This is a genomic window from Chryseobacterium tongliaonense, assembly GCF_041224435.1.
In the GTDB taxonomy this organism is placed as follows: domain Bacteria; phylum Bacteroidota; class Bacteroidia; order Flavobacteriales; family Weeksellaceae; genus Chryseobacterium; species Chryseobacterium tongliaoense.
In genome coordinates, this window is record NZ_JBGFFD010000001.1 from 773,958 (window position 1) to 889,300 (window position 115,343).

The 115,343-nt window shown below is 36.2% G+C and carries 101 protein-coding genes and 1 riboswitch (2 of these 102 cut by a window edge); of the genes, 58 read left to right on the forward strand and 43 right to left on the reverse strand.

Annotated elements, in window-relative coordinates; all coding sequences use genetic code 11:
- The 3 genes from recJ to AB8P06_RS03685 all read right to left on the reverse strand — a co-directional run.
- Positions 1–1,588: the 5' portion of a single-stranded-DNA-specific exonuclease RecJ gene (recJ, locus tag AB8P06_RS03675; RefSeq protein WP_369837998.1), read on the reverse strand. 125 nt of this gene lie to the left of the window's left edge; 1,588 of the gene's 1,713 nt are visible here — the first part of the coding sequence; the start codon lies at positions 1,586–1,588; the stop codon falls past the left edge of the window.
- A gap of 244 nt (positions 1,589–1,832) precedes the next feature.
- On the reverse strand, positions 1,833–2,639 hold the full coding sequence (locus tag AB8P06_RS03680) for a GLPGLI family protein (protein WP_369838001.1): 807 nt from the start codon (positions 2,637–2,639) through the stop codon (positions 1,833–1,835).
- 67 nt (positions 2,640–2,706) lie between these two features.
- The gene (locus AB8P06_RS03685; RefSeq protein ID WP_369838004.1) at positions 2,707–2,886 is read right to left on the reverse strand and encodes a bacteriocin-like protein; all 180 of its coding nucleotides are present in this window, start codon (positions 2,884–2,886) and stop codon (positions 2,707–2,709) included.
- Between the two features lie 261 nt (positions 2,887–3,147).
- Between AB8P06_RS03685 and AB8P06_RS03690 the strand changes: the two genes are divergently transcribed.
- Both AB8P06_RS03690 and AB8P06_RS03695 read left to right on the forward strand, forming a co-directional pair.
- Positions 3,148–3,960: a M48 family metallopeptidase gene (locus AB8P06_RS03690; protein WP_369838007.1), complete on the forward strand. Its 813-nt coding sequence runs from the start codon at positions 3,148–3,150 to the stop codon at positions 3,958–3,960.
- A 289-nt stretch (positions 3,961–4,249) separates the two neighbouring features.
- Positions 4,250–5,044 carry a T9SS type A sorting domain-containing protein gene (locus AB8P06_RS03695; protein ID WP_369838009.1) on the forward strand — a complete coding sequence of 265 codons (795 nt, stop codon included), beginning with the start codon at positions 4,250–4,252 and terminating at the stop codon, positions 5,042–5,044.
- A 69-nt stretch (positions 5,045–5,113) separates the two neighbouring features.
- On the opposite strand, the gene AB8P06_RS03700 is transcribed toward AB8P06_RS03695, so the two are convergent.
- Positions 5,114–6,736 (reverse strand): ABC-F family ATP-binding cassette domain-containing protein, encoded by a 1,623-nt coding sequence (locus AB8P06_RS03700; protein ID WP_369838011.1) that lies wholly within the window; start codon positions 6,734–6,736, stop codon positions 5,114–5,116.
- Positions 6,737–6,856: 120 nt separating this feature from the next.
- Between AB8P06_RS03700 and smpB the strand changes: the two genes are divergently transcribed.
- The 5 genes from smpB to AB8P06_RS03725 all read left to right on the forward strand — a co-directional run bounded on the left by smpB (position 6,857) and on the right by AB8P06_RS03725 (position 11,573).
- The gene (gene smpB, locus AB8P06_RS03705; protein WP_369838013.1) at positions 6,857–7,315 is read left to right on the forward strand and encodes an SsrA-binding protein SmpB; all 459 of its coding nucleotides are present in this window, start codon (positions 6,857–6,859) and stop codon (positions 7,313–7,315) included.
- A 77-nt stretch (positions 7,316–7,392) separates the two neighbouring features.
- The gene (locus tag AB8P06_RS03710) at positions 7,393–8,883 is read left to right on the forward strand and encodes an OmpA family protein (protein WP_369838015.1); all 1,491 of its coding nucleotides are present in this window, start codon (positions 7,393–7,395) and stop codon (positions 8,881–8,883) included.
- Between the two features lie 93 nt (positions 8,884–8,976).
- A complete protein-coding gene (locus AB8P06_RS03715) occupies positions 8,977–9,717 on the forward strand; it encodes a YebC/PmpR family DNA-binding transcriptional regulator (RefSeq protein WP_369838018.1) in 741 nt (246 codons plus the stop codon).
- A 60-nt stretch (positions 9,718–9,777) separates the two neighbouring features.
- The gene (locus AB8P06_RS03720; protein ID WP_369838021.1) at positions 9,778–10,605 is read left to right on the forward strand and encodes a UDP-2,3-diacylglucosamine diphosphatase; all 828 of its coding nucleotides are present in this window, start codon (positions 9,778–9,780) and stop codon (positions 10,603–10,605) included.
- Entirely contained in the window at positions 10,602–11,573 is a 972-nt protein-coding gene (locus AB8P06_RS03725; protein WP_369838023.1) for a glycosyltransferase family protein, read from the forward strand. The genes AB8P06_RS03720 and AB8P06_RS03725 overlap by 4 nt, the downstream gene beginning before the upstream one ends.
- Here AB8P06_RS03725 and AB8P06_RS03730 read toward each other — a convergent pair.
- Positions 11,562–11,852: a GNAT family N-acetyltransferase gene (locus AB8P06_RS03730; RefSeq protein WP_369838026.1), complete on the reverse strand. Its 291-nt coding sequence runs from the start codon at positions 11,850–11,852 to the stop codon at positions 11,562–11,564. The two genes, AB8P06_RS03725 and AB8P06_RS03730, sit on opposite strands and share 12 nt — an antisense overlap.
- Before the next feature lie 290 nt (positions 11,853–12,142).
- Complete coding sequence (locus tag AB8P06_RS03735) at positions 12,143–12,892, reverse strand: RDD family protein (protein ID WP_369838029.1); 750 nt, start codon at positions 12,890–12,892, stop codon at positions 12,143–12,145.
- Between the two features lie 27 nt (positions 12,893–12,919).
- Between AB8P06_RS03735 and AB8P06_RS03740 the strand changes: the two genes are divergently transcribed.
- The 8 genes from AB8P06_RS03740 to AB8P06_RS03775 all read left to right on the forward strand — a co-directional run bounded on the left by AB8P06_RS03740 (position 12,920) and on the right by AB8P06_RS03775 (position 20,275).
- Positions 12,920–13,903, forward strand: a complete 984-nt coding sequence (locus AB8P06_RS03740) for a stage II sporulation protein M (protein ID WP_369838032.1) — start codon at positions 12,920–12,922, stop codon at positions 13,901–13,903.
- Positions 13,887–14,849 (forward strand): DUF4013 domain-containing protein, encoded by a 963-nt coding sequence (locus AB8P06_RS03745; protein WP_369838035.1) that lies wholly within the window; start codon positions 13,887–13,889, stop codon positions 14,847–14,849. The genes AB8P06_RS03740 and AB8P06_RS03745 overlap by 17 nt, the downstream gene beginning before the upstream one ends.
- Positions 14,842–15,639 carry a DUF4129 domain-containing protein gene (locus AB8P06_RS03750; protein WP_369838038.1) on the forward strand — a complete coding sequence of 266 codons (798 nt, stop codon included), beginning with the start codon at positions 14,842–14,844 and terminating at the stop codon, positions 15,637–15,639. Before AB8P06_RS03745 ends, AB8P06_RS03750 begins: the two co-directional genes overlap by 8 nt.
- Positions 15,640–15,653: 14 nt before the next feature.
- A complete protein-coding gene (locus tag AB8P06_RS03755; RefSeq protein ID WP_369838041.1) occupies positions 15,654–16,811 on the forward strand; it encodes a DUF4350 family protein in 1,158 nt (385 codons plus the stop codon).
- Positions 16,812–16,961: 150 nt separating this feature from the next.
- On the forward strand, positions 16,962–17,987 hold the full coding sequence (locus tag AB8P06_RS03760) for an AAA family ATPase (RefSeq protein WP_369838043.1): 1,026 nt from the start codon (positions 16,962–16,964) through the stop codon (positions 17,985–17,987).
- Positions 17,988–18,030: 43 nt separating this feature from the next.
- Entirely contained in the window at positions 18,031–18,381 is a 351-nt protein-coding gene (locus AB8P06_RS03765; protein WP_369838046.1) for a four helix bundle protein, read from the forward strand.
- A gap of 53 nt (positions 18,382–18,434) precedes the next feature.
- Complete coding sequence (locus AB8P06_RS03770) at positions 18,435–19,757, forward strand: DUF58 domain-containing protein (RefSeq protein ID WP_369838048.1); 1,323 nt, start codon at positions 18,435–18,437, stop codon at positions 19,755–19,757.
- Between the two features lie 98 nt (positions 19,758–19,855).
- Positions 19,856–20,275 carry an OsmC family protein gene (locus AB8P06_RS03775; RefSeq protein ID WP_369838050.1) on the forward strand — a complete coding sequence of 140 codons (420 nt, stop codon included), beginning with the start codon at positions 19,856–19,858 and terminating at the stop codon, positions 20,273–20,275.
- A 305-nt stretch (positions 20,276–20,580) separates the two neighbouring features.
- Here AB8P06_RS03775 and AB8P06_RS03780 read toward each other — a convergent pair whose 3' ends face one another.
- A complete protein-coding gene (locus AB8P06_RS03780; RefSeq protein ID WP_369838053.1) occupies positions 20,581–22,257 on the reverse strand; it encodes a T9SS type A sorting domain-containing protein in 1,677 nt (558 codons plus the stop codon).
- A gap of 198 nt (positions 22,258–22,455) precedes the next feature.
- The gene (locus AB8P06_RS03785) at positions 22,456–25,071 is read right to left on the reverse strand and encodes an MGH1-like glycoside hydrolase domain-containing protein (protein ID WP_369838056.1); all 2,616 of its coding nucleotides are present in this window, start codon (positions 25,069–25,071) and stop codon (positions 22,456–22,458) included.
- Between the two features lie 187 nt (positions 25,072–25,258).
- A riboswitch (SAM riboswitch) is annotated at positions 25,259–25,370 on the forward strand.
- A gap of 63 nt (positions 25,371–25,433) precedes the next feature.
- Here AB8P06_RS03785 and AB8P06_RS03790 point away from each other — a divergent pair.
- The 7 genes from AB8P06_RS03790 to metF all read left to right on the forward strand — a co-directional run bounded on the left by AB8P06_RS03790 (position 25,434) and on the right by metF (position 35,237).
- Positions 25,434–26,381 (forward strand): alpha/beta fold hydrolase, encoded by a 948-nt coding sequence (locus tag AB8P06_RS03790; protein WP_369838059.1) that lies wholly within the window; start codon positions 25,434–25,436, stop codon positions 26,379–26,381.
- Positions 26,382–26,384: 3 nt separating this feature from the next.
- A complete protein-coding gene (locus AB8P06_RS03795) occupies positions 26,385–27,923 on the forward strand; it encodes an ACT domain-containing protein (protein WP_369838062.1) in 1,539 nt (512 codons plus the stop codon).
- Between the two features lie 126 nt (positions 27,924–28,049).
- The gene (locus AB8P06_RS03800; protein ID WP_369838064.1) at positions 28,050–29,210 is read left to right on the forward strand and encodes an O-succinylhomoserine sulfhydrylase; all 1,161 of its coding nucleotides are present in this window, start codon (positions 28,050–28,052) and stop codon (positions 29,208–29,210) included.
- 112 nt (positions 29,211–29,322) lie between these two features.
- The gene (locus tag AB8P06_RS03805) at positions 29,323–30,351 is read left to right on the forward strand and encodes a homocysteine S-methyltransferase family protein (RefSeq protein ID WP_369838067.1); all 1,029 of its coding nucleotides are present in this window, start codon (positions 29,323–29,325) and stop codon (positions 30,349–30,351) included.
- Between the two features lie 83 nt (positions 30,352–30,434).
- Positions 30,435–31,526, forward strand: coding sequence for a fatty acid desaturase family protein (locus AB8P06_RS03810; RefSeq protein WP_369838069.1), 1,092 nt, complete (start codon positions 30,435–30,437; stop codon positions 31,524–31,526).
- A gap of 5 nt (positions 31,527–31,531) precedes the next feature.
- Entirely contained in the window at positions 31,532–34,192 is a 2,661-nt protein-coding gene (gene metH / locus AB8P06_RS03815; protein WP_369838072.1) for a methionine synthase, read from the forward strand.
- 85 nt (positions 34,193–34,277) lie between these two features.
- Positions 34,278–35,237 carry a methylenetetrahydrofolate reductase [NAD(P)H] gene (gene metF, locus AB8P06_RS03820; protein ID WP_369838074.1) on the forward strand — a complete coding sequence of 320 codons (960 nt, stop codon included), beginning with the start codon at positions 34,278–34,280 and terminating at the stop codon, positions 35,235–35,237.
- Between the two features lie 60 nt (positions 35,238–35,297).
- Here metF and AB8P06_RS03825 read toward each other — a convergent pair whose 3' ends face one another.
- A complete protein-coding gene (locus AB8P06_RS03825) occupies positions 35,298–36,449 on the reverse strand; it encodes a hypothetical protein (RefSeq protein WP_369838077.1) in 1,152 nt (383 codons plus the stop codon).
- Positions 36,450–36,553: 104 nt separating this feature from the next.
- Here AB8P06_RS03825 and folE point away from each other — a divergent pair, with 104 nt between their 5' ends.
- From folE to AB8P06_RS03865, 8 genes are all read left to right on the forward strand, one after another.
- Complete coding sequence (gene folE / locus AB8P06_RS03830; RefSeq protein WP_369838080.1) at positions 36,554–37,219, forward strand: GTP cyclohydrolase I FolE; 666 nt, start codon at positions 36,554–36,556, stop codon at positions 37,217–37,219.
- 12 nt (positions 37,220–37,231) lie between these two features.
- Entirely contained in the window at positions 37,232–37,663 is a 432-nt protein-coding gene (locus AB8P06_RS03835; RefSeq protein ID WP_369838083.1) for a DinB family protein, read from the forward strand.
- Between the two features lie 122 nt (positions 37,664–37,785).
- Positions 37,786–39,252 carry a cysteine--tRNA ligase gene (gene cysS, locus AB8P06_RS03840; protein ID WP_369838086.1) on the forward strand — a complete coding sequence of 489 codons (1,467 nt, stop codon included), beginning with the start codon at positions 37,786–37,788 and terminating at the stop codon, positions 39,250–39,252.
- Between the two features lie 512 nt (positions 39,253–39,764).
- Positions 39,765–40,931 carry a T9SS type A sorting domain-containing protein gene (locus AB8P06_RS03845; RefSeq protein ID WP_369838089.1) on the forward strand — a complete coding sequence of 389 codons (1,167 nt, stop codon included), beginning with the start codon at positions 39,765–39,767 and terminating at the stop codon, positions 40,929–40,931.
- A gap of 124 nt (positions 40,932–41,055) precedes the next feature.
- Complete coding sequence (locus AB8P06_RS03850; protein WP_369838092.1) at positions 41,056–43,707, forward strand: 4-alpha-glucanotransferase; 2,652 nt, start codon at positions 41,056–41,058, stop codon at positions 43,705–43,707.
- 140 nt (positions 43,708–43,847) lie between these two features.
- Entirely contained in the window at positions 43,848–44,798 is a 951-nt protein-coding gene (locus tag AB8P06_RS03855; RefSeq protein ID WP_369838095.1) for a hypothetical protein, read from the forward strand.
- A 170-nt stretch (positions 44,799–44,968) separates the two neighbouring features.
- Positions 44,969–45,415, forward strand: coding sequence for a DUF4890 domain-containing protein (locus tag AB8P06_RS03860; protein WP_369838098.1), 447 nt, complete (start codon positions 44,969–44,971; stop codon positions 45,413–45,415).
- Between the two features lie 126 nt (positions 45,416–45,541).
- Positions 45,542–46,051 (forward strand): ferritin, encoded by a 510-nt coding sequence (locus AB8P06_RS03865; protein WP_369838101.1) that lies wholly within the window; start codon positions 45,542–45,544, stop codon positions 46,049–46,051.
- Between the two features lie 79 nt (positions 46,052–46,130).
- On the opposite strand, the gene AB8P06_RS03870 is transcribed toward AB8P06_RS03865, so the two are convergent.
- The 12 genes from AB8P06_RS03870 to AB8P06_RS03925 form a co-directional block, all read right to left on the reverse strand.
- Positions 46,131–46,649 (reverse strand): hypothetical protein, encoded by a 519-nt coding sequence (locus tag AB8P06_RS03870; RefSeq protein WP_369838104.1) that lies wholly within the window; start codon positions 46,647–46,649, stop codon positions 46,131–46,133.
- A gap of 130 nt (positions 46,650–46,779) precedes the next feature.
- A complete protein-coding gene (locus AB8P06_RS03875; RefSeq protein ID WP_369838107.1) occupies positions 46,780–47,253 on the reverse strand; it encodes a hypothetical protein in 474 nt (157 codons plus the stop codon).
- Entirely contained in the window at positions 47,243–47,869 is a 627-nt protein-coding gene (locus AB8P06_RS03880) for a hypothetical protein (protein ID WP_369838110.1), read from the reverse strand. Before AB8P06_RS03880 ends, AB8P06_RS03875 begins: the two co-directional genes overlap by 11 nt.
- Before the next feature lie 10 nt (positions 47,870–47,879).
- Complete coding sequence (locus AB8P06_RS03885) at positions 47,880–52,160, reverse strand: DUF4280 domain-containing protein (protein ID WP_369838112.1); 4,281 nt, start codon at positions 52,158–52,160, stop codon at positions 47,880–47,882.
- Positions 52,161–52,164: 4 nt separating this feature from the next.
- Positions 52,165–52,968 carry a hypothetical protein gene (locus tag AB8P06_RS03890; protein WP_369838114.1) on the reverse strand — a complete coding sequence of 268 codons (804 nt, stop codon included), beginning with the start codon at positions 52,966–52,968 and terminating at the stop codon, positions 52,165–52,167.
- A gap of 55 nt (positions 52,969–53,023) precedes the next feature.
- Positions 53,024–53,542, reverse strand: a complete 519-nt coding sequence (locus AB8P06_RS03895; RefSeq protein WP_369838116.1) for a hypothetical protein — start codon at positions 53,540–53,542, stop codon at positions 53,024–53,026.
- Complete coding sequence (locus tag AB8P06_RS03900) at positions 53,520–54,827, reverse strand: hypothetical protein (RefSeq protein WP_369838117.1); 1,308 nt, start codon at positions 54,825–54,827, stop codon at positions 53,520–53,522. Before AB8P06_RS03900 ends, AB8P06_RS03895 begins: the two co-directional genes overlap by 23 nt.
- 20 nt (positions 54,828–54,847) lie before the next feature.
- Positions 54,848–55,294, reverse strand: a complete 447-nt coding sequence (locus tag AB8P06_RS03905; protein ID WP_369838120.1) for a hypothetical protein — start codon at positions 55,292–55,294, stop codon at positions 54,848–54,850.
- A 7-nt stretch (positions 55,295–55,301) separates the two neighbouring features.
- Positions 55,302–56,231 (reverse strand): DUF3289 family protein, encoded by a 930-nt coding sequence (locus AB8P06_RS03910; protein ID WP_369838123.1) that lies wholly within the window; start codon positions 56,229–56,231, stop codon positions 55,302–55,304.
- Between the two features lie 10 nt (positions 56,232–56,241).
- Positions 56,242–58,167, reverse strand: coding sequence for a type VI secretion system Vgr family protein (locus AB8P06_RS03915; protein ID WP_369838126.1), 1,926 nt, complete (start codon positions 58,165–58,167; stop codon positions 56,242–56,244).
- 263 nt (positions 58,168–58,430) lie between these two features.
- Complete coding sequence (tssD, locus tag AB8P06_RS03920; RefSeq protein WP_369838129.1) at positions 58,431–58,850, reverse strand: type VI secretion system tube protein TssD; 420 nt, start codon at positions 58,848–58,850, stop codon at positions 58,431–58,433.
- A gap of 219 nt (positions 58,851–59,069) precedes the next feature.
- Positions 59,070–62,210 carry a UvrD-helicase domain-containing protein gene (locus AB8P06_RS03925; protein WP_369838132.1) on the reverse strand — a complete coding sequence of 1,047 codons (3,141 nt, stop codon included), beginning with the start codon at positions 62,208–62,210 and terminating at the stop codon, positions 59,070–59,072.
- Positions 62,211–62,392: 182 nt separating this feature from the next.
- Here AB8P06_RS03925 and AB8P06_RS03930 point away from each other — a divergent pair, with 182 nt between their 5' ends.
- The 4 genes from AB8P06_RS03930 to AB8P06_RS03945 all read left to right on the forward strand — a co-directional run bounded on the left by AB8P06_RS03930 (position 62,393) and on the right by AB8P06_RS03945 (position 65,566).
- Entirely contained in the window at positions 62,393–63,139 is a 747-nt protein-coding gene (locus AB8P06_RS03930) for a hypothetical protein (protein ID WP_369838135.1), read from the forward strand.
- A 6-nt stretch (positions 63,140–63,145) separates the two neighbouring features.
- Complete coding sequence (locus AB8P06_RS03935) at positions 63,146–63,952, forward strand: hypothetical protein (protein ID WP_369838137.1); 807 nt, start codon at positions 63,146–63,148, stop codon at positions 63,950–63,952.
- 2 nt (positions 63,953–63,954) lie between these two features.
- Positions 63,955–64,731, forward strand: coding sequence for a carboxypeptidase-like regulatory domain-containing protein (locus AB8P06_RS03940; protein WP_369838140.1), 777 nt, complete (start codon positions 63,955–63,957; stop codon positions 64,729–64,731).
- 100 nt (positions 64,732–64,831) lie between these two features.
- On the forward strand, positions 64,832–65,566 hold the full coding sequence (locus AB8P06_RS03945) for an SIMPL domain-containing protein (RefSeq protein WP_369838142.1): 735 nt from the start codon (positions 64,832–64,834) through the stop codon (positions 65,564–65,566).
- 317 nt (positions 65,567–65,883) lie between these two features.
- On the opposite strand, the gene AB8P06_RS03950 is transcribed toward AB8P06_RS03945, so the two are convergent.
- The 5 genes from AB8P06_RS03950 to AB8P06_RS03970 are packed head-to-tail and all read right to left on the reverse strand — an operon-like array spanning position 65,884 to position 70,806.
- Positions 65,884–66,396 carry a GNAT family N-acetyltransferase gene (locus tag AB8P06_RS03950; RefSeq protein ID WP_369838145.1) on the reverse strand — a complete coding sequence of 171 codons (513 nt, stop codon included), beginning with the start codon at positions 66,394–66,396 and terminating at the stop codon, positions 65,884–65,886.
- Position 66,397: 1 nt separating this feature from the next.
- Positions 66,398–66,619: a PspC family transcriptional regulator gene (locus tag AB8P06_RS03955; protein ID WP_034712816.1), complete on the reverse strand. Its 222-nt coding sequence runs from the start codon at positions 66,617–66,619 to the stop codon at positions 66,398–66,400.
- Positions 66,612–67,883 carry a DUF2851 family protein gene (locus AB8P06_RS03960; RefSeq protein WP_369838149.1) on the reverse strand — a complete coding sequence of 424 codons (1,272 nt, stop codon included), beginning with the start codon at positions 67,881–67,883 and terminating at the stop codon, positions 66,612–66,614. Before AB8P06_RS03960 ends, AB8P06_RS03955 begins: the two co-directional genes overlap by 8 nt.
- Positions 67,884–67,910: 27 nt before the next feature.
- Positions 67,911–69,059: an N-acetyl-alpha-D-glucosaminyl L-malate synthase BshA gene (gene bshA, locus AB8P06_RS03965; RefSeq protein WP_369838151.1), complete on the reverse strand. Its 1,149-nt coding sequence runs from the start codon at positions 69,057–69,059 to the stop codon at positions 67,911–67,913.
- Between the two features lie 4 nt (positions 69,060–69,063).
- Positions 69,064–70,806 carry a glycoside hydrolase family 3 protein gene (locus tag AB8P06_RS03970; protein WP_369838154.1) on the reverse strand — a complete coding sequence of 581 codons (1,743 nt, stop codon included), beginning with the start codon at positions 70,804–70,806 and terminating at the stop codon, positions 69,064–69,066.
- 116 nt (positions 70,807–70,922) lie between these two features.
- On the opposite strand from AB8P06_RS03970, the gene AB8P06_RS03975 reads away from it, so the two are divergent.
- Entirely contained in the window at positions 70,923–71,438 is a 516-nt protein-coding gene (locus AB8P06_RS03975) for a hypothetical protein (RefSeq protein WP_369838157.1), read from the forward strand.
- A 77-nt stretch (positions 71,439–71,515) separates the two neighbouring features.
- On the opposite strand, the gene ribA is transcribed toward AB8P06_RS03975, so the two are convergent.
- The 8 genes from ribA to AB8P06_RS04015 form a co-directional block, all read right to left on the reverse strand.
- Positions 71,516–72,112, reverse strand: coding sequence for a GTP cyclohydrolase II (gene ribA / locus AB8P06_RS03980; RefSeq protein WP_369838160.1), 597 nt, complete (start codon positions 72,110–72,112; stop codon positions 71,516–71,518).
- 24 nt (positions 72,113–72,136) lie between these two features.
- The gene (locus AB8P06_RS03985; protein ID WP_369838163.1) at positions 72,137–72,595 is read right to left on the reverse strand and encodes a hypothetical protein; all 459 of its coding nucleotides are present in this window, start codon (positions 72,593–72,595) and stop codon (positions 72,137–72,139) included.
- Complete coding sequence (locus AB8P06_RS03990) at positions 72,592–73,206, reverse strand: DUF4254 domain-containing protein (protein ID WP_369838166.1); 615 nt, start codon at positions 73,204–73,206, stop codon at positions 72,592–72,594. The genes AB8P06_RS03985 and AB8P06_RS03990 overlap by 4 nt, the downstream gene beginning before the upstream one ends.
- 18 nt (positions 73,207–73,224) lie before the next feature.
- On the reverse strand, positions 73,225–73,431 hold the full coding sequence (locus AB8P06_RS03995; RefSeq protein ID WP_007846988.1) for a twin-arginine translocase TatA/TatE family subunit: 207 nt from the start codon (positions 73,429–73,431) through the stop codon (positions 73,225–73,227).
- 30 nt (positions 73,432–73,461) lie between these two features.
- Positions 73,462–75,018, reverse strand: a complete 1,557-nt coding sequence (locus tag AB8P06_RS04000; RefSeq protein ID WP_369838169.1) for a peptidoglycan DD-metalloendopeptidase family protein — start codon at positions 75,016–75,018, stop codon at positions 73,462–73,464.
- Positions 75,015–75,863, reverse strand: coding sequence for a lipoprotein insertase outer membrane protein LolB1 (gene lolB1, locus AB8P06_RS04005; protein WP_369838172.1), 849 nt, complete (start codon positions 75,861–75,863; stop codon positions 75,015–75,017). Before lolB1 ends, AB8P06_RS04000 begins: the two co-directional genes overlap by 4 nt.
- Before the next feature lie 109 nt (positions 75,864–75,972).
- Positions 75,973–76,989 carry a sugar phosphate nucleotidyltransferase gene (locus AB8P06_RS04010; RefSeq protein WP_369838174.1) on the reverse strand — a complete coding sequence of 339 codons (1,017 nt, stop codon included), beginning with the start codon at positions 76,987–76,989 and terminating at the stop codon, positions 75,973–75,975.
- Between the two features lie 155 nt (positions 76,990–77,144).
- Complete coding sequence (locus AB8P06_RS04015) at positions 77,145–78,566, reverse strand: oligosaccharide flippase family protein (RefSeq protein ID WP_369838177.1); 1,422 nt, start codon at positions 78,564–78,566, stop codon at positions 77,145–77,147.
- A gap of 196 nt (positions 78,567–78,762) precedes the next feature.
- Between AB8P06_RS04015 and AB8P06_RS04020 the strand changes: the two genes are divergently transcribed.
- Positions 78,763–80,100, forward strand: coding sequence for a dihydroorotase (locus tag AB8P06_RS04020; protein ID WP_369838180.1), 1,338 nt, complete (start codon positions 78,763–78,765; stop codon positions 80,098–80,100).
- Positions 80,101–80,338: 238 nt separating this feature from the next.
- Here AB8P06_RS04020 and AB8P06_RS04025 read toward each other — a convergent pair whose 3' ends face one another.
- Positions 80,339–82,636, reverse strand: a complete 2,298-nt coding sequence (locus tag AB8P06_RS04025) for a GH92 family glycosyl hydrolase (RefSeq protein WP_369838183.1) — start codon at positions 82,634–82,636, stop codon at positions 80,339–80,341.
- Between the two features lie 126 nt (positions 82,637–82,762).
- Here AB8P06_RS04025 and AB8P06_RS04030 point away from each other — a divergent pair, with 126 nt between their 5' ends.
- From AB8P06_RS04030 to AB8P06_RS04045, 4 genes are all read left to right on the forward strand, one after another.
- A complete protein-coding gene (locus AB8P06_RS04030) occupies positions 82,763–83,644 on the forward strand; it encodes an SDR family oxidoreductase (RefSeq protein WP_369838186.1) in 882 nt (293 codons plus the stop codon).
- Between the two features lie 84 nt (positions 83,645–83,728).
- Complete coding sequence (locus AB8P06_RS04035; protein ID WP_369838189.1) at positions 83,729–85,927, forward strand: M1 family metallopeptidase; 2,199 nt, start codon at positions 83,729–83,731, stop codon at positions 85,925–85,927.
- Positions 85,928–86,096: 169 nt separating this feature from the next.
- Positions 86,097–86,924 carry an endonuclease/exonuclease/phosphatase family protein gene (locus AB8P06_RS04040; RefSeq protein WP_369838192.1) on the forward strand — a complete coding sequence of 276 codons (828 nt, stop codon included), beginning with the start codon at positions 86,097–86,099 and terminating at the stop codon, positions 86,922–86,924.
- Between the two features lie 80 nt (positions 86,925–87,004).
- Complete coding sequence (locus AB8P06_RS04045; protein ID WP_369838195.1) at positions 87,005–88,867, forward strand: M1 family metallopeptidase; 1,863 nt, start codon at positions 87,005–87,007, stop codon at positions 88,865–88,867.
- Between the two features lie 77 nt (positions 88,868–88,944).
- Here the strand turns inward: AB8P06_RS04045 and AB8P06_RS04050 are convergent, their stop codons facing one another.
- The 5 genes from AB8P06_RS04050 to clpB all read right to left on the reverse strand — a co-directional run bounded on the left by AB8P06_RS04050 (position 88,945) and on the right by clpB (position 95,750).
- The gene (locus tag AB8P06_RS04050) at positions 88,945–89,952 is read right to left on the reverse strand and encodes a zinc metalloprotease (protein WP_369838198.1); all 1,008 of its coding nucleotides are present in this window, start codon (positions 89,950–89,952) and stop codon (positions 88,945–88,947) included.
- A gap of 344 nt (positions 89,953–90,296) precedes the next feature.
- Positions 90,297–90,935, reverse strand: a complete 639-nt coding sequence (locus AB8P06_RS04055; protein ID WP_369838201.1) for a response regulator transcription factor — start codon at positions 90,933–90,935, stop codon at positions 90,297–90,299.
- Positions 90,932–91,717 carry a sensor histidine kinase gene (locus tag AB8P06_RS04060; protein WP_369838204.1) on the reverse strand — a complete coding sequence of 262 codons (786 nt, stop codon included), beginning with the start codon at positions 91,715–91,717 and terminating at the stop codon, positions 90,932–90,934. The genes AB8P06_RS04055 and AB8P06_RS04060 overlap by 4 nt, the downstream gene beginning before the upstream one ends.
- Positions 91,718–92,394: 677 nt before the next feature.
- A complete protein-coding gene (locus AB8P06_RS04065; protein ID WP_369838207.1) occupies positions 92,395–92,949 on the reverse strand; it encodes a hypothetical protein in 555 nt (184 codons plus the stop codon).
- A 206-nt stretch (positions 92,950–93,155) separates the two neighbouring features.
- On the reverse strand, positions 93,156–95,750 hold the full coding sequence (gene clpB, locus AB8P06_RS04070; RefSeq protein ID WP_369838210.1) for an ATP-dependent chaperone ClpB: 2,595 nt from the start codon (positions 95,748–95,750) through the stop codon (positions 93,156–93,158).
- A gap of 448 nt (positions 95,751–96,198) precedes the next feature.
- On the opposite strand from clpB, the gene AB8P06_RS04075 reads away from it, so the two are divergent.
- From AB8P06_RS04075 to AB8P06_RS04155, 17 genes are all read left to right on the forward strand, one after another.
- Complete coding sequence (locus AB8P06_RS04075) at positions 96,199–96,777, forward strand: TetR/AcrR family transcriptional regulator (RefSeq protein ID WP_369838213.1); 579 nt, start codon at positions 96,199–96,201, stop codon at positions 96,775–96,777.
- A gap of 186 nt (positions 96,778–96,963) precedes the next feature.
- On the forward strand, positions 96,964–98,283 hold the full coding sequence (locus AB8P06_RS04080) for a phenylacetate--CoA ligase family protein (RefSeq protein WP_369838216.1): 1,320 nt from the start codon (positions 96,964–96,966) through the stop codon (positions 98,281–98,283).
- Positions 98,280–99,365, forward strand: coding sequence for a 2Fe-2S iron-sulfur cluster-binding protein (locus AB8P06_RS04085; protein WP_369838219.1), 1,086 nt, complete (start codon positions 98,280–98,282; stop codon positions 99,363–99,365). Before AB8P06_RS04080 ends, AB8P06_RS04085 begins: the two co-directional genes overlap by 4 nt.
- A gap of 74 nt (positions 99,366–99,439) precedes the next feature.
- Positions 99,440–100,378 (forward strand): 1,2-phenylacetyl-CoA epoxidase subunit PaaA, encoded by a 939-nt coding sequence (gene paaA, locus AB8P06_RS04090; protein WP_369838222.1) that lies wholly within the window; start codon positions 99,440–99,442, stop codon positions 100,376–100,378.
- Between the two features lie 112 nt (positions 100,379–100,490).
- A complete protein-coding gene (paaB, locus tag AB8P06_RS04095; RefSeq protein ID WP_039364405.1) occupies positions 100,491–100,772 on the forward strand; it encodes a 1,2-phenylacetyl-CoA epoxidase subunit PaaB in 282 nt (93 codons plus the stop codon).
- Positions 100,773–100,844: 72 nt separating this feature from the next.
- Positions 100,845–101,594 (forward strand): 1,2-phenylacetyl-CoA epoxidase subunit PaaC, encoded by a 750-nt coding sequence (gene paaC, locus AB8P06_RS04100; protein WP_369838226.1) that lies wholly within the window; start codon positions 100,845–100,847, stop codon positions 101,592–101,594.
- A gap of 84 nt (positions 101,595–101,678) precedes the next feature.
- Positions 101,679–102,143, forward strand: a complete 465-nt coding sequence (paaD, locus tag AB8P06_RS04105; RefSeq protein WP_369838229.1) for a 1,2-phenylacetyl-CoA epoxidase subunit PaaD — start codon at positions 101,679–101,681, stop codon at positions 102,141–102,143.
- Between the two features lie 151 nt (positions 102,144–102,294).
- Positions 102,295–103,095 carry an enoyl-CoA hydratase/isomerase family protein gene (locus AB8P06_RS04110; protein WP_369838232.1) on the forward strand — a complete coding sequence of 267 codons (801 nt, stop codon included), beginning with the start codon at positions 102,295–102,297 and terminating at the stop codon, positions 103,093–103,095.
- An 85-nt stretch (positions 103,096–103,180) separates the two neighbouring features.
- Positions 103,181–104,314 carry a 3-hydroxyacyl-CoA dehydrogenase NAD-binding domain-containing protein gene (locus AB8P06_RS04115; protein WP_369838234.1) on the forward strand — a complete coding sequence of 378 codons (1,134 nt, stop codon included), beginning with the start codon at positions 103,181–103,183 and terminating at the stop codon, positions 104,312–104,314.
- Positions 104,315–104,401: 87 nt separating this feature from the next.
- On the forward strand, positions 104,402–104,815 hold the full coding sequence (locus tag AB8P06_RS04120) for a PaaI family thioesterase (protein ID WP_369838237.1): 414 nt from the start codon (positions 104,402–104,404) through the stop codon (positions 104,813–104,815).
- 84 nt (positions 104,816–104,899) lie between these two features.
- On the forward strand, positions 104,900–106,105 hold the full coding sequence (pcaF, locus tag AB8P06_RS04125) for a 3-oxoadipyl-CoA thiolase (protein ID WP_369838240.1): 1,206 nt from the start codon (positions 104,900–104,902) through the stop codon (positions 106,103–106,105).
- Positions 106,106–106,215: 110 nt separating this feature from the next.
- The gene (locus tag AB8P06_RS04130) at positions 106,216–106,809 is read left to right on the forward strand and encodes an acyltransferase (protein WP_369838243.1); all 594 of its coding nucleotides are present in this window, start codon (positions 106,216–106,218) and stop codon (positions 106,807–106,809) included.
- An 88-nt stretch (positions 106,810–106,897) separates the two neighbouring features.
- Positions 106,898–107,725: an alpha/beta hydrolase gene (locus AB8P06_RS04135; RefSeq protein WP_369838246.1), complete on the forward strand. Its 828-nt coding sequence runs from the start codon at positions 106,898–106,900 to the stop codon at positions 107,723–107,725.
- A 51-nt stretch (positions 107,726–107,776) separates the two neighbouring features.
- A complete protein-coding gene (locus AB8P06_RS04140; protein ID WP_369838249.1) occupies positions 107,777–108,475 on the forward strand; it encodes a DUF6624 domain-containing protein in 699 nt (232 codons plus the stop codon).
- Between the two features lie 81 nt (positions 108,476–108,556).
- Positions 108,557–111,052 (forward strand): phenylacetic acid degradation bifunctional protein PaaZ, encoded by a 2,496-nt coding sequence (gene paaZ, locus AB8P06_RS04145; RefSeq protein WP_369838251.1) that lies wholly within the window; start codon positions 108,557–108,559, stop codon positions 111,050–111,052.
- A gap of 189 nt (positions 111,053–111,241) precedes the next feature.
- Entirely contained in the window at positions 111,242–111,607 is a 366-nt protein-coding gene (locus AB8P06_RS04150) for a hypothetical protein (protein ID WP_369838254.1), read from the forward strand.
- Positions 111,608–111,624: 17 nt separating this feature from the next.
- A complete protein-coding gene (locus tag AB8P06_RS04155) occupies positions 111,625–112,116 on the forward strand; it encodes a hypothetical protein (RefSeq protein WP_369838257.1) in 492 nt (163 codons plus the stop codon).
- Here AB8P06_RS04155 and AB8P06_RS04160 read toward each other — a convergent pair.
- Positions 112,033–112,845, reverse strand: coding sequence for a CPBP family intramembrane glutamic endopeptidase (locus AB8P06_RS04160; RefSeq protein ID WP_369838259.1), 813 nt, complete (start codon positions 112,843–112,845; stop codon positions 112,033–112,035). The genes AB8P06_RS04155 and AB8P06_RS04160 overlap by 84 nt on opposite strands.
- Before the next feature lie 170 nt (positions 112,846–113,015).
- Here AB8P06_RS04160 and AB8P06_RS04165 point away from each other — a divergent pair, with 170 nt between their 5' ends.
- Complete coding sequence (locus AB8P06_RS04165) at positions 113,016–113,714, forward strand: SMUG2 DNA glycosylase family protein (RefSeq protein WP_369838262.1); 699 nt, start codon at positions 113,016–113,018, stop codon at positions 113,712–113,714.
- A 76-nt stretch (positions 113,715–113,790) separates the two neighbouring features.
- On the opposite strand, the gene AB8P06_RS04170 is transcribed toward AB8P06_RS04165, so the two are convergent.
- Together AB8P06_RS04170 and AB8P06_RS04175 are read right to left on the reverse strand one after the other, a co-directional pair.
- Positions 113,791–114,717: a phosphatidylinositol-specific phospholipase C gene (locus AB8P06_RS04170; protein ID WP_369838264.1), complete on the reverse strand. Its 927-nt coding sequence runs from the start codon at positions 114,715–114,717 to the stop codon at positions 113,791–113,793.
- 52 nt (positions 114,718–114,769) lie between these two features.
- Positions 114,770–115,343, reverse strand: partial view of a T9SS type A sorting domain-containing protein gene (locus tag AB8P06_RS04175; protein WP_369838267.1) — the 3' portion only. It continues 248 nt past the right edge of the window; the window shows 574 of its 822 coding nt (coding positions 249–822); its start codon lies beyond the right edge, outside the window; its stop codon occupies positions 114,770–114,772.

A 115,343-nucleotide genomic window follows, 5' to 3' on the forward strand; every position in this document is an offset into this window, starting at 1 on the left:
GCTTAAAGCCGACACATTCAATATTTCTGCCGGTAGATTCCTGCCTGATGTAAAACTTAAGGTGATTGTTATCTTTTCCCATTGTTTTTACATAGCCGGAAAGTCTCTGATTCTTTAAAACCAGAATAGGCTTCATATTGTGAGGCCCGAAAGGAGCCAGTTTTCTGTGGAAATTGATAAATTCTCTGTTGATTTCATCAATCTCTATATCTGAATCTATGGTAACTGAAGGTTCTCTCTGATGCTCTTTAAGTTTCTCTGAAACAACTCTTTCAAATTTTTCTTTAAAAGCTTCAAACTTATCCTTTTCCATGGAAAGTCCTGCAGCAGCATGATGACCTCCGAATTTCAGGAAATATTCCGAGCAGAGATCCAAAGCTTCGTGTACGTCAAAATCAGACACGGATCTTGCTGAAGCTACCATTTCTCCATTGTTCCCGTCAGTAAAGACAAGAGTTGGTTTATAATAGGTTTCAATTAACCTTGAAGCAACAATTCCTATTACCCCTTTATTCCATTCGGGATGGTAAACAATTGTAGTATGCTTGGTTTCCTGTTGAGATTCTATAATTTGATTCAGTGCGGAAAGGGTGGAATTCATATCCAGCTCGCGCCTTTCATCATTGAGATTCATAATATCACTTACGATCTGATGAGCGTGTTTCAGGTTATCGGAAACCATAAGCTCAACAGCCGCTTTTCCCTGCGAAATTCTTCCTGCAGCATTAATTTTCGGAGCAATTTCAAAAACAATATTTGAAATTTCAAAATGAGACAGCTTGTCTTCGGGAATTAATAATCTTAGACCTAAATTACGGGTTTTTCTAAGGGTTTTTAATCCCATTTTTGCCAGAACACGGTTTTCTCCTGTCATTGATACAATATCTGCAGCAATAGAAATCGCAAGAAGATCGGTTAATTCAAATAATTCGGCCTCAGGCAGTTTGTAAATTGTATTTAATCCCTGACAAAGCTTAAAGCCGACTCCACATCCGGAAAGCTCCTTGAAAGGGTATCTGCAGTCATTTCTTTTAGGATCGAGAACAGCGGCAGCGTTCGGAATTTCTTCTCCCGGCAAGTGGTGGTCACAGATGATAAAATCAATGCCCAGGCTTTCTGCGTAGCTGATCATATCGATGGCTTTAATTCCGCAGTCTAATGCAATGATTAATGAAAAGCCATTTTGTTTTGCAAAATCAATTCCCTCCGTTGAAATTCCATAACCTTCGGAATTTCGGTCCGGTATATAATAATCCAGGTATTTTTTCTCAACAATCTTACTGAGGTACAGATACATCAGAGCAACCGCTGTAGTTCCGTCTACATCGTAATCGCCGTAAACTAATATTTTTTCTCCGTTTTCAATAGCAGTGGCAATTCGCTCTACAGCTTTCTGCATATCGGCCATTAAAAACGGATTGTGTATGTCGGTAAGGTTTGGCTTGAAAAACTCCCGGGCCTTTTGATAATTATCAATTCCTCTGAGAACGAGAAGTTTAGATTCAAAAGTTCCAAAACCAAGTGACGAACTCAATCTGTCCACAATTTCCTCATCGGGTTCAGGCTTATAAATCCATTTTTGACTCATTTCACAAAAATAGGGAAAATATATTTTAAAAAGTAATGGTTGAGCATGAATATGAAAATATAATCTGCATATAAAAAATTGAAATTTTTCGAAGTTAGACAGAGATGAATTGTTGTAAATGATAAAAAAATAAAAGGCTTAAAATAAGATTATGAAAAATTAATATTCTTCCATTCAGATAAGTGATTTTAGTTTCAAATAATGTTTTAAAAAAGTGAATAAGTCTTCATCTGTTCAGGTGCTTTTATTTGTAATTAACTTTGTGGTCTAACTCTATCGGGTTATTATTTTTGATCATATTGTCTTGTATTTTTTTAGTCAGCTCTCTCTCATTGACGGGCTTATATCCGCCAATTCCATCGTCAGTTACCACTTTTTTTCCTCCAAGAGCAACCATACTCATTGGAGAATTAAAGTAATCTAGTAACAAATTATTGTATTGCTGCCAGGATATTTCCTTTCCTCCTTCTATTTCAAATAAGTAATTATTTTTGTTTTTTCTTACTTGTGCTAGCTTAAAATCAAAATCAGAAGTTTTATCTTTAATTTCGATGATCAACCCCGGAAGCCCATGAAATAAATATGGACCTTCCGACACAGGAACATCCTTAGTGAACCAAGCCGTCCAATGTCGCCCTCCATACTCAACTTCCGCCTTCTGGCAATTATATTCACCAACTTTTGCCATTTCAGGACTAATTTTCCAATCCAGTTCTTTAAAATCACTTATAAAAAAACGATCCCGACTTAGCGGTGACACATAGACTTTATTTATTTTTGCCTCTTTTATATTTTTTGTTAAATAAAGCTCATATTGTGAGTTGGCATTATAGCCCATCCCGAATTTACCGATTGATAGAAGTGAATCTGATCTCCTTCGCATTTCTGTTCGAAAGACTGACTTTCCATCTACAATGTCCAACATATAATCCTGTGTACGGATTTCTTTATCAAATGGTTTATATGTCAGTTCATACGATAAAGTTAGATTCTGAGAAGATACAGTACCTAATGAAAATAGAAAGGCTATTAAATTATATTTTAACTTCATTGTATGTGGATTGATTAACCTAATTTATAAAAAATCCCCATTTCAAAATGAGGATCTTTTAATTTTTTTAAACACATCTATATGCCCACCACTGGCCATTGGTATCGGAACCAGAATATACTTGACATGTCAAACCATATTTAGCGCAATCTTCACTGCCATGACACATGTCAGGATAATCAGGCACTAATTTTCCACCTTTAACTACTTTTAAGTCTTCTCTTGAGATTTTTTTTAGATTTTTCATAGTACTAAAATTTTTATTTAGGTTGTAAATATAATTTATAAATCAATTTAAAGAGAAATATTATCACTTATTTTATTATGTTAAATGGTGTTATATCAGTTATTTACTGATTTATATATGTAAGGCTGTAATAAAAGTTTATTAAAAAATATGGTTGTCCGTAAGATTATTAATCTTTTTTTTCTAAAAACAATTATATAGCCTACATGAAACAATGTTTATTTAAAAAAATGATATATTCGCAGACCAAAATAAATTAATATGAAAAAAATTACGATCAGTGTGTTTTTAATAGGGACATTATCTTGTACCTATGCACAGAAAATCAGTCTTGGAAAAGCGGTGGATGTAGTATCCAAAGGATCAAAAGCCCTTACTTTTACCAATGCAGACGCGGTAAAACTGTCAAAAGAATCAGTGGATTATATGGATAAAAATAATCCTGTCGCCGGACCGAAAGATCCGTATACGATAAGGTTGAATAAGCTTTTTGGCAAGCATAAATCGCAGGATGGACTTAACCTGAATTACAAAGTATATAAAGTAAAGGACATTAATGCTTTTGCCTGTGCAGACGGAAGTGTACGGGTGTTCTCTTCATTAATGGATATTATGACTGATGATGAATTGTTAGCTGTAATCGGACATGAAATCGGGCACGTGAAAAATGAGGATACTAAAGATGCGATTAAGTCAGCTTATTTAAAAGCAGCAGCTTTGGATGCGGCTTCATCCACTTCTTCTACTGTAGCTACGCTTAACGATAGCCAGGTAGGTAAAATGGCGAATGCATTTTTAGATGCTTCTCACAGTAAAAAACAAGAGTCTGAAGCTGATACGTATTCTTATGATTTCATGAAAGCAAACAAGTACAATGTAGTAGGAGCTTATACAGCATTCAGGAAATTGGCATTGCTTTCTGAGGGAAGTACTCAGTCCGGTTTCCAGAAGATGTTTAATTCTCACCCTGATAGTGAAAAGAGAGCTCAGGCTGTTAAAAAACGAGCTGAGAAAGACGGGTTGTGGAAAGATCCGGGAACGGTTACTATTCCCGCAACGAAGCTTACCAAATAAAAACAATCTCATTTAAATAGAATTCCTCAAAGTTGTCTTTGGGGAATTTTTTTGTTCCTCGATTAATTCCCTTTTATTTGAAAAATTTATAAGAACGAAATTCATTTGAAATCACAGGTTACCATAATTTCTCCTTTGGAATTAATGAAATATTATTATTTTTAAACTATTTATTGATTATTGTATAATTATTTTATTTGCATATTATTGATATTAATTAGTTAATAAATGTTAATATATTGAATTTATCAAAACTAAACGATATATTTGAGTGCTAAATAAAAAAAATATGAAAATTGCACTCTTTTCTCTTTTAATGATGACTTCATCATTATCTGTGTTTAACGCTCAATGCACTGCCGTTAATGTGCCATATGTTGAAAATTTTGATACTACTGCATCAGGTACTATTCCCAGCTGTACTGCGATACAGGCGATAGGTACATCCGGTTCATGGAGTGTTTATAATTCTCCCTTTGGGATTACTGGTCGTAGTTTGTACATGTTTGGTGGTTCTCCAGATGCGGATTCGTGGTTTTATACTCAGGGTATAAATCTGCAGGCTGGCAAAGTGTACAAACTTGCATTTGATCAGTCGGCTCCCTCTCCGCAAGGTTTAGCATTGGTTTATGGTACTTCCCCTATAAATACTTCAATGACCAATGTAATTCAGGATACTACTGTTCCTGCAAGTAGTACTCTTGAGCCGGTATCCTTTACATTTACTCCTTCTGTTACCGGTGTTTTTTATTTGGGGTTTCATTACAAAGGGGGTAATGGTTATCCAGCGTTAATAGTGGATAATATATCGGTAACGCTTCAGTCAACTTTGTCCACATCTGAGGTTACGCATTTGAAAGATGATATAGAGGTATACCCAAACCCTGCAAAGGATTATTTGTTTGTAAAGAATTCCAAAAAAAATACAGTGGCGGAAATTTTAGATATTTCGGGTAAGGTTGTTTTATCTTTAAACGGCATGAAAGAAAAAATAGATGTTTCCCAATTGATAAAAGGTACTTATTTCCTTGTGATCAAAAATGAAGACGGAACTTTATCGAAGACAAAGTTTATTAAAAAATAGAAGTTGGTTGATATTAAAACGGCTGACCATAAGGTCAGCCGTTTTGCTTTTTATTGATGAGATTCTTAATTAAAAATACATTTTTTCTCTTATTTCTTTAATCTTTTTATCAGCAAGATATTCGTCGTAAGTCATTTCTCTGTCGATAATTCCGTTAGGAGTTAGCTCGATGATTCTGTTACAGACTGTTGAAAGCATTTCGTGGTCATGAGAAGCCAGTAAAATGTTTCCTTTGAAGTTTGACAATGAGTTGTTCAAAGTCGTGATACTTTCAAGGTCTAAGTGGTTGGTAGGTTCGTCTAATAAAAGAACATTCGCTTTCTGAAGCATCATTCTGCTGAACATACATCTCATTTTTTCACCTCCTGAAAGTACTTTACAAGATTTTAAAGCTTCATCACCTGAGAAAAGCATTCTTCCCAAAAATCCTCTTACAAATTCTTCGTGACGCTCTTCATCATTTTTAGTGAATTGTCTCAACCAGTCAACCAGGCTTAAATCTTCCTGGAAGAAATTGGTATTATCTAAAGGCATGTGAGATTGGTTGGTAGTAACTCCCCATGCAACTGTTCCTTTATCTGCTTTAGTATTTCCAGCCAGAATCTCGAAAAATTCTGTGATGGCTAAAGAGTTTTTAGACAATACGGCAACCTTATCACCCTTTTTAAGATTAAGATCGATGTTTGAGAATAATAATTCTCCGTCTTTTGTTTTTTCAAGGCCTTTTACATCCAGGATCTGATCTCCCGCTTCTCTTTCCATTTCAAAAATAATCGCCGGATATCTTCTTGAAGAAGGTTTAATATCATCGATATTAAGTTTGTCGATCATTTTCTTTCTTGCTGTTGCCTGTTTAGCTTTTGCAACGTTTGAACTAAATCTTGCGATGAAGTCCTGAAGCTCTTTTTTCTTCTCTTCAGCTTTTTTGTTAGCCTGGGCCCTTTGTCTTGTTGCTAATTGAGAAGCCTGATACCAGAAAGAGTAGTTACCCGTGTAAAGATTAAGTTTGGCATAATCTAAATCTCCGATGTGCGTACAAACCGTATCCAGGAAGTGACGGTCGTGAGAAACTACGATTACGGTGTTTTCATAATCTGCAAGGAAATCTTCTAACCATGAAATAGTATCAATATCAAGGTCATTCGTAGGCTCATCCAGGATCAGTACGTCAGGATTTCCGAAAAGCGCCTGAGCCAAAAGAACCTTTACTTTGTCCTTGTTTTCAAGCTCGCTCATCATCTGATAATGCATATCATCTTTGATGCCAACGTTTGAAAGCATTGTCTGGGCATCAGACTCAGAGTTCCATCCACCCATTTCATCATAAATTACACCCAATTCACCGGCTTTGATACCGTCTTCGTCAGAGAAATCTTCTTTTGCGTATAGCGCATCCATTTCCTCTTTTATCTCAAATAGCTTTTTGTTACCTCTTAAAACAGCTTCAAGAACAGTATATTGATCGTAAGCAAAGTGATCCTGCTCAAGAACTGACATTCTTTTTCCAGGTTCTAAAGATACGTGTCCTGTTGTTGGGTCCTGCTTTCCTGTTAATATTTTAAGGAATGTAGACTTTCCTGCACCATTTGCTCCGATAATCCCGTAGCAGTTTCCTTTGGTAAACATAATATTTACCTCGTCAAAAAGAACTCTTTTCCCGAATTGTAAAGATAAGTTAGATACTGTTAACATATAGTTTTGTAAATTTGGCGCAAAAATACGAAAAGAATTTGGGTATTTTGTAATAATGTAATAGTCAAGTTTTTAAATGTAAGGTATTTTTGTATATTTCATTAATGAAATTCTAGATAAATGAAGATCGAAAAAACAGTTAATATATTAAATAGAAGAGCCCGGTTTGAGTACGAAATCATAGAAGAAACGGAGGCCGGGATGGTTTTGACGGGTACGGAAATAAAATCTTTGCGCTCGTCGAAAGCTTCCATAGCAGAATCCTTCTGTCAGTTTATTGATGGGGAATTATACATCATTAATATGATGATTGATGAGTATAAATTGGGGACTTTTTACAACCATAAAACAAAAAGGGAACGGAAATTGCTCTTGCACAAAAAAGAATTGCAAAAATTCGAGAAGAAATTAAAGGATGTAGGAAATACCATCATACCTTTAAAATTATATATCAATGACAGGGGAAAAGCAAAGGTCTTAATAGCCTTGGCTAGAGGGAAAAAGCTATTTGATAAAAGGGAAGCGATAAAAGATAGAGAAAATAAACGAAACCTGGATAGAATATTAAAGAAAAGTTAAAAATCATTTAAAAAACTTTGTATATAAAGAAAAATTATATTTATTTTGCATTATCAATTATTTAATCATTTAATTCTATGAAAAATCTAAAATTAGGAATTTCAGCATTGGCGCTTACTGTTGCTTCTACTGTGTTCGCTCAGACTACCAACAATCCGTGGTTGATCGGAGTTGGTGCTCATGCGGAAAACCACACAGCGATAAGAAACAATTTCAGTAATACGTTCGCTGCTAAAAATTTAACGAAGACAATGTTCAATATGAACAACTTCTCTATTACACCACCACTTTCTAAACTTACTGTTGCTAGGAACATTGGTAAAGGTTTAGTTATTGACTGGCAGACTTCAGTAGGGAATGTTGAGAATAAGAGATTCAACATGGGTAAAGAATTCATGTTAATGACAGGTCTTGGTTTCCAAGCTAAGGCTGCGGGTCTTTTATGGGACGAAGAGTCTTGGTTTGACCCTTACTTAAGAGTAGGTGCTAACTATTTAAGACATGACTATACATCTCTTACTTTCCCAAGAACTGACGTAAACGGTGAGTGGGTATCTAACGGAGATAATGGTAATGAAAATGGTAAAGCTAACTTCTTTACAGTTTCTACTGGTGCAGGTGCTAACTTCTGGGTAACTAAAAACTTCGGTCTTGGTGTTCAGGGAGATTATGTATCAACTCCAGGTGATAAATCTACAGTTGCTAACTTCTGGCAAGCTTCAGCATCTTTATTATTTAGATTTGGTAACAGAGATAGAGATAAGGATGGTATCTTAGATAAAGACGATCTTTGTCCTGATACACCAGGTTTACCGGAATTCCAAGGATGTCCTGATACTGATGGTGACGGAGTTCCAGATAAAGACGATCAATGTCCAGATGTAGCAGGACCGGTTGAAAACAACGGTTGTCCTTGGCCAGATACAGATGGTGACGGTGTTATCGATAAAGATGATGCTTGTCCTACAGTAGCAGGTCCAGCTGAAAACAACGGTTGTCCTTGGCCAGATACAGACGGTGACGGTATCCTTGATAAAGATGATGCTTGTCCTACAGTTCCTGGATTACCAGAATACAACGGATGTCCTAAGCCTAAAACACAAACTGCTATCGACGTTGAAAACGAATTCAAAAACGTATACTTCGACTTCAACAAAGCTACAATCAAAGCTGAATCTAAGCCAGCATTAGACAGAGCTGCTGACATCATTAAGAAAGATGGAGGTAACTATCTATTAGAAGGTAGAACTGATGCTAAAGGATCTGAAGCTTACAACTTGAAATTATCTAGAGAAAGAGCTGCTTCTGTAGTTGCTGCTTTAGATGCAAGAGGTGTAGATGCTAACGCTCTTAAATCAATCGGTGTTGGTGAATCTAAAGCTACAGTTTCTGAAAAAGCTTCTGATGCTGAAAGACAAGTTGACAGAAAAGTAGTTGTAAAAGCTATCGAAAGTGCTGACGAGTGGAATGCAATCGCTAAAAAAGATTACGCTGATGCTCCAGTGAAGAAAGCAGTAGCTAAGAAAAAAGCTACAGCTAAGAAAAAAGTTGTTAAAAAGAAAAAATAATTAATTTTTCTAAATAATAAATACCTCCAATTTTTTGGAGGTATTTTTTTTTTGTTGACTTTTAAGTAATTTTGTTGAAAATTAAAAAATAAAATGGGAAGAGCATTTGAATATAGAAAAGCTTCTAAAATGGCCCGCTGGGATAAAATGGCCAAAACTTTTTCTAAAATAGGTAAGGATATAGCTTTAGCTGTAAAAGCAGGAGGTTCCGATCCGGAAGCCAATCCGGCTCTGAGAAGATGCATTCAGAATGCAAAAGGAGCAAATATGCCGAAAGACAACGTTGAAAGAGCAATCAAAAAAGCCAGTGGCGCAGATGCTGAGAACTATGAAGAGATCACGTATGAAGGTTACGGACAAGGAGGTGTAGCATTTTTTATTGAATGTACAACCAATAATACAACCAGAACGGTAGCCAATGTAAGAGCGATTTTCAATAAGTTTGACGGAAACCTTGGGAAAAACGGTGAGCTGGCATTTATATTTGACAGAAAAGGAATTTTCAATCTTGATCTTGCACAGATTAAAATGAACTGGGATGATTTTGAAATGGAAATGATTGACGGCGGTGCGGAAGATATTGATAAAGATGAAGAAGAAGTAATGATCACTACAGCTTTTGAAGATTTCGGTTCTTTATCCCATAAATTAGACGAATTGGGAATTGAAGTTAAAAGTGCAGAACTGCAGAGAATTCCTAACAATACCAAAGAAGTGAATGCAGAGCAGTTTAAAGCCAATATGAAAATGCTTGAACGTTTTGAAGATGATGATGATGTACAAAACGTATATCACAACATGGAAATTACCGAAGAGCTGATGGAGTCTCTGTAGAAAAAAATAATATAGCATTCATATATAGTTAACTTTCAATTAGTTTCTTTGCATAAAACTATGAAAAGAAGCGTTGAGTTAGTGGTTATTTCGGATGTGCATTTGGGAACTTATGGATGTAAGGCTAAAGAATTATTAAGATACCTCAATTCAATCCAGCCAAAAACACTGGTTTTGAATGGTGATATTATCGATATCTGGCAATTCAAAAAGTCTTACTTTCCTAAACCCCATCTGAAAGTAATCAAAAAGATTCTTTCATTAGCTACCAAAAACACAGATGTCTATTATATCACGGGCAATCATGACGAAATGTTCCGTAAGTTTACCGACTTCGAACTGGGTAAACTTAAAGTCTGCAACAAAATCTGTTTAGACATCAACCAAAAAAAAACCTGGATCTTTCACGGAGATGTTTTCGATGCATCCGTACAACATTCAAAATGGATCGCCAAATTAGGCGGAAAAGGCTACGATTTACTTATCATAATCAATAATATCGTAAATTGGTTCTTAGAGAAAATGGGTAGAGAAAAATACTCATTTTCAAAAAAGATTAAAAACAATGTAAAAAAAGCGGTAAAGTATATCGGAGACTTTGAACTCACTGCCTCTGAGCTGGCTATTGATAATCATTATGACTATGTTATTTGCGGGCATATCCATCAGCCGCAGATCAGGGAAGTTGTGAATAAAAAAGGCTCCTGCACTTATCTCAATTCCGGAGACTGGATAGAAAACCTGTCTGCTTTGGAATACAACGATAAAGAATGGAAAATTTTTTATTACGATGATCATAAGCATTTGCTTAACGACGATGAAACAGAAGAAATTCAGGATCTCAATACTTCCGAGCTTTTGAAAATAGTAACCAATTTTTCCGAATGAAAATCTTATACGCATTTCAGGGAACCGGAAACGGACACATAGCCAGAGCACAGGAGATTATTCCTCTTCTCAAAAAGCATGTGGAAGTAGATACTTTGATCAGTGGCCATCAATCACAATTAAAGGCCGATTTTGGCATTAATTTTCAACATAAGGGTATTTCCCTGCTTTATAACAAAACAGGAGGTTTATCCTATCTTAAAACATTTACGGAGAATAAATTTATTCATGCGATAAAAACGATCAACGAATTAGAGCTTTCCCAATATGATCTGATCATCAATGATTATGAACCGTTAACGGGCTGGGCAAGCAAGCTGAAAAAGCTTCCGATGATCGAATTAAGTCATCAGGCATCAATGAGCTTTAAGGAAACGCCGAAACCTGAAAAAAAGGATTTCCTGGGAGAGCTGATTCTGAAGTATTATGTTCCTAGCGAAAGAAAAATAGGCTTTCATTTTGAAAATTACCATCCGCAAATTAAAAAACCTGTGATCAGGAGGAAAATAAGAAACCTGAATCCTGACAAAAAAGGATATTATCTTGTTTACCTGCCAAGTTTTTCAGATGAAAATATCATTAAAACCCTGAAGCAGATTCCGGTTCAGTGGAAAGTATTTTCGAAATACAGCAAAATACAGTTTAAAGAAGAAAATGTTGAAGTTTTCCCTATCGATGAAACTCAATATTTAAAATACTTTGAAAGCTGCGACGGGATTTTATGTAATGCCGGTTTCGAAACCCCTGCTGAAGCACTTTTCATGGATAAAAAATTATTTGTGATCCCCATTCATAATCAATATGAGCAGGAATGCAATGCATGTGCCCTGGATAAAATGGGAATTCCTAACTCGAAAGTGTTAAAAACCGAAGAAATTACCGAATGGGTAGCTTCAGACCATCATCTCAGCGTAGATTATCCCGATGATATAGAGGAAATATTACTGAATGAAGTTTTAGTTTTTTAGAAAAACATCATCTACATCACTCATTCTCATCATGACAGATCTTGCATAAGAGCAATGCGGATATACCTTCCAGTTGTTTTCTCTTGCAAACCGGATCGCTTCCTCTACTAAAAATTTTCCCATTCCTCTTCCTTCAAATTCGGGATGAACGAGCACGAACGAAATAATGAATTTATGATCTTCAGGAAAAATAGTGTAAGTAAGCCTTCCTATTTCTTTTATTTCGTTATTTAAAGTAAGAACTCCGCCGTTTCCGGATTTATTGTTTTCAAATTTCATAATTAAACTTTGGATAATAAAGATACAAAAAGTGCACCGACCGCGAAACAGGAGGAAAATTAAATGTGAATTGTGAATCCGCTTTGCTGTCAATTTGTTTCACAGTCAATTGCTGTCGTTCCGTCGAATCAATTGACGATTCACTTGCGCAGCAAACTTGACTATTGACCGTATAAATGTGAATTGTGAATCTGCTTCGCAGTCAATTTGTTTCACAGTCAATTGTTATTGTTCCGTCGAATCAATTGACGATTCACTTGCGGAGCAAAATTGACCATTGACCCTTATAATCAATTATCTTTCCCTGTATAGTAATTATAATCTTTAATGACAATATTGATAAACTGCCTTTCCGTCATTTTTGTAGGATCAATTTCCAGTTTCAGGATGCCTTTTATTTTTTCGGAAAGTTTACTGATAATCTGCCGGTCATCTATTCTCAGAGCTTTTGTATAATTGTCTTTGATGATTCTCATATCATTGTCACTCAATGCAATCACCTGAGGAAATGAAGGGATGTAATCTTCATGAATGTTTTCCAGAATGGTATGAGAAATATTAATGCTGTTTTTCAAAGAAATCACGGCCGTTCCGGAAGCAATATCTCCTAAACGCTGGTTGTTTTTGGAAACAATCATTGAAATTAAACCAACGAGACCTGCAGAAGAGACATCGATAATTCTGAACATCCAGCGAATCAGATAATCACCGAAACTTGCCTGATAACCATCGATTTTTACGACACGGATTTTCATTACTTTTTTCCCGGGTGTTTGCCCTTCCATCAGGCTTTCCAAAACCAACGGATAAATATAGACAGGTAATGTAATGGCAATATAGATTGCCATCTGTGACCACTGATCGAGTCCGTTTAAAATATATCCCAGATCAAAAACATTGAAAAATACGTAAAAAGCAATCATTGCATAAACGACCTTGATCAGCAGATCGATTATAAATGCAAGCATCCTTTCTCCCACACTGGCAATGTTGAAGTTAATATTTACATTTTGTGAAGTATTAATCGCAATTTGAGACATATTTTTTATTATTTTAGCCTTACAATTATGAGAGAGGTTTATTTCATTAAACAAAATAAAGAAAAATGGTTGGGAATTGAACAGGTTATTCAAGGGAAAATTAAAAAAAATCCTGATGACCTGTCTTCGTTGTATATTAATCTGATCAACGACCTTTCTTTTGCTCAGACGTATTATCCTAAAAGCAATACAACTGTTTATCTGAACCATCTTTCTTCACAGATCTTTCAGAAAATTTACAAGACCAAAAGAGTAGAAGAAAACCGTTTTTTGTATTTCTTCAAAACAGAAGTGCCGCTTCTTGTGTATCAGTACAGAAGATATCTGATGTATGCTTTTCTGTTTTTTATATTGTTTACTTCAATAGGAGTGCTTTCTGCCATTTATGATAAAGATTTTACCAACATTATTCTTGGTGAAGACTACGTTAACCAGACCATAGAAAATATTAAAAAGGGAAATGCAGTAGGAGTTTACCAAAGCGGATCTACCTGGGGAAGTACCATCGGGATTATCTTCAATAATATCGGCGTAGGAGCGAAACTTTATATCTATGGAATTTCCGGAGGTGTGGGAACATTGTTTGCCTTGCTTTCAAATAGTGTAATGCTGGGTTCTTTCCAATATTTTTTCTATGATTATGGGGCATTGAAAGAGAGTGCAAGGGGAATCTGGCTTCATGGTGTTTTCGAAATATTTGCGATGGTTGTGGAGGCCATGTGCGGATTGATCTTGGGAGCATCTATTTTATTTCCCAAAACTTTTTCCAGATTCAATTCCTTTAAAAACGGATTTAAAGACTCCTTTAAAATATTTCTGAGTACGGTTCCATTTACAATCTGCGCAGGGATTATAGAAGGCTATATTACGAGACATGCCCTAAAAATGCCTTTGATTTTGAATCTGATCATCATCTTCGGCTCGTTATCTGTTATCGGATTTTATTACTTTATCTATCCGTCAATTGTTAATAAAAAAATAAATACCCATGTCAATGATGCAGTTTTATAAAAAAAGAGATTTTGGTACTTTCATAAGTGACAGCTTTGCATTCTTTAAACTTTATGGTAAGAATTATTTCAAAAATTATATTTTACTGAACGGGTTGCTGCTTATTTTAATGGTTGTTGTTTGTATTTTTGGATACAGAGAGCTGTTTTCGCAGATCTTCGGCTCGAATATTAATGGAAACAGTTATTATTTTCAGCAGTATTTTGAAGATAATATGGGAATGTTGATTGTAGTGGGAATATTGACGTTCCTGCTTTTCGTAATCCTGATCATTATAAATTACCTGTATCCTGTTTTTTATTTGAAAAGACTTGCTGCCGGAGAAACTAAGATCAGAACAGATGATATTCTGAGTGATTTTAAAAATAATGCCGGAAGAATTGTTATTCTGTGCCTTGGAATGATATTTATCGTAAGCCCTTTATCAATCATTATTGTAGGTATTTCTTATGCCTTAATCCTGATTATTATCGGTATATTTTTAATGATACTGGTTTATCCTACACTGTTCAATGTCGTTACTTTTCTGATGTATGACTATTTTAATTCAGACAAAGGATTTTTTGAAAGTTTAAGCTATGCCATAAGATCTCAGTTTTCTTACCCGAACGGAAGAGAAAAATCGCCATACTGGAAATATTGGGGTGCTACGATCATTCTTTTCCTGATCATGTATGTCATCACAACGGTTTTTACCTTTATTCCGATGATATTTTTCTACAGCTCAATTCTTACTTCTACTCCGGACGGAAATTTTGAACAAAATCCGTTTGCAGGTACGGCAGGCATTATATTCTTTGTGGTCTACGGATTTTCCATGCTGATATCGTTTTTCCTTTCCAATATATTATACGTGAATGCAGGTTTAATGTATTACGACGGCAGAACAGACCTACATCAAAAAGTAGAACTTGCAGAAATCGAAACCATCGGCCTTAATGAATAAAATTCTTTTTTTCCTGCTGATATTCTTTTCTCTTGAATATTCGTATGCCCAAAGCGACAGTGTAGCCACTGTTGTGGAAGAGTATGCAGAAGATTCGCTGGATCTTGGACATTACAAGAATATGTACCGGGCAGATTCCATATTGATGAAAAATCCCGTTTCTGAAAATCCGGTTTCCCCGAAAAAGTTCAGGGAAAATTTTCAGTCTAAATACAAAGGAAATGAGTTTGATTACACCACTATTAAACCCAGAGAATCTTTCTGGCAAAAATTTTTAAGAAAACTGGATAAGGTTTTACAGACTATTTTCGGAGAAACGGTTTTTACAAAATCTGCAAATATCACAGGTATTTTGATCCGTCTTTTTGCGATCATTCTCGTAGGTTTTCTGCTGTATTTTATTATCAGATATATATTGGCTAAAAATGGAAGTCTTTTCTTCGGTAAGAAAAATAAAAAAGTAGCAATCCACGAGGAGGAGCTGCATGAAAATATTCATGAAATCAATTTTCCTGAAAGCATTGTTAAATTTGAAAGGTCAGGAGATTACCGGTCGGCAGTCCGGTATCAGTTTTTATTTATCCTTAAAAAGCTGAGTGATAAAAAACTCATCACCTGGAATCCGGAAAAAACAAATAAAGATTATGTGGCGGAATTAAAAGCTCCGCATCTTAAAGACGATTTCTCTGACCTTTCGTACATTTTTGATTATGTATGGTATGGAGAATTCAGTATTGACGAGCAGGATTATCAGAAATTTAAAAATCAGTATCAGGCCTTCAAACCGTAAATAAATTTTTAAGAATGAATAAAACTTTCAAAATATATGCTGCAATTTTCATCATTATCATGGTGATACTGGCATTGCTTGAAGTTAATAAAAAGGAAGTTACAGACTGGCGTAAAAACTTTGATCCCAATGAGAAATCACCTTTCGGATTATTTGTATTCAATGAAGAGGTAAAACACCTTTTTAAAAACGATCTTAAAAAAATAAACCAGACTCCATATGATTTTTATAACCAGAATAAAAAGAGTTTACATAATATTTTAATCGTTGAAAAAGATATAGATACGGAATCATGGAAAAAAATATTAAACGAAGTTTCTAAAGGATCAGATGCCATGCTGATTGTAAGCAGGGTTCCGCAGGAAGTTTCGGATACGATAGGATATTATGATTCACAAGTCTCATTCAGTGAGCAGAGTGTTTTAAAACTGACCGATAAAAAATACCGGAATGATTTTATCAAGTTGGATAAATTTCCGTCAGGAACAGGTTTTACCTACATTAAACCAGGAGTTGAAATTTTGGGTAAAACAGTTGAAAAAGACAGCCCCAATCACGCTGATTTTATTAAAGCAAAATTTGGGAAAGGCAATATTTATGTTCATTGCGAACCGCTTTTCCTTACCAATTATTATCTCTTGCAGCCTGCAAATATAAAATACACACAAGATGTTTTTTCGTATCTTAATGACAGGGAAACGCTTTGGTTTATAGATAACGATGCAAAAGTTTCCCGGTTTTTTATGAGGTTTGTCCTTTCAAAACCTGCATTGAAATATGCATGGTGGGTGATGTTAGGTGGGTTGGTCCTGTTTATTTTCTTTAATGCAAAAAGAAAACAGCGCGTGGTTCCGATTGTTGAGCCGTTAAAAAATACTTCCGTGGATTTTGTGAAAAGCATCGGAAACCTGTATTTGCAGGAAGGTGATTTTCACGATATGATGGCTAAAAAAGCCCAGTATTTTCTGAATAAAGTAAGGATGGATCTTCTCATTGATACCCAGAACCTAGACAGTGAATTTGCTAAAAAACTTCATCTGAAAACCGGAAAAACAATGGAAATAATCAATGAAGGAATTGATCTGATCAAAAAAGCCCAGGACCCTTATGCCAGTGTAATGAAAGAAGACCTGGGAAGAATGAATAAAATATTGGATGAAATATTAAAATAATGAAGCGGAGTCCCGAAGGGACGACTTAACAAAAGAGCGGATGTAAATCCGGTTAAAAAAGAAAAATTACACCAATTAAAAATACATCAATAAATTGTTAGACTGTTATATTTTTAAATTGGTACATTAATAAAACGAATAAATTAATTTATGGAAAACTTTGAAAATTCTGAACAAAAGGATTCAATAAATTTGAATAAAGAACAGGAAGGATTTCAATCGAGAATTGATATGGTTGAACTTCGCGAAAATTTAAATAAAGTAAAATCTGAAATCGCAAAAGTCATTGTCGGTCAGGAAAACATGGTTGAGCATCTTCTTGCTGCCCTTTTGTCAAACGGTCATGTTTTGATAGAAGGGGTTCCGGGAGTCGCAAAAACGATTACGGCAAAATTACTGGCTAAAACCATTGATGTAGGATTCAGCAGAATTCAGTTCACTCCGGATCTGATGCCTTCCGATATTTTAGGAACATCGGTTTTCAGTGTTAAAAACTCTGAATTTGAATTTAAAAAAGGTCCGATTTTCTCCAACTTTATTCTGATTGATGAAATCAACAGGTCGCCGGCAAAAACGCAGGCTGCATTGTTTGAAGTAATGGAGGAAAGACAGATTACAATGGATGGTACGCGTTATACAATGGAAGAACCGTTTTTAGTGGTGGCCACCCAAAACCCGATTGAGCATGAAGGAACCTACAGGCTTCCGGAAGCTCAGCTGGACCGGTTTTTATTCAAAATTAACGTGACATATCCCAATCTTGAACAGGAAATTACGATCATTAAAAATCAGCACGAAAACAGGAGAGAAGATAAAACAGAAGTAGTGAACCGGATCATCAGCGCTCAGCAGTTAAAGAATTATCAGCAATTGGTTAAAGAAGTAATTGTTGAAGCCCAACTCATGGAATATATTGCTAAGATCATTGTAAATACAAGAGAAAATCAGTTTTTATATCTGGGAGCTTCTCCAAGAGCGAGTTTAGCATTACTTACGGCTTCAAAGGCATTTGCGGCACTAAGAGCAAGAGATTTCGTAACCCCGGAAGATATCAAAGAAGCGAGCTATGCCGTATTGAGACACAGAGTCATTGTTTCGCCGGAAAGAGAAATGGAAGGTTTAACTGCTGATGAAATTATCCGCCAGATTTTAGAAGGAATAGAGATTCCGAGGTAATAGATAAAAGGTAACAGGTAGCAGCTAAAGACAAGGTATTACTATGGCAAATTTTAAAGAACTATTGGTTTGGCAGAAGTCTATTGAATTTGTTACCGAAATTTATAGAATTACAGAGACTTTTCCTAAAAACGAAACATACGGATTAATCTCACAAATCAGAAGGGCTTCGGTATCTATTCCGTCTAATATTGCTGAAGGGAATTCAAGAAGAAGTAAACCTGATTATCTTCAGTTTTTAAAGATTTCAAGAGGGAGTTGTGCAGAAGTAGAGACGCAGCTGATCATCTCTAAAAATCTTAACTTTCTAAATGAAAATGATTATATGAAATTAAACGGAAATATTATAGAAATTTTAAAAATGCTGAACGGGTTAATTAATTCCCTGCAATAACTTTATCACTCCCTATAGCCTAAAACCTAAAACCTGCCATCTACCATCTGAAAATGAAAAATCTATACATCAATACCCGTTTTTTCTTTGCACTCATAGGAGTGGGGATACTGTATGTTTTGGCATTTTTCTTTCCGTTCTTTATGATTGTTGCCCATCTTGTATTGCTGTTGTGTTTTCTTGCTGCAATGGTAGAAGGTCTTTTGCTTTTTACACAGAAAGAGGGTGTTTTGGCCCAGAGAATTCTGCCGGAAAAATTATCCAACGGCGATGAAAACCCGGTAAAAGTAGATGTTAAAAATAATTACAGTTTTAAAATCAATACAAAAATCATTGATGAAATTCCGTTTCAGTTTCAGAAGAGGGATTTTCTGATTAAGAAACAGGTTGAACCAGGAAAAAACACCTATTTCCAATATATTCTGGAACCTAAAGAAAGAGGGGAGTATGATTTCGGAAATTTAAATGTTTATGCTTCTTCTCCGCTTGGTTTCATTTCAAAGCGATTCAGGTTTCAGAAAGATGCAATGCTGCCGGCTTACCCGTCTTTTATTCATTTAAGAAAGTATGAGTTAATGGCTCTCCAAAGTGAATTTTTATTGGGCGGAATCAAAAAAGTAAGAAAACTGGGGCATACCATGGAATTTGAGCAGATCAAAGACTATGTTCCCGGAGATGATATCAGAACCATCAACTGGAAAGCTACCTCAAAGACCAATCGTCTGATGGTTAATCAGTTTCAGGATGAAAAATCACAACGTATATTTATGCTGATCGATACCGGAAGAACAATGAAAATGCCTTTTAAAGGATTAAGCCTCCTGGATTATTCTATCAACGCTACCATGGCGTTATCACACATTATATTGAAAAAAGGGGACCGCGCGGGAATGATGACGTTCTCGAAAAAAACTGAAAATAAAATTGCTGTCGAGAATAAATCCGGACAACTGAAAAAAATCTCAGAATCGCTTTACAATGTCAAAACCAATTTCTTTGAAAGTGATTTCAACCGTTTATACCAGGATGTAAAATATTCGATCAATCAAAGGAGTCTCATCTTGCTGTTTACCAATTTTGAAACCTTGGATGGCTTAAACAGACAGCTTAAATACCTGCGTGGAATGGCCAAAAACCATTTAGTAGTAGTTGTCTTTTTCAAAAATGCCGAGCTTCAGACTTTGATTCATAAAAATCCTGAAAATATGCAGGAAATTTATGATGAAATTATTGCAGAAAAATTTGAATTTGAAAAGAAACTAATCATTCAGGAACTTCGTAAATATGGGATTTATACCGTTTATACATTACCCGAGAATTTAAATATCGATGTTATCAATAAATATCTGGAGATAAAAGCGAGGGGAATTTTATAATTTTGCAAGGAAATTAATCAATAATAAACTTCGGCTCCGACGGGCAAAATAAGATAATATTACATTAAGAAGAGCCGGAACGATCTAATCAATTAAAAATGAAAATAACACTTAATAGAATCAACGACGATTTTTTATTTGAATGTACCAATTCTCAGGGTAATTCAATTCTTTTGGATAATACCTCACAACCGGGAGCCAAAGGCGTTTCTCCTATGGAAAGCGTTTTAATGGCCGTAGCAGGATGCAGTGGAATAGACGTGGTTTCCATTTTAAAAAAGCAACGCCAGGAAATTACAGGGTTTAAAGCAGAAGTGGAAGGAGAAAGAATCCCTGTTGAAGATGCAAAACCCTTCAAATCCATTATGGTAAAGTTTCTTCTGGAAGGAAATATTGATCCGAAAAAAGCTCTTAAAGCAGCTCAGCTGTCTTTTGAAAAATACTGTTCTGTTTCCAAAACTTTAGAACCTAATGTTGAAATAGGATATGAAGTTTTTGTCAATGGAGAAAAGATTTAATTTTTTACCCTTTAAAATAAAAAAACCGGATATAATATCCGGTTTTTTGTTTATCAATAATCGTTCGTATACTATTTTACACTTATTTTTTCTTGCCTCTCTGATCGTTTTTTATCGCAAAGAAAATGATGACTTGGATCTATCTAAGATGAGCAAAGTTTTTTAATCTATTAAAATAGATTTCAAAAGAATTCTTCATAGCAGCGTTGCTGCTTTTTCTTTGCTTTTCTTAAATTAAATATAGCAGCAGGATTTTAAGAGCTTTGCGTTAATAAAAAATGATGAGTGTAAAATATATATTTGGATTATTTTTTAATCATTTTTGAACTCTTCACCGAACCGTCTTTCATCGTTAATGTTAAGATATAAATTCCGGATTTGATATCTCCTAAATGCAATGTTGATGAAGGATTATCAATCGTTCTTACCGTAATTCCGGAAAGGTCGGTAACGGAAACACGTTTTATATTGGTAGCATTTTCAATATGCAATGCATCACTGAAAGGATTAGGATAAGCCACTCGTTCTTTCTCTTTAACCACTTCATTGACTCCCAAAGCAACAGGCTCTAAAGTTACCGTAACCTTGAAAGTGTTATTGTCAACTTTATTATAGTCGGCATTACAGTCAGATCCGCCATAGGTTCTCCATGCTCTTAGCTCAAAGTTTACAGTACCGGTAAGATCATTCGCTAACGTTAAATTGGCTCTGTTGTATGAGAATGTTCCGCCTGTTGATCCCGATCCTGAAGTAACGGAAGGTTCTGTAATATTGTTATTCAGACAGACCAGTAAGCTTTTTTGTTCAGCCATCCATCCGTTTCCGGCTGTGGTCATTGTATAGGAAACGTTGGTTGATTTAATTTTATATCCGGCAGGAACATTTACGGTAAGGGTTCCGGGACAGTTTGTGGTTGCCGTTACATCTGGCGTACCACTGTTAAACATGGTATTAATATCTCCCGCAGTATACGTTTCAGAAATCTGGCCTGTAGCAAATTCTTTCATTTTCCAGAAACCTTGTGAGCTGCCACAATTAGATCTTACCCAGAAATAAAAAGTTTGTCCTGTTGCCAAGCCGTTGAGTGCAACTGTTGTAACCCCTGCACCTACAGTTCCTGTCGGAGTTGTAGTCGTCGTAGGCGGAGTGGTGGTAGTGCTGTAATAATAATCATATCCCGATGAAGGAGCCGTTGCCGGAGCCGTCCAGTTAAAAGTTGCTCCGTCCATTGTAGAAGTATAGGTAATATTGGTTGGAGCCGGGCAAGAACTATATACATCTGCAGCAAATGCAAAAATATTTGGAATACCCCCGGTTCCTGTTTTAACTACCGTAACACTTTGTATGTTTTTTGCCTGGTTCGCTGCATCAATTGCTAAGGGGATCTGGTATAATCTTGGGTTAGTTCCATTTCCGGATTCCAGAGCGTCATTGGTGAGATTAATACGACCAATACCCTGAATGGCATAGTTGGAACCACCATACCAGTCGGATATGCTGATCCCTGTAAACGTCTGTGTTGTTGCGTCAGAGAAATTTACCGTAACATCCACAGTACAAGCCCCACTTCCTCCGGTAGCCACCATATAAAGGTTTAAAGCCTGGATAGGAGTAGAGAAAGTAAGTGTTCCCGAATCACCGGTATTTTGTAATCTCAGAGCATTATTTCCACTGTAAGAAGCCAGTTGGTAGCTTAACCCGGAAGTTGATCCTACAGCCGAGTTGATGATACCATTCACCGGTAAACCGTAAGTAAGAGGTGTACTGGATGAAGTAAGCTGGAAATCTCTTGATACAAAAGCATAGTTTACGCCATCTACATCATTGGTTGTAGAACTGGCTGAAGTTCCCACTCCGTTTGCAATAACATCAGCATTAAATCCACTCTGGATTGAAACAGGCTGATATTCCTGAGCGTTAATTTGATTGATGAACATCCCTGAAAATACCAGGCATGCCACAGATAGTAGTTTTTCTTTCATTGGACACTTTTTTAGTTTGTAATGCTAAGATAAATATTATTATAAAAATAATTTACAATAACTGATAAAATGTTATTAAATTTATATTAAAAAGTTGGATTGTGTGGGTTTGTTGAAATCCCGATTTGATCTTGTTGATTATTTCTCAAAATAATAATGACTGTCTGTAATAAAAAAACCTCCCGGAGGAGGCTTGTATTATAATGTCAATCTTGGTTTCATCAGTTTGGCGACAGTGGCTGTCCATCCGGTTTGATGGGAAGCTCCGACTCCGCGGCCATTATCCCCATGGAAATATTCGAAGAATGTAATATAATCTTTAAAATGCTCATCGTGATTAAACTTTATATTTCCGCCGTTAAAAGCTCTCTGCCCGTTCTCATCCTTTAGAAATATAGAACAAAGCCTGCTGCTTATATTCTGGGCAACTTCATCAAGGTTTCTCTTATCTCCGCTTCCTGTCGGCAGCTCCACTTTTAAACTGTTGCCATAGTAAAAATGGAAACGCTGTAAACTTTCCACAATCAGGAAATTGATCGGAAACCAGATCGGGCCTCTCCAGTTACTGTTGCCACCGAACATTCTGCTGTCACTTTCTGCAGGCGTATAATACACCACATTTTCATTACCGTGAACAGAGAATACAAACGGGTTTTCTTCATATACTTTAGACATGGCCCTGATTCCGTAAGAACTTAAAAATTCCTTTTCATCAAGCATTCTCGTTAAAACTTTTGTTAGCCTGTTTTTACGAAGGATACTCATTAAATGTTTTCTTCCGCGACCTTCTTCATCCCAATGAGAAACCAGTTTGGTAAGCTCCGGCTTGTTTTTTAAAACCCACTCCATTCTTATTTTGAAATTAGGCATTTTCTCCAGCAAGCTGTGATCGATAATTTCCACGGCAAACATAGGAATCAGCCCGACGATACTTCTGAGCTTTAACGAAGCACTTTCACCATTTCCTAATTGTAATACATCGTAGAAAAATCCGTCTTCTTCATTCCATAAGCCTTCCTTTCCATCACCCAGATTTTCCATCGCTTCCGCGATATACAGGTAATGCTCAAAAAACTTAATGGCCATATCCTCATATACCTGATAATACTGGGCAAGCTCCATGGCGATACGCATCATATTCAGTGCATACATGGCCATCCAGCTTGTTCCGTCGGCTTGCTCAAGATACTGGCCGTCTTTTAAGATCATATTACGGTCAAAAGCACCGATGTTATCAAGACCTAAGAAACCGCCTCCGAAAATATTTTTACCGTTTTTATCCTTTCTGTTAACCCACCATGTAAAATTGAGCAGCAGTTTTTGAAAAACTTTTTCCAGAAATAATAAATCAGGTTTTCCATTGGTTTTTTCATCAATCTTAAAAACCCGGAAACAGGACCATGCATGTACAGGCGGATTCACATCACTCAGATTCCATTCATAAGCAGGAAGCTGCCCGTTGGGATGCATATACCATTCTTTGGTCAGCAAAAGAAGCTGGTTTTTGGCAAATTCAGCATCAATAATAGCAAAAGGTACACAATGAAAAGCCAGGTCCCAGGTCGCATACCACGGATATTCCCATTTATCGGGCATAGAAATAATATCCTTATTGTGCATGTGATTCCATTCCGTATTTCTTACATAATTGTTGAAATCCCTGGGAGCTTCAAAATTAGGGTCACCTTTCAGCCATTTTCCTACATTGTAATGGTAAAACTGCTTATTCCAGAGCAATCCGGCAAAAGCCTGACGCTGAACATTCTTTTCATCATCACTCGTTACGTCATGTTGTACCTCAATATAAAATTCATTGGCTTCAGCAATCCTTGTATTAAAGATTTCATCAAAATATTGAAAAGGTTCATCCGTTTCATTGGGCGATAATCTGAAGTCAAAAGTTTTGGATTGTCCTGCTTCAATAATTTCATCAATTAAAAAAGAAGCTTTCGTTCCTCTTTTTTCAGGATTAACAGTATTGCTTCCGTAAATGATATAATCGTTGATTCCATCCTTAAAATAAGTATTTCCCGGATATGGAGATCCGTATAATTTTGGAGTATTGGTTTCATTCTCACAAAAAACACTTTCCGTATTGAGATTTCTGGAATAGAATTTTTTAATGGAAATACTGTCATGGTTAATATCAATACAGCCCTCATAAGACGCATTCATCTGGGCTTTGTAAGTATTGTAACCCCATTTCCAGTTATTCCGGAACCAGACTGTAGGTGCCACCACAATCGGGGCATCCTTCTGGCTTCTGTTACAGACTGTTACTCTTACTAAAATATCATTATGATCCGCTTTACAGTATTCAATGAAAATATCAAAATATTCATTGTCGTCAAAAATGCCGGTGTCTATAAGCTCAAATTCCGGTTCTTTCTTGGTACGGTTTCCGTTTTCAATAATAAGATGATCATAAGGAAACTCATTAATCGGATATTTGTACACCATTTTCATATAGCTGTGAGTAGGCGTATTATCAAGGTAATAGAAGATTTCTTTAATGTCTTCTCCGTGATTTCCCTGAGGATTGCTTAGTCCGAAGAAACGCTCCTTTACCATCTTATCTTTCTTGTTCCAGAACGAAAGCGCAAAGCAGAAAAGTTGTTTCACATCCGAAATTCCGGCGATGCCCTCCTCTCCCCACCGGTAGGTATAGCTTTCTGCATTATTGTGATTGGCGAAGTTCCAGGCATTGCCGTTTGGGCTGTAATCTTCACGTACATTTCCCCACTGCCTGTTGCTTACGTAAGGCCCCCAGTTTTTCCAGTTATTATCTTGTAATCTTTGTTTTTCAGCAATCATATTTCACCATTTTTCAGTACGAAGGTAGTTTTTTTGGAAAATAATTCCAATTTTCCGAATCTGAAAAATCCTTAACATAGCCTTCAATGTCTTATGTTTAGAGGAGTTTCGAGAATAAATTAAATTTTTGTAAATAATTAAAAGAAAAAAACTATCTTTGCACCATTCGTTCATTCAAATATTGAAAATGTTATCAAGAAAGGTTGAGGGATTAGACCCTGTGAAACCTTAGCAACCCTTTGTGCAAGCGAAGAAGGTGCTACGTTCTACCAAATAATTTTATTTTGGACAGATAACTTACTGAAGTTCTTTTCAGCCATTTCTCGTGGCATTTTCAATTGTGTTATAAAAATATAATAGAATTGGAAGCAGAACTTAAACATATTAATTTTTCATATCAAACCGGTTCCCGAAAGGAATACAATATCCCGTTGAGCTATCAGCTTTTCGGGAAGGATCTGTTTACAGCCCCAATTATTCTGGTGAATCACGCTTTAACCGGAAACTCAAATGTTTCCGGAGAAAAAGGCTGGTGGAAACAGCTGATTGGAGAAGATCAGGTAATCGATACGAAAAAATATACCGTTTTGTGCTTCAATATTCCCGGAAACGGCTATGATGATTTTTTAATTGATGAATATGAAGATTTCACGCCTTCAGATATTGCCGGTATATTTTTAAAAGGCCTTGAAATTCTTTCTGTAAAAAACCTGTATGCCATTATCGGAGGCTCATTGGGAGGTGGTATCGGCTGGGAAATGCTGGCGAAAAAGCCACACCTTGCTGAAATTTTTATTCCTATTGCCTGCGATTTTAAAACTCACGACTGGCTTCACGCACAATGTCTGGTTCAGAAATTTTTATTGAACGGAAATGATGAGCCCCTGCAGAAAGCCAGAATTCATGCGATGCTGTGTTACAGAACACCTCAGTCTTTAAACGACAGATTTCAAAATAAATACAATCAGGAAAAACAGCAGCTCGAATCAGAAGATTGGCTGATGTATCATGGAAATGCTTTAAACGAAAGGTTTAGTTTAAAATCATATAAGCTCATGAATCATTTACTGATGAATATTAATACCGATGAAAAGAGATTGGAGAAAATAGTTGCACGAATGCACATGATCTCTGTAGATACAGACCTGTTTTTCCCTGCTTCTGAAATCCGAATGTGTTTTGAAAAGCTGAAGCGAAAAAAAGAAGATGTTTTCTATCACGAGATCAAATCAATTCATGGGCATGATGCCTTTCTAATGGAATACAAACAATTAAATAATATCATAAAAAATATAAAAAATATTGTATAGAAGATGAAAAATGTTAACGAGATAAAGTTTTTAAAAAACAGATCAATCATCAAATTTGAAGGAGAAGATTTCTTGGGAGAAATCGGTATTGACGGAAGAATTTTTAAAGCGCTTACTTTGGCGCGAATCAGTGTTGGGGTAATTTCCCAGCAGGCAATTGAAAACGGGATCTCTATTCTGGTTCAGGAAAGCGATTCTGAAAAAGCGGTTAATTGTCTGATTGACGAATTTGAGCCGGAAAGAAGATCAGGGAAAGTTTCCCAGATTTATAGTATTAACAATGTGTCCGTACTGGGGTTTGTGGCGGAAGATTTTAATAAAATTCTTGCAGAGCTGGCGAGAAATAATGTTTTTCCGTTGCTTTTAAATCAGATTGCAAGCGAAAAGCGTGTCAATATTGTTGTAACCTCTTCACAAGATGAGAAAACTAAAAATATCATCGAATCAGAAATATCTAAAAAGCCGAAAACCGTTCATCTGGCAATTATAGGACACGGAAATGTTGGAAAAACGTTAATTGATCAGGTTTTACAATCTTCGGACGAAATTAAAAGACGTAAGAAGATCGATCTTAAAGTAGTGGCAGTTGCCAATTCCAGAAAAATTGCTTTCAATAAAAAAGGATTTGGTGCCCAGTGGAGTGATGAGGTTCAATTAGCAGAAAGTCCATCGAATGTAGAAGAACTGATTAATTTCTCAAAGGAAAACCAACTCGAAAATCTTATTGTAGTAGATAATACGGCAAGCAAGGATTTTGTTAAAAATTATCATGCTCTGGCAGAAAACGGATTCGACCTCGTTTCTTCCAATAAAATTTTCAATACACTCCCGATTGAAGAATACCGTAAACTAAGATATACGTTGAGCAAAAACAACAGAAGATATCTGTATGAAACCAATGTTGGAGCAGGGCTGCCTTTAATTGATACGATAAAATTATTACACCTTTCCGGAGAGAATATTACAAGGATCAAAGGGGTTTTCTCAGGTACATTAAGTTATGTTTTTAATAATTTTTCCTTAAGAAATGATAAGTTTTCAACAATTATCAATGAAGCTTTGGAAAAAGGATACACCGAACCGGATCCGAGAGAAGATTTATCAGGAAATGATGTGGCAAGAAAGCTGTTGATTCTGGCAAGAGAATTAGACCTGATTAATGAATTTGAAGATATTAATATTCAAAATCTGGTTCCTGAAAGTTTGCTTTCAGTTTCTAAGCCGGAATTCCTTTCAAGACTGGATGAATTGAATGACGAATATCAAAAGATCAAAGAAAATCAGAAACCCGGCCATGTCTTAAGGTATGTTGGCGATCTGCATGGAGATTTACAGGAAGAAAAAGGGGAGCTTGATGTAAAACTTATTTCCGTTCCTGCAAGTTCTGCATTAGGACAGTTGAAAGGTTCAGATTCAATTTTTGAAATCTATACGGAAAGTTATGGAGAAAATCCGATTGTCATTATGGGAGCCGGAGCCGGAGCACAGGTCACTGCAAGAGGTGTTTTCGGAGATATTTTAAGAGTAAGCGAAACAAAATAATAAGATCAATGTAACAATATAACAATGTAACAGTTTACCAATGATTCAACTGCTGTCATTCTAAATGGAACGACGTGAAATGAAGAATCTCATTGATACACTGTTACATTGGAAAATTAAAACTATATGGAAAATTTTGAAACCTTTGCAATAAGGACTCAAACTGAAAGGTCACAGTTTGACGAACATTCTACACCATTATACCTTACATCCAGTTTTATTTTTCAGGATGCGGAAGATATGAGAGCCAGCTTTGCTGAAGAAAAACCTAAAAATTTATACAGCAGATTCTCAAATCCCAATGTCACTGAATTCACCGATAAAATTGCAAAAATGGAAGGTGCGGAAGCCGGATATGCTTTTGCAACGGGAATGGCTGCAATTTATTCAACATTTGCAACGCTGCTCAATGCAGGAGATCATATCGTAAGCTGTCAGTCGGTTTTTGGTTCTACCCATACTTTATTTACGAAGTATTTCCCGAAATGGAATATTGAAACCACTTATTTCAAAGCCGAAGACTCAGAAAACGTTGAAAAATATATTCAGCCGAATACAAAGATTTTATATCTGGAAACGCCTACCAACCCGGCCATAGAAATTCTGGATCTTGAGTTTTTCGGACAGATTGCTAAGAAGCACAACCTTATCTTTATAGTAGATAACTGTTTTGCAACCCCTTATCTTCAGCAGCCGATTAAATACGGAGCTGATATTGTGGTACATTCTGCAACAAAATTAATTGACGGACAAGGAAGAGTTTTAGGAGGAGTAGCAGTAGGAAGAGAAGATTTAATAAGAGAAATTTATCTTTTTGCAAGAAATACCGGGCCGGCCATGTCACCATTCAATGCCTGGGTTTTGTCAAAAAGTTTGGAAACACTAGCCATCCGTGTAGAAAAGCATTGTGAAAATGCATTGAAAGTGGCTGAATTCCTGGAAAGCCATCCGAATGTTGAGTTTGTAAAATACCCATTCTTACCATCCCATCCAAGTTATCAGATTGCAAAAAAACAAATGAAACTGGGTGGAAATATAGTTGCCTTTGAAATAAAAGGTGGAATTGAAGGCGGAAGAAAGTTTTTAGATAAAATCAAAATGTGTTCCCTTTCAGCAAATCTTGGCGATACACGAACAATTGTAACCCATCCGGCCTCTACAACCCATTCAAAATTAACAGATGAAGAAAGAAATGAAGTAGGAATTACAGCCGGTCTCGTACGTTGCTCAGTAGGTCTGGAAAATGTGGAAGACGTCATCGCCGATCTGAAGCAAGCACTGGAATAATTATTATTGGTTTGAAATAAATTGGAAAAGTCCTGAAGGAACAATTTAACAAAGGGTAGGATAAAATCCTATACAACGATGAGTTACATCATTGGAAATAAAAAGATAGAAAATGAAAAATAATATACACAACTCTCAACTCTTAGCTCTCAACGCTCAACTGGAGAAGAGGATTCTGGTCCTTGACGGTGCAATGGGAACCATGCTCCAGCGATATAAATTCGAGGAAGAAGATTATCGGGGGGAGCGTTTCAAAGATTGGGAGCATCCGGTAAAAGGAAATAATGATCTGCTTTCGTTGACACAGCCTGCCGCGATTGAAGAGGTTCATAAAAAATACCTGGAAGCAGGCGCTGATATTATTGAAACCAATACATTCTCCGGAACTACCATTGCTATGGCAGATTATCATATGGAGGATCTGGTTTATGAGCTGAACTACGAATCGGCAAAAATTGCAAGGAAAGCCTGTGATGAGTTCACCGCAAAAAATCCTGAGAAACCGAGATTTGTAGCAGGTGCGATCGGGCCTACCAACAGAACCGCAAGTTTAAGTCCGGATGTTAATGATCCCGGTTATCGTGCGATTACTTTTGATGAACTGAGAATTGCTTATAAACAACAATCCGAAGCTTTATTGGATGGTGGTGCTGATATTTTACTGGTCGAAACAATTTTCGATACGTTAAATGCAAAAGCCGCCTTATTTGCTATCGATGAGATTCAGGATGAAAGAGGTATTAAAATTCCGATCATGGTTTCAGGAACGATTACGGATGCTTCGGGAAGAACACTGAGCGGGCAGACTGCAGAAGCGTTTTTAATTTCGGTTTCCCATCTGAATTTATTAAGTGTAGGCTTTAACTGTGCTTTGGGAGCAAATCAGCTCACTCCTTATTTAGAAACACTGGCCCATAATGCTGAGTTTTATGTTTCAGCTTATCCGAATGCGGGATTGCCCAATGCTTTCGGAAAATATGATGAAACCCCTGAATTTATGGCAGAGCAGATTAAAGAGTATGTGGAGAAAGGATTAATCAATATTATCGGCGGATGTTGCGGAACAACTCCCGATCATATCAAAGCTATTGCTGACCTGGTGAAAGAATATTCGCCAAGAAAATTGAAGAGATTTGTCTGATTTGATAGATTTTTTGAATTGAATTTGAGGAAAAAATTAAGTTTTTAATGTTATTTTTAAATAAATCACAAAATTTAAATATAATGGAAAAGCCTAGTTACTCAAAAAATGCTGATAAAACAAAACTGTTTAATGAATTAAGAAAAAAAGTGAACGCCAGAGTGGAAGCTATCCCGGAAAACAGAGATATTTATATTAAGATCAAAGCAGTGATATTGCCTTTGATCTATTTCGTGCTTTATTTTTTAGCGGTTTACAATGCAGAAATCTCATGGGTTTATATTTCCTGTTTCATTTTAATGGGAATTTCACTGGTACTGATCTATTTGAATCTAATCCATGAAGCAGCTCATAATAATATTTATAAAAGTAAAAAGCTGAACGGGTTGATCCTGCACATTTTTGATTTCATTGGTGCCAATTCGTATATCTGGAAAAAAAGACATATTGCAAGCCATCATGCCTACCCGAATGTGGACGGATGGGATACAGACATTGAGCAGAGCGGTTTGCTGTTAATCGTTCCTTGGATCAAAGCAAAAGGAGTACAGAAATACCAACACCTGTTTTTCTTTCTGGTTTATCCTTTATATCTGTTTAATTGGATGTTTATAAGGGATTTCAGAGACTTTTTCGATCATGAAAGAGTGATTTTAAAAACCCAGGGAGCAATTCCGGTGAAAGAAAAAATAAAAATGGTGAGTTATAAACTGTTCTATTTCTTTTACCAGATTGCAGTTCCGGTTCTGTTTTTCAAAGTTTCATTGGGTTTGGCTTTGGGAGCGTGGGCTTTACAGGTAATTGCAGCAAGTATTTTTGCTTTGTTTGTTTTATTGCCTTTGCATCCGCTTCCTGATAATGCTTTTCCGAGACTGGATGAGAAAAACGGACTTCCGTTCAGCTGGCTGCAGCATCAGTTTGAAGTAACCAATGATCTGGCAGAGAACAACTGGTTTGTGAGAAATGTATTAGGGAATTTTAATTTCCATGTGGCACACCATTTATTCCCGAATTACAGCTATATGTATTACAATGAGATCACAGAAGAAATAGAAAGATTTGCAAAAGAACATCACCTGTCTTACAAAAGGTATCCGATTTTTACAGCCTTGGGAAAACATGTGGATTTGCTTAGGCAAAATGCAAACAATGCATATTATATTTTAGAAGAATAAAATTGATGAAGTATTTGAGATTGTCGGGGCTGGAGCCTCTTATTATAACGCCGGAAAGTAATTTCATCAATGTTGGTGAAAGAACTAACGTTGCCGGTTCCAAAAAATTTTTAAGATTAATAAAAGAAGAGAAATTTGCTGAAGCCCTGGATATTGCACGCCATCAGGTTGAAGGTGGAGCGCAGATTCTTGATGTCAACTTTGATGACGGATTAATTGATGGAAAAGCTTCCATGATCAAATTCCTGAACCTTATTGCCTCCGAACCCGATATTTCCAGGATTCCGATCATGATCGATTCCTCAAAATGGGAAATTCTGGAAGCCGGATTACAGGTAGTTCAGGGAAAATCTGTCGTAAATTCTATCAGTTTAAAAGGCGGTGAAGAAGAATTTATAAAACAGGCAAAAGCCATTAAAAGATATGGTGCAGCGGTCATTGTCATGGCATTTGACGAAGCCGGGCAGGCCGATACCTACGAACGAAGAATCGAAATTTCAAAACGTTCTTATGATATACTGGTCAATCAACTGGATTTTCCTGCAGAAGATATCATTTTCGACCTGAATATTTTCCCGGTTGCAACAGGCATGGAAGAGCACAGAAGAAACGCAATAGATTTTATCGAAGCAACAAGATGGGTAAGACAAAATCTTCCCTATGCATCTGTAAGTGGCGGAGTAAGTAATGTTTCATTCTCTTTCCGTGGAAATGATACGGTGAGAGAGGCAATGCACTCGGTTTTCCTTTATCACGCTATCCAGGCCGGAATGAATATGGGAATTGTAAACCCTGCAATGCTGGAAGTTTATGATGAAATTAATAAAGAGCTGTTAGGCCTTGTAGAAGATGTTATCCTTGATCAACACGAAGATGCTACAGAAAGGCTTTTAGATTATTCTGAAAAACATAAATCGGTCAAAAAAGAAAAAGTTGAAGACCTCGAATGGAGAACCCACCCTTTACAGGACAGAATTACCCACGCCCTTGTAAAAGGTATTGACCGCTTTATTGAAGAAGACGTGGAAGAAGCCAGAAAGCAGGCTGAAAAACCGTTACATGTCATTGAAATCAATCTGATGACGGGAATGGGCGTTGTAGGAGATTTATTCGGAAGCGGGAAAATGTTTTTGCCACAGGTAGTGAAATCTGCAAGGGTAATGAAAAAGGCGGTTGCTTATCTGCAACCATTTATTGAAGCTGAAAAAGACGGTTCAAGACCAGCCAATGGGAAAATTCTGATGGCTACGGTAAAAGGAGACGTTCATGATATCGGTAAAAATATTGTAAGTGTAGTTTTAGGTTGTAACAATTATGAAATCGTAGACCTTGGCGTAATGGTTCCTGCAGAAAAAATTATCCAGACTGCTATTGAGGAAAAAGTAGATGTGATTGGTTTAAGCGGGTTGATTACACCGAGTTTAGATGAAATGGTGTATATCGCAGCCGAACTTGAAAGACAGAACCTCGATTTTCCTTTGCTGATCGGTGGTGCTACCACTTCAAAAGCACATACCGCAGTGAAAATCGATTTAAAATATAAAAATGCAGTTGTTCACGTCAATGATGCATCCAGAGCGGTAAATGTGGTAAGCTCCTTACTGGGAGACAGAAATAAAGAATATGTTGACGATCTGAAGGTTGAATACTCGGATTTCCGTGAAAAGTTTCTGAACAGACAGGTTGATAAAGAATATGTTTCTATTGAAGAAGCAAGGAAAAATCATTTTACAATCGACTGGGAAAATGAAGAAATTTTCACACCGAACAATGTAGGAATAAAGATTTTTCAGGATCAGGACTTGAATGAGCTTGTTCCGTTTATCGACTGGTCACCCTTCTTCAGAAGCTGGGATCTGCATGGGAAATATCCTAATATTTTAGAAGATGAGGTCGTAGGAACTCAGTCCAAAGAATTGTTCAAAGATGCACAGGTGATTTTGAAAAAGATTCTTGATGAAAAATTATTAACAGCGAAAGCTATCTTCGGAGTTTTTAAAGCCAATTCAAACGAAACGGATGATATTATCCTTTTTGATGAAAACGGTGAGGAAAAAGCTAAGTTTTTGACCTTAAGACAGCAGGTTCAGAAATCAAAAGGAAAAGAATATCTGGCATTAAGCGATTTTATTGCTCCTCAGGCTTCCGGCAAGACCGACTATGTGGGTGCTTTTTGTGTAACGACAGGTTTCGGGACCGATGAATTATCTGCAGAATATGAAAAAGCAAATGACGACTACAATTCTATCATGGTAAAAGCGCTTGCCGACAGATTTGCGGAAGCCTACGCTGAATTTTTACATAAAAAAGTAAGAACGGAATATTGGGGATATGCCAATCAGGAAGATCTTAGCAATGAAGATTTAATTGCAGAAAAATATAAAGGAATTCGTCCGGCTCCGGGATATCCGGCCTGCCCTGATCATTTGGAAAAGAAAACCATCTGGGATCTTTTAAAGGTAGAAGAGAACATAGGCGTATTCCTGACAGAAAGTTTAGCGATGTATCCTACAGCATCAGTTTCCGGATATTATTTCGGAAGCCCGCACGCCAAATATTTCGGACTTGGAAAAATTACAGAAGACCAGCTTAAGGATTATGCAGACAGAAGAGGTTGCAGCATTCAGGAAGCCAGAAAATGGCTGTCACCCAATTTAGCAGATTAAGAAAAGTGTGTAGTTGATCATTGAGAATTTGTTTACAAGTTAAAACTCCCAACGATCAACTTTTAACATTCAACTAAAATATAAAATGAAGATTACAGAACATATAAAAAATGCAAACGGGAAAACATTATTCTCATTAGAAGTTGTTCCGCCTCAGAAAGGGATCGGTATTGAGGATTTATACACCAATATAGATCCTTTGATGGAATTTAAGCCACCTTTTATAGATGTGACGACTTCCAGAGAAGAATATATCTATCTGGATAAAGGCAATGGTTTGGTGGAAAGACGGATCACAAGAATGCGTCCCGGTACCCTTGGAATATGTGCTGCCATTCAGCATAAATATAACGTAGATACCGTTCCGCATTTGCTTTGTGGCGGGTTTACAAAAGAAGAAACCGAATATCTTCTCGTCGACTGTATGTACCTCGGAATTGATAATGTAATGGCGCTTCGTGGGGATGCCATGAAGGGACATCAGTATTTTGAGCCAACCCAGGGAGGACATGCCAGCGCAATGGACCTGGTACATCAGATCAATGATCTGGGGCGCGGAAAATATCTTCATAATGAAGGGCAGGAATGTGACGAGCTTAATAAATTCTGTATCGGTGTGGCCGGTTATCCTGAAAAACATATTGAAGCCCCATCCATGAATTATGATTTAAAATGGCTGAAACAAAAAGTAGATGCAGGTGCCGATTACATTGTTACCCAAATGTTTTTCGACAATAAAAAATTCATGGAATTTGTTCAGAAAGCCAGGGAAATGGGTATTACCATTCCTATCATTCCGGGAATTAAGCCTATCGCAACAAAAAGGCATCTGAAACTTTTACCACAGGTATTTAAGATCGATCTGCCGGAAGAGCTGATCAATGAGGTGGAAAATGCCAAAAATAATGATGCCGTAAAACAGATCGGCATTGAGTGGGCAATTAATCAATGCAAAGAACTCCTTGATTTCGGAGTTCCGGTTTTACATTTTTATTCGATGGGTAAAAGTGATAACATTAAAAAAGTGGCGGGAGAATTATTTTAAATAAAAAGTAGAGGAGAAATGAAAGGATCCCTGTTAATTTAATTAGCAGGGATTTTTGTTTTATAGAATCGGATGCCTTTCAAACTCTTTGTTCCGGTCAAATAAATATCGGTAAGTAGCTAGCTTTCTCGTAACGGTAGTATCAAGATTTTCTGCAATTTTGATCATTTTCGGATTAAAATCACCGATCCACTGAAGCTCTGTCGTGGTAAAGTCAGTATGCTTTCTGATATGCTGGGTTCCTTCCCAGATCATGTAGCCGTCAATTCCCTTTTTTTGCCATTCAGGGACAACGCCAAACACCAGACCTACCATTTTCTCATTCATCTTGCGCTTTTTATACCAGATATATTTCAGCTTTTCGAGCCACCCGAATTTACCATTGAGATATTTAATCCATTGATTGAGGTCGGGGAGATTCATCCACATGGCAATCGGTTTTTCATTTTCATACACAAACCATGAAATATGCTCATTGATGATCGGCTTCATCATATTAAACATTTTGAGAACTTTGGCTTCATTCATTTCCTTACCTTCCCCATGAGAAAACCATGCTTTATTGTAAACTTCAGTAAAATCCTTTGCAAATTTTTCTAAATGGTCCTTTTTCATTGGTCTTGCCGAAATTGCAGGATTCCTGCTGTGCTTAGCGTGCATTATCGTAAAAACCCTTGAAACCTCTGCAAAAATAGGCCTTGAAAAACACAATTGTTCAAAATAGATTTTAAAGCCGTAGTTTTCAAAAAGCTCTTTATAGTATGGGAAATTATAGTTCATTCCGTACAAAGGCTCTGCAAATCCGTCGATCAGCAATCCCCAGAATTTATCCCTTTCCCCGAAATTGATGGGCCCGTCCATGGCTTCCATCCCTCTTTCCTGAAGCCACTTTTTACAATAATCAAATATGAAATCGGCTGTTTCCTGATCCTCGATACAATCGAAAAAACCGATTCCGCCTGTCGGTTGATTTTGTGTATAAAGATTACTTACAAAAACGGCTGTTTTTCCTACCGTTTCATTATTTTCATTTTTGAATAAAAATCTTGCACATTCTCCGTTTCTGAAGAACTTATTTCTGGAAGGATTAAAAACAGCTTCAATGTCTTTATCCAAAGGCCTGATATAATTTTTGTCATGTTGATAAAGTCTGGCCGGAAATTCTAAAAATTCCTTTTTCTGATTTTCATTTTGTACTTCTTCAACCGTCATTATAATCTTTTTAACCGAATCATATTGAAAGGTAGTATTTTTTTAATTTAAATTGAAATACACGAATAAATATTATCCGTATTTTTGTTGCAAATTAAATAAAAATGGTTGATTTTACAGATAACGACGATGATGTTTTTACAGGAAACGAACACACTCCTATAAGAGAAGATGCTTTTGACAAATCACCACAGGAAAAAATTGAAAAAATCACTGAACTTTTTGGTGAAATTATGGAAACTTTGGGATTAGACATGACTGACGATTCTTTGAAAGACTCTCCAAAACGGGTAGCTAAAATGTATGTGAATGAAATTTTCGGTGGACTTCTTCCTGAAAATAAACCCGGAATTTCCACTTTTTCCAATAAATATAAATACAGACAAATGTTGGTGGAAAAAGATATCACCGTATATTCTTTCTGCGAACATCATTTTTTACCGATTATCGGGAAAGCGCATGTAGCTTATATTTCAAACGGAGAAGTAATCGGTCTTTCAAAGATCAACAGGATTGTAGATTATTATGCAAGAAGGCCCCAGGTTCAGGAAAGACTGACCATGCAGGTGGTAAACGCGCTGAAAGAAGCTCTTGGAACAAAAGATGTAGCATGTATCATCGATGCTAAACATCTTTGCGTAAATTGCAGAGGGATAAAAGATACAGCGAGTTCTACTATTACTGCTGAATTGAGCGGTATTTTCAGAACCAATCCTATTACAAGACAGGAATTCCTGCATTATGTGGGAAGCCATGCCAAATTTGACTAAATTGAAAACAGAATGAATTATCAAATTCTTAAAAATATTGTTGAACAGGAACTTCTGAGGTTTGAAAAAATCTCTGAAGAAGACTGGTCACATAAAATTTCTCCGGAAAAGTGGTCTAAAAAAGAAATTTTAGGCCATCTTTGTGACAGTGCTTTAACCAATGTCAGAAGATTTGTAGTGACTCAGTATAAAGAAAATGAGAATATTGTCTATGATCAGGATTTCTGGGTAAAAGCTCAGAATTATCAGAATATTCCGACTGCGGAAATCATCAGTCTCTGGAAATTTTTGAATTTTCAGATCGTTCATACCGTGGAAAATATTCCGGATGAAATGCTGCAAAGAACCTGTGATACGACTAAAACAGAGCCGCAGAGGTTTACTCTGGAATTTATCATTCAGGATTATGCAGATCATTTACAGTACCACTTAAAAGCAATTTAATAATGATAAAATTTAAAAAAGTTTCAGATAAAATTTTCGTAACAACCATTATTTGTTGTTGCTGAAAATTATTTTGTCTGAATTTTAAATCTTTAAATCATTGAATCTTTTAATTAAAAAAAATGCAATTAAAAATATATAACTCGCTTACGGCGGAAAAAGAAATATTTAAACCCATCTTAGAAGGAAATGTTGGAATGTACGTTTGTGGACCTACCGTTTACAGCAATGTGCATTTGGGCAATGTAAGAACCTTCCTTTCTTTCGATTTTATTTACCGTACCCTGATGCATTTAGGATACAAGGTAAGATATGTAAGAAATATTACAGATGCAGGTCACCTTACAGACGACGGCAATGTAGAGAACGATAGATTTGTAAAGCAAACCCGTCTTGAAAAGCTTGAACCGATGGAAATTGTACAGAAATATACGGTTGATTTCCATAAAGTACTGGATATGTTTAATCTGCTACCTCCGAATATCGAGCCTACCGCAACCGGTCATATTGTGGAGCAGATTGAGCTGACTCAAAAATTAATTGAAAGAGGTTTTGCTTATGAAAGCAATGGTTCCGTATACTTTGATGTCCTTGAATACAATAAAAGAGGCCTGAATTACGGTGAACTTTCAAAACGTAATATCGAAGAGCTCTTTGCCAATACCCGTGATCTTGACGGTCAGGGAGAAAAGAAGAATCCACAGGATTTTGCCCTTTGGAAAAAAGCATCTCCGGCTCACATTATGAGATGGAACTCACCTTGGGGAGAAGGTTTCCCGGGTTGGCATCTTGAATGTACTGCAATGAGTACGAAATATCTGGGTGAAAAATTTGACATCCACGGTGGCGGAATGGACCTGAAATTTCCACACCACGAATGTGAAATTGCCCAGGGAAAAGCTTGCAATGATATGGCTCCGGTGAATTACTGGATGCACGCAAATATGTTGACAATGAATTCTCAACGGATGAGCAAATCAACCGGAAATTATATTTTACCGATGCAGCTGGTTACAGGAGAAAATGATTTCTTTGAAAAACCTTTCCATCCGGCAATTGTACGTTTCTGCTTCCTGCAGGCACATTACAGAAGTGTTCTGGATATTTCCAATGATGCGATGATTGCCAGTGAAAAAGGTTTCATCAGATTGATGGAAGCGGTGAAAGTATTAAACTCAATCACCCCGAACGATGAAAAAGAATCAGGATTTAATCTTGAAGAATGGAAAAATAAAGCTTATGATGCGTTAACGGATGATTTCAATTCTCCGGTTTTGATCGCTCATATATTTGAAGCGGTGAAATTCATTTTTGCTTTAAATGACGGCAAAGAAACCATCTCAACAAAAGATCTTGAAGATTTAAAATCAACTTTAAATGCCTTTATCTTTGATGTGTTGGGGTTACAGGCTATTGAAGAAAACAATAATGAAAAACTGGATCAGACACTGCAGGTTTTAATTGAGCTGAGAAATCAGGCAAGAAAATCCAAGAACTTTGACCTTTCCGATCAGATCAGAGATAAGCTGCTTGCCGAAGGGATTGAGCTAAAAGATGGAAGAGACGGAACAACCTACGTTTTAAATTAAAACTAAAAAATTTAGATAACTATATACTATTTTACACTTATTTTTTCTTGCTTCTTTGATCGTTTTTATCGCAAAGAAAATGATGAATCAGACTTATTAAGATGATCAAAGTTTTTTAATCTATTTAAATAGATTTTTAAAAGAATACTTCATAGCAGCTTTGCTGCTTTTTTTAAAATATAGCAATCGGATTTAAAAAGCTTTGCATTAATTAAAAAATGATGAGTGTAAAATAGTATATACTTGCCAAAATTTATATTCTCCCGCAGGTTTCGCAGACAACGCAGATGTTAAAGTACCATCATCCGTTTGATCTGTAAAACCTGCAGGAGTTTTTTTATACTTTTTTATCATTTACAGATGAAGGATCTTTTATTAAACTTATGTTCTGTAAAGATCAGAAATTAAATTATTGTAAATGTTTTTCAAACAGTAGAGATTTTTTATGATTCAATTTGAAAATTGTGTAACTTAGTAAAGCTAAAATAATTACGATCTAAAATCTACATATTATGAAAAAACATTTATTCCCTTTATTCTTGCTGTTTATAGGAGGTAGTGCTTATGCACAGCAGGATTTTTACGCACTTACCGGAAAAGATACCCAAAGTATTGTTTTTAATGACTTCCGGGCGATTGATGTAGTAAATGGTGCATCCGGCGAGACTATTCTGGCTGCTGATTCTCCGGCGAAAGTATTTTCCCAGTTCAGGAATTCTTCAGTCATTGAAGACAGGAATTCTTACAACAATTCCCAATCAGCAACAATGGCAACATTGGCTTATGATCCATCCAATAATAACCTGGTCTACATGCCGATGTTTTCTTCCAATATTTATGTTTTAAACGCTAAAACCAAAGAAATTACTTTGGTTGAAAATACGGTGGCAAGGGTAACATCTTGTGATATTAATTCTCATATGACGAGAATGGCGACCGGATACGACGGAAATATCTATGCGGTAAACAATGCAGGAACCCAGTTTTTGCAGATCAGTAAAAAGAACAATCAATATCAGGTAAATGATCTTGGAATTATAAAGGATGATGCTTCCAACGGGAAAAACTCTTTCACAACTATAGAAACAGGTTTTGGAGGAGATATGATTGCTGATGCGGATAATAATTTCTACGTTTTTTCAACATCCGGAAATGTATTTAAAGTATTGACAAAAGAATTAAGAGCAAAATTCGTTGGAAAAATTTCAGGTCTTCCTGAAAATTATTCGGTAAACGGAGCAGCTGTAAATTCCAAAGGAAAAGTAGTTATTGCCAGTGCGAAAGGTGCTCCGTTATACGAAACGGATCTTGAAACTTTACAGGCTAAACAGCTGCCGGGAAATCTGAATTTACATATTTATGATCTGGCAAGTAAATATTTTGCTAATGACAAAGCGATTTCTGCAAATCCTCTTGTGAATCTGGATATCTATCCGACTAAAGTTGATGAAGACTTTATCAATGTCAATGTGAACGACAAATCTGTAAAAGGGAATCTTAAACTTTCCGTTTTTGATATTTCCGGTAAAAACGTAATGAAAAAGGATCTTTCTGTAAAAGGGGGTTCTTTACAACAGCAGATATATCTGAAAAATCTGGTAAATGGTGCTTACATCGTAAGTATTACAGATGAATCAGGTAAAATATTATTAAATAAGAAAATTCTTGTAACAAAATAATCCGTTAACTTTGTTGACAATTAAGACCTTTTCGAAAATTTTGAGAAGGTTTTTTTAATGAATATTTGATATTCAATAAGTTTTATTTTTCGAGATTAAAATGTACTTTTATAAAAAAATATAAATGAAGCTATACTTTAATATAGGCTACAGTGCGAAAATTGGAGAATATTTGCAGTTGGTTGTAAATGAAGAGGGAGCTGTAACCAAAAGCCATAAAATGTTTTGCACAGAAAACGGTTTATGGAAATGTGAAGTGGATTATTTTTCAAAATCACTTTCTTATAAATATCAGCTTACAGATGAGAGAGGAAATATTCTCAGAGAAGAATTTGTACTTCATCATCTTAACTTTCCTCATAACTATAAAGAATTTATCATTTATGATGAATGGAATAATAAAAATTTTCCTGAAAACTATCTGAACAATAAAATTCTTTACAATAAGCTAAACCAATTTGTTCCTGAAAAAAATGCGGTTTTAAAAAAGCATAGCCATTTATTCAGAATTGAGGCTCCGGTTTATAATCCTGACTGGAAAATTGTTTTGTTCGGAAGTACGGAGTCTTTAGGAAACTGGAATTATGAAAAAGTGATTCATTTATCCCAAACCGATTTTGGAATCTGGGAAACATCTGTTGAAATTCCTGAGAATGAATTTATCCAGTTTAAATACTGTATTTACGATAAAAAGGAAGAAAGGGTAATTGATGTTGAAACCGGAGAGAACAGGTTTACAGTTCCCAATCTGTCGAAAGATGTTTTACAGATTGTTTCCAATCACTATTTTAAATTCAAATTATATCAGATGTATCACGATGCAGGAGTAGCGGTTCCTGTATTTTCTTTGAGAAGTGAAGACGGCTTTGGAGTAGGTGAATTTTCGGATATGAAAAAGCTTGCCGACTGGACGAATGAAACCGATCTTGGAATTATTCAGATCCTTCCGATTAATGATACGACTGCCAATTATTCCTGGACGGATTCTTATCCTTACGCTGCAGTTTCCGTGTATGCGCTGCATCCGCAATATATCTCCCTGGAAAATCTTGATTTTTCATTGCCGAAGGATTTAGTTGAAGAATATCAGGCTGAAAAGACAGAACTGAATTCCCTGGAGCTGATCGATTATGAAAAAATGATTTCAGGAAAGTGGAAATACCTGAAAGCCGTTTTTAACGCTGATAAAGAAAAAATATATAAAGACAGAAATTTTAAGAAGTTCATCAAAGACAATGAAAGCTGGCTGGTTCCTTATGCTGCTTTTTGCGTGTTGAGGGATAAGTATAAAACCCCAAACTTCAATGAGTGGAAAACGCATAAAAAATACATTGCAGGAAAGATTTCACCATTCTTCTCGCCGAAAAATAAAGATTATGAGACGTCAATGCTTCACGCCTGGGTACAGTTCCAGCTCCATAAGCAGCTAAAGGATGCCATTGATTATACCCACAGTTTGGGAATTTCCGTAAAAGGAGATTTGCCTATCGGGATTTACAGATATTCTGTGGAAGCATGGACTGAGCCTGAATTATTCGGGATGGATTTCCAGGCGGGAGCACCACCGGATCAGTTTACGGAACTGGGCCAGAACTGGGAGTTTCCAACGTACAACTGGGAAGCGATGAAGGCTGATGATTACCGATGGTGGAAAAACAGGTTCAAAGCACTGGAGCAGTATTTTGATGCGATGAGAATAGACCATATTTTAGGCTTCTTCAGAATATGGAGAATGCCAATCTCTGCTACTCAGGGAATCTTAGGCTATTTTTATCCTGCTGTACCTGTAGTGACGGAAGAGTTCAAAGCCTGGAATATTCCGTTTGATTTTAACAGGTACTGTAAACCGTTTATCAATGATGAAATTCTCTGGAAATACTTCGGGGAAGAAAAAGAAAAGGCTTTACCGTTTATCGATAATAATTTTAACGGAACTTATTCATTTAAAGAAGAGTTTGATACGCAGAGAAAGCTTTCGGATTACTTTAAGAAAAATCCTCATGGAAAGATAGGAGATCAATTGATTTCCCTTTGTGCCAATGTTTTATTTTTAACGGAGGAAAGAGAAGGGGAAATTGTTTACCACCCGAGATTTAATGTCTATAAAACAGAATCGTATCAATACCTGTCGGATTGGGAGAAAAAAGCAATTTATGATTTATACCATGATTATTTCTTTAGAAGACAGGATCATCTTTGGTATGAAAAAGCAATGGAAAAACTTCCGATGATTTTAAATGCTACTAAAATGCTGATCTGTGGGGAAGATTTAGGAATGGTTCCGGATTGTGTGCCTGCAGTAATGGATGAACTGGCAATTATTGCATTAAAGGTTCAGCGTATGCCTTCGGATGATATTCCTTTTTATAATCCTAAAAATGCAGGTTACCTTAATGTAGTGACGGCTTCTTCGCATGACAGCTCTACGCTGAGACAATGGTGGAAAGAAGAACCTGCATTAATACAGAAATATTTTAACCAGCAATTGGTTCAGTACGGGAAAGCTCCCGAAGATCTGGATACGCATTTAGCTGAAATTATTATGAAACAGCATCTTTATAATAATTCAATGCTTGCCATTTTCCCGATTCAGGAATTTTTAGCGACAGATAAAGAACTTACCAATGAAAAATTGGATAATGAAAGGATCAATAACCCTGCAGTTTTTCCTCATTATTGGCGTTACAGAATGCATATCAAACTGGAAGACCTGAAACAAAAGACTGTTTTTAATCAAAAAATAAAGAATTGGGTGAAAGATAGTGGAAGAAGTTAATAATTTAACGCCTGATTATCAATTAATTAACGATATTTTAAAAGAAGTTTGATCAAAAGATTTAACTTCTTTTTTTTATTTATATCAAAGAATTAGAATAGAGATATTCTGCTATATTTAACCAATTAACGACTATAGAGATGAAAAAGATACTTTTAGGATTTGCACTGAGCATAGCGACTTTGTCATTTGCGCAGCAATATCCAAACAACGGCTGGGGAGACAGCGGATACGGAAATAATGACGGATATTACAGTGATGACGACGATCAGAATTATTTCCCTGATGATTATTACTATAATTATCCTCAGGATTACTATCCGAGTGATTACTACCAGAGTTATTATAACGATTACAGAAACAGTATTGTCAATATCAACTGGAATGTTTTCTTTGCCCAAAACAGGTTAAACCGTTGGCAAATTGATCAGATCCTGTATCTGAACAATTTGTACTCAAGTTTTTCTTCCTGGAATAATTTCTACAGATACAATCCGGACAGATGGTATTATGACAGATATTATGCTATGGAAAGAATTTTGGGACCAAGATTGTTTGTGGTTTTCCAAAACAATTACTACCACGGATCAAGTCCGATTGTGTATTTCCAGAATTACAGAAGAACATATTATGTTCCGAGATACAGGGTAATGCCACGATACAGAAGTGTGAATATCAATATTTACAGGGTTGACAGATCTAAATTCCGTCGTCAGGATAATCCTACTTTACAAGTGGTTTCCAACAGAAATTATTCAGGATTCAGAAATGACAACCGTAACCAGGGAAATAATGGAGGATTCAGAAAACAGGAAGATTTCCGCGGTAATTCTGATAATGGGGTAAGAAATGGCAATAACAGCGGTTTCAGAAAAGGAAATTCATGGAATAATGACAATAACAACCGTCCTAGAAACGAAGGAGGCTTCAGAAATAATAAGAGCCAGGAAAGAAGAGATGATAATAATGGAATGAGAAACGGTGGTGGCTTCAGAAAGCAAAAAAATGAAAATTCTGCTCCGAGACAGCAGAATAACAACAGAAATGATAACCGGGGTTCTGGATTCAGACAAGGTTTAGCAAAGAATTAATATTTTCATATATTATATTTAAGTGGTGTGAAGGGCAGGTTTTTATAATCTGCTCTTTTTTTGTGTTTTTAATATTAAAATTTAACATTTTTTATGAATATTGTCATTTAACTTATGTTTTAACTAATAATCAAAAAGATGTATAACAATTAATTAAAGATTTAAAAAAAATGAAAAAGTTAGTTTTAACAATCGCATTAGCCGGAATGGGAAGTTTTGCCATGGCACAACAAACAACTCCGCAAGACAAACAGGCAAGAAGAGCAGAAATGCAGCAGAAGATGGAACAGAGAGAGCAGGAGCATTTAGCACAAATGCAGAAAGACCTGAACTTAAATCAAGATCAGGTGGCTCAAATTAAAGATCTTCATGCTAAAAGAAAAGCTGAAATGAAAGCGGAATTTGACAAGAATAAGGGTGAAAGACAAGCTAAAATGGAGCAGATGAAAGCTAAGAGAGCTCAGATGGATGCTGATATGAAGAAAATCTTAAGCCCGGAACAATATGACAAATGGCAGGCTGACAGACAGGCAAAAATGGAGCAGAGAAAAGTAGCAATGAAGGAAAGAAAAATGATGAAAAAGCCAATGAACACGGCTACTCCGGATGCGAAATAATAGTTTATAATTTTGATTTTTTAATGTGTGAAGGGCGGATATATTTCCGTCCTTTTTGTATTAAATTTCATTAAATTTTTTGAATTCGGGGTTTAATTCCGTAATTTTGGATATAATCTTTTTATTATGGTAAGCGAAAAAATTGCAAAATTAATTAACGAACAAATAGCCCACGAACAATACGCCGCACAATATTATCTTTCAATGTCTGCATGGTTTTCAAGTAAGGATCTTGATGGCATTGCCAACTATTTCAGAGTTCAGAGTAAAGAGGAACTGATGCATGCAGATAAAATGTTTGATTATTTAAATGATGTAGGTGGAGAAATCATCATTGGAGAGATTGCAAAACCCCCTCATGAGTTTGAAAATGCAACGGATATTTTTGAAAAGGCATTGGCACACGAGAAAACAGTAACAAAAAGTATTTTTAACATCGTGAAAAATGCTAATGATGAAGGAGATTTTGCAACAACTTCTTTTTTACAATGGTTCATTAATGAGCAGGTGGAAGAAGAGGCAAGCGCATCTCAATTGGTTACTAAAATAAGAATGGTATGCGATAACCCTTCAGCATTATATCTTTTTGATCAGGAACTGGCGCAGAGAGTATTTACTCCGAATGCAACAGCTTAAGAATAAATAAGGATTTTATCTTTATAAAAAACTCCGGATATGGTCCGGAGTTTTTTATTTGTATATAATATGATTTTGTTTATAAATTTTCTTTTGAAATGATAAATCCATTTTTCTTGGGTTTTGTAATAATATCGGAATCTATCCATTCAGATCGGACATAAAATTTATCATTATCTTCAATTAAGGTAAATTCAGGATTCATATTTTCTCCAAGAGAGTATCCATCCAGTGTTTTTTTATGTTTTAGTATTAATTTATTTCCTTCTACAGTCGCTGTTAACTCATCTTTAAACCCTATTTGATAACCACTTCCTGATGCGGTAATATTTTCACTATTTATATTAATTTTTAAATCCCATCCTGCATTCATTCCACCAATCTTTCCATAATCGAACCTTGTTTTATAAATGCCATACCATTTTTTATCAATATTATTTCTCTGCAAATTGGATGAAGCTGTTTTATTTAAATTTATTGTGTCTACAACAATATTCTTTTTTATTGCATTGTTATTTTTATTGAATGTTTTTATGTCTTTGCATGAGATTGCACATGATAAAAATATGAGCAATATGTATGATAGTCTTTTAGTCATTTAAAAGTATTGTGCAATTTGATGCTGAAATTTTTTTAATATCTGAAAAATATTTCTGATGATTGTATATCTTACCTGCCTTATCGGAGTAAAAAAATGAAAAGAATATTACTTAAATGTTATAGATGTATCACTTTCCCTTACTTTTTGATAGTTTTATCCACTCGTTAAATGTAGCTTCTCCACCCAACCCTTTAATGAAATAGGTATTGTTGTCGTTTTTGATGGTAAAATTAGGATTTTTTGATTTACAGCTTTTTTCACTGCCTGAATAATATAGTTCTAAAAAATTATTATTATTATTTTCAACAACCATATAATTACCATTACACCTGATAGGTTCATGGTAAGTAGTTGTAGTTAAAACTGCAACATTATTTTTTATATTGAAATGATATGTGATACTGGCGGTACCGGACGTTGTTTCTTCAGTTTCTACTGTTGATGAAAATTCTCCCTGAAATTTAGAGTCAAGTAGTTTGGCATTTTCAGAAGCTGATTGTTTGATAGAATAGTTTTTCTTTTCATCATGAGTCTTACAACTGACTAAAAATAAATATAATACTACAAATATCCATTTTTTAATATTTTTATTATGCATCATAATATAATTCTAAAATTAATTTACCCTTATTATTACACCATTTTATCCAAAAATTTTGTTTATTATCATCTTCAACCATTAACCAATTGCCATTAGTTTTAATTGGGTAATAAAAGCTGTTTTTATTTTTTGAAAATTGTTGAGACTTATCATCTGGAGCAGATCTTAAAGGATTTTCTTTTTCATTAAAATCCACTGAAAATACGGTTAATATATGTTCCTCAGTCGTTTGAAACTTAAAATTCGAATCTGATTCTTTTATATATTTTATGGTATTCTTATTCTCATTTACAATCACTTTGTAATATCCATTTTCTTTTCCTATACATTTAAATACTAATAAAATATTTTCAGGTTTAATTGTATATGGATCAATATCATCGTATTTAAAATCATCATCAAAATAAAATGATTTCCACTTTGATTTATCTAAATTGTATATTGTTAATATTTTTTTTTGATCGTAGGTGTTTTTTAATACAATAAAACCAGTTTTTACCGTTTCTGACTTTTGTTCTTTTATTTGATTAGGTTTATTATCAACTATAAGATGATTATTTGATTTTTCGCTACTGCAAGATAGAATGGATAAGGCTAAAAATATTTTTATAAACATAATTTTGATTTTATTGGACAATATTTGCGTCTACTTTTTCAACAGTTTCAAACGTTATAGACAAGGCACCAATATGTCCATGGTCATAATGGCCACCTACTTTTGAATTTACGCCTGAATAACTTTTACCAGTTGCATAATTTTTATTGAAGCCGTATTTAAAGGCTATTTTGAAAAATTCTTCATTTTTTGAATCATCAAAGGATGTTGAACTGCTTAAACCTTGAAAACTCACGCCATTTTTATTAAGGTATCTAAAGTCAATATTTAATCCTGATTGTTTTCCTTTATGACCATGACCTGCATGATGAGAGCCCGCTTTTGACGGACTGCTTGTAGGATCACTTCCATTTTCAGAAGACATATCCCCAAAATGGATCTCCCAATTTTTATCTTTTACTTCTGAAACGATACCAAATAATGCAGCTGCAGTTTCAGGTAAAAGATAATGATCTCCTGCGCCAACATCTTCTATAGTAGATTTCCCTCCGGTATCTACTGTACCATATCTATTGAATCCACTTCCCGAATCAGGAAATTTAATTAATCCAAAAGAGTTTTTGGTAAGGGTGTTCACTTTTACAAAATCATTTGATCCCTCCTTTACTTGCACGTAGTATGCAATAGAATCTTGTGCCTGAATATATTTAATTTTGCCATCTTTATAGATGTAGAATCCAGAGGTACCAGTATTATTGGATTGTGTTCCCGAATTTCCACAAGTAAATGTTTTGACTTTATTTGCTGAACCTTCAGAGATACTTGTTCTATATCTTTGTAGAATTTCTACTCGTTGAATTACTCCATCATCACCATACTTCTTTCCTTTATTTTCGATATCTACACTCTTATTTTGAGTATATTCAGTTGATCCTTCCTTATAAAGTTCATAATCATCACTTTTGCCTACACCTGCTGGTGCAAAAACATGCAGATAAATGTCTTCAGGTGTTTTAATTTTATCCTTAGAATCTTCAAAATATTTTTTCACATAATCTAATTGCTTAATTTCTCCCATTTTAGCAAAATTAAGTTTGACATCATGGAGTTTATCAAAACCGCTACCAGATGTAAATTCTCCAATGGCTTCTAATGCAGATTGTGTGAACTGAATTAATCCTACAGCACGAGATGTTTTTTTCTCTTTTCCTGTTTTTTTATCCTTAGTTATTAACCAAAAATCATCTTTAGTAATTGTATTTACAGCTTTTAAGGGTTTACCCATAATTTGATGAGCTTTAAAGGAGCCACTTGTTTCAACTTTCATAACAGCCATTAATCCATTTGCCATTTCCATTTTTCTACTCTCGCCCCATAATTCACTACAAATTTGAACAACTTTTTTCCTAAAATCACAACTTACTTTTTCACCCCAAACAAGCTCTTTATATTTCTCTTTACAAATACATCCTGTGTTTCCACCATTTAATTGTTCCCTCCCCACTTTCACAGCCCCCTTATTCTCAGCCATGTTAGGAAGAGTAGCGGTTGCATAGAGGATAGCCATTTCAGAATGATCCAGATAAGCTGCTCTTTCTTTGACATCTTTTCCTTCGCCTTCTGTAGTTTTTATAACGGCGGATATTTTAAAATAGTTTTTGGGTTTTCCAAGTTTAGAGGGATCTACTTTTACAATCAGTTCTCCTTTTTTATTGATCGTTCCGTCTGTTTTGTAAAAGAATGTTTCCTTGGAGAACTTTTCCTTTACATCTTTCCAGTCTTTCCATTGTTTTGGATTCCATGCAACGTCGAAGTACATGTCAGATTTTGTCATGAAATGCACTTCCACTTTTTTATCCACCATATTAATGGCATATATTTTCAAATATAAAGCTTTATCTATTGGCGAATTGTAAAGTTTTTCGGTGTCTGCAGCATCACAAAAATAGGCATCCACAATTTTAGGGACGCTGCTTACTTTCAGGTATTCACCTAAAGATTTTTCACCATTGACTATTTTCAATGCAGCATCTTTGGGAACCAGCTTGAAATGCAGTTTTCCGTTCTTCGTTAATCCTTTCGCTTCAATTTTCAGTTTTATGCTGTTATCCAAGGTGAAAGGCCAGTAGACTCCACCGGTATTTTCAGGCAGGGTTCCTGTTATATTGTGTACCAGATTAATGCCGTTACTATCATTATCGTAGACCTGTAATGTTACTTCTTCGCCCTGTATTCCTTCATATTTTACAAACGCACAGACTTCCTGTCCATATCCTGCTTCTTTTATAACGTTGCCGCTATTTCCGTCATTGTCAATCCATTTAGAAGTATCCACTAGAATTTTCGGTTGGACAACTTTTATTTTTAATGGGTTTTGTGAAGATCTTCCGCCCATGAGGCAGTCTATAGTATATTCACCCGGCAGGAGAAATTTATAACTAAACTTTTCTCCGGTTCCTGTTCCTGAGGCTGGGCCTGTTATCTTCCAGGTAATCGGTCCGTCTTTTGTGGCATCATACCCGTTTAAAGCTGTTTTACTGATTTCAAACGGAACTTCTGAGCCTGTTCTTGCTTTTTTTCCGGCTTTAATTTCAGTAACGATATTATATTTTACTTCAAAATGCCAGTCGTCTTCTTCATTTTTGGCACCTTTTCCAAATGCGTTGGCAACATTGCTGTAAGCTTCAACGATATATTTGCCGGGATTCATAAATTCACTTCCCGGTAAGGTAATGCTTTTTCCGTTCCCTTTAAATACATCGTTAAGATTCCATTTGATCTCCGAAGATTCATCAGGAGTGACATCATAAGAATTATTTGTCCCTATGTTGTACTTCATCTTGGAAACACTGAAAGACATAGGTGTTCCTGGTCTTATAGCTTCTGCTCCATGACTGATTCCTAATACGGCGTTACCTTCCGATTCTCCGGACATCTTTTTTTCTATGATATCGCCGTTATCATTGGTGTATTTAGCAATGACTGTATATTTTGCCTTGGTATTTTTGGGTGTAAATGTTAGTGTTTCGCCGGTTTGAATTCCATCTGTTAAGACATTCCCATCTCCATCAGTTAAGGTCATGGTTAATCTTGATTTTTCATCTTCGGTAAGATTTGGAAGAAAAAATTTTGCTTTGAAAACGGATGGGACTCCACGTCTGAATTTTCTGTTTTTGGAAGGGTCAATACGGGTCGAGAAATCACCGGATGTACATTCGATATTCTGGAGGGTATTTTCCACTACCTCAACATCTAAAGAACAGGAGGGATCACATTTATCATATTTTCCTTTTTCAAAATCAGGATCTTTCGGTTTGCCGTATCCTTCTATCCGGAACGTCCCGGTGTTGGCAAAACTCTGTGAAAACTCTGTACCGATCTGCTCTCTCAGGAAAAGTCTGTTTTCCTTTTTTCCCTGATGATCGCTGTAAATCATCCATGAGGTAAGTTGTTTATTTCCGCTTTTTAAATTGGCTTTAAAAGAAGCTTCTTCGTCTTTACGGAGATAAATAATTTCCTTTTTATTTTTAGAATCTATTTCTTTAAAATTTTCCCTGTTTTCAATTCCGGTCATTGAAATGGAGGTTACTACAGGATATTCTTCTTTTTTCCTGGGCTGTTCTATAGCTGGATTGACCATTGAAAGTTCCAATGGATTGGTATTATCTGCATGAGCATTGCTTACTGAATCGGTCTGCCCATGTTTATCAATTGTAATTTTTCCACCCACTGTACATTCTAATTCAGATATTTCCGTGAGGGTGTTTTTGCCCATTACCTGAGTACTCTCATAGGTTTTACTCCATTTACCAGGAGCTAGGGCACAGGGCAGATAACCACCTGCTGTAGGTTTTAGAGTGCATTTCCCAAAAGTGGCAACCGGAGGAATGAACGATTTATCTGCTTCTGTTGCAGCCAGTTTGGATTGATCATCATTCAGGACAATAATTTTATGGCTGGTTACCTGAAGATCAGCTGTTTGTTTGGGGTTTTGCGCTTTGTCACAAACACATTTTGCATTATGAACTACAAAATATTTTCCGTCATGTTCGCTTTTGGATGATTTTTCCTCTTTCTTTTTGTCTTCCTCTTTTTTCTTTTCTTCACCTTGCTTTTGCTCTGCATTTTTTTGCTCTTCAGCGGGATCGGGTGGAGGAGTTTCACCATTCATTTCATAAATTTCTTCCTGAGTAGGAGTCATCAGCGTGAGTCCGGCATAAGGAATATCGGAAACCGGTTGTCCGGTCTGCCGGGTATGATATTGTTTGAGTTTTGTCCAGTCTTTTATACCCAGTTTCGTGGCTATATCCTGAAACGTTTCTCCGCTCTGAACTGTATAGGGAACTGACATTTTATTATTTTGTTTGTAGTGTTATTTGGTGCTGGTAATAAAACTTATCTTCTACCTCTATACAGATGTCAGTTTCGGCTGTTTCCATTCGTCCTGTTTTACCTGTATAGGTTATATTGTGTTTAAGATCTGCGTAGAGCGGAAGCTCTTCTTCATCAAAATTGACGTAGTGTTCATATTTGTGGATGTATCTGATGATGTCATCCATTATTTCCTGGGCATTGTTTATTTTCGGTTCGAAAGACAATGTGTTTTTTTCTTTTTGATAATTGGTTTCTCCTTTCCATTCAGATATTCCGACGGGAAGCACTTTCCAGGAAGTATCATATTCCCTTTTGTTGCTGAATTTCTGCATACTGATTTCCATCAGTTTCATAAAGTGTAGCTGCTTTATGAATTGTATAAGATTTTCATCAGTTCCGGTAGAGTTAGAAAACTGAGTTCGGATATGATCTATCCCATCACCGCTGTATATGGAACGTATTGTTGAATCGGTTTCTTTAATCCGCTTCCGGATATCCTTTATATTTTCTATAGACAGTTTGTAATTATTTATTTTACAATGAATAGGAAACAGGGCATCCATGTAGCTGTTTGATACTTCAAGAAATTTGGTATCTATTTTTTGATTATTAACTTTTAAATTAGTCCTGTTGATCGATACATCATAATGGTCATCATCTCCGGTTTCTATATAAATGGTATAAGAGAGCAGGGCCTCATACTGCTCTTTCCCGATTTTCACAGTGCATTTGTCCTGTATAAAATAGGTTGAGGTAGGAAATATATGTATAGGAGATTGAGACATGAAATTTTTTATGAAATGGGATTTTTCTTTACTATTAAAAATTAACTTTTATACTTTATAATTTTTTTGCCAATGAAAATGGGAGTTGTATGCTCTTGCTTTCATGAATCTTATATTCATTAAACTCCATGGCTTTTCCGTTGATAACAGCTTTTATATTCTTATGGATGTAGAGGTCATTACCCAGTATATTAGCTTTTTTTAAAGTGTCTTTTTTAACGGATATATCTTTAAACCGGTAATAAAAAGTTTGATCCACAATTAGTTCCATATCACTATTAATAGGAGCACTGTTATCAAAGTTCAGTTTAATATTTAATACTTTGCCTGTTGTATTTTTAAGAATATACGAGTTAAAAGAAAAATCGTTGTATTCCTTTATTTTCTCTTTAAAGTCAGATCCTTTTTTATAAAATATTAATTTTGCATTTTTCCCATTTTCATTATTTAAAGGATAATCTGTAATCTCAATATATGAGAAATTTTGACTATCCATTTCTTTAACGTTATCCCCAAAGCATGAGGTTAAAAAAAGGAGAATGAATACAACACTAGTACGCTTCAATATATCCATAGAAAGTAGATTTAAAACAATTGCCTGATATTTTGTAATCGGGATTTAACAGTTTATTACTTGGGGTCGGAGTTTTACTTTCTTCATTTTTATAGCTGTCATGAGGATTGTACCCCCAGGTATAAATTCTAAAAGAAACATTTTTAACCTCATCAAAATCTGTCGTTACATTATTTTTTTCATCATAAAAAGTTAATCCTCCTTCATAAACAACCCAATGTGAGTTATTAAATATATCAGAGTATGAATAGCTTTTTATATTTTTTATCATATTAGAATCTATCATCATCATTATTTTATGACCCTGTTCATATTTGCTCTGCATATCTTTTAAATGCTGGAAATCTGAATCAGAGAATGCATCATAGATCCTTCCGCCAAGAGGCCTTTTCTTTTGTTGTATCAGGATTTTACTAAGTCCTACTATATTGACATTAGTATAACCTGCTACTTTTTGAGTCATTTTTTTCATCATCTCCGGCCAATTGACGGCTTTAATCATATCCATGTTTCCTTTTTCGACTCCTTTATAAACCAGATTATCAAAGAAAAATGATTCTCGGCTTCTTGTTGTTGCCAATACGATCCAGTCTACATAAGGCATACTTACTGTTCGGTAATCTGAGCTTCTGGGATCCATATTGTACATGCTTAATGCTTCATCGTGGGGTTTAATAACAAAATCATTCAACTTACATTCGCCGGTCCTGAATAATTCTTTTACTATTTTTAAATATAGGCTCGGATCTCTTTTTATTAAAGTATAATATAAAGCTGCCATTCCGCAAAGTGAAGAAGATTCCTGGTTGATTTTCCATGGATCCTTTGCTCTGTCCTCAGCCTGTTTATATACAATCTGCCTGTCAAACCATCTGAACCTGTTATGATGCCATACTTTTTCATATCCTTCTGATTTTTCATCATTTATATAGGCCATAACATGCAGAGTTCTTCCGCAAATATCCTTTTCATTCATATAGATGCTGTAGGTGTCTCCGGTTTTACTGGAATTTACTTCAATCCATTTATTTTGAGTCAGACTGTGATATTTATATTTCCATTTGATGAGCTTTTTATCTTTGGGGCTTCCGTTGGTATAGGATTCCACCTGAAAAGTATAGGTTTTGCCAAATATCATACCTTCCTGATCAAAATACTTTCCGGTGTTATCATTTCTGGACCCCTTATCCAACGGAGTCATAATTTTTATTTTTTTTACCTGAGTTGGCTCTATTCCTTTTCTGGAAATAGCAGATTTCTTGTCAAATATTACGCCTGTTCCCATCGTATTGTGTTTTTTATGCGTTATTGATCAAACTCAAAGTCTTCTTTCTTACCGGAAAGCATATCATATACTACATTACCTTTTTCGGTAATGTAAAAAATATCTGCCTTTCCTTCACTGTATCTTACATAAGCGGTAAGATCCCGGTTATGACCGTCCAGACCTTCTTTTCCCCCTTTGTATTGTTGATTGATGACATCCGTTTCTTTGTAAATATAGACTGAATACAAACGGTAATCCTTTGTATTTACAGTTGCTGTTTTTTCATCAATTTTCTTTTTTAATTCTTCATACTCTGGAATGTTGTATGAAAAATTTCCTTCGATATAAAAATAGTCGATTCTATTCTTATATTCACCTGCTTTAAACTCATGGGTAATGGGAGATAAAGCTTTTAACTGGAAGTCTTCCGACTTGTTTTGGATACATGCCACAAATAATGTAAATAAAATAATTAGATTTTTCATGATTAAGCTAGTCCTTATCGGAGTTTCCGTTTAAATTTATACTTCGCTCCATTTCTGTAATGAAAGGTTGTGCCGTTTTATAATGTTGCAGGATATACCATGCTTTAAAGTAATCACCGGTAACGTATTGTGGAATTCTATCCTCTCCATGTTTTACGATATCATCCCAATCCAGTCCGAAATGATCATAAAATGTATACTTAAGCTTTCCGCTCCACATTTTTGTACACTTATTATAAGAATAATCCAGTATTTCCGCCTTTGCACTCCATACCTGATGTACGGTAATTCCTAAGCCTGAAACCTTATCCCAGAGTGAAGAAAAATTTAAAAGCTTCATAGAAATAATCTCCATTGAAGAGGGATCATAATTATTTTTTTTCAGTCCTTGCTTCAGCTCTGTAAGGAATGCATTATGATAAGTTGTAAAGGCGGGATTATTAGCTATCTTTTTATTAAGGGTTTCACTTTTATATATTCCGCCGGTTCCTTTTTTAAAACGATCAGACATTTCTAATGCAACAGTTTCCATATCTCCGATGGATAATGAGGTCATCAGCCGATCCAGATAATCTTCTAAGGTTGCATTATCCAGCTTAAAAACAGGATCGTTCTTTATTGATGCTGAAGATGCCGGACTATCTGCGAAATACATATCTTCGGCTTTTGTTCCGTCAAAATTGAATCCGGGTTCTCGTTTAGCTTTTCCGATGAGTTTCTGGCTGACTTTTATGACTCCTTCTTTGCATCCTTCATCGCCTTTACCGTCCTTTCCGAAACCCTGTAGAATTGCACGTTTCTGGCTGGATAATTCAAGGTTTTGTTTGGTAGCTTCAATAATTACCGATTCAGATTCTTCATGAGAAACCTTACAAAGAGCAGTATAATTATTACTCACCTGAATATTGATGTTATTAGCTTTTTTTACAATGGCCATGTCAATACTTTTAATGTGAATTTCCTTGCTCTCCGCTTTGAGATTTTACGGTTTTCTCACTTTGTAAAACCATGTTTTCTTTCGTGCTTACCACCGTTACTTTCTCAGCATAGGAGTCGCTTTTCTTGGATTGGATATTTCTTTCGTTTTCAGAAATTTCCGTTCTCATATCGGAAGATTCATGGATATTACCTGTTGCGGTCTGAAGAAGGTCTCTTCCCGCGGTATCTACCATATTGACCCCGGCATTGGAAACGATATTGACGTTTGCCGTTGAGAAAATATTGCTGCCGGCAATGGAAGTGATGTCATTTCCTGCTGACATTCTTATGTTATTCCCTGCTGTAAAGGTCATGTCTTTTGGAGCATTGACGATAATGCTGCCTTTTCCATCCATAAAATAAGTATTGCCGCTTGGGTCTTCTATATAAATACTTCCTTCGGCATCATTGAAAATGACTTTATTGCCGCTTCGGGTTTGTATAGATTTTATGTGATTGTTGACACCACCACCTAAACCTACAGCGCCATGGAACATTCCACCCATAGCAAAAGGAAAATCCGGATGGTGATATTCAAAACCTACCATCACCTGATCACCTACTTCCGGAACGGCAACAAATCCTCTGTTCTGAGTGATCATATCGGTTCCTCCGGCATCAGGGCTCATCATTCGGATAAAATGGGTAGTGTCATTCAGCTGCCAGTCAAACTGTACCTGTATCCGTCCCTGATTCAAAGGATCGGTATTGGAAATGACGGTGGCAATCTGTGGTTCTGCATTTGGCGTTACAAATTCCGGTTTAGGGATAAAACCTGTTCCTTCTGCAATGGCTTCAAATGAACCGGTATAAACCCCTCTTGTGTTCACCTCATGAGAAACTTCTGTGATCATAAGCTTGGTGAAATAAGAAGTCTGGTTGGTATTAGGCTTTCTCATTTCCATATCAGCAACACAGCCGGGATGTAGGAAAGGAACTGATGTGGATCCTGAAACGGTAAAAACTTCTACAGCTGCACTCCCTGCTGCACTTTTTTGAGAGTCATCCACATTTAAAGACATGTTTGCATTAATAGGGGATGGCGTTAGTGATCGGGTTTTATATATATCGTCATTAAGGCTGTAAGCTTTTGCGGCGAGTTGGCCCAGGTGTTTGATGCTTGCGGACGTACTCAGCAATTTTGTGTGGTTGCTGCTGTTATACCCGAAAAATTCAGGTTTTATATGTTGTGCCTTCATTGCTACACATACATCACTCACATTGCTGCCATAAACAAGACGTATCGGCTGTTCCTTGGGAGGTAATTTTCCAAAATAAAGGGTTTCGCCATCATAATAAAACTGCTCGCCGTAAGTTTCAGCTAATCTGGCCAGGTAATTATAATGGGTTTCTTTGTATTGAGCGCTGTAATTAATATAGCTTTGATTCTGGGTATCTATTTTAAAATCAAATTTACCTGCGTTTAAGGTCTCTTTGATCACTCTGTCGGCAATAATGGAGGTATTCACAGGCTGTTCTCCTCCGAAACTCTGGGTATGCGGAGCTGAATCCATCAGAATAGTCGGGCTTTGTCCTTTCAGAACAATATTACCCAGACTCATTTTTTCCTGGCTGAAAGCTACCTGTGTGATAAGTCCTACGAAAGTTCTTTCCGGACTTTCATTTTCTGCATCCTTATATTTAAATACAATTGTTAAACGTTTTCCCAGAAACTGTTGGGCCTGTTCCAAATCATGATTTTGAATGTCTCCTAAAGAATCATGAGCTAGTGTAAGTTCGAAATTATGGTGTGTTCTTATGCTTTGCAGTAAGCGGAAATGCTTGAAATGCTTAATGATTTTGCCTTCGATCACAATATCAAGTTTCACCACACGCTGAACCCCTGCAATATGATTTTCTGCAATTTTATCTGCATTGGTTGTTCTATTTTTCATATTTATGTTTTTGTGGTTATATCACTAAAATTAGAAATGTTTTCGATCTGCCGGAGATGAAAATTGTTAAATTTGAAAAACTGTAGTAGAATTACGACTTTTATAGATAAATGAAATCAGTATAAAATTCTAGTAATATATTTTATACAAGAATTAAATTATTTATAACAGAAGAATAAAGTTGATTTAATTTTTAGTTTCGTCTAAAGAGATAAAAAGATCACCCAGAGGATGATCTTTTTATAATTGTTCGGGTGCAAAAATTAAGCGTTATTGCTACCTCCTCCAGGCCAGATACCTGCATAAGAAGCTAAACCGTAATCGATTATCTCAGCACTTACTACGAAGCTGATCAGCATGCTGTTTTCGTCAACTGCATCAAAATCTACCTGATGCTGAATTACATATCCGTTTTCCCATTTAAGCGTAATTAAAGTACCTTCTTCGTGAGATTTGTTGAATGTAATTTCACCTGTTGTAGGCTTGTACTTTCCGTTTAGTAAGCTTTCCAGAATGTCAGATTTTTCTGTAGCTTCCACTGTAATTTTGATTAATGCATTTGACGGATCAGATGCTACTCTACCGGATACGTCCGTAGATCTTGATACACTATAATTAAGTTTTAATAGTTTCTGACCTTCGCCACCGTTGAATTTTAAAATTCCTCTTGAATTTGCTGCCATGATTTGTAAATTTTAATCGTTAATATTTTATAATTGAGTGATTGTACAGCAAATGTATACCTCTTCGCGGTGATATAAAAATTTTTAGATAGAAGTTTTATTTTTTGTAGTGTTTCTACGATTTCGTGTAGTAATTCTACGATTTGGTGTCGTAGTTCTACGATATCATTTACTTTGGAGTTGATACAAAAGCTTTGTATCAAAGGAATTTTTAAAAAATTATAAATAAATAAGCTGGGTTTTGATCACTTTTCTGCCAAGGCTCTCAAGAACGTTCTTATAATTTTCTATCTGCCGGTCATTCTTTTCTGTCACTTCACCGGTCTTAAAATCTACAATAATATATTCGTTATTATTTTTCAAAATACGGTCGGGCCTGTAGATTCTGCTTTCTCCTTTTTCAGAAATCATGATATCCTTTTCATTGATTACCTCCCATTTCTCATCAAAGAACTCGGAATAAGCAGTAATGATCTGCTGCAGGGTTTCCTGAATTTCATTCTTTTCCTCTAATGTGATCTGACCTTCCAATACATACGCTTCAAGTACTTTTTTAATATCTTTTTTAGAATTGATCTTGGATAGAAGTTCATGAACGAAAATCCCCGTTCTTACTTTTTCATTCCGGACCTGATAGTTTTTGGATGGTGTTGCAATTTTGATCGAAGTACGTTTCTCATCAATATTTTTCAGGGTTTTGATATCCTTTGTTTTAAATGTTGATGTTTTATCTTTTGAATGTTTTCTCAACATCCCGGGATTCACTTCATATAAATCAAATTCATCTGCGTTTTCAGTGTTTTTCGTCTGGAGAAATTCCAGAAGCTCGAGGTTATTTGAAGTTTTATTCTGTTTTTGAATATAAAAGAACAATTGTTCAACGGGCCTCGTTGTGGCAACATATTGCAGACATAGCCTGTCGATAAGGTTTTTATAAGAATTCTGTTTATTAAACTTTTCGATTTCTACATCATAAACTTCCAGGTTTTTACTGAACTGATTAATATTAACAGATTTCAAAGCATCGTTATCAGCAGTTTCAAACCAGTTTGTAAACTCACTGTCGCGGTTTTTATTCATCATCGGAATAAAAACGACCGGGAATTCCAGCCCTTTCGCTTTGTGAATCGTCATGATCTGTATAGCATCAATATTTTCAGATGCCTGAATGGTATAAGTAGATGCCTCTTCGTCCCAGTATTTCAGAAATTCCTTCGTACTTGCTCCTGCATTCTGAGTGAAGTTGAAAAGCATTTCAAGGAAGTTTAAAAGGAAATCGGTTTCTTTATTTCCAACCGAAAATTCATTGATATAATATTCTACAAAATTGTATAAATTAAATCTTGGAAAATGATCCTGTTTAAGTTGTAAATTATAAGTCTGCCGGATAAACTGTAAAATTTCTTCATGAGAGTCAATATCCAGAACAGTCTTCATTTCCAATGTAAAATCGGCCATATTAATTCTTCCCAATTTATTCAGGTGATACATCATCATGATTAAATTAGGCTTATTCTTAGGATTGGTTTCCCATTTTAAGAATTCAATGACGGCCTGTAAAGTATGGGATAGTTCCAGGGTTAATCCTTTATCGGAAATGGTTTTGATACCGGTTTCCTCACCCTGATAATTGACTTTTAAATTTCCCAGCTTCTGAGAATAACTGAAGATGTCAAAATTTCCACGACAGAGAATAGTGATATCGGAAAATTTGAACCCGTTATCCAGGCAATCCTGAATATCTTTTCGCATCCGCTCAGAGCTGTCGTTATAAAAATCTTCATTGGTAAGGTTTTCAATGAGGTTCACTTTTACGCGCCCTGCAATGGAAGATTTTGGATTCTGTTCCGCATCACTGCCAAAAATGTTCTGGTGCTCTTCCTGCAGCTCGCGGGAATGATAATGATACAATTCATTGTTAAACTGTACAATATTGGTTGCACTTCGCCAGTTGTCTTTTAAAACGAGAAGTTCAGCTTCTTTAGGGGAGATTTCATTTTTATTAATGATATCCAGCATGATTTTGCTTTCGCCACCCCGGAATCTGTAAATACTCTGCTTAGGATCACCAACTAAGGTGAAGGAAGTACCATCTGTGGAAATACTATGATCCCGCAACGGAATAAAATTCTGCCACTGCAGCTCGGAAGTATCCTGAAATTCATCAAAAAAATAATGTTGGAATTGGGAGCCTACTTTCTCATAAATAAAGGCAGACGGTTCGTTTCTGAGGTTTTCGTTGATAAGAATATTGAACTTAGAAAGTAGAACCAGGTCATTCTCTTCCTCAATTTTCTTTAATTCATCCTGGATGTCCTTATTTACTTTTAACGGAAGAAGCGCAGATAAGATTTTCTCTTTTTTCTGGGTTTCAATATATAAAAGGATAAGCTTCATCCTGTTAACCAGGAGCTGATCCAGAATTTCAAAAATATCAGGTTCCTTGCTTTTTGATTTGGCCGAAGCTCCTTTTCTGTAATTATTGACTACAGATTCTTCCTGAGTCGTTGGAAAAGGAAAACCGGGTCTTTTCTGCTGATAAAAATCTAAGACTTTGGTGAAAAATCCTCCAATCCCGTTTTTTCCCTGGGCAAAATCTTCAATCTCAATATTTCTGGATCTGAATAACTCGATTGATTGAGCAGCCAGCTCCAGGGATTGTTTTTTATTAAAGACGATTTCTTTACGGATCGTGTTTTTTATATTTTCATAATTGGCATCATCAAAACTTTTATTGTTTTTCAGATGTTCATAATGAATATCTTTTACAAATTCTTTTGCAGAATCATAAAGGCTTTTATTAAGATTGATCCGTTCATTGTTTTCAAGGCTGTAATCTACATAATCCATGAAAGAATTAGAAATAGTTTCATTTTCCCCGATCTGGTCAAGCATTTTATCTACGGCTTCAATCAGGAAAGGCTCTGCCTCAATTTCAAGATTAAAATTTTTAGCCAGTCCCAGTTCATAAGAAAAGCTCCTTACCAGACGGGAATTAAAACGGTCAATAGTTCCAATATTTAATGTGGAATAATTATGAAGAATATAATCCAGAAGTTTTTTGGAACGGATATGCAATTCATCGATTGTAATTTTTAATCCTTCTTCTTCAAATGCTTTCTGAATGTTTTTCAGGTCGGCATTTCCGGCAAAATCAGCGGCAGAGAAATTTCCGAGCCAGGATAAAATTCTTTCCTTCATTTCATTGGCAGCTTTATTCGTGAAAGTCAGTGCGAGAATATTTCTTATGGAATGTTGCTGATAAGGATACCGAAGACAGATCATCAAAAGCTTTTGAACGAGGGCATAGGTTTTCCCTGAGCCTGCGGAAGCATTGATTACTGTGTAAGAATTTTGCATTTTTTAAGGTGAATTGAGAGTGCAAGTTAACTAAAATTTAAGTGAAATTTTAACAAATTGAATCGGGTATTTAACAATTCAGAAATGGAATTTCTAAAAAAAATCCTAAAACGCGTTAACTGTGGTTAAACTTATGTTATAAATTAAAAATAACTTTAGCTTTGCCTTATAAAAAACTATTCGTGAAAATTAAACTACTCCTTCTTTTATCCTTTCTCTTTTTTGTTCAGATTAACGCCCAGGATTATCTTTTTGGGAAGGTAACTACTGAAGAAAATATCGAAATGCCGGATGTTATCGTGATCAATATAAGAACTGATGAGCGCGTTTCTACCAATACCAACGGGCATTTTATGATTGGAGGAAGGGTGAATGATGAGCTTCGTTTTGTAAAATCCGGTTATGAACGGACGGTAAAAAAGATTTCTAAAGACAATATAGACTCACCCATCAATATCAGCCTGATACGGCAGACCACCTTAATCCCTGAAGTAGAAGTTACCAGAGGGCTTACCGGAGATTTAAAAATAGATTCCAAAAGCCTGAACCGGCCTAAAAAAGTCGAAAAGCTGGCGAAAGACATAGACCGTTATATTGTCCAAAAATCTGACCCGAGAATTCTTGCCGCAAAAGCCGGTGAATTTGTACAGCCGAAAGGGCAGGGCTTTTCAGTAGGGAAAGTTAAAAATAAATGGGATGATGTGGATCTGATGAATTACCTGGCTTCCAGTTTGGGTGATCAGTATTTTACAGATTTAAAAATAGAAAAGGCCCAGATTCAGCATTTTATTTATTATGTCCTGAGAGCTGGTTTTGAAAGGAAAAATATCCTGAAATACGGGTATTGCAGTGATTCCGATTTGATGAGGTTTCAACGGGTGGTATTAGCGAGAATTTCATCTTACAAGGCACCTCAAACTCAAAGATAGTTACGGATGAAAAATCAAATGATCAGAAGTTTGTACGCCATTCCTTGTTTTGTGTTTGCTGATGTATTTTCACAGCATACCGTTACCGGAAAGATTGTTGATGAGAATGAAATGAATATCAATGCCGTACTGATTGTTAATATTTCCAATAATAAGAGCACCCATAGTGATGTTTCGGGGCAGTTTGTCATTGAAGCTGAAGAAAATGATGAAATAAGATTTGTAAAGGAAGGGTATTACCGTTCTGATAAAAAGATAAGCGGAGATTATTTCAGTTCACCACTTTATATTCATCTTTTAAAAACAGAAACGCTTATTCCGGAAGTTAAGATTTCCTATCAGCCTACCGGAAATTTAGAAAAGGACAGCAAATATTATGGCGAAGGGAAAAGACTGGCAGAGCTGGAGTCTTCCATGAATGATTATATGCGAAGCCCTTTAAAAGAGCCTTTACCTAAAAATACAATTTCCCAAACGTTTACAGGACATAATTTTTCGGCAGGACAAATTGATTTGGTCAGAACTTTTCTTGCAGGCGTTGGACTCATAAAGAAAGCTGTAAAACCTAAGATAACCAAGGCTAATTATAATGAAACCATTAATTTTATAAACAGGATTAAGCTGGAAATCAATTTAGATTTTATGACAGATGTTGGAATGAATGAAGAGCAGATTGATAAGTTTCTGGTGTATGCCAATGATACCCGGGAGCTGGCAAAAAAATACAGAAAAGATTTTAAAAGCCATATCATTGAATCGGAATTGAAAATAGCATTCAAAGAATACCGTAAAACCAACATCATTGGAAATTAAAAATGAAAGCTTCCTTTTTCTTTATACTTTTATTCTTATGTGAATTTGCCTTTTCACAGCAGACGGTTACAGGAAAAATTACCGATGATAACAATATAGGACTTAGTGGGGTGACCATTCTCAATGTTACCACAGATACCAAAGCTTACAGCAATTCTTCCGGGGAATTTTCTATTCAGGCGTTCAATAATAATGAACTGAGATTTGTGCAGACAGGCTATGAAAGAGTTTCCGGGAAAGTACTTTCAAGCGGAGCAAATCCTTATTTGTTTGTTGTCATGATTAAAACTCCTGAGTTGATTGAAGAAGTGGAAGTTCAAAAGAAACCCAGCGGCGATTTGGAGAAAGATTCCAGGGCCGTGGCAAAAATTGATAAAGGAAAGATTGTTGAAGAGGCAGTTGGTCTTCCTCAGCCGGTCGGGAAAATGAGGGAAACACCTGCTGAAGTGAAACAGGTATTGCTTCCTATACTTTTAGGGCAATTGAATGTTCAGGGAGTTTATGATTTGATCAGCGGAAAAGCAAGAAGGCAGAAACGCCAGTATAGATATGATGATTTACAGGAACATATTGCCTGGATCCGGAACAGGGTAGATGATGAATATTTTACAAAAGCAGGAATCCCTGCCGAAAGAATTTCAGAATTTATAGAGTTTTCATTTGTCGAAAAACCGCAAACCCGTACTTATGTGAAAGCAAAAAACCTGTCAGGAGCATTGTTAAGGCTGGAAGAAATGATACCTGCTTTTCTGGAAAGATTGAAAACAGCTAAACCTTAAGTTTGTTAAAAAAATCTTAAAATTTCGGAATGGAAATTGATGCAATATTTTCATTACAAACCAGTTTTAAAAATATAACCTAACAAAATCACAATGTTTTATGAACAAAAATATTATTGCCATTGCTATCGGTGCACTCGGATTTGTTATTGGCCTCGGGCTTTTAGGAAACGCAATTAAAAACAGAAATAAGTCTGAAAATACCATTTCGGTAACAGGTCTTGGAACAAAACAATTTACTTCAGATCTGATTACGTGGTCCGGAAGTTTTTCGAAAAACAATTTTGATCTGAAATCTGCTTATGATGAATTGGCAACAGACCGGAAAATCATCAATGATTATCTGATTTCAAAAGGCATTAAGCAAAATGAGATTGTATTTTCATCAGTAGATATTCAAAAGCAATTCAGAAGCTTTAATGATTCCAATGGAAACTATGTTCAGGGCGAGTTTTCAGGATATAACCTGACCCAGAAAGTCTCTATTGAAAGTAAGGAAGTGGCCAAAATTGAAAACCTTTCCAGAAATATTACGGAAATCATTAACCGGGGCGTGGAATTCACATCATCTTCACCGAATTATTTTTATACCAAATTATCAAGTGTAAAACAGGAGATGATTGCAAGTGCAACAAAAGATGCAAAAGAGCGGGCTGAAAAAATTGCTGAAAATGCTGGAAGTCATTTAGGAAATCTAAAAAAAGCTTCAACGGGAGTTATTCAGATTACAGCACCGAATTCTAATGAAGACTATTCTTATGGTGGTACTTTCAATACATCATCCAAGGAGAAAGAAGCCAGTATTACGATTAAATTGGAATATGAAGTGGATTAAACTTAAATATTGATTTTAATCTCGCGGATTTTGCAGATTAAGCGGATCGAAATAAACATAATCATCTTTGTAAATTTGTGTTATCTGTGGGAAATAAAATAATACCGGAAATTATTCTCCGGTATTTATATTTTAATGATAAACAGTATCATAATTTCATTTTTAACTTCCGTGGTAAAGGTTAATTGACTTTGACTTTTTTAATCTCGCGGATTTTGCAGATTAAGCGGATCGAGATAAACATAATCATCTTTGTAAATTTGTGTTATCTGTGGGAAATAAAATAATACCGGAAATTATTCTCCGGTATTTATATTTTAATGATAAACAATATCATAAATTTCATCTTTGACTTCCTGCAGGTTTTCAGGAGCGTAATTGGATAAAAGCCAGAGGTCGAGAGGCTTTTTACCTTCGCCATAACTTGGCTGTACATACATTTCATCAATCAATTTAAATCCGTTTTTCTGGTAGAAAGAATACCGTCTTTTGGCATCATCACCCAGATGGTCAGGTTCAATTTCAAGGATAATTCTTGGGTAATTGCGGAATAAATATCCGGTAACATGTGATCCCAGTTTCTGGCTTCTGTATTCTGCAAAAACTTCGAAATGTTCTACAAAAGTGTAATTGCTCAGCTCCCAGATGATCAGGTAACCGATTGTTTTTGATTCGTGCAGAACAGAAATTACTTTCACGTTAGGATGGGTAAATAGACTGATAAATTTATCCCAGTCTCTTCTTTCCTCTGCCGGGAAAGTGCTTGAGTAAGAATTATAGATTTCCTGTACTCTGTAATCTTCAGATGAAGTGATGGTTAAAAATTCCATATTATAAATCAAAAACGCTTGGTCTTCTGGTGATGAAAATATCTTTGATCCACAAAGTAAATGCTAAACCTAGATAAATTAAAAAGAAAAATCCTGCCGTAGCAAATGTAGAGTATATAAAGAAAACTCTCAGTTTAGATACAGGAATGCCGAGCTTGGCACCCATTCTCGTAAGTACGCCAAACCATTCTCTTTCCATTTTATGACGGATATTATCAAACATTTGAAGAATCTTTTAAAATTTTAAATCCAATACTGCAATTTAAGCATTTTTTTTCTTCACAAAAGGTTTTATGATGATAAATGAGGCTTTGGGTTTCCAGAGAATTTTTACTTTTCAGACCTAATTTTTTCCAGGAATCAACTACTGAATTTTTTTCCGGAGAAATATTTTTATAAAATTCCAGAATCTCGTCGGCAATTTCCACACGATGATGTTTATGATAAGTATATTTTAAAGGAAGAACGGTGTTGAGAATAATGAGCTCAATAAAATCCTTACTTAAAGTTTTAGGTTGATTAACCGTTGATATTTTACCGAAATTAAAGTGATCATCCCAATAATCCGAAGCTTTGATGCTCTGGAAAACATTCAGTAATTCACTTAAGCTTTTAGGCAGAATGATCTTTGAAAAAAGATTTTGCTGAGTATAAAGGTCGGCTAATTGTGAGAGTCGTATTGTCGGGAAATTTGGTGGCCTGAGCCTTAAAAACTTAGGATGGATATTTAAATCAGGGATTTTGTATTTAGCTTTTACAAAATTAAATTCTCTTTTCCAGATCTTCATTTGATCATCCATGGGATCTTCCAGCCAACCCGAAATTCCAAATAGCAGAGCTTCGAACTGAGTTGTATTCTGTCGGATTTTATTAATGATAGAGAAATCGATAGATTCTGCAATCTGTTTGAAAATAAAAGCATTCACTTTAAGCCCGAATGAATAAGCCAGATTGTGAAATAAGACTGCCTCAAAGTTATTTTTATGATGTTCCAGATTTTTTTCCAATTCCTGAGATTTGGCATCCAGCTTTTTTAAGACGTTCTGTTCATGAAAATTGACAGGAATATGATCTTTGCTGAAAATACTTTCACAGGGGATAAACTTATTTTCATTGACGAGTTTTTCGTATTTCCAGAGAATGTCTAAATCAATACAATCTTTCAGTTCAAGAGTAGGAATATTTTTATTTTTAAATTCTTCAATTTCCAGGTCATTTTGAAAAACAACATGAAGAATGACATTTTGGTAGTTGGGATCTTTGGAATGATTGTGAAAAATCCAGTCGGAGGATTTGATATGGAGTTCGATATTTCCTGCTAAAACTAAATCCCTGATCTTAATTTTTGCCTGCAGAAAGTCCGGTCCGGAATCTGTATTCCATTTACCGAAATCTATTATTTCAACGGAATTTCCTTCAATATCCTTGAAGTCAAAATTTTTGAAAACCTTAAAGTTCCAAAGATATTGAAGTAGTTTTTCCGTCATGAGTGTCTGACAAATATAACAGATGTGTTATACTTTAGACAACTCCTTTTTAAAATTTTCTATGGTTGTTTTATACATTTCTTCATATATAGGAAGAATGTTTTTCAAATCGAATTTTATGGCCTGATCTTTCGCATTTAGTTTCATTTTGGTTAAAAGTTCTTCGTTGCTCAGGAGCTTGATCGTGTAGTTGCTCATTGCTTCAACGTTTCCGATTTCAGCTAAAAATCCGGTTTCTCCCTGAATATTTACTTCAGGAATTCCGCCTGCGTTGGAGCTGATTACCGGTGTGTAGGCTGCCATCGCTTCCAATGCGGCGAGACCGAAGCTTTCCTGCTCAGACGGAAGTAAGAAAACATCGGAAAGCTGTAAAATTCTGTATAAGTCATTCACCTTTCCAAGAAGGCGGATTTTAGAGATCAGATCAGGGTTTTCTTCCAGGAACTGATTTACTTTTTCCATATCCGGCCCTTCTCCGATGATGATTAATTTGGATTTTACTTTCTTCTGAACGTTTTTGAAAATCTGAAGTACTTCATCAACCCGCTTTACAGGACGTAAGTTTGAAACGTGAATCAAAATTTTCTCATCCGGATTGGCAAACTGGGTTCTCTGGCATTCATTACATTCGTCAAATTCTGAATTATCAATGAAGTTGGTAATAACCTGGATTTCCTTTTTGATATTGAAGAACTGAAGGGTATCTTTTTTTAAGCTTTCGGAAACAGAAGTAATAGCGTCTGACTGATTTATGGAAAATTCCACTGCATGTTTGTAGCTTGGATGCTGGCCTACCAATGTAATATCGGTTCCGTGAAGAGTCGTTACCAGTGGGATATCATTATTGTCTTCCCGAAGCATCTGTTTTGCTGTAAAAGCGGCATATGCATAAGGTATTGCATAATGAGCATGAAGCAGATCCAGCTTATACAGGTTTACGACACGGTAAATCATTGAGCTTAACGCAATATCATAAGGCTGATACTGGAAAAGGGGATAGGTCTGAACATTAACCCTGTGGAAAAAGATATTTGGGTTGGTAATATCTAATCTTGCGGGAAGTGCCGAGCTTATGAAGTGAACCTCATAGCCTTTATTGGCAAGAGACATCCCTAGTTCTGTCGCTACAATTCCGCTTCCGCCATATGTTGGATAGCAAAGTATGCCTATTTTCATTAGTTTATTGTTGTTTTGATGTTGTAAATACTGTTGAATTCACTTTTGTATCTGAGGAGGCTGAAGTGGGATTCAGATCGATTCCCGTTCCTGCTTTTAATTGGTCATTAACTAAAACCGGGAGTCTTCCCCATATTTTCGTTTTTCCGTTGAGAGCATTGGCTGTTGCTGTCATCGAATCGTCATTGTTCTCATAAGAAACGAGCACGGTTGAAATTTTAGAAATATCAATATCTTTCAGGGCATAAGCACTTCCGAAAACATTTAATATTACTTTATGCTTTTTCGTTAAATCGGCCAGGATCTTTTTTGATTCTGCTGATATCTTGTAAGGTTTATACGCTGTGGAATTATTTTTATGAAAACCTACAATCACTGTTGTATGTGAAGGAATCGTATTGATTTCACTGGCTTTTTTCATGATTACATCTGAACCTAGCTGATCTGCGAATGTCTGATAAGGAGCTTCTTCCAACGGAACATAATAGATTTTTTTTCCGGTAAGGGGAAGTAGTTTTTTATCATCTTTTATTAAGGTCAAAGCATTTGAATACAGGTTCTGAACTAATGTTTTATGTGAATCATTATTCAGGTCAGAATTAATATTCTCCGGGTTTTTCGGACTGTACTGATTTAATCCCAGGAAATATTTTGTCAGTAAAATTTTCTTTACACTTTCTTCCACTCTCGATTGTGGAATCTCTCCATTATCAATTGCTTTCTGAATTAATTTTTTCCCTTCTGAAACACCTTGTGAGAATAACATGATATCATTTCCCGCTTTGAAAGCCAGTGCATCAAGCTGTCCCGGCTGATATTTATTGGCAACAGCTCCCATATTTAAAGCATCGGTGATAATCAAACCTTTGTAGCCTAATTTTTCTTTTAATAATCCGGTGATGATATTTTTGGAAACAGAAGCCGGAATCCCTTTTCCTGATTCTAAAGCCGGAACATATAAATGAGCTACCATTACGCCGCCGATTCCTTTGTTCATTAAAGCCTTAAAAGGAGCAAGTTCTATAGCATCCAACCTGTCTAACTGATGGGAAACTACCGGTAAATCAAGGTGTGAATCTGTACTGGTGTCACCATGTCCGGGAAAATGTTTAATAGCAGCAAGAATATTGTTATTCTGAAGTCCGTTTGAATAAGATAAAGCCGAACTGATCACATTATCTACCTCAGAACCAAAGCTTCTGTTTCCGATGATAGGGTTATTTGGGTTGGTATTGACATCCACAACAGGGGCAAAGTCCCAATTAATGCCCATTCTATGGCAGTCTTCTGCAATTTTGGCAGACATCTGCTCAATTAAGCTTTTATCCTGAATAGCTCCTAAAGTCATTGCCCACGGAAATTTATGAGCCTTTGCAATTCTCTGATACAATCCCCATTCTGCGTCCATACCGATAATCAATGGTACTTTGGATTTTTGCTGGAACTCATTCACCAGATTGATTTCTCTCGCTGCATCATCCTGCATCAGGATCAACCCTCCTATTTTATCGTTAACCACGATGTTTCTTACCTGATTGATATGGTTTTCGTCTTTATTGGTATATAAAGCTACAATGAATAACTGCCCCAGTTTTTCGTCCTGTGAAAGTGATTCATAGGTAGTGTTAACCCATTGCTGCGCTTTACTTAAATCGGTCTGAGATATATTTTTAGGTTGGTATTGAGCCGTAATCTTAGTGCTGATGAATAGAAATATGAATAGGGAAGTGTAAACTATTTTGCTCATAACTTTTGAATATGAACAAAAATACGATTAAAAAAAATGATGAAAACAATGTTTTTGAGTTTTTTGGTATATGTTTTGAATATGCCATATCAATAATAATTAAACTTTTTATAAAAATGAAAAAATTTCTTCCAATTTTACTTTTAGCTTTTGTGAGCTTATTCATATATAGCTGTGATGATGATAATGACAATAGCAATTTTGTAGATCATGATACGTATTCGGTAGCATACGATATTACTCCGACTTTCAGCAAGACGAATAACAACTTATATCAGTATTCTGATGAGTTCAATACGCCTTTGGTAGAGTCAGATGTGGTTTTGATTTATTTGCAGACGGGTCTTACAAACAATAATTCGCCGATCTGGAGATTATTGCCTTACACGTTTTTCACCAATAATAATACTGCTGTAGATTATTCATTTGACTTCAGTAAATATGATATCGGGATTAATGTAAACTCTACATTAGATTTAAGCGCTAATCCAACGTATTATACCAACAAGAGATTCAGAGTGGTGGTAGTTCCAGCAAGTGCGGGTAAAAATGCTAAGGTTGATTATAACGATTACAATAGTGTAATCCAGTATTACAAAATTGATGAGTCTAAGATTAAGACTAAGAATTAAGAATATATCTTTTCAATTTTTTATAATTAAAAAAGCTCCGGGAGAAATCCCGGAGCTTTTGATTTTATCGTGTTTTGTTAATTATCATTGTCATCCAGAAGATGCCCGAAATAATCTTTTTTTGTTTTCAGATATCCTCTGCTGATATCATTGGCAGGAATCTGTAAAGGAATCCTCGAATTGAGATGAATATTACTTTCCGTTACATATTTTACCTTTTCAGGGTTATTGGTCAGCAAATTAATATCCTTTACGTTCAATAAGTTTAAAATTTCAATAGCTACTCCAAAGTTTCTGTCATCTGCGGGAAGGCCTAATTGTAAGTTGGCTTCTACAGTATCAAATCCTTTTTCCTGTAATGAGTAAGCTTTTAGTTTATTGATAATTCCAATATTTCTTCCTTCCTGGCGAAGGTAAATAATAATCCCTCCATTTTCATGGATATATTTCATTGCGGCATCTAATTGCTGTCCGCATTCGCATTTTTTAGAATGGAAAACTTCTCCGGTAATACACTCTGAGTGGAAACGTACATTTACAGGTTTTGAAAAATCTGTATTTTCGGCTATAATAGCCATATGGGGCATCCAGTCGTTTTCGTTTTCGGAGAAAGCAATCATTCGGAAAGAGCCGTGTTCTGTAGGAACGTTGGCTTCCGCCTGAATCTTAATCATTAATTAATTAGTTCAATTAGTTTTTTAATTTCCTTTTAGAGAGTCTTCAATCACAGAAACATTGGTTTTTATTCTTACCAGATATCTGTTGAGTACTTCATCATCATCCTTATTAAGGTGCTGTCTTAGCTTCTGAATTTTTTTATAAGATTTCTCAAAGTCTTTCACTGCTCTGTTTTTTCCTGAAATATTGTTGGCATCAATTGCATATAAATAGTTCTGAAGGCTGTATTTTAAAGTAGTTACTTCTTCATTCAGGTTGGGATTTTTAAATTTGGGAAAGGTAGAAATCAGATTGGATATTTCGGAAGCATTAACATTTTCTTTAATATTGATGTCAATACTTTTCTTTACCCCTCTATCTGAATCAGAACCTTTAGCCTCACTATAAAAATTATTTGACAGCGGAGAAAAATTTAATTTTTCCGTTGCGCAGGAAGAAGTTAGTATGAGTATTAATCCGATAAAAAATAATTGTTTCATTTTTGTCGCCCCTTTTGATAAAGGATTGGGTTAAGACTTTCATCATTATACATTTTCATTTGTTTGTATATTTTCATCTTAACGTTACCGTTTTCAATATCAGTAAGCAACTGATTAATAGAAGTTGATAAATCTTCTTTCTGAATAAGTAGTACGTCTAATTTTGCCTGGCAATTTAAACGATGCTCTTCAGAAGCTGAATCTCTATTGGCTTCTAACGACATATGATACACCTTTAATGCAAGTATTGATAATCTGTCTACGGCCCAAGCCGGGGTTTCCGTATTGATCTTTGCTTCAGGTTTAGGAGTTATATTTTCAAACTTTTTAAGAAACCAACTGTCTATAAATTCCACCAAATCAGTTCTCTGTTGATTAGAGGCATCAATTCTTCTTTTTAATTGAAGAGCGTCAGTCGGATTAATATTTTCATCTCTAATTATATCTTCCAAATGCCATTGAACGGTATCAATCCAGTTCTTTGCATACAAAATCCGTTCCAAACTGTCTTTTTCAAACGGGTTATTAACTAGAGCGTTAACGTCATCAAGTACGTGGTATTCTTCAATAGATTTATTGAAGACTTTCCAGGCAGTCTCTGTAAAATTCATTGAGTGATAAAGAATTTTTTAGTTGCTATTATTGTTAGTCGAAGAATTTTTGTTTTCAGAACCCGGTTTATCTTCTTCTTTTACAGCATCTTTAAATTCTTTGATCCCTGAACCTACACCTCTCATTAATTCCGGGATTTTCTTACCTCCGAAAAGTAATACAAGAAGGATTGCTACGATAAGGATATGTTGCCAAGATAAGGCAAGTATTGTTAGTGTTTGCATCTCTGATTTTTTTGCAAAGTTAGTCTTTTTTTAATAAGAAACCCAACCTAATGGATCAACCGGTGTACTACCGTTCCATACCTGGAAATCAAGCGTATAAGAACCGTCGAAATCCTGTCCCACTGTTCCCACCACAGTACCTGCTGAAACCTGCTGTCCTTTGGATACATTTACATTTCCGAGATTGGAGTAGATGGTGAAATAATTTCCGTGCTTTATCATGACTGTTTTGGTACCGTCACTGCTTGCCAGTACAGACGATACTGTTCCCGGGAATACAGATTTTGCCCGTGTTCCTGATGGTACAGAAATTTTTATCCCGTTATTTTCTTCCATGATATTTTTGAAAACCGGATGCGGCTGTCTTCCGAAACGGTGAGTGATTTGCCCTTTATCAACCGGAAAACCTAATCTTCCTTTATTATCAGCAAAGTTACTTCCAGCCGCTGTTGAGACTCCGAAGTTGGTCATCGCTTTAGATTCAGCTGCTTTTTTCTCATCTTCTTTTCTCTTTGCCAGAGCTGCTTCTGCCGCTTTTGCATCTGCCAGTTTCTTGGTTGCTTCTTTTGCTTTGTTGTTGGCTTCTTCTGAGGCTTTTGTTGCTGCTATTTTTCGTGCCTCATCTCTTGAGTTGGCTTCGGCTCTTGCAGCTTCTTCCGTACGTTTTCTTTCTTCTTCAGCTCTTTTAGCTGCCAGTTCCGTTGCTCTTTTAGCTTCAGCTTCGGCCAGTTTTCTCTCTCTTTCCAGTGCTTCGGCTCTTGCTTTATTTTCAGTTTCAATTCTTGCTTTTTCTCTTTCGGCCGCAATTTTTGCTAAACGGATTTTTTCTGCTTCTGCTTTCCTTCTGGCTTCTTCCTCTGCCTTGGCAATTCTTATTTCTTCCAAAATAATAGCTCTGATCTGTCCTTCAAGCGCTTTAGACTGGGTTTGTTTTTGTTTAAGTTCAACTGTAAGTTTAGATTCGTTTTTCTTGAATTCAGCAACCAATTGTTCCTTTTGGGCCCTCTCAGCATTAATGGTTGTCAGGTCTTTTTGTTGATTTACCAAAAGCTGATCTTTGTCTTTGATTGATTTTTGCCTTTGGGCAATGGTATTTTTAATTTTATTGGCGGCATCTGTAATTTCAGCAGCTTTTTTATCCTGATAGTCTGAATACTGCTTCAGATACTGGACTCTTCTGATTCCTTCCCCTAAATTTTTGGCAGAAAGAATGAAAGTCACTTTATTTTGTACGCCTTTATTTTTGTATGCATTTACCAAAACCTCAGCATAATTCTTTCTGAGTACGGCCAGTTCTTTATTTTGTCGGTTGATTTCCAATTGACGAAGATAGATGTCATCCTCTATGAATCTTTTTTCTTTTTGAGTATTGGTATAAACCTTCTCTCTTAAAGCCAGTTTCTTATTTACATTACTGAGATAAGCTATAGAAAGCTTAGATTCATTTCTTGTTTTTGCTAAATCTGAATTTATCTGTGCAATTTGTTTTTTAAGTTCAGCATTCTGCTTTTGTAACTGCTCTTTTTTTTGCCCATAATGCAATGAGAACAGCAAAATACCTATTAAAAAGCTAAATTTTTTAATCATTTAATTTCAATTTTCTTATAATTGGCTGGAACTGAATAGGGTGTTTCCATCTTCGAAAAATCAAATTTCGTATTTTCTAGTAGAATCTGACTTGTTTTTGAACCTTTTATAATTATTTTAACATTTTTTGGTAAACGGATTCCATTATATTCATCCCAGTTGCTGTAGGAAATTTCCAGCTCATCCGGAGACAAAACATCCTTTAGATTAACGCTTAATAAATCGTAATTCGTATCATAATCCAAAACTATTTTATATTCCCTGGTCTTTTCGTCAGTAACAATTTTCTGATTTTGAATTGAAGACATTTTAAATCCCTGTGCATTTTGTGTAAGGGAAAACTGGGAGTCATTGATTTTCACAAACGTTCTTCCCATCAGAATTTTTTCCAGAGATTTATAATCGATGAAATTAACGTTCAGTAAATTATTAAGGTAATCAAAATCTGAATCGATATAGGATTTGCTGGTTCTGTCAAGACCTTTTACCCCTTCAGGAGTTGCAATTCCTCTTGCGACACCGATGAATAAGGCCGTTAAATTCATCCAGACTTTCTTATCGTTCTCAATATAAATAACTGCATCGAGGGTAGGAACAAAACTTCCTGTTTCTACATTTACTTTACTGTTGATTTTAATCTGGTCAAATTTTGGCGGAATAATAACATGTTCAAAGAATGTAAGTTTATCCGTTACCGGTTTATTTACATCTTTAGGATTGTTATTGTCTTCAATTACTATCGTGCTGTCTTTGATAGAGCCGGTATTGTTTTTCCTTGCGGCATTTCGTGTTTTACAGGATGATAAAACGAGAAGCAATAATAGCAACGGGATCCAGTTTTTCATGTATTTAATCTTTTCAACTAAAGTAATGCTTTGCAATATTAACGCCAAACCACACAAAACATTTGTGTGGTTGGTTGATATGCTTTATAAAGTTAATAATTTTCCGGGACTATTTAGATAAAAAATCTAAAACGGAATAATCTCCCAATGAAATTTCTCTCGCTACCCCAAAATATTTTGCAGAGTTTCCAATCATTGAGTTGGAAAGGTTTCCGTGATTAATTGCCGTATTTTCCTGTATTAAAGAATTTTCAATATTTGAATTCACAATAACGGTATTATTCCCTAAAGAAACTCCGGGACCGATTTTAGAATTCGAGATTTTCACATTTTCCCCGATAAAACAAGGCGGAATGATCAGAGAATTTTCAATAGTTGCGGAAGCCGGATAATTGGCCATTTCTTCTTTTTCGTAGGCAAGAATTTTACTGTTGGTTTCTACAGTAGCATTTTTATTTCCGCAATCCATCCAGTCATTTACTTTTCCAAGACTGAATTTTGCTCCTTTTGCTCTTAAATTTTCCAGTGCCATTGTCAACTGATATTCGCCGCCGTTTTTAATATCATTTTCTATGATATAATTGATCTCATCCATCAGCTTTTCAGCGCTGTTGAAATAGTAGATCCCGATAATGGCGAGATCGGAAACAAATGTGGTAGGTTTTTCAACAAAATCCGTAATGAAGCCATAATTGTCTAACTTTACCACTCCAAATGCGGAAGGATCTTCCACACTCTTTACCCAGATTACTCCATCGGAATTCTTATCCAACTGAAAGTCTGCACGGAAAAGTGTGTCTGCAAAGGCAATGACAACGTCTCCCTGCATGGAAGCCTCGGCGCATTTGATAGCGTGTGCTGTTCCAAGCGGGTCATTCTGATAATAAATACTTCCTTTTGCACCTAGTTTTTCAGCAATCTGAATTAAAGATTTTTCAATTTCAGTACCGAAGTCTCCGATGATAAAGGCAACTTCTTCTATTTTTTCTCCTGCCACTTTAGCAATGTCTTCTACCAGTCTCTGTACAATTGGTTTTCCGGCAATCGGAATAAGTGGTTTAGGAACAGTTAATGTATGTGGGCGTAATCTGGAACCTCTTCCAGCCATAGGTACAATAATTTTCATTTATATATTATAAGTTCTAAGGTTTTGTATTGTTTGAATTTTTCAGGATAAAGATACTAATTATACCCAGTGTAGCAGGTGATGTTTTGTTATCTTTTAAATAATTGTTTAATTTTTTAATCAACTTGATTGGTAGCAAAATAGGGACCAAATTTTTAAGAGGTTCTTCGCACTCTTGATAAAAGCATATTTTTTTCAGTATAGATTAAAATACCGGCATAGATGATAAATAAAAGGTTGCCCAGCCAGAAATTATAATTAAAATACACTGTAATAAAACTGAAAGCCATCAACAATCCTATAAAAAATGCCATTTTTTTAATACGGTAAGGAATCGGGTAATATTTTTGTCCCAGCATATAAGAAGTGATCATCATTACAAAATAAGCGAGGAAAGTCACCCATGCAGAAACCATAAAGCCATATTTTTCTAAAAGTACTAAGTTTAAAACAATGGTAATGATGGCTCCCAACCATGAAATGACCGTTCCGATTTTGGTTCTGTCAGTCACTTTATACCAGGTTGAGAAATTATAATAAATTCCAAAACAAAGATTGGCAATAACGATGATCGGAATAATATCAATAGCAGTCCAGTAGGTGCTGTTTGGGATAAGAATTTGTTTTAGCCATCCAATGTTTGCAATGATTCCCATCGCTACTGTTGATGCAAAAAATGTAAAATATTCAGTGACTTTTGCGTACGTATTTTTAGCATTCTCATTATTCATCTGCTTGAAGAAGAACGGTTCAATCCCCATTCTGTAAGCTGTAACGAATAAAGTCATTAAAACAGCCAGCTTATAGCAGCCGCCATATGCCCCGGCGTCTTCATTCGGAATAAAATAAATCTGAATGGCCTTGTCAAAATTCTCATTGAACATAAATGCAAGGCCTGCTATCATTACGGGCCAGGAATAACCAATCATCTTTTTAAAAAGATCCGTTGAAAATTTGAACTGTATTTTGAAAACTACAGGAAGCAGTAAAATAAATCCTAAAAAGCTTGCCGCAAGATTGCTGTAAAAAGGAAAGGAAACCTTTTCTTTTAATCCGAATCCCTGGGAAACACTGAAAGGAATATATAAAAATAAGGCAACGGTAACGACAGTCTGGAATAAAGACTGTAAAACCCTTACCAATGAATATTTTATCGGTTTGTTATTATACCGGAGCCATGCAAACGGAATAACACAAAGGTTATCAAAAAATGCAATCCATGCAAACCAGCGGATGTATTCGGGATTACCGGAATATTCCAGTTTGTCTGCAATAGGCTGGGTGAAAATTATACAAGCTAACAGAAACAGGGTAGATAATCCAAACAAAAACCAAAATGAAGTGTTGAAGGTTTTTTTCTCATTATCTTTTTCCGAAGAGAAACGGAAGAAAGCGGTTTCAAAGCCAAATGACAGAATAATATTAACGAAAGAAATCAATGCATATAAATTTGAAAATATGGCGAAATCCTTTTTTTCAATCTGATCGATATATAAAGGATTAAGGATAAACAGAATCACCCTCGGCATAATAGCACCTATTCCATAAATGATAGTCTCGTTAAGAAGTTTTTTCAAAATGCGAAATTTCTTGCAAATGTAAATATTTACAAATTGATTTTTTAAGAGTGGTATTAAAATTCATTCATAAACCTTAATTTTGCCTTTACCTTTATAGAAATTAGAATATGGAGTTCGGAAATTAATCACATAATTAATAGTGCTGCCTCACTCTAACTTCTAAGATCTAACCTCTAACTTCTAAAAAAAGTAAATGAAGACCCTTATCAAAAATGTAAAAATCGTTAACGAAGGCCGGATCTTTGAAAGCGATATTTTAATTGAAAATGACATGATTTCTAAAATAACTGCCAATATCTCTGAAGAAGCAGACCAGATTATTGATGCATCCGGAAAATATCTTTTGCCGGGAGTTATTGATGACCAGGTACATTTCCGTGAGCCTGGCCTTACCCATAAAGGAGACATCGAAACTGAATCCAGATCTGCCATTGCAGGTGGGATAACAAGTTTTATAGACCAGCCGAACACCGTGCCGAATGCCGTAACCCAGGAATTATTGGCAGATAAATATGAAATAGCTTCTCAGAAAGCCTATGCGAATTACGGTTTTATGATGGGAGGAACCAATGATAACCTGGAAGAAGTTTTAAAAACAAATCCGGAAAATGTTCCGGGGATCAAATTATTTTTAGGCTCTTCAACAGGAAACATGCTGGTAGATAATCCCGAAACACTGGAAAATATTTTCAGCAATACAAAAATGCTGATTGCCGTTCATTGTGAAGATGAAGCCACCATTAAAGCAAACACCCGGAAATATCTGGATGAATACGGAGAAGATATCCCCGTAAAATTTCATCACCTGATCAGAAGTGAGGAAGCCTGCTATAAATCTTCATCCAAAGCTATTGAGCTGGCACAGAAAACCGGGGCAAGACTGCATGTCTTCCATCTTTCTACAGCAAAAGAAACAGCCCTTTTCAGAAATGATATTCCTTTAAAAGATAAAAAAATAACAGCGGAAGTTTGCGTTCACCACCTTACATTCACTAATGAAGATTACGAAACAAAAGGAGGTCTTATCAAATGGAATCCTTCTGTAAAAACCCAGAAAGATAAAGACGGGCTTTGGGAAGCATTACTGGATGACAGGATTGATGTGATTGCTACAGACCACGCACCACACACCTGGGAAGAAAAACAGAATGTCTACACAAAATGTCCTTCTGGAGCACCTTTGGTTCAGCACTCTTTAGTTGTAATGCTTGAAAATTATATCAACGGTAAAATTTCTTTAGAAAAAATTGTTGAAAAAATGTCCCATAATCCGGCTATTCTTTTCAGAGTTAAGAAAAGAGGTTTTGTGAGAGAAGGGTATAAAGCCGACCTGGTTTTGGTAGATTTAAACGAAAACTGGACCGTTGCCAAAGAAAATATCCTGTACAAATGTGGTTGGAGTCCGTTGGAAGGAATGAATTTCCGTTCTAAAGTTACCCAAACTTTTGTCAATGGAAACCTGGTTTATGACAATGGAAAAATTAATGAAAATAAATTCGGAGAGCGGTTGCTTTTTGAAGTTCAGGAATAAATATCAATAGAGCGGGCTTTAGCCCGCTTTTTAATTTCAAAAAATCAAAACCGGCTTCAGCCAAAACCTTTAAAATAAAAAAGACTGCAAATCTGCAGTCTTTTTATATATAATTAAAGTTTGTCGAAAATTCAAAGGCGAAATTTTAATTTTCTTTTAATCAGTTCAAAAGGTAAAATTTCCTATATGATTTGTGAAAATTTGTGTAAAAGATTAGTGTCATTGGTGTTTAAGTAAATTATTTCTTCGCCTTAGCACTCATATAAAAAGTCAGCTTTCCTCCACTCATCAATTCAGAATGCTTCAATGTAAAGTTTTTAATTTCTTTCCCATTTAAAAGAATCTTTTCAACATATACATTTTCCGGACTTTGATTAATGGCTTCAATTTCAAAAGTTTTTCCGTTTTCTAAGTTCAGAACAGCATGATCTACCGCCGGGCTTCCAATGGCATAATCTTCCGAACCCGGTGCCACAGGATAAAAACCGAGTGAGCTCAGAATATACCAGGCGCTCATTTGACCCGCATCATCATTTCCTCCCAATCCATCGGGAGTGGCTTTGTACTGCATTTCTAAAATTTTCCTGATCTGCGCCTGGGTTTTCCATGGCTGGCCTGCCCAATTGTAAAAATAAGCAACATGATGAGCTGGCTCGTTCCCATGTACATATCCGCCGATAATCCCTTCCCGTGTAATGTCTTCCGTATCTGCAAAAAACTCATCGGGCAAATGCATGGTAAACAGTTCATCCAGCTTTGAAGCAAATTTTTTCTTTCCGCCCATCATTTTAATCAACTCATCCGGATTCTGAGGAACAAAGAAGCTGTAGTTCCAGGAATTTCCTTCAATAAAACCCTGTCCGTGGGTACTCAACAGGTCAAAATCTTTTTTGAAGCTGCCGTCTGCCAATCGGGGACGCATAAATCCGATGCTTTTATCAAAATTATTCTTCCAGTTTTCAGAACGTCTGATAAACTGATTGTAGATTTCAGTTTCATCCAAATGTTTTGCCAGCTGTGCAATTGCCCAGTCATCATAAGCATATTCTAATGTATTGGAAACCGAGGTCCCGCTTTTCTCCGCAGGAATATAACCCAAGTCTATATATTGCCCAATTCCTTCATAATCTCTTTTGTTGGCCGTGGCTACACAGGCTTTCAGGGCTTCTTTGGCGTCTCCGTCATAATTTCCTTTAATGATAGCATCAGCCACTACGCTTACACTGTGATAACCACTCATACACCAGTTGTCATTAGCATAGTGTGACCAGATCGGTAGCATTTTCATCGAAAACTGATTATAATGTGCCATCATCGATTTTACCATATCATTATTTCGTTTTGGCTGAATAATGTTAAAGAATGGATGAAGAGCACGGTAAGTATCCCAAATGGAGAAGGTAGTATAGTTGGTAAAGCCTTCTGCTTTATGGATGTTTTGATCCAGACCTTTGTATTCTCCATTCACGTCCGTATAAGTTGTGGGGTTAATGAATGTATGATACATGGCTGTATAAAAATTCGTTTTTTCCGTTTCAGAACCTTTAACGACAATTTTATTAAGTTCTTTGTTCCAGTCTTCCTGGGTTTTTGCTTTTATCTGATCAAATGATAAGTTACCGGTTTCTTTTTCAAGATTCTCCAGTGCATTGGTCTGGCTTACCGGTGAAATAGCCAGTTTTACTTCAATCGCTTCGTTTTCATTGGTGTCAAAATCAAAATACATTTTCAGGTTTCTTCCTGCAATTTCAGGGAAGTTTTTAGTCTGGTCAAACTTTCTCCAGAATCCACCGTAAACCTGTTTTCCGTCATAGTTTTTCTGTCCGTATGATTTGAACGGTTTTGAAAATTTAATGGCGAAATAGACAGTTCTTGTTCTCGCCCAGCCACTGGTTTGGCGGTATCCTGTAATTGTATTGTCATTTTCAACACGCACATAGGTCCAGACATTTTTGCCCTCATAATTATAAATTCCCGCCATCAGATCTAAAATAATATGAGCCTGATCAGATTTCGGAAATGTATAACGATGCACACCTACTCTTGTTGTAGCGGTAAGTTCTGCTAAAATATGATGATCATCGAGCTTTACTTTATAATATCCGGCTTCCGCTTTTTCATTCTGATGAGAAAACCGGCTTCTGTAGCCATTTTCAGGATTGGAAGCTGTTCCGGGATTCAGTTGAAGTTTTCCTGTCGTTGGCATGATTAAAAAGTCCCCAAGATCGGAATGCCCCGTTCCGCTGAAATGGGTCGAGCTGAAACCTACAATCGTTTTATCTTCATACCGGTAACCAGCACAGTATTTATAAACCTCACCATTATACTTTCCGTTAAGTTCATAAGAAATGGTATCTGTTTCCGGGCTTAATTGTACAGCTCCAAAAGGAGCGGTAGCACCGGGATACGTGTGTCCCATTTTTTCAGTTCCGATTAACGGATTGACATATTGGATTAATTTTTCAAATTTTTGAGCTTTAAAATGTAAACTAAAAAACAGAAGAAATAGAAAAACAAAAGTTCCGGACTTTTTCATGTAGCGTAATTTTTCGGAGAGTAAAATTAAATAAAATCAAAGAATAATTATTTATGGCATTATTTATAAATTTAATTTAGAGACAATCCATTCAATATTTATTATTTTTAGGAAAAAATAAAACATATGAATCTATATACCCAACCGATGTTGCGTGAAGACGCACTGAAGGATAAAGTTGCCATCGTTACTGGAGGCGGAAGCGGTCTTGGAAAAGCAATGACCAAATATTTCCTTCAGTTAGGTGCAAAAGTGGTCATAACTTCCAGAAATCTGGAGAAATTACAAGGAACCGCAAAAGAATTAGAAGAAGAAACGGGAGGTAAAGTTCTTTGTGTAGCCTGTGATGTAAGAAACTGGGATGAGGTGGAAGCGATGAAAGAAGCTGCTTTAAAAGAATTCGGAAAAATTGATATCCTTTTGAACAATGCTGCAGGAAATTTTATTTCTCCCACAGAAAGACTGACGCATTCTGCATTTGATTCTATTCTGGATATCGTTTTAAAAGGAACAAAAAACTGTACACTATCCATAGGAAAGCACTGGATAGATTCTAAAACTCCGGGAACGGTACTGAATATCGTTACAACCTATTCATGGACGGGTTCTGCATATGTAGTCCCTTCAGCCTGCGCCAAAGCCGGTGTTCTGGCAATGACAAGATCATTAGCTGTTGAATGGGCAAAATACGGAATACGTTTTAATGCGATTGCTCCGGGACCTTTTCCTACAAAAGGTGCGTGGGACAGATTGCTTCCGGGCGACTTACAGGAAAAATTCGATATGAGGAAAAAAGTTCCGTTGAGAAGAGTGGGAGAGCATCAGGAGCTTGCCAATCTGGCGGCATACCTTGTGTCTGATTATTCGGCTTATATGAACGGAGAAGTGGTAACCATTGATGGTGGAGAGTGGCTTCAGGGTGCCGGGGAATTTAATATGCTGGAAGATGTTCCGCAGGAAATGTGGGATATGCTGGAAGCTATGATCAAAGCAAAAAAATCAAATTAATTAAAATTGATATAAAAGATTCCCGGGCTTGTAACAAATCCGGGAGTTTTTTTACCTATCTGATAAGTATTTAAACTTTTTCACATGAATTATAAACTTCCAACCCTTGTTTCCGCAATAGCAGTTTTTCTTTTTTCAGGATCTGCCTTTGCTCAGGAAGCTCCAAAGTATGACTATACAGAAGCATTCAAACCGTTCTTCTATCCTCAGACAGGTACGGAAACCCGTTCTGCAAGCGGACAACCCGGACATGCCTATTGGCAGAATTCAGCAGACTATAATCTGAATGTCAGTCTGAATGATACTAAAAATGAAATTACAGGCAGTGCTGAAATTACCTATACCAATAACAGCCCGGATATGCTGAGCTTTCTCTGGCTGCAACTGGATCAGAATTTATTTGCAAAAGATTCCCGGGGTAATGGAGTAGTTCCGCTTTCCGGAAGCAGAAACGGTGCGCATGGGGAAGAATTTGACGGTGGATATAAAATTAAATCGGTAAAGCTTGATGGTAAAGATGTGAAATATACCGTCACAGATACAAGAATGCAGATCGACTTACCTAAAGAGCTGAAAGCAAAAGGTGGTGTTGCCAAAATTAAAATTGACTATACTTTTGTCTCTCCGGAATACGGATCAGACAGAATGGGTGTGCAGCAGACTAAAAATGGAAAAGTATTTACGATTGCACAATGGTACCCAAGAATGTGTGTGTATGATGATGTATTAGGCTGGAACACGATGCCTTATCTTGGCGCTTCGGAATTTTATCTGGAATATGGCAATATCACAGCTAATATTACAGTACCGGCCAATCATTACGTTGTTGCTTCCGGGCAGCTTCTTAATGAAAAGGAAATGTACAGCAAAGAAGAAAACAACCGTTGGGAGCAAGCAAGAAACAGTGATAAAACGGTAATGATACACCCGGAATCAGAGATTGGTAAAAACCAGTCTTCCGGTACAAAAACATGGAAATTTAAAATCGAAAAAACAAGAGATTTTGCATGGGCATCTTCGCCTGCATTTGTATTGGATGCAGCAAGGATTAATTTGCCGAGTGGTAAAAAATCTTTAGCGATTTCAGCTTATCCTGCTGAAAGTGGTGGCGAAAAAGCATGGGGAAGATCTACAGAATATACAAAAGCAGCCATAGAGCATTATTCTCAGAAATGGTATGAATACACCTATCCTGCAGCTACAAACGTAGCCGGAAATGAAGGCGGAATGGAATATCCCGGAATCGTATTCTGCCATATGGATTCCAAAGGAGAAGACCTGTGGGGAGTTACGGATCATGAGTTTGGGCACAACTGGTTCCCGATGATCGTAGGTTCTAACGAAAGATTGTTTGCTTGGATGGATGAAGGGTTCAATACATTTATCAACGGTCTTTCTACGGAAGCTTTCAATAAAGGGGAATATTATAAAAAACAAAACGTTGCTCAATCCGGAGGTTTCCTGATGAGTGATAATTTTGAGCCTATTATGGTAGGACCGGATAATATGAAAGAAAGAAATATCGGAGTCCTTGCTTATTTCAAGCCGGGAACAGGGTTAGAGGTTTTAAGAGAATCCATTCTGGGACCTGAGAAATTTGATAAAGCATTCAGAACGTATATAGACCGTTGGGCTTTCAAACACCCGACACCATGGGATTTCTTCCACACAATGGAAAATGTTTCCGGTGAAGAGCTTAACTGGTTCTGGAGAGGCTGGTTCCTTAACAAATGGAAAATCGATCAGTCTGTTAAAAATGTAAAATATATCAACAGTGACTATAAAAACGGCGCTCAGATTACGATTGAAAACCTTGGCCAGTTACCAATGCCAACTACAGTTCAGGTGAAATTTAAAGACGGAACTACGCAGGTTTCAAAAATTCCTGTTGAGGTTTGGAAACGAAATACGGAATGGACATTTAAAATCAATTCCAATAAAGAAATCGATGAGGTAAAACTGGATCCGAATGGTCAGATTCCTGATGTTAATGCAAAAAATAATTCATGGACCTCTGCACAGGCGGTAGCTGTTGAGAAAATCAATCCGAAAGATTTTACAGGAACCTACGGAAGCAAAGATATTCCGATTAAATTAACGTTTATTGAGAAAAACGGGCAGCTTTTCGGACAGGCAAAAGGTCAGCAGGAATTTCCTCTTGAATACACGGGAGATAACAAATTTACTTTTGAGCAGGCTGAAATAACAATAGTTTTCAGTAAGGACAAAAAAACAATCAATTTCACACAAGGCGGAAGAGAATTCAAATTCATTAAAGAATAACGATCTGTCAGAAATATTAAAAAATAAGCTCCAAAATTTTTTGGAGCTTATTTTTTTGCAGTCTTTTGAGAAAAACTTATAATAATTTAACATTATAATGATGTCTTTTAAGTTATTCTCTGCAGAAGAAGTTTTATTTTTGTTGCTTTATTATTTAAAATAGATGATTATGTATTTCAGATTTTCAATCTTATTGCTTATGTTTTTTACATTGGGATTTTCACAGGATCTTAAAGTGATGAGTTTCAATATCAGGCTTAATGTAGAATCCGATAAGGAAAATGCATGGCCACAAAGAAAACAGGATGTTGCGGATTTACTGACCTATTATCATCCCGATTATTTCGGGGTTCAGGAAGCTCTTCCGGAACAAATGAAAGATATAAAAAACGGATTGAAAAATTACGATTACGTAGGAGTAGGAAGAGATGACGGAAAAGAGAAAGGAGAGTTTTCTGCTATTTTTTACGATATAAACAGACTTCAGGTATTAACTTCAGGAACTTTCTGGCTTTCTGAAACCCCGGACGTCCCTTCAAAAGGATGGGATGCAGCTCTTAACAGAATCTGTACCTATGCCGTTTTCAAGGATAAGAAATCCAAAAAAGAATTCATGGCATTGAACCTTCATTTTGATCATGTCGGAAATATAGCGAGAGTAAAATCTTCAGAACTGATTTTAAAGAAAATCAAAGAAATCAATCCCCAAAACTTACCGGTAATTTTAAGTGGTGATTTTAATTTAACGGATGATTCTGAGCCGATCAAAATTATTTCACAAAACTTAAAAGATACTTTTTACAATTCTGAAACAAAGCATTACGGGCCGGTGGGAACTTTCACGGCATTCAACGTAAATGAAGTACCGAAAGACAGAATCGACTATATTTTTGTAAAAGGATTCAAAATAAAATCACACCGGCACATTAATGACAGGAGGCCCGGCTTGCTCTATCCCTCAGATCATTTTCCTGTCATTGTAGATTTACAGTTTTAAAAAATACAAAGGCAATATTTTTTTATTGCTTTTTTTGTTACACATTTGTACGTTTAATTACTTATCATAAAATAATTTTAATGAAAAGATTGGTTATAGCTTTATTTTTAATGGCTTTAGGTCAATTTTCCGCCCAGGAATTATACATGCCCAGAAACATTAAAAAAGCATATCAGAACGGAACCCGCGATATTTCGGGAGCTCCGGGAAAAAATTACTGGCAGAATAAAGGAATATACAATGTTGAGGTAAAAGTAGATGCCAATACCAAAATAGTTTCAGGGAAAGAAACCATTGTTTACAGCAATAACAGCCCGAATGATTTACATTCATTAGCCATAAGATTTGTTAATAATCTTCATAAGCCACAGGCTCCGAGGTCAGGTTTTGTATCAAAAGATTTTTTATCATCAGGTTTGCATATCAAATCTTTCATTGTAAATGGTGAAAAATATAATGTGAACAGCGATGATTGGGGAACTGTAGAATCAGTAAAACTTAATAGTGTTTTAAAAGCAAAAACAAAAGCTGAGGTTAAAATAGAATGGGAATATCCGCTGTCTGTACAAAGTGGAAGAGAAGGTCAGATCGATCCTGAAACTTTTTATGTAGCATATTCGTTCCCGAGAATTTCCGTATATGATGATTACAACGGATGGGATATGCTTCCGCATTCGGACCGGCAGGAATTTTATAATGATTTTAATGATTATAACTTTGCGATTACAGCTCCGAAGAATTTTGTGGTGTGGGCAACCGGGGATTTTCTAAATCCTGATGCTGTACTTCAGTCTGAATATCTGAAAAGGTATAAAGCCTCTTTGAGAAGTGATAAAGTAATTCATGTCGCCAATCAGGACGAGATGAAATCCGGAAAAGTAACCAAGCAGAATAAATGGAACATCTGGAAGTTTAAAGCAAATCATATTACCGATTTCTGTTTTGCATTGAGTAACCATTATGTCTGGGATGCAGCAAGTGTTCAGCTTAAAACAAAAAGAACCAGCGTTCAGGCAGGATATAAAGCCGGAGCAAAAGATTTTGAACATTATGTAGACTGGATGCGCTATAACCTTGACTGGTTTTCAAAAAACTGGCCGGGTGTAGAATATCCTTATCCGGTAATGACAGCCATTCAGGGATATGCAGATATGGAGTATCCGATGATGATCAATGATACCAGTATTCCTGATGACTTTCAGGATGCAAGACTGACTGCGGATCATGAAATTGCACACACCTATTTCCCTTTTTATATGGGAATTAATGAGACAAGATATGCCTTTATGGATGAAGGATGGGCAACTACTTTGGAATACCTGATCGGAATTGACGAAAATGGTGAAGCAAAAGCCAAAGAATTTTATCAGAATTTCAGGGTAAAAAGGTGGATCAATGATGCTTCAGCAGAGCAGGATCAGCCGATTATCACAATGAGTACGCAGGTAAGCGGAGCAGGATATGGCAACAATTCCTATGTAAAAGCCTCATTGTCATATTTGGCACTGAAAGATTATTTAGGAGATCATCTGTTTAAAAAAGCATTACATCATTATATGAATAACTGGAATGGAAAGCATCCTGTTCCATGGGATTATTTTTACTCAATGAATACAGGTTCGGGAAAAGATCTGAGCTGGTTCTGGAATAACTGGTTTTACAGCAATTATTATATTGATTTAAAAGTGACCGGTGCTAATCAGCAAAATGATTTACTGACAATCAATGTTGATAATGTTGGTGGTTTTGCGATTCCCTTTGATGCCGTTCTTACTTATGAAGACGGGGCAGAAGAAAAGCTTCATTTTTCACCGTCGATCTGGGAAAAAGACCAGAAGCAGGCTGTTTTAACGGTTCCGATTAAAAAGAAAGTAAAATCGGTGAATTTAGATGGCGGTCTTTTTATGGATTATACTCCTGAAGATAATTCAAAAGCACTGTAAATCTAATCTGATTTAAAAATATAAAATCCGGTCTCAATTATATGAGGCCGGATTTTTTTTAATATTAAATAGTATGTTTAAAGTACTCTTAGTCCTGCTCTTGATCCGGATGCAGCCACTACAGACTGCATTCTTGTTTTCTGTCCTGCAGAGAACATAAACATTGCAGCATCATCTACATAATCCATATAATTCATGAACATAACAGAGCGGGAAACACCGCTGCACGTGTTATATAATGGGTATGACGGTTTATCGTAGTTCGCAGTAGTCTGAGTTGGAGTATCGGCAACGAGGTCATTACCACAGTTAGCATCTCCCCAGATGTGTCTAAGATTTAAATAGTGCCCAACTTCGTGAGTGGCAGTTCTGCCTAAGTTAAACGGAGCTGATGCACCTGTTTTTCCAAAGAATGGCGCGGCAATTACTACACCGTCATTCCATAATCCTGCAGATTCAGGGAAAGTAGCATATCCTAAAATAGTTCTTCCCTGGCTGGTCATTTTTCCTACTATCCATATATTCAGATAGTTGGTGGGAGTAGTAGCGTCAACACCTCCTGTAGATGCTTTTTTCATTGCATCATTAGTACCCCAGCTTGTTTTAGATGTAGATTTTCTTATTGTGTTAACAAGTTTAAATCTTACTTTTACATCATCTGCTTTTACTGCTTGGAATTCTGTCGGGATGTTTGAAGCATCGGCGTTTGTTCCTCCATAATCAGCATTTAATACTGCAATTTGTTCTGCAATTCTGGCATCAGAAACATTTTCTGCAGCAGTTTTGTAAATTACATTGACTACTACGGGAATTTCAACGGTGCCGTCAGCAAGAACTTTTCCTAATTTCAGTTCATTGGCAAATTTTTCAGTATTAGCCTCTAACACATTAAATTTTTGTCTGAGTTCCGGGTTGTTTTGAAGAGCCACTTTTCTGATTTCTTCAGATGGGCAATCCCTTTTACTTGCAAAGTTTGCTGATGCATCAGCACTGTTTGAAGGGTTTTCATTTTGATTGGTAACATTATCACTGTTACAAGAAGACATGAATCCTAGCGCAAGGATTCCAAACAATAGTTTTTTCATAATTCTGATTTTGGTAGAGTTTCAGACTGTGAAATTATATTATTTGAAATTAGTGCACAAGATATTCTTGATTTTTTTTATGGAAAATTAAAATTTTATACAATTTAAGTGTGTATTATGTAATGAATTGTATTATTGTTTGATAAATTTATAATATGTTGATTTGATTAAAAAGGAATTATATTTTTATTTATTTCATTATATTTTGTATTATGGTTGAAATAAATTTAAAATATTTCATTTATGGGTGAATTTATATTAGCAGGAGTTTTACCTTCGGTCTATGAAGTAATTATTTCAACCATCAGGAGATAAGATTTTTTTTAAACGGAAGATGACTGTTATCAGGCAAACCCGTTTTTAATGGCAAATACGGCTAAGCCTACCCGTGTTTTTAAATCCAGCTTTTCACAAAGCTGATCCCGGTAGCTTTCTACTGTTCTTGGGCTGCAGCACATTTTATCGGCTATTTCTTTATAGCTGAGCTCAGTTACGGTGAATTTCAGAAATTCCTTTTCACGGTCCGAAATTCTGATCGCATTTTCACTTCCTTTATCATTGTTAAGATTTGAAAAAATAATTTTTGAAGCCCATTCAGGATAGAAGAATCCATCAGAATTTAGTTTGGTAAGTGCTGTTTCAAGATCTTTTGGATGGGTGTTTTTTAATAAATATCCTTTTGCTCCGTTTTTGATCATTTTAATAACACTTTTGTCGTCACCCTGCATGCTCAGAGCCATTACCTTAATGCCCGGATGATTCTCCTTCAGCCAGAGAACCGTCTCAAAACCATCCATGATCGGCATGCTGATATCCAAAAGGATGATATCCGGAATCTTACTGTTGTTTTCAAATTTCTGGATCAGGTCTTTTCCGTTTTCGGCCACATAAATCACTTCAAATTCTTTAAAATTATCAATGATTCCCTCTAAAGCTTTCGCGATAAGCACGTGGTCATCAACAATAACGATAGTTTTTTTCATGGCTGTCTTTTTAAAATAATATTAAGTGTAGTTCCGATATTCTTTTCACTTTCGAGTCTGAAGTTGGCACCGATAATTTCCGCCCTGTTTTTCATATTGGTTAAACCGATTCCCTTAGATGTTATTTCAGATTTGTTAAATCCTACACCGTCATCTTTGATATTGAGTTCCCAAAGTGATTCTTCGGACGTATTCAGGTTGATGAAAATATTCTTACAGTGGGCATGTTTTATACTGTTTTGAATAAATTCCTGCGTAATTCTGAGAAGCATGTTTTTATGCACAAATCCAAGGTCAAGCTGTTGAAAGTTGTGTTTAAAGCTTACTTTACACCTTTTAAAAGCATTGGTATTGTCTACTTCTTCCTGTATTAAAGTTACGATTTCTTTCTGACTGATTTTATCATCGGTCAAAGTTTTTGAAAGGCTCCTTAAATCCTGAAGAGACTGGTTGATAATCTGCGAAACCTGTTCTATTCTTTCGCTTACTTCCGGAACTTTGTTTTCATACAGGAGTTGTTGGGTGTATAAACTTACAAGTGTTAATTTTTGTCCGATATTATCATGAAGCTCCCTCCCGATTTGCTGCATGGTGGCCTGCTGAATCTCCAACTGTGTGGCCAGAAGTTCTTTTTGGTGAATTTCGTTTTTAATCTGTATTTCATTTAAATATTCTCTTTTGCGAAGTCTGTATTTTCTGATATAAATGGATACAGCAACTACAAACAGCACGAAGAATAAGTTGAATAAAATGACCGTTATTAAGAGCTCTGCTTTCCCCATATAAATGAAATTGAGAATAATAAATACATGATGATACAGGAAATTAAACTATAACTGTAATAGATATCCCAGATTTCCCGATGTTCATAATACAAAAGTATATTAAAGGTATAAAAAGGAAGTGATCCGATATAGAATAAGGTTACTCCCAAATTAATATAAAACATTCTGTTCTCATGGAAATTGATAATATCATCAGAATTAATTTGTTTATAATATTCCATAATAACCAAAATCATCAGAAGCAAACATCCAAAAGTATAATTAAATGAATTTATTATTTTACTTTCCTTAAAGTAGGTTTCACTCAATATAAATGAAATTAAATATAACGATGTTAAAACCCAAAATAAACCTTTGTTTTTCTGCAATTTTACTCCATAAAGCCAATAAAAGAAGATAAATTGAAACGGAATTACAAAATAATTGTAATACATAGCTTTTTTTGTATGCTCTATCACTGGATCTGAAAATGTGATCAAGTCTGCACCCCATTTTGCAAAAGCTTCACAAAAAAAAATGATGATTAAATAATAGACGAAATATTTCCAGTATTGTCCTTTTATAGTTTTGTAATATAAAATAGCAATAATAGCAGCAAATCCTTCAACCCAAAGGCTGCTGTTGATCAGAAAAATTTGAAAATTATTTAACATTATTGGGATTATGAAGATAGATTAATACATTTGAACAACTGGAGTCGCAGGCGGGATAAGTTGTCCGTGATTTTGAGCTAATGATTCATCATCCTCAGGATCATCATCTGCATTGCTTGATTTAAATGCCATCGCAGACATCTGTCCATTGGATTGGTTTAAAGGATTGAAATCATAATCCAATAATTCACCTTGTTCATTTTCAGATTTTAAAGTGGGAACCATGATCAGAGTGTGTTTTTCTGCATATTCTGTCGGAACGGGGTGGCTATCCATAACATCCCAGTTTTCCAGTTTCGGGTAGGCTGCATAATAGAACCGGATTCCCAAATCATTTTCAGTCGCATCCGGATTCACTTTTTGTGCTTCGGTTTCAATATCCGCAATAAATTTTTTCAGTTTCGGAAGATCAAACCATATGGAATGAGCATCAGTAATTTGCAGTTTTGAATTAATAGCCAGCATATGGTTATTGCGGTAGTTGTTTACAAGTTCCTGAATAAGACTTGTTGTCATTGTGTTAGCTGCAGTGAGAGTTTCAGTAGCTTCACTTTCAAAGATAGGTTTTGTTTTCATAATGTCAGTTTTATAATTGATATTGCAAATTTCGTAATTTTTTTATGTTAAATGCTCGTATTTTAACTATTTATTATCCGTGTTTTTACGGATTGCTTTTTTAGTTTTAAAGATGTAACGAATTATTGAGTAATTATAAAAAATAAGTGCCGCAGACATGATCTACAGCACTTACTACAAAAATAATATATATGAAAAAAACTACTTTATTTTTCTGCAGGCCTGAATACCAAACCTGTTTCTTCGAAATAATCCAAAGTGATCCTGTCACCGTCATTTACATTTCCTGCAAGAATTTCTCTGGATAATTTATTTAAAACCTCCTGCTGGATTACTCTTTTCAAAGGCCTTGCCCCAAAAGCAGGATCATACCCTTTATTCATCAGATAATCTACGGCATCCTGAGTGGCGGTCATAATGATATTTCGTTTTGCCAGCATATCATTGAAACCTCTCAACTGATACTGAACGATTTTTCCGATTTCTTTTTTTCTTAAAGGCTGGAACAGTACTATTTCATCAATTCTGTTTAAGAATTCCGGACGTAAAGTCTGTTTCAGTAAATCGAAAACTTCATCTTTCGTTTTGTCTACAATGGCATCCTGGTTTTCATCCGTAATATGCTCAAAATTCTCCTGAATCAGATGGGAACCTAAATTTGAGGTCATGATGATAATAGAATTTTTAAAATTCACGACACGTCCTTTATTATCAGTCAGACGGCCATCATCCAAAACCTGTAACAAGGTATTGAAAACATCCGGGTGTGCTTTTTCAATTTCGTCTAAAAGCACTACGGAATAAGGTCTTCTTCTCACGGCCTCAGTTAATTGTCCGCCTTCATCATATCCCACATATCCCGGAGGCGCACCTACTAACCTTGAAACAGAATGGCGTTCCTGATATTCACTCATATCAATTCTCGTCATATTATTTTCGTCATCGAATAAAAATTCGGCGAGTGCTTTTGCCAGCTCTGTTTTACCAACACCGGTCGTTCCTAAGAAAAGGAATGACCCGATCGGTTTTTTTTCATCGCTTAGTCCGGCTCTGTTTCTTCGGATTGCATCGGCAACAGCCTGAATTGCTTCATCCTGTCCTACAACCCTGTGGTGAAGTTCGGTTTCAAGATGTAATAATTTTTCCCGTTCAGACTGTAAAAGTTTGGTTACCGGAATTCCGGTCCATTTTGCAATCACTTCAGAAATGTTTTCAGAAGTTACTTCTTCTTTAATGAGCTCATTCTGATGATTCTGCATTTCCAGTTCCAGTTTTTCCAGAGCATCTTCTTTTTCCTTGATTTTTCCGTACTGAATTTCAGCTACTTTTGCGTAATCTCCTGCTCTGGACGCCCTTTCAGCTTCCAGTTTCAGGGATTCAATATCTTTTTTGATCTGGGTGAGATCTTCACTTTTCTGTTTCTCTTTCAGCCATTTTGCATTAATTTCATTTCTCTGTTCAGAAATCTTTGCAATATCTTCTTTTACATGATCGATCTTGGTTTGGTTACCTTCCCTTGAGATAGCAGCCAGCTCAATTTCCAACTGCATTAATCTTCTGTCTAAAACATCCAGCTCTTCCGGTTTGGAATTGATTTCCATTCTCAGCTTAGCGGAAGCTTCATCGATAAGGTCAATCGCTTTATCCGGTAAAAAACGATCTGAAATATATCTTTGAGACATTTCCACCGCAGCAATAATTGCTTCATCTTTGATTCTTACTTTATGGTGGGCTTCATATTTGTCTTTGATACCCCGAAGAATTGAGATCGCAGATTCAGTATCCGGTTCTTCCACCATAACTTTCTGGAAACGTCTTTCAAGCGCTTTATCCTTTTCGAAATATTTTTGATACTCGTTTAAAGTAGTTGCCCCGATTGCTCTCAATTCTCCTCTTGCTAAAGCAGGTTTCAGGATATTGGCAGCATCCATTGCGCCTTCACCGCCTCCGGCTCCAACCAGGGTGTGAATTTCGTCGATGAAAAGAATGATCTGGCCATCAGATTTAATCACCTCATTCACAACCGATTTTAAACGCTCTTCAAATTCACCCTTATATTTGGCACCGGCAATCAAGGCACCCATATCCAATGAATATAAAGTTTTATCTATCAGGTTTTCAGGAATATCTCCTGAAATAATACGGTGTGCAATCCCTTCAGCAATGGCGGTTTTACCAACACCGGGTTCTCCGATCAGGATAGGATTGTTTTTTGTTCTTCTGGAAAGAATCTGTAAGACCCTTCTGATTTCTTCATCACGTCCGATTACAGGATCCAGTTTTCCTTCCGCTGCTAATTCGTTGAAGTTTTTAGCATATTTATTTAAGGATTGATAAGTCTCTTCCGAACTTGCAGAAGTGGCTTTGCTTCCTTTTCTTAATTCTTTAATTCCCCCTTCCAAAAGACTTTTGGTAACCCCCATATCCTTTAGCATTTTAGATACTTCAGAATTGGTTTCTAACAGTGATAACCATAAATGTTCTATCGTTACATATTCATCACCCATTTTTTTAGCAATATTGGGTGCGTCCAGCAAAACTTTATTTGCAGATTGTGAAAGATAAATATTTCCGCCCTGTACTTTGGGAAGTTTTTCCAGGCTTTCACGGTTGCGTTCTCTTAATAAATCTGTATCAGCTTCAGCCTTTTTTAATAAGAAAGGTGAAATATTTTCATCTACCTGGAAAATTCCTTCAAGGAGATGTTGCGGCTCAATACTTTGGTTGCCGAATTCCATTGCAATCTGTTGGGCTGCCTGGATCGCTTCTTGTGATTTTACAGTATATTGGTTTAAGTTCATATTTTTATATTTTTTGTAATGATTGAGTTCTGTTTAATTTTCTTAAAAACATCAAGAAACCAAATTCTCAGGCTTAGTTTCTTAATGCTATCAATTATTTATCATTTAATTCGATTACCTTATCGCAAAAACTGTTCAATTATTAAATTTACAAAAAATATGGACAAAATTTCCGAATATTGTATTTTTAACGTAAAATTAACTTGACAAAATTTCCGATTATAGAAGATTTTGTTCATACATTAGGAACAAATAGTCAGAAGATGAAAAATCTTAAAACCATAGACCTGTCTTGAAAAGAACCCAATATCTGCATTTATTAAAATTTCCTCCGGTAGAGAGATAGAAAATCGAAGATTTAACGGGTGGTTAAGAATATTCTCATCAAAACTTTTTGTAAGTTAAAAACAACAGATTAAATCAGAATACTTACTTTTGCATTTCACCAATGGAGTTAAAAGAAAAACAAATTAAAATATTAGACGTTGCCGTAGAACTTTTCAAAGAGAAAGGGTATATGGGCAGCTCTGTAAGGGATTTAGCAACTAAGTTGAATATTAAGGCAGCTTCCTTATATGCACACATCCGTTCTAAAGAGGAAATTCTGGAATGGATCTGTTTTGGAATTGCTAATGATTTCTTTTCTGAACTTCAAACGGTAAAAAGTACAGACATCAATCCAAAAGATAAACTGAATCTTTTTATTGACAAACATTTATCGGTAGTTCTTAAAAACCGTGATGTTACCCATATTTATTCCAATGAATGGAGGCATTTGGAGGAAAAGCTTCCCGAGTTTATTGAACTTAGAAAAAACTATCAGGATGAAGTGGAAGAATTAATCTCTGCGATCTATCAGGCTGAGAACTGGGAACTGAAATCACCTACTTTTACTACCAGGTTCATTCTCCATACCCTCAACAATTCTTATTTCTGGTTTAAAAGAAATATTGAATCAACCACGGAAATTACTGATGAAATCAGAGATAAAATTCTTTTCGGACTTCTTGGAAATCAGAAACAATAAAAATTTCAATCCTCAATTATTTTAAAGTTCAAATAACCGGAATCTTGTTGTCTTGCAGGAATATCAGCTGAAAAATCAAGGTTTTATTATTTAGAATTACTCAAAATATGACGAAAATCATAAAAATTTTGTCAGCTCCCAAAATCTTTTTAAATTTACACCTAACAAATGTTAGTTAGTTAAGGTATGGATTTTTCAGTTGAATATTTAAAGCTCGACCAATTGAGACAGCTTCAATCTGAGCGATTGGCTGATTTGGTAGACTATCTAGGGGAGAAGTCGGAATTTTATAGAGGGAAATTTAATGAATTGGGTTTATCTCCGCAGGATGTCAGGTCGATTGAAGATATCACGAAACTTCCGATTACTTACAAACAGGATTTGAGAGATAACTATCCGTTCGGTTTATTTACGGTTCCGAAAAATGAATTACAGAGAATTCACTGTTCAAGCGGAACAACAGGAAGGCCGACGGTGGTGGGATACACAAAAGAAGATGTTGATCTTTTCAGTGAAGTAGTGGCAAGATCTTTAAACGCAGCAGGAGCAAAACCGGGAATGCAGTTACATAACGCTTATGGTTATGGGATTTTTACAGGCGGACTTGGCCTTCATTACGGAGCCGAAAAATTGGGAATGAGTGTTCTTCCTATTTCAGGAGGAATGACCACGAGACAGGTAGATTTAATCATGGATTTTAAACCTGAAGTGATTTGCTGTTCTCCGTCATATGCTTTAACCATCGCTGATGAATTTGCCAACCGGGGAATTTCTGCAGATGAGATCAGCTTGAAATATGCTGTTCTGGGTTCAGAACCTTGGACGGAATTGATCAGACATCATATTGAAGAAAGATTAGGCGTTCATGCAACCAATATTTATGGTTTAAGTGAGATCATCGGTCCTGGAGTTTCAATGGAAGATTTTGAGGAAAAAGGAGGTTCTTACATTTGGGAAGATCATTTTTATCCTGAAATTCTAGATCCGGTTACCAAACAGCCGGTTCCATTTGGGGAAGAAGGCGTTTTAGTAATCACAACCTTAACGAAAAAAGCAATGCCGCTTTTACGGTACTGGACCAATGATATCACAAGTCTTTATTATGATGAAAATTCAAAAAGAACAATGGTCAAAATGAGACCGATTCTCGGGAGAGCCGATGATATGCTGATTGTAAGAGGAGTAAATGTTTATCCGAGCCAAATCGAAGAAGCTTTTTCTCATGTGAAAGGAGTGGTTCCTAATTATTATTTAACTCCGATTGAAAAAGAACAGATGTGTATCGCTTTGGATATTGACCTGGAAATTGATGATGATTTCGTAAAAGCTCAGCAGATTGACATAAATACCGGTGATTATAGTATTTTTGTCGGAAATTTCGGAAAAAATATAGAAAACGAAATAAAAAAACGGGTAGGAATTACAACACAAGTAAGAATCCATGCCCAGGACAGTTTGCCTAAGTGCGAAGGTGGAAAAATTAATAGAATACTAAAGAAAAAATGAATTCATTTTATAAACTAAAAACTGTAAAAGTTCAGAAAGATACCAATGATGCAGTAAATGTAGCCGTTGAAATTCCTGAAGAACTGAAGGATAAATTCAGGTTTAAACAGGGGCAGTATCTTAATTTCCGTATGATGATCGACGGAAATGAAGAGAGACGTTCTTATTCTATCTGCAATGCTCCAAGTGAAAAAAGCAACACGCTGGAAGTATTGGTTAAGCTTTTAGAAGGTGGAAAAGTTTCAGGATACTTCAATGAGCATCTTCATATGGATGAAGTATTGGAAGTAATGCCACCAATGGGAGGTTTTAATACATCTTATCACCCAAGCAATACAAAAACATATATCGGTTTGGCAGCAGGTAGCGGAATCAGCCCGGTTCTTTCCAATATCAAAGAAAGCCTTTATCAGGAGCCTAATTCAAACGCCTATTTGTTCTACAGCAACAGAAGCATGAATCATGTCATGAAGAAAGGCGAGATCGATAAACTGGTTGAGCACTTCAACGGAAGACTGAAAGTAGTTTACCTGGTAAGCCGTGAAAAACATGAAGACCCTATTTTTGAAGGAAGAATTTCTCCGGAAAAACTGGATCATTTATTTGAAAGATATGCTGATATCGATGTAAGAGAAGCTACATTCTTTATTTGCGGTCCGGCAGAAATGATCAAAGGGATTGCTGATTATTTAAAGAAAGATAAAAAAGTACCTGCCATTCAGGTTTTATTTGAATATTTTACCGCTCCCGATGAAGAAAATTCTGAGGAAATGAGTGATGAATTCAAGGCTATTGCCAATATAGAAAGTATGGTAACGGTCATTATCGATGATGATGAATATTCGTTCCACCTTAATTCTAAAAAAGAGAGTATCTTAGATAAAGCATTAAAAGACAATCTTCCCGTACCTTTTGCTTGCAAAGGCGGAGTTTGCTGTACGTGTAAAGCCGAAGTTCTTGAAGGAGAAGTTTTCATGGAGAAAAACTTCGCGCTTACCGAAGATGAAGTAGCCAGAGGTTACGTTCTGACGTGTCAATGTCACCCGACAACAAATGTGGTGATGCTTAATTATGACGTTTAATTGTATTAATGACTTCATGTAAAATGTATTCATGAATACATTAATACTTTTTACATTTTACAAAAACAAAAGAAATGGACTTAGAAAAATTTGTTCAATACGTTCACGACGAAAATAAAGTAGAACCGAAAGACGTAATGCCTGATGATTACAGGAAATTATTGGTTCGCCAGATTTCACAGCACGCCCATTCTGAGATTGTCGGAATGCTGCCGGAAGCCAACTGGCTTTCCAGAGCACCTTCATTGAGAAGAAAAATGGCTCTTTTAGCTAAAGTTCAGGATGAGGCAGGTCATGGTTTGTATTTGTATTCAGCTACAGAAACTCTGGGTAACGGAACTATCAGAGCTGACAGAGACGCAACTTACGAAGATATGCTGGAAGGAAAAGCCAAATATTCAAGTATTTTCAATTATCCTACTTTAAGCTGGGCAGATATAGGTGCGATCGGCTGGTTGGTAGATGGTGCTGCCATTATGAATCAGGTAATGCTGATGGGAAACTCCTACGGTCCTTATTCGAGAGCGATGGTAAAAATCTGTAAAGAAGAATCTTTTCACCAGAGACAGGGCTATGAGATTTTAATGGCACTTTGTCGTGGAACAAAACAACAGAAGGAAATGGCTCAGGCTTCACTAAACCGATTCTGGTGGCCGGCTTTAATGATGTTTGGCCCGAATGACGACAGCTCGCCAAACTCTAAAATTTCCATGAATTACAGAGTGAAAAGAGAAAGTAACGACAGTCTTCGTCAGAGATTTATAGATGTTACTGTTTCTCAGGCTGAATTCTTAGGATTGACAATTCCGGATAAAGATCTTAAATGGAATGAAGAAAGAGGTCATTATGATTTCGGGAAACTTCCCTGGGATGAATTTATGGAAATCTTAAAAGGAAACGGACCTGCCAATAAGAAGCGTATCGAAACCAAAAGAAAAGCTCAAAGAGAGAATTCCTGGGTAAAAGAGGCAGCGGCAGCTTTTGCGGAAAAACAACAAAAAGAAGTAATATAATAATGTAACAATATACCAATGTAAAAATGTAACAATCAATTGTCATTCTGAGCAAAGCGAAGAATCTCATTGGTAAACGGGTACATTGATACATTGTTAAATTAATTTGAATATGGCAAATTTAGATATGTGGGAAGTGTTTATTCAGACTAAACCGGGATTATCTCACAAACACGTTGGAATAGTACAGGCGCCAACAGCAGAAATGGCTTTACAGAACGCAAGAGACGTTTATACAAGAAGAAAAGAAGGAACTTCAGTTTGGGTAGTTCCAAGTAAATATATCGTGACTTCGGAAGGGGTGGATAAAGAAGCTTTCTTCGATCCGGCCGATGACAAACTATACCGTCACCCGACTTTCTACGACATTCCAAACGATGTAAAAAATATGTAGTCTTCTGTAAAATGTCAGTTGTAAAAAGTACACTGTACATCCGACATTTTACATTTTACAAAAAATTAAACAATGAACCCATTATATAATTATCTATTAAAACTGGCAGACGACAGTTTCATCATGGGGCAGCGTTTGTCTGCATGGTGCGGTGAAGGTCCTTATTTAGAGGAAGATATTGCATTGACGAACATCGCTTTGGATGAGCTTGGCCAGGCCAACAACTTTTATCAGTATGCTTCAAGAGTGATTGATAACGGTAAAAGTGAAGATGATTTAGCATTCCTGAGATATGAGAATGAATATGTAAATGCACACTGGACGGAGCTTCCGAATGAAGATTATGCACAGACCATTCTTAAAGTATATGTGCTTTCCATATATCAGAAGCTGATGTACGAAGCACTGTCTAATTCAGCCGATGAAGAGCTTTCGGCTCTGGCTCAGAAATCTTTAAAAGAAGTAAAATACCATTATACTCATGCCTCTTCCTGGATGAAGATTTTTGCACAGGGAACAGAAGAAAGTCGTGAACGTCTGGTAAAAGCTATTGAAAATATCTGGGAATATACCAAAGGTTTATTTGTGAAAGTGGAAGGAGAAAATGATCTCATTGCCCTGAATATCGTTCCGGATGTTGATAAGCTATATGAAGAGTTTCTTGAGATTACAAAAAGAGATTTCGCAGAATACGGACTGGAATATCCGGTAAATCCATTCATGCAGCCAAAATCAAGAACAGGATATCATACAGAATATTTTGGTTACATTCTTTGCGAATTGCAATATATGCAGAGAGCGTATCCGGGATGTACATGGTAAATTTCAAATATACCAATATAACGGTTTACCAATGTAACAATTAATTGCCAGACTGTTAGATTGTTAAATTGGTACATTTTTAAAATGAAAAATCCTTTAGAAATATTAGAATTAGTTCCCGATCCGGAAATTCCGGTAATCAATATCGTGGAATTAGGCATTGTAAGAGACGCGAAAATTACCAGCGAAAATTCTTGTGAAGTAATCATTACGCCGACTTATTCTGCCTGTCCCGCCATGTTTACCATTGAGGAAGACATCATGAAGATCATGAAAGAAAACGGTTGGGATGCAAAAGTAGTAACCAAAATGTTTCCGATCTGGACGACAGACTGGTTAACAGACGAAGCCAGAGAAAAGCTCCGCGCTTACGGAATCACACCTCCTGAAAAGGGAGCCGACGAACATCATATAGGAAAACCTAAAAAATGTCCGCGTTGCGGTTCAATGAATTCAAAACAGATCAGCAGGTTCGGGTCTACATTATGTAAGGCTTCCTATCAGTGTCTTGACTGTTTAGAGCCTTTTGACTATTTTAAATGTCACTGATTAATATAACAGTGAATCGATGCACCGGTTTACCAATGAGATGCCTCGATATGCTCAGCATTACAATGATTGTTACATTGTTAAGCTGATATATTGTTACATTATTTTATATTGTTAAATTAGTACATTATTAAAATTTAAAAATTAAACTATGTATACACAACTTGACATTGAAACGCATTTTGACGGAAAACTTAAAATTGCTTACCTCAATCAGCCGGAAACGATGAACGCTCTTACAAAGCCATCTTTATCAGACCTGAAAGATTTTATAAAGTCTTGCAATGAAGATGAAACCGTAAGATGTGTCGCAATTTCCGGAAGAGGAAGAGCCTTTTGTTCCGGTCAGAACCTGGATGATGCTTTCGTACAGGGCAATGAGCACCATGATAATGATATCATCAGAAAAATTGTAGTGGATTATTACAATCCGCTGGTTACAGAAATCACACATTGCAGAAAACCTGTTATTGCTTTGGTAAACGGCCCTGCAGTGGGAGCCGGAGCTATGTTGGCTTTGATTTCTGACTTTGTTTTGGCAGTAGACAAATCTTATTTTGCCCAGGCATTTTCAAATATCGGGTTGATTCCTGATACGGGAGGTACTTATTTCTTACCCAAATTATTGGGAAGACAATTAGCTAATTATTTAGCTTTCACAGGTAAGAAACTATACGCTGAAGAAGCTAAATCTTATGGTTTGGTGGCTGAAGTCTTCACTGAAGAAGAGTTTGCTCCGAAATCAATGGAAATTTTAGAAAAAATGGCTAATATGCCTACTGCTGCGATTAAATTAACTAAAAAAGCTTTTGCCCAGTCGTACAACAATACATTGAAAGAACAGCTTGAGCTAGAAGGTGACCTGCAACAGGAAGCAGCAGAAACAGAAGATTTTATAGAAGGTGTAAACGCCTTTTTACAGAAAAGAAAACCTGATTATAAAGGAAAATAAAAAACTGTACAATGTAAAATGTAAGCTGTACAAAGTACATTGCAATTAAATACATTTTACATTGTACATTTTACATAATACAAACATGAACAATATTGGAATTATTGGTGCAGGAACCATGGGCATAGGAATCGCTCAGGTAGCTGCAACGGCAGGATGTAAAGTAGTTGTATACGATGCACAGACTGCACAAATTGATAAAGCACTTTCAGGCCTGGAGAAAACACTTCAGAAATTAGTTGAAAAAGCTAAAATTGCCCAGGAAAAGGCAACCGAAATCAGAAATAATATCGTTAAAGGTGAGACTCTGCAGGATTTAAAAAATTCAGAACTGGTGATCGAAGCAATCATCGAAAATAAAGAAATCAAAACCAGGGTTTTTACAGAGCTTGAAAACTATGTTTCTGAAAACTGTATCATCAGTTCCAATACATCATCCATTTCCATTACCTCTTTAGGAGCAGAATTAAAAAAGCCGGAACGCTTCATCGGAATTCACTTTTTCAATCCGGCTCCCTTAATGCCATTAGTTGAGGTAATTCCGTCCTTACTTACTGAAAAATCTTTAGCACAAAAAATGTATGACCTCATGAAAGAATGGGGAAAAGTGCCTGTAATTGCCAAAGATATTCCCGGATTTATCGTTAACAGAATTGCCCGTCCTTACTACGGCGAAGGCTTAAGAATTGTTGAAGAAAATATTGCAACTCCCGAGCAGGTAGATGAAGCAATGAGAACAATCGGGAACTTTAAAATGGGTCCGTTTGAATTGATGGATTTAATTGGTGTTGATGTAAATTTTGCAGTAACCACTACCGTTTATAAAGATTATTTCTACGATCCGAAATACAAGCCGTCTTTATTACAACAGCGTATGTCTGAGGCAAAACTTCACGGCAGAAAAACAGGAAAAGGTTTCTATGATTATTCCGAAGGAGCTGAAAAACCGGTTGCCCAAAAGGATGATGCACTATATCAGCAGATCTTTTTAAGAATTATTTCAATGCTGATCAACGAAGCGGTTGAAGCCAAAAGATTAGGCGTTGCCAATGATGAAGACATCGAACTGGCGATGCAGAAAGGAGTCAACTATCCGAAAGGATTATTGGGCTGGGGAAAAGAGATTGGTTATTCAAAAATTTCCGAAACCCTGCAAAATCTTTACGGAGAATATCAGGAAGAAAGATACAGACAAAGCCCGTTACTTCATAAACTATAGAAATGTACAATGTATCAGTTTACCAATGTAACAATCTGTAAAACATTGGTAAACTGGTTGACTGCTAAATTGTTATATTAAAAAATTATGACGCCAAGACAAGTTGCAGATTATATGTTCGGTCAGGATTATTTTTCCCAATGGATGAATATCAAAATGATCGATGTAAAAGAAAATTATTGTTTAATAGAAATGCCCATTAAGAAAGATATGATTAATGGACTTAAAACCGTTCACGGTGGAGTTACATTTGCTTTCGCAGATTCTGCGTTGGCATTCTCATCCAATAATACCGGAGATGCGGCAGTCGCACTAAACTGTATCATCAATTTTACCAGAGCCGGAAAAGAAGGCGATATTTTCAGAGCCGAAAGTAAGTTGGTGAATGATACAAGAAAAACAGCTGTTTACGACATCCAGATTACCAATCAAAATCAGGAACTGGTTGCAAAGTTCGTCGGAACAGTTTATAAAATCGGAAAAAAAGTAACAGAACTATAAATAAAATGTATCAATTTGAAAATGTACCAATCTACCAATCCAATTGCTACATTTCCGAACAGATACAATGTTAAATAAGTAAAAATGAATAACGTATACATCATAGACTATGTCAGAACTCCCATCTCAAAATTGCAGGGAGGGTTATCGGAAGTAAGAGCTGATGATCTGGCAGCAGTAGTTATTAAAGAAATTGTTGCAAGAAACCCTGAAGTTCCTGTTGAGGAAATTGAAGATGTTATTTTCGGATGTGCCAACCAGGCCGGGGAAGATAACCGTAACGTAGCGAGAATGGCTCTTTTGTTGGCGGGTCTCCCTTATAAAATTGGAGGTGAAACGGTAAACAGACTATGTGCTTCCGGGATGTCGGCTGTTGCCAATGCATTCAGGTCAATTGCTGCAGGTGAAGGTGAAATCTATATTGCCGGAGGTGTAGAGCATATGACCCGTTCTCCGTATGTAATGTCAAAACCGGGATCTGCTTTCGGCAGAGACAGCCAGATGTTTGATACCACTTTCGGATGGAGATTTGTTAATCCGAAAATGAAAGAATTGTATGGTGTCGACGGAATGGGAGAGACTGCCGAAAACTTAGCCGAAATGCATCATATCAGCAGAGAAGATCAGGATAAATTTGCCCTTTGGTCTCAGCAGAAAGCTACAAAAGCACAGGAAAACGGAAGACTGGCAGAAGAAATTGTAAAAGTTGAAATTCCACAGAAAAAAGGCGAACCTAAAGTTTTCGATAAAGATGAATTTATCAAGCCGACATCTTCTATGGAAGGTTTGGGGAAACTTCGTCCTGCTTTCAGAAAAGAAGGTACGGTAACTGCCGGAAATGCTTCAGGAATGAATGACGGAGCTGCTGCACTTATTTTAGCAAGTGAAAAAGCCGTAAAAAAATATGGTTTAAAACCAAAAGCTAAAATTTTAGGATCTTCCGTAGCTGGTGTTGAGCCGAGAATTATGGGAATCGGACCTGTTGAAGCTACTCAAAAACTATTGAAAAGACTGAATCTTTCATTAGATGATATGGATATTATCGAATTAAACGAAGCTTTTGCAGCCCAATCTTTAGCGGTAACAAGAAGTTTAGGTTTAAAGGATGATGATTCAAGAGTGAATCCTAACGGGGGAGCTATTGCAATCGGCCATCCACTTGGAGTTTCAGGGGCGAGAATCATTGGTTCAGCAGCAATAGAGCTTCAGAAACAGGATAAAAAATATGCTTTGTGTACCCTTTGTATAGGAGTCGGACAAGGATATGCAATGGTAATCGAAAAAGTATAGCTTTTTAATGCAACGATGTACCAATCGTTCTGTGTCATGCTGTAAGCATTTAAATGGTAAACTGGTACATTGTTATATTGCTACATTAATACATTCTCAAATTAAATAAAATGAACATCTACTCATATCACGGCATCCGCCCCATCATAAAACCCAGTGCTTATATTCACCCACAGGCGGTGATTATCGGAAATGTAGAGATTGGTGAAGAAGTTTATATCGGTCCGAATGCGGTAATCCGTGGTGACTGGGGTAAAATCATTATAAAAGATGGAGCCAATGTTCAGGAAAACTGTACACTTCATGTATTCCCGAATATTGAAACTATTTTAGAAGAATCTGCACACATCGGGCATGGCGCGATTATCCATTCCGGGCATATCGGAAGAAACTGCCTGGTGGGAATGAATGCTGTAGTGATGGATAAAGCAGTTATCGGGAATGAATGTATTGTTGGGGCTCTGGCTTTTGTTCCGGCTAATTTTAAATGTGAACCGAGAAAATTAATCGTAGGAAGCCCTGCAAAAATCATTCGTGATGTTTCTGATGAAATGATCCGTTGGAAAACAGAAGGGACAAAGCTCTATCAGGAACTGGCAAGAGAAGGTAAAGAAGCTATACTACCTTGTGAACCCTTCTCCGAATACGTTCAGCAGACACCAACAAAAATTGTAGATTACAGCATCTGGGATGATGTGAAATAATATCTCAATTAAATTAAACAACATAGGTTTCTGAAATCCATGAGGTTTTGATGAAGAGGTTTTGAAATTAGTTAATATTTAATAAAAAATGATCAAAAAGATTCTTATATGCTACAGTTTTCTGTTTGCATTTAATTATACAATTTTAGCGCAGAATGGAGCTGTACAGCCCTTGACTATCGGAGAAGTAAGGACATTAAAATCCAAGGTCTTAAATGAAGAAAGAAAGCTGAATATTTATCTGCCTCAGGGTTTTGATAAAACGAAATCATATCCCGTGATCTATCTTCTGGATGGAAGTATGAATGAAGATTTTATACATGTCTCAGGATTGGTGCAGTTCTTTAATCAAATGTATTCCATGCCGGAAACAATCGTGGTTGGAATTGCCAATATCGACAGGAAAAGGGATTTTACCTTTCATACGGACCTGAAAGATTTACAGAAAGATTATCCTACTACAGGACATTCGGATAAGTTCATTGATTTTCTTGAAAAAGAATTAAAGCCTTACGTTGAAAATCAGTTTAAAACCACTGATACCTATTTGTTCGGACAATCTTTGGGTGGACTTCTGGCAACGGAAATTTTACTGAAGAAACCTGAAATGTTCAACAATTATTTTATCATCAGTCCGAGTTTATGGTGGGATGATGAGAGCCTTTTAAAACAGGCCGGTCAGCTGTTATCAAAAATTCCTGACACTAAGAAATTTGTTTATGTTTCTGTAGGGAAAGGTGAACATCCGGTGATGGTAAAAGATGCAGAAACATTCTATGATACTCTTAAAAAATCAAATAAGAAAAACTGGACGGTAGAATATAAAATGATGGAAACAGATAATCACGCAACAATTCTTCACAGAAGTTTGTATGAAGGACTGGTAAAGCTCTTTCCTTATCAGGATCCGAAATAGATCTGATCATTGGTAAACTGTTTAAACTGATATATTGTTAAATTAATTCATATGAAATATTTATTTTTTGCCATCTTCATTTCTGTTTTTATAAATGCTCAGAAACCTGAGAATAAGCAGATAAATATTGAGCTTAAAAATGAATTGGCCCGGATTGATAATGATGATCAGATATATCGGGAGCTGGTTCAATCCAATATCACTCCTGAAAGAAAGCAGGAAATTATGAAAACAAAAAATCTTACAGAAGAAGATGTAACAGTTGGAATCAGTAAGGTCATGATTAAGCAGGATGAAGAAAACCTTGCTAAAATTGAAAAAATTATAGCAAAATATGGCTACCCCGGGAAATCTTTGGTAGGCGAACCTGAAAACAAAACGGCATGGCTGGTTATTCAGCATTCGCCCAAAATCAATCAGTATATGCCTGTTATTAAAAAGGCTGCTGAAGAAAAAGAAATACCCTTCAGATTATATGCGATGATGCTGGACAGACAGCTTTTACAGGAAGAAAAAGAACAGATTTACGGAACACAGGGAACTTCTTTTAAGGTTACAGAAAATGGAAAAACGGAAATGATATCATTAATCTGGCCCATTAAAAACTTTAAGGAAGTAAACAGTTTAAGAAAAGAAGCCGGATTTTCTGAAACGATTGAGGAGTACTCCAAGAATCTTTTCGGGAATGATTTTGTGCTGAAAAACTACACCTTGGAAGAAGCTCTGAAACTAAAGAATAAAAATAAATAAATCTAATAATGAAAAGTATCAAATATAACGGCTCTTGTCATTGAAACTGTTACATTGATACATTGTTAAATCAAATACTATATGGAAAAGTTAAAAAACTATATCTACGGACAATGGGTAGAAGGTACCGGAAACGGAATTCCTTTGTACAATGCCGTGACAGGAGAGCAGGTAGCTGTTTCAGATACGGAAGGACTGAATTTTGAGCAGGCGCTTGATTACGGAAGAACGGTAGGGTATAAAAACCTGTCTTCCATGACTTTCTATGATCGTGGAGAAATGCTGAAAAAAGTAGCGCTTTACCTGTTGGAAAGAAAGAAAAAATATTACGAATTATCATATAAAACAGGGGCAACCCACACAGATTCATGGGTAGATATTGAAGGTGGTTTCGGTACCTTCTTCACCTATTCAGGGCTGGCGAAGAGAATGCTTCCCAATACACCGTTCTGGGTAGATGGGGAAACACAGAAAATCTCAGCAAACGGAACTTTTCTGGGAGCTCATATTTTAACGCCAAGCGAAGGAGTTTCTGTTCAGATCAATGCATACAACTTCCCGGTTTGGGGGATGTTGGAGAAATTATCAACCTCATTATTGGCCGGTGTTCCTTCAATTGTAAAACCGTCTCCATTTGGTTCTTACCTAACCAATGCGGTTTTTCAGGATATGATAGAAAGCGGTGTTCTTCCGGAAGGTGCCATCCAATTGGTTTGCGGTGAGCCCGGAAATATTCTGGACTATGTTCAGGATGGAGATTCCGTATTGTTTACAGGTTCTGCGAATACAGGCAGAAAATTAAAATCTTTACCATCGGTTGCTGGGAATGCGGTCCGTTTCAATATGGAGGCAGACTCTTTAAACTGCTCAATCCTTGGCCTGGATGCAAAACCGGGGACTCCAGAGTTTGATCTTTTCATCAAAGAGGTTCGTAACGAAATGACCACAAAAGCCGGTCAGAAATGTACCGCAATCAGAAGAATTATTGTTCCTGAGCACTTAATCGGTGATGTTCAGAATGCTTTATCCAAAGCCTTAGATCAGACTAAGATCGGAAGCCCGCTCAGCAGGGAAACCAGAATGGGATCTTTGGTGGGGAAACAGCAGTTTGACGAAGTAGTAAGAAAAATAAATATCCTAAAAACAGAAACTGAGCTTGTCTATGACGGACAACATGAGCTTGTAGATGCCAACTATGAAAACGGAGCATTTATGAGCCCTAAATTATTCTTAAATGACAAGCCTTTCGAAAAAAATATCTCTCACGATGTAGAAGCTTTCGGTCCTGTTTCTACCTTAATGCCATACAAAGATGCTGAGGAAGCTGCAGCGTTGGCTAAAAAAGGAAAAGGAAGTCTGGTAGGATCCATCATTTCTCATGATGATCAGTTTGTTGCTGAAACTTCATGGAAAATGGCTTCCCAACACGGTAGGATTTTCGTGTTAAACAGAGACAATGCCAAAGAAAGCACAGGTCACGGGTCGCCACTTCCCACGTTAATGCACGGCGGACCGGGCAGAGCAGGAGGCGGTGAAGAAATGGGCGGCTTAAACGGTCTTCATTTCTTCCTTCAGAAAACTGCGATTCAAGGGTCTCCGGATATTTTAACGGCGATTACAAAAATATATCAGCAGGGTGCAGAGAAAAAATTTGCAGACAAACATCCTTTCCAGAAATATTTTGAAGATGTTGAAGTCGGAGATTCTCTGGAAACGGCAGGAAGAACGGTTACAGATGCAGATATAGTTAATTTCTCCAATGTGTCATGGGATCATTTCTATGCACACACGGATGCAACAAGTTTAACGGGAACTATTTTTGATAAGACCGTTGCTCACGGATACTTCATTCTTTCCGCAGCAGCAGGATTATTTGTTTCAGGTAAAAAAGGACCGGTTATCGCTAACTACGGTCTGGAAAACTGCTCATTCTTTAAGCCGGTTTATGCAGGCGATACCATTACAGTTTATCTAACGGCGAAAGAGAAGATCAACAGAGGTGTAAAAGGTAGAAATATTCCTTCCGGTGTAGTGAAATGGCTGGTTGAGGTTGTCAATCAAAGAGATGAGGTGGTTTGTGTAGCGACTATTTTAACATTGGTGGCAAAGCATTCTCCTTTCATTGATTTAAACTTAAAAACCATTCAGAAGGCTCTAAATGGTTTAACTGAAAATACACTGTCAAATTGGGGCAAAATGTCTCCTCAACAAATGATTGAGCATCTGGAGCATGGTGTCTTGGTAAGTTTAGGCGAGCCGGAAGCTGAAAAATGCTTTACTCCTGAAGAGCAACTGGAAAAATGGCAGGATTCACTTTATAACCATAGAAAAATGCCGAAAGATTTCCCTGCACCTTTCCTGGCTGAAGACGATACTTTGCTGGATTTAAGACATAAAAATCTGGAAACTGCGAAACAGTCTTTCCTTGATAATCTGAAGAGATTTTCTATTTACTATAAAGAAAACCCTCAGGCAGAGCATATGAATTTCGTATTCGGAAAATTAAATAAAGAAATGTGGGAACTGATGCACAGAAAGCACTTTACCCATCATTTTGAACAGTTTGGATTGATTTAATTCAAATAAAAATATAATTCATATCCCTTTTGGTTTTTACTGAAAGGGATTTCTATTTTATTAAGATATAAGCGGTAAATAAGTAATTTTTTTAATTTAAAATTACTTATAAATAATTTTTATTCACAATATTTAGATGTATTGATTTAAATTTTATATTTTTATTACAATTAAAAGTTAAAAATTACTATGAAAAAAGCAATTTTAATTATGGCATGTGCATTGTCTCTTGCATCATGCAGTAACGACACTTTGTCTGCCATTTCTCAGGAAAATCAGCAGGCTGAAGCTTTACGGAACTTTAAAAGTGCCTTACAGAATTTAAACAAACCTGAAAACAAGCCTGATGCTCAGGAGGCAAGAGCAAAAAATTTCCCGCAAATAAGTGAGCGTAGAAAAGACCTGCTCGTGCCATCAGCAAAAGCACTTATAAAATCTACAGGAATAAGCGATCCGGAAATAGATGAGAAAACGGGAAACGATAAAAATGCGGTCATCAATTGGGCTTTGGATATTTATATTGCAAATACAGGCTTTCGTACTGCTAAAAACTAACCATTTAAACAACGATCATGAAATATATAACTTCATTTTTCTTACTTTTTTTAAGTGTTTTTTCATACGCTCAGACCAATGACATTAAAATAACAAATTTTTCGTCATATGATATTCCGTTTGTTATCTATAGTAACTCTGCTGCAGCTGCTCAGGATTGTGTTCCTATTATTTACAATGAATCTCCGGTTGTTTTACCGGCGGGGCAATCGGTGGCATATGGGCTGCATAACAAGACCAACGATCCGGGGACTTACCTGCCCATAGATGTGTGGCACCTCGTCGGTGAAAATTTTGATCAGCTTTATGATTTAGGGCTTGGTCAATATATTAATTCAGCGGATGCCGATATTGTAAGATGGTCCCGCGTTAAAATTCAGGCTCCAAACGGTCAGGAATATACTTTAGGCTTTGGTTGTTCGGGATTAGCAAATACAAGCATTACCGCCGGAGGTATTACCGCTGAAATAATGCTTGTTGGGAATGTGCTTTACCTTCAGATTAATTAAAAATACATACATATAAATTTTCAAGGCAGTTTCAAGAAATTGGAGCTGCTTTTTTATTCGGTTCTTAAGCTTAAAATATCCATACATTAAAAGCGGCAATGCAAATATTTGGAATACAAAAACGAGCAGTGAGGGAATTCCTTCAAGATGGCTCTCATTAGCTTTCATAAAAAGCTGTTTGCCTAGCGGGCCGTTCGAGAATACGACAATATTAAACAAATTCCAGCCCAGATGGAGACCTATAGGAAGGTACAGAGATTTCGTTTTAGCAAAGGATACTGCCAGCATCCACCCAAAGATGGCGGTCATCACAAAAATAATTCCCATCTGAAAAGGATTTCCGAAAGCATTATAAGAAAACCAGTGATAGATGCCAAAACAGATTGCTGAAAAAATACAGGCTTTAGTACTTCCCCATTTTTCAATAGCCAAATAAAGTAAAGCACCTCTGAAAAGCAATTCTTCAAACAATACGGACTTTAGTACCCACCATGAGCTCATTAATGCCGTAGAGAATGTTAATTGCTTATTCAGTATCCAGCCGTTATTGATAAATGCTGTTGTCATGATATGATAAAGACTGCAAATCGCTGCGGCCAAAAGAAAACCAATGCTCCAATGAAGCAGTCTTGTTTGGTTGGGCTTAAATCCTAAAACAGAAAGATCCTTTTTTGCCCCGAACTTGAGGAGGAGCCACGAAATGATAAGCTCAATTATAATTCCAATCATTGATCAAAAAATATTAACGAATTGATACTATGAAATGACCAGCGGCATTATTCTTTTCATTGAAAACGAAGTTAGCAAAATAAACCGAATATCAGAAGCTTATTTGAATTACTTGTATCTCTTTTTCCATTAAAACTAAAAATATTATCTTTAAAATAATAAATAATTTCATGAATAAGATTTTTGCGGATAATGTCATTGAGTTCAATAAAAACCTCAGCTATGAAGGAGATCTTCCCGAAAGTTTTGAAGTGCTTAATCCTTATCTGGATAATCCCGAAACGATGGAAGTTATGGGAAACTTTTATCATCAGTATTATAATGATTCAAACCCAAGGAAATTCATTATCGGAATCAATCCGAGCCGTCATGGCGCCGGGGTGACAGGAGTTCCGTTTACCGATACAAAACGTTTGGAAAGTGTTTGTGGTATTCCGATGAAATCTGCTCATACTCATGAAATTTCTTCTGTATTTATCTACGATATGATTGAAGAATATGGTGGTGCGAAAGAATTCTACAAAGATTTTTATATCAATTCACCTTTTCCGCTGGCGATTGTAAGGAAGACTAAAAGCGGATGGCTGAATGCCAATTATTATGATGATAAAAAGCTGTTTGAAGACGTAAAAGATTTTATGATTGATTCTTTAAAAAAACACATCAGCCTGAATCTGGATACTTCAGAAGTTTTTGTCCTGGGAAAGAAGAATGCAGATTTTATTGCTAAGCTCAACAAGGAAGCAAAACTTTTCGATATCATGACCATTCTGGAACATCCGAGATATATCCAGCAGTATAAATCGAAAGAAAAGCAATTCTATATCGATAAGTATATTTTAGCATTAAAAAACAAATCCCCCGAATAATTCAGGGGATTTTATCATTTATGTATTAGAATCATAGAACGGGGACTTTTTTCAGTTCATTCCATTCCTGTACTGTTTAAACAGCTGTAGTTACATTGAGCTCATTACAGGAAATTATGCTTTGTATCAATTGGCTGTTATCAGGATAATTATTCGGGAAATCCATTGGGATAATTCCGTATCTTCCTTTAGAATGATCTTTCAGGTATTGGAAAAATAACGGATTTACAACTTCAGCCAGATCTTTGGGAGTAGACGAAAATGGCAGAACTCCACCGCTAACTCCTGTTGCACTTGTAAAATTAAAGAATAAGGTCTTAGGATCTCCGCCGGAAGCGGCAATCAAACCGTTTTTTACATATTCATTAAATTTATTGGCTTTGTCTGTTCCCTTTGACCAGCTGTAATAAACATCCTGTACATAATAGGTATTTCCGTAGTTTTGAAAGTAGTTGCTGGAATCTTCCGGCCAGTTATCGTAAAGATCAAGACCGATAGAAGGCTTTGTTCCTAAACCGAATCTACGTACCAGAACAATTTTGCCTCTTACTTCATCCAGTGTCGGAATTCTGTCTTCGGTATAAAATAATCCCGGAAATTGGCTGATCGCAATCACAAAGTCGTTATAAAACTTATCCTTATCGGAATCACCTTTCGGGTTGGATTCATTTTTAATGGACATAATAATCGTTTCAGAGCTATTCTCGGAAAGAAACTGCCTGCAAAATCCAAGCACACTTCCGTTAAAGCTGATGTCCATATCTACAATCCCGTGATAAACCCATAACACATGGTCTTTATCGGCATCATATCCACGTTTCAGACGTACATCCAGAAAACGGATTCCTGCATTAAGCTGTTCTGTAAGGCTCATCGTCTGACATTTGGCAGCCGCTAAACTTGTATTATAGGCACCGCTGTCATGTGTTCCCGGTATCGTCAGTTCTGAGAGCTTTTTACTTCCGTTGAGATGGCTCATCCAGTTTTGGGTAAAAGTTTTCATGGTTTTAGTTTTTTTGTGGTTCAGAAAATGACTTAAAGGAAATAGAGTTCTATTATTTCTTAATGACTTTATAAGATTCTGTGGAAGATTTCAGGATATATACTCCGCTCGGAAGTTCAGAAATATTAATCTCATTTACCCCTGCTCTTACATCTGTACTTTTAACAAGCTGTCCGGATTCACTGTAAATATTAAGTCTGGAACTTTCTTTAGCCTTAATTGACAATGGACCGCTTGTAGGGTTCGGATAAATACTAAGCCCTTTTTCAGCTGTTTTTTCATCATTGGTCGCCAGTACGATATTGCTGTCTTTTACCCATGTGAAAGCATCAAAACCTGCATAGCGAAATTCTCCGCCTAAAGTTATCTGCAATTCATCAATGATAATATTGGAGTAATTCTGTCCGTTCAGATTGGTTAAATCAATCAATGTATATCCGTTTGTTGGAGCTATAGACGTTACAAAACCTGTTGTTTTAGTCTGGGTAAATTTTGTTACCCCACTCAGTTTCCCGGTTACGGTAAGTGTTCCTGCAGCATTCAGATCCAGGTTCAGTTTAGATAAATACATCCAGAACCTGTTGACCTTAAATAAATTTGAAGTCGTTTTAATACTGAAGGAAGGT

Excerpts from the sequence above, each read along its gene's own strand:
- AB8P06_RS04170 (WP_369838264.1), bottom strand. The coding sequence starts at position 114,717 with ATGAAAACTTTTACCCAAAACTGGATGAGCCATCTCAACGGAAGTAAA.
- AB8P06_RS03700 (WP_369838011.1), bottom strand. The coding sequence starts at position 6,736 with ATGTTAACAGTATCTAACTTATCTTTACAATTCGGGAAAAGAGTTCTT.
- cysS (WP_369838086.1), top strand. The coding sequence starts at position 37,786 with ATGCAATTAAAAATATATAACTCGCTTACGGCGGAAAAAGAAATATTT.
- AB8P06_RS03780 (WP_369838053.1), bottom strand. The coding sequence starts at position 22,257 with ATGAAAGAAAAACTACTATCTGTGGCATGCCTGGTATTTTCAGGGATG.
- AB8P06_RS03735 (WP_369838029.1), bottom strand. The coding sequence starts at position 12,892 with ATGTCTCAAATTGCGATTAATACTTCACAAAATGTAAATATTAACTTC.
- AB8P06_RS03900 (WP_369838117.1), bottom strand. The coding sequence starts at position 54,827 with ATGGGAACAGGCGTAATATTTGACAAGAAATCTGCTATTTCCAGAAAA.
- AB8P06_RS03720 (WP_369838021.1), top strand. The coding sequence starts at position 9,778 with ATGAAAAGAAGCGTTGAGTTAGTGGTTATTTCGGATGTGCATTTGGGA.
- AB8P06_RS03755 (WP_369838041.1), top strand. The coding sequence starts at position 15,654 with ATGAATAAAACTTTCAAAATATATGCTGCAATTTTCATCATTATCATG.
- AB8P06_RS03955 (WP_034712816.1), bottom strand. The coding sequence starts at position 66,619 with ATGTTTGATAATATCCGTCATAAAATGGAAAGAGAATGGTTTGGCGTA.
- AB8P06_RS04065 (WP_369838207.1), bottom strand. The coding sequence starts at position 92,949 with ATGAAAACAAAACCTATCTTTGAAAGTGAAGCTACTGAAACTCTCACT.
- AB8P06_RS04085 (WP_369838219.1), top strand. The coding sequence starts at position 98,280 with ATGAATTCATTTTATAAACTAAAAACTGTAAAAGTTCAGAAAGATACC.
- ribA (WP_369838160.1), bottom strand. The coding sequence starts at position 72,112 with ATGATTAAGATTCAGGCGGAAGCCAACGTTCCTACAGAACACGGCTCT.
- paaZ (WP_369838251.1), top strand. The coding sequence starts at position 108,557 with ATGGAAAAGTTAAAAAACTATATCTACGGACAATGGGTAGAAGGTACC.
- AB8P06_RS04010 (WP_369838174.1), bottom strand. The coding sequence starts at position 76,989 with ATGAAAATTATTGTACCTATGGCTGGAAGAGGTTCCAGATTACGCCCA.
- AB8P06_RS04110 (WP_369838232.1), top strand. The coding sequence starts at position 102,295 with ATGTATACACAACTTGACATTGAAACGCATTTTGACGGAAAACTTAAA.
- AB8P06_RS03950 (WP_369838145.1), bottom strand. The coding sequence starts at position 66,396 with ATGGAATTTTTAACCATCACTTCATCTGAAGATTACAGAGTACAGGAA.
- AB8P06_RS03785 (WP_369838056.1), bottom strand. The coding sequence starts at position 25,071 with ATGATTGCTGAAAAACAAAGATTACAAGATAATAACTGGAAAAACTGG.
- AB8P06_RS03750 (WP_369838038.1), top strand. The coding sequence starts at position 14,842 with ATGAATAAAATTCTTTTTTTCCTGCTGATATTCTTTTCTCTTGAATAT.
- AB8P06_RS04000 (WP_369838169.1), bottom strand. The coding sequence starts at position 75,018 with ATGATTAAAAAATTTAGCTTTTTAATAGGTATTTTGCTGTTCTCATTG.
- AB8P06_RS04140 (WP_369838249.1), top strand. The coding sequence starts at position 107,777 with ATGAAATATTTATTTTTTGCCATCTTCATTTCTGTTTTTATAAATGCT.
- AB8P06_RS03895 (WP_369838116.1), bottom strand. The coding sequence starts at position 53,542 with ATGGATATATTGAAGCGTACTAGTGTTGTATTCATTCTCCTTTTTTTA.
- tssD (WP_369838129.1), bottom strand. The coding sequence starts at position 58,850 with ATGGCAGCAAATTCAAGAGGAATTTTAAAATTCAACGGTGGCGAAGGT.
- AB8P06_RS03975 (WP_369838157.1), top strand. The coding sequence starts at position 70,923 with ATGAAAAAATTTCTTCCAATTTTACTTTTAGCTTTTGTGAGCTTATTC.
- AB8P06_RS03915 (WP_369838126.1), bottom strand. The coding sequence starts at position 58,167 with ATGAAAAATAGAACAACCAATGCAGATAAAATTGCAGAAAATCATATT.
- bshA (WP_369838151.1), bottom strand. The coding sequence starts at position 69,059 with ATGAAAATAGGCATACTTTGCTATCCAACATATGGCGGAAGCGGAATT.
- AB8P06_RS03995 (WP_007846988.1), bottom strand. The coding sequence starts at position 73,431 with ATGCAAACACTAACAATACTTGCCTTATCTTGGCAACATATCCTTATC.
- AB8P06_RS03945 (WP_369838142.1), top strand. The coding sequence starts at position 64,832 with ATGAACAAAAATATTATTGCCATTGCTATCGGTGCACTCGGATTTGTT.
- AB8P06_RS03905 (WP_369838120.1), bottom strand. The coding sequence starts at position 55,294 with ATGAAAAATCTAATTATTTTATTTACATTATTTGTGGCATGTATCCAA.
- AB8P06_RS03800 (WP_369838064.1), top strand. The coding sequence starts at position 28,050 with ATGGAAAATTTTGAAACCTTTGCAATAAGGACTCAAACTGAAAGGTCA.
- AB8P06_RS03725 (WP_369838023.1), top strand. The coding sequence starts at position 10,602 with ATGAAAATCTTATACGCATTTCAGGGAACCGGAAACGGACACATAGCC.
- AB8P06_RS03855 (WP_369838095.1), top strand. The coding sequence starts at position 43,848 with ATGAAAAAGATACTTTTAGGATTTGCACTGAGCATAGCGACTTTGTCA.
- AB8P06_RS04080 (WP_369838216.1), top strand. The coding sequence starts at position 96,964 with ATGGATTTTTCAGTTGAATATTTAAAGCTCGACCAATTGAGACAGCTT.
- AB8P06_RS03745 (WP_369838035.1), top strand. The coding sequence starts at position 13,887 with ATGATGCAGTTTTATAAAAAAAGAGATTTTGGTACTTTCATAAGTGAC.
- AB8P06_RS04150 (WP_369838254.1), top strand. The coding sequence starts at position 111,242 with ATGAAAAAAGCAATTTTAATTATGGCATGTGCATTGTCTCTTGCATCA.
- AB8P06_RS04035 (WP_369838189.1), top strand. The coding sequence starts at position 83,729 with ATGAATTATAAACTTCCAACCCTTGTTTCCGCAATAGCAGTTTTTCTT.
- metH (WP_369838072.1), top strand. The coding sequence starts at position 31,532 with ATGAAGTATTTGAGATTGTCGGGGCTGGAGCCTCTTATTATAACGCCG.
- AB8P06_RS03960 (WP_369838149.1), bottom strand. The coding sequence starts at position 67,883 with ATGACGGAAAAACTACTTCAATATCTTTGGAACTTTAAGGTTTTCAAA.
- AB8P06_RS03825 (WP_369838077.1), bottom strand. The coding sequence starts at position 36,449 with ATGACGGTTGAAGAAGTACAAAATGAAAATCAGAAAAAGGAATTTTTA.
- AB8P06_RS03940 (WP_369838140.1), top strand. The coding sequence starts at position 63,955 with ATGAAAGCTTCCTTTTTCTTTATACTTTTATTCTTATGTGAATTTGCC.
- AB8P06_RS03805 (WP_369838067.1), top strand. The coding sequence starts at position 29,323 with ATGAAAAATAATATACACAACTCTCAACTCTTAGCTCTCAACGCTCAA.
- AB8P06_RS03910 (WP_369838123.1), bottom strand. The coding sequence starts at position 56,231 with ATGGCCATTGTAAAAAAAGCTAATAACATCAATATTCAGGTGAGTAAT.
- AB8P06_RS03690 (WP_369838007.1), top strand. The coding sequence starts at position 3,148 with ATGAAAAAAATTACGATCAGTGTGTTTTTAATAGGGACATTATCTTGT.
- AB8P06_RS03880 (WP_369838110.1), bottom strand. The coding sequence starts at position 47,869 with ATGTTTATAAAAATATTTTTAGCCTTATCCATTCTATCTTGCAGTAGC.
- AB8P06_RS03870 (WP_369838104.1), bottom strand. The coding sequence starts at position 46,649 with ATGACTAAAAGACTATCATACATATTGCTCATATTTTTATCATGTGCA.
- AB8P06_RS03795 (WP_369838062.1), top strand. The coding sequence starts at position 26,385 with ATGAAAAATGTTAACGAGATAAAGTTTTTAAAAAACAGATCAATCATC.
- AB8P06_RS03935 (WP_369838137.1), top strand. The coding sequence starts at position 63,146 with ATGAAAAATCAAATGATCAGAAGTTTGTACGCCATTCCTTGTTTTGTG.
- AB8P06_RS03765 (WP_369838046.1), top strand. The coding sequence starts at position 18,031 with ATGGCAAATTTTAAAGAACTATTGGTTTGGCAGAAGTCTATTGAATTT.
- AB8P06_RS03770 (WP_369838048.1), top strand. The coding sequence starts at position 18,435 with ATGAAAAATCTATACATCAATACCCGTTTTTTCTTTGCACTCATAGGA.
- AB8P06_RS04020 (WP_369838180.1), top strand. The coding sequence starts at position 78,763 with ATGAAGACCCTTATCAAAAATGTAAAAATCGTTAACGAAGGCCGGATC.
- AB8P06_RS04045 (WP_369838195.1), top strand. The coding sequence starts at position 87,005 with ATGAAAAGATTGGTTATAGCTTTATTTTTAATGGCTTTAGGTCAATTT.
- AB8P06_RS03865 (WP_369838101.1), top strand. The coding sequence starts at position 45,542 with ATGGTAAGCGAAAAAATTGCAAAATTAATTAACGAACAAATAGCCCAC.
- AB8P06_RS04130 (WP_369838243.1), top strand. The coding sequence starts at position 106,216 with ATGAACATCTACTCATATCACGGCATCCGCCCCATCATAAAACCCAGT.
- AB8P06_RS03685 (WP_369838004.1), bottom strand. The coding sequence starts at position 2,886 with ATGAAAAATCTAAAAAAAATCTCAAGAGAAGACTTAAAAGTAGTTAAA.
- AB8P06_RS04165 (WP_369838262.1), top strand. The coding sequence starts at position 113,016 with ATGAATAAGATTTTTGCGGATAATGTCATTGAGTTCAATAAAAACCTC.
- AB8P06_RS04155 (WP_369838257.1), top strand. The coding sequence starts at position 111,625 with ATGAAATATATAACTTCATTTTTCTTACTTTTTTTAAGTGTTTTTTCA.
- AB8P06_RS04055 (WP_369838201.1), bottom strand. The coding sequence starts at position 90,935 with ATGAAAAAAACTATCGTTATTGTTGATGACCACGTGCTTATCGCGAAA.
- AB8P06_RS03970 (WP_369838154.1), bottom strand. The coding sequence starts at position 70,806 with ATGAGCAAAATAGTTTACACTTCCCTATTCATATTTCTATTCATCAGC.
- paaB (WP_039364405.1), top strand. The coding sequence starts at position 100,491 with ATGGCAAATTTAGATATGTGGGAAGTGTTTATTCAGACTAAACCGGGA.
- AB8P06_RS03680 (WP_369838001.1), bottom strand. The coding sequence starts at position 2,639 with ATGAAGTTAAAATATAATTTAATAGCCTTTCTATTTTCATTAGGTACT.
- clpB (WP_369838210.1), bottom strand. The coding sequence starts at position 95,750 with ATGAACTTAAACCAATATACTGTAAAATCACAAGAAGCGATCCAGGCA.
- AB8P06_RS03760 (WP_369838043.1), top strand. The coding sequence starts at position 16,962 with ATGGAAAACTTTGAAAATTCTGAACAAAAGGATTCAATAAATTTGAAT.
- AB8P06_RS03875 (WP_369838107.1), bottom strand. The coding sequence starts at position 47,253 with ATGATGCATAATAAAAATATTAAAAAATGGATATTTGTAGTATTATAT.
- AB8P06_RS04025 (WP_369838183.1), bottom strand. The coding sequence starts at position 82,636 with ATGAAAAAGTCCGGAACTTTTGTTTTTCTATTTCTTCTGTTTTTTAGT.
- AB8P06_RS04075 (WP_369838213.1), top strand. The coding sequence starts at position 96,199 with ATGGAGTTAAAAGAAAAACAAATTAAAATATTAGACGTTGCCGTAGAA.
- AB8P06_RS03740 (WP_369838032.1), top strand. The coding sequence starts at position 12,920 with ATGAGAGAGGTTTATTTCATTAAACAAAATAAAGAAAAATGGTTGGGA.
- AB8P06_RS03715 (WP_369838018.1), top strand. The coding sequence starts at position 8,977 with ATGGGAAGAGCATTTGAATATAGAAAAGCTTCTAAAATGGCCCGCTGG.
- AB8P06_RS04040 (WP_369838192.1), top strand. The coding sequence starts at position 86,097 with ATGTATTTCAGATTTTCAATCTTATTGCTTATGTTTTTTACATTGGGA.
- pcaF (WP_369838240.1), top strand. The coding sequence starts at position 104,900 with ATGAATAACGTATACATCATAGACTATGTCAGAACTCCCATCTCAAAA.
- AB8P06_RS04115 (WP_369838234.1), top strand. The coding sequence starts at position 103,181 with ATGAACAATATTGGAATTATTGGTGCAGGAACCATGGGCATAGGAATC.
- smpB (WP_369838013.1), top strand. The coding sequence starts at position 6,857 with ATGAAGATCGAAAAAACAGTTAATATATTAAATAGAAGAGCCCGGTTT.
- AB8P06_RS04160 (WP_369838259.1), bottom strand. The coding sequence starts at position 112,845 with ATGATTGGAATTATAATTGAGCTTATCATTTCGTGGCTCCTCCTCAAG.
- AB8P06_RS03695 (WP_369838009.1), top strand. The coding sequence starts at position 4,250 with ATGAAAATTGCACTCTTTTCTCTTTTAATGATGACTTCATCATTATCT.
- AB8P06_RS03730 (WP_369838026.1), bottom strand. The coding sequence starts at position 11,852 with ATGAAATTTGAAAACAATAAATCCGGAAACGGCGGAGTTCTTACTTTA.
- AB8P06_RS04050 (WP_369838198.1), bottom strand. The coding sequence starts at position 89,952 with ATGAAAAAACTATTGTTTGGAATCCTTGCGCTAGGATTCATGTCTTCT.
- lolB1 (WP_369838172.1), bottom strand. The coding sequence starts at position 75,863 with ATGAAAAACTGGATCCCGTTGCTATTATTGCTTCTCGTTTTATCATCC.
- paaD (WP_369838229.1), top strand. The coding sequence starts at position 101,679 with ATGAAAAATCCTTTAGAAATATTAGAATTAGTTCCCGATCCGGAAATT.
- AB8P06_RS03835 (WP_369838083.1), top strand. The coding sequence starts at position 37,232 with ATGAATTATCAAATTCTTAAAAATATTGTTGAACAGGAACTTCTGAGG.
- AB8P06_RS03925 (WP_369838132.1), bottom strand. The coding sequence starts at position 62,210 with ATGCAAAATTCTTACACAGTAATCAATGCTTCCGCAGGCTCAGGGAAA.
- AB8P06_RS04135 (WP_369838246.1), top strand. The coding sequence starts at position 106,898 with ATGATCAAAAAGATTCTTATATGCTACAGTTTTCTGTTTGCATTTAAT.
- AB8P06_RS03845 (WP_369838089.1), top strand. The coding sequence starts at position 39,765 with ATGAAAAAACATTTATTCCCTTTATTCTTGCTGTTTATAGGAGGTAGT.
- folE (WP_369838080.1), top strand. The coding sequence starts at position 36,554 with ATGGTTGATTTTACAGATAACGACGATGATGTTTTTACAGGAAACGAA.
- paaC (WP_369838226.1), top strand. The coding sequence starts at position 100,845 with ATGAACCCATTATATAATTATCTATTAAAACTGGCAGACGACAGTTTC.
- AB8P06_RS03990 (WP_369838166.1), bottom strand. The coding sequence starts at position 73,206 with ATGAATTTTACAGAGACTGCCTGGAAAGTCTTCAATAAATCTATTGAA.
- AB8P06_RS03985 (WP_369838163.1), bottom strand. The coding sequence starts at position 72,595 with ATGAAACAATTATTTTTTATCGGATTAATACTCATACTAACTTCTTCC.
- paaA (WP_369838222.1), top strand. The coding sequence starts at position 99,440 with ATGGACTTAGAAAAATTTGTTCAATACGTTCACGACGAAAATAAAGTA.
- AB8P06_RS03810 (WP_369838069.1), top strand. The coding sequence starts at position 30,435 with ATGGAAAAGCCTAGTTACTCAAAAAATGCTGATAAAACAAAACTGTTT.
- AB8P06_RS04030 (WP_369838186.1), top strand. The coding sequence starts at position 82,763 with ATGAATCTATATACCCAACCGATGTTGCGTGAAGACGCACTGAAGGAT.
- AB8P06_RS03890 (WP_369838114.1), bottom strand. The coding sequence starts at position 52,968 with ATGTCTCAATCTCCTATACATATATTTCCTACCTCAACCTATTTTATA.
- AB8P06_RS03850 (WP_369838092.1), top strand. The coding sequence starts at position 41,056 with ATGAAGCTATACTTTAATATAGGCTACAGTGCGAAAATTGGAGAATAT.
- AB8P06_RS03710 (WP_369838015.1), top strand. The coding sequence starts at position 7,393 with ATGAAAAATCTAAAATTAGGAATTTCAGCATTGGCGCTTACTGTTGCT.
- AB8P06_RS03775 (WP_369838050.1), top strand. The coding sequence starts at position 19,856 with ATGAAAATAACACTTAATAGAATCAACGACGATTTTTTATTTGAATGT.
- metF (WP_369838074.1), top strand. The coding sequence starts at position 34,278 with ATGAAGATTACAGAACATATAAAAAATGCAAACGGGAAAACATTATTC.
- AB8P06_RS04120 (WP_369838237.1), top strand. The coding sequence starts at position 104,402 with ATGACGCCAAGACAAGTTGCAGATTATATGTTCGGTCAGGATTATTTT.
- AB8P06_RS04060 (WP_369838204.1), bottom strand. The coding sequence starts at position 91,717 with ATGGGGAAAGCAGAGCTCTTAATAACGGTCATTTTATTCAACTTATTC.
- AB8P06_RS03860 (WP_369838098.1), top strand. The coding sequence starts at position 44,969 with ATGAAAAAGTTAGTTTTAACAATCGCATTAGCCGGAATGGGAAGTTTT.
- AB8P06_RS03885 (WP_369838112.1), bottom strand. The coding sequence starts at position 52,160 with ATGTCAGTTCCCTATACAGTTCAGAGCGGAGAAACGTTTCAGGATATA.